Raw genomic sequence first — 113,808 nt, 5'->3', positions numbered from 1 at the left:
GTGATCGGCAAGGGTACGCCCCGCTACGAAGGCCGATTGAAGGTCTCGGGCACCGCGCCCTACGCCTATGAGCATCTCGGCGGCGAGGATGTCGCCTATGGCTTCATCGTGCCGGCGACGATCGCCAAGGGCAAGATCAACTCGGTCGATACCAGCGCGGCCGAGGCGGTCCCCGGTGTCCTGACCGTCATTTCGGGTGACAAGATCGTGCGATCGGCCTCGCAGCCGATGGCTCCGGCTGCTCAGACCATCGACGGCGAAGTGTTTCACTACAACCAGCCGCTTGCGGTCGTCATCGCCGACACCTTCGAGACAGCGCGCCACGCGTCGAAGCTGGTCAAGGTGGACTATTCCGAAACCGAGGGTCGTTTCGACATCAGGGACCGCCACACGGTTCGTGAGCCGAGTTCTATGCCGATGAAGCCGCTTCAAGAGCGCGGCGATTTCGAACACGCCTTTGCAGAAGCGGAGGTCAAGTTTGACCAGACCTATACGACGCCGTCCTATCAGGCAGCGGCGATGGAGCCCCACGCAACCACCGCGACGTGGGATGGCACCCATCTGACCGTCTGGACCTCCCATCAGCTTCTCGAGACCGCGCCGGGCCAGCTGGCCAAGCACACGGGTATCGATGAAGACAAGATCACGGTCCACAGCCCCTATATCGGTGGCGGTTTCGGTTCCAAGCTGGGTATCGGTCCCGAGGCAATTCTAGCCGCCCATGCGACCATTGCCATTGGCAAGCCGGTCAAGATCGCCCTGACCCGCCAGAACGTCTTCCAGACGACCTCGCGGCGCGGCGAAACCGTGCAGCGGGTTCGCATTGGCGCGACGAAAGCCGGCAAGATCACCTGTTTTGCCCACGAGACGGATACGACGAATTCCCCGGGCAACGGCTTCTTCGAGCCATCCGGTATCTCGTCTGTCTTCCTCTATCCGGGTAAGGACAGGCTCGTTTCTCACAACATCGTCGAAACCGATGTCCTGATGGCTTCGGCCTGCCGCGCGCCCGGCGAGGCGACCGGCATGCTCGCGACCGAGAGCGCGCTCGACGAGCTCGCGGAAAGCCTCGGCATCGATCCGGTGGAGTTTCGTCGGATGAACGAGCCGGAGGTCAATCCGCAGACCGACACGCCGTTCTCGTCGCGTCGTCTGATGGATTGCATCGACGAGGGTGCGAGACGCTTCGGGTGGTCGGATCGTCCGCAAAAGCCGGCATCGCGCCGGGAGGGCGAGTGGTTGATCGGTTACGGGATGGCGTCTGCCAGCCGCAAGAACGACCTGATGGAGTCGTCCGCGGAGATCGAGATGGCAGCCGACGGTCGTGCGACGGTTCGCACGGGTATGACGGATATCGGCACCGGCACCTATACAATCCTGCAGCAGATCGCGGCGGAAATGCTCGGCCTGCCGCTCGATATGGTGGATGTGGAACTGGGTGATTCCCGATACGCGCCGTCTTCGGGCTCGGGTGGGTCCTGGGGTGCGAACTCGGCCGGCTCCTCCGTCTATGTCGCTTCGCTCGCCCTTATCCGTGAGCTTGCAAGCCGCATCGACGCCGATGCGGAGACGCTGACGCTCAAGGATGGCCATGCCATTTCGGGCAACAAGCAGATCCCGTTCTCGGATATCCTGAAGGGCGAGTCGATCTCCGTGACCGGCAAGATCGAGCCGGGCAAGCAGGCCAAGGAGACTCACCAGGCGAGCTACGGCGCGCATTTCTGCGAGGTCGGCGTCAATGTCGTGACGGGCGAAACCCGTATTCGCCGTCTTTTGACTGTCGGCGCAGCGGGCCGCATTCTCAACGAGAAGACGGCGACGTCACAGTGCTATGGTGGCCAGATCTGGGGCATCGGTTACGCGCTCGAGGAAGATCTCGTCATCGACAAGCGCAACGGCCTGATCGTCAATCACGATCTTGCCGAGTACCACGTGCCGGTTCACGCGGACGTGCCGAAGCTCGATGTCGTGCTGCTTGAGGACCGTGATCCCCATGCGAGCCCGCTCGCTGGCAAGGGCATCGGTGAGCTGGCGATTGCCGGCGTCGGTGCCGCGATCACGAATGCGATCTACAACGCTTGCGGTGTGCGCATCCGCGACTACCCGGCGACGCTGGACAAGGTGCTCGCCGGCCTGCCGGACGACTATCTGACGGCTGCGTGAGTAAAAACATCGAAACTTGAAAAAGGGTCGGGAAACCGGCCCTTTTTTTGCGTAAATGCCGTCTCCTATCGAATCCTCGACAAGACGACGGTGCCTATGACGCTTCGAACCTTCTATCCGCCGATCCAGCCCTATGAAACCGGCATGCTTGATGTCGGCGATGGCCATCAGGTCTATTGGGAGCGCTGCGGCACGAAGGGCGGCAAGCCGGTCGTGTTCCTGCATGGCGGACCCGGCGGCGGATGCAATGCCGATCAGCGCCGCGTGTTCGATCCCGGCCGCTACGATATTCTGCTGTTCGATCAGCGCGGCTGCGGGCGCTCGACGCCGCACGCATCGCTCGACGCCAACACGACATGGCATCTGGTCGCCGATATCGAGCAGCTTCGTGCCGAGGTGATGGGGTGCGAAAAGTGGCAGGTCTTCGGAGGCTCCTGGGGCTCGACCCTGGCGCTCGCCTATTCCGAAGCCCATCCCGAGCGCGTCAGCGAACTCGTGCTTCGTGGCGTTTATCTCGTCACCAGCGCGGAACTCGACTGGTACTACAAGTTCGGTGTCTCGGAGATGTATCCGGATGAGTTCGAGCGCTTTCAGGACCCGATCCCGGAAGCCGAACGCGGTGACATGATCGCGGCCTATCGAAAGCGACTGACGGGCGAGGACGAGGCCGAAAAGCTGGCCGCGGCGAAGGCCTGGAGCACCTGGGAGGCGCGCACGATCAAGCTTCACCCGAGCGACGAACTGGCCGCGCACTTTTCCGACGGTCATTTCGCGCTCGCTTTCGCGCGCATCGAAAACCACTATTTCACCCATCGCTGCTGGCTGGAGGAAGGGCAGCTCCTGCGCGATGCGCACAGGCTTTCGGGAATTCCCGGCGCGATCATCCACGGACGCTACGACATGCCATGTCCCGCGCGCTCGGCCTGGTCCCTCTCCAAAGCCTGGCCCGATGCCGCGTTTCATCTGGTCGAGGGGGCCGGCCACGCCTTCGACGAACCGGGTATCCTCGACAAGCTGATCGAGACGACGGACCGGTTCGCCGAGTAAAATCGTCCGACTTCAAACGAGAAGAGCCATAGGAAGCGGCCCCGGCTAAGTGTTTGACGTTGTGTCGCGGGAACCGGCAGCCGCGCTGTCCGTATCGATAAAGACACCTCAATTTAAACCGAACGGACATATTGATGGACTATCCCCATCCCAGACCGGTCGCATCGATCGGCGGACAGCCGATCCATGCGATGTTTTCGCAATTTCCGACCGTCTGCTTCACGCTCGTCTTGTTGACGGACATCTTCTACGTCCTCACCACCAATCTGATGTGGCAGGACTTTTCCGCCTGGCTTCTTCTGGCAGGGCTCGTTTTCGGCGGCGTCGCTCTCATTGCCGGTGTCGTCGACCTCATCGGCAGCCGAGGTATCCGCGAACAATCCTCGACCTGGCCCTATGCGGCCGGCTTTCTCGCGGCGATGATCCTCGCCTTCTTCAATAGCCTCGTTCACGCCGGTGATGGCTGGACGGCAGTCATGCCCTGGGGGCTCGTGCTGTCGGCCATAACGGTCATCGTCGTCTTCATGACCTCCTGGCTCGGTCGGTCCCTGGTTTTCAACGATGGCGTGGGAGTTTCGAACTATGAGTAAGTCTATCCGTATCACACGCGCGCTCGCTCTTTCCGCGAGTGCGGGCGCCATGCTCGCGCTCGGCGCATGCAGCGACAACGATTTCGATCTTTCCCGCCAGTTCGGTGCCGATCCGGCACTGCCTGAGCCGACAAGTTCGATCCTGCCGGCCATGAAGGTCGCAACGGTTGTCGGTTGGGCCGAAGAAGAGACGCCGACCGTTCCCGAAGGCCTGACGGTCACGCCTTACGCGCAGGATCTCGGCAATCCGCGCACGGTCCATACACTGCCGAACGGCGACGTGCTGGTCGTCCAGTCGAAGGGGCCGAGCGGCAAGCCGCTCAATCGGCCGAAGGACTATATTCGTGGCTGGATCATGTCGATCGCCCATGGTGGCGGTGGTGGCGACGCGCCGGAAACCAACAAGATCACGCTTCTGCGCGACACGAACCGCGATGGTGAGGTCGACGAGCGCTCTGATCTCCTGACCGATCTCGCTTCGCCCTTCGGCGTTGCATGGGTAGATAACACTCTCTACGTCGCGACGACCGAGGCCGTTGTCTCCTACCCCTACGAACTTGGACAGGCGCAGATCTCGGAGCAGCCGACGCTTCTGACGCCCTTGCCGGGCGGGCCGATCAACCATCACTGGACGAAGGATCTCGCGCTCAGCCCCGATGGCGAAATGCTCTATGCCTCGGTCGGCTCGAATTCGAACATCGTCGAGCGGGGCCTGGAAGCAGAGAAGGGCCGGGCAGCGATCTGGGAGATCGACCGTGAAACGGGCGCTTCGCGGGTCTTCGCGTCGGGCCTGCGCAATCCAAACGGGCTCACATTCCATCCCGAGACGGGCGAACTCTGGACCGTCGTCAACGAGCGAGACGAGCTCGGACCGAACCTCGTGCCCGATTACATGACCTCGGTTAAGGAAGATGGCTTCTACGGCTGGCCGTGGAGCTATTACGGCGACCATGTCGACGAGCGTGTGATGCCCCGTCGTCCCGACATGGTCTCGCAGGCGATTTCGCCGGACTACGCCCTGTCGAGCCACGTCGCCGCGCTGGGCCTCACATTTTCCTATGGTTCGGCTTTGCCCGAGCAGTACGCCAATGGCGCCTTCATCGGCGAGCACGGATCGTGGAACCGCGACCAGTTCAACGGATATCATGTGGTCTATGTGCCGTTCGAGAACGGCAAGCCCTCCGGTGATCCGCAGGAGGTCGTGACCGGGTTTCTCGACGGCGACGATGCCCGCGGCCGTCCGGTCGGTGTCGGGATCGACGGAACCGGCGCTCTGCTCGTTGCCGACGATTCCGGCAATACGGTCTGGCGCGTTGCGGCGGCCGATGGTTCGACGACCGACGAGCCCATCGGCACGGACAGGGTGTCCATGGCCCAATCGGGAAATTCGAACCAGCAGCCGAGCGGAGACGGGCAGAACGCGCAGGACACGTCGGCAGGCGACCAGCCGGCTGATACCGCACCGCAAGCGTCCGGCGAGCAGTCGTCAAGCTCGACGACCGAGCCCTCCCAGACCGAAGTCGCGCCAGCCGTTCTGCCAGAGGGAACGGTCGATGAAGGCTCCAGTCAGGGCCAATAGAGAGCATTGATGAGCGCGGGGAGGCGAACCGTCTCCCCGTGAGCCGTTTTTCTCTAAACGGCTCCCGTTTCCAATGCGTCGCTCGCTTTGGCATGGACGTCGCCTATTTCATTGCTTCGCCTGTTCGTGGCAGCGTAGCTGCTGAGCGAAACCGGCGGAGCACTCCATGTTCATCAGCGTCTTCGACATCTTCAAGATCGGCATCGGTCCATCGAGCTCCCACACGATCGGCCCCATGGTGGCGGCGACCCGCTTTCTGGACGAGGTGCGGGCCCTGCCGGGCGAGGGCGAGACGCCTGTGCGTCTTCGCGTGCGGCTGCACGGCTCGCTGGCCTGGACCGGCAAGGGCCATGCGAGCGACAACGCCGTCTGTCTCGGCCTTCTCGGCGAGCGGGCCGATCAGATCGACCCGGACGACATCCAGCCGCTTCTGGAACAGCTCAAGACCGCCAGGCATATCGAGGTCGATGGCCTCGGCCGCCTTGCCTTCGATCCCGAGACCGATCTCGTGTTCGATTACGACACCCGGCGTGAAGGCCATGCCAACGCCATGACCTTCGAAGCCTATGACGATGCCGGGACGCGTATCCTGCGTTCGATCTATTATTCGGTGGGCGGCGGCTTCGTCATGTCGGAGGCCGAACTCACCGCGTCCAAGGAAAACCGCCAGGGCGGCCTCGAAGAGGGCAAGAAGGCCCTCGGCTATCCTTATCCTTTCGGGACGGCGGTGGAGATGCTCAAGATGGGCCGCGAGAGCGGGCTCACCATCGCCGAGATGAAGCGGGCCAATGAGGAAATCCACCTCGATCGTCACGCGCTCAACGACCGGATCGACCATATCTGGGATGCCATGCGCGGCTGCATCGATCGCGGCATGAGCCAGGATGGCCAGCTGCCCGGCGGTCTCAAGGTCAAGCGGCGCGCGAAACGCATCGCGGAGCGCCTCACCGCCGACGAGGGCCGCAACCAGACCCAACCGTATTCGAAGAACGACTGGCTCTCGGTCTATGCCATGGCCGTCAACGAGGAGAACGCGGCCGGCGGGCGCGTCGTCACCTCACCAACCAACGGCGCGGCCGGCGTCGTGCCCGCCGTCATCCGCTATTATCGCGATCATTGCATCGGCGCGAGTGACGAGGGCATCCGCACCTTCCTCCTCGCGGCAGCCGCGATTGGCGCGCTGGTAAAGCACAATGCCTCGATCTCCGGGGCCGAAGTCGGCTGCCAGGGCGAGGTGGGTTCGGCCTCGGCGATGGCGGCTGCCGGTCTCTGCGCGGCGCTGGGCGGCACCAACGAGCAGGTGGAAAACGCCGCCGAAATCGCGCTGGAGCACCATCTCGGCATGACCTGCGATCCGGTGAACGGTCTCGTTCAGGTGCCCTGCATCGAGCGCAACGGCTTCGGCGCGATCAAGGCCGTCTCCGCCGCTTCGCTCTCCCTTCACGGCGACGGCACCCATTTCATGCCGCTCGACAACTGCATCGAGACCATGCGCCAGACCGGAATCGACATGTCCGAGCGCTACAAGGAAACCTCACAGGGCGGTCTCGCGGTCAACCTGCCTGAGTGCTGAGCACGCCGCTTCAGACGATGCTTATCGCTGGAGATGCCGCGTCAGCCGGGCCTCGGCGAAGTTCGTCAGGCGGCGAAGGATTTCGACGATGACGAGATAGAGAAGCGCTGCCCACACATAGGCCTGCAGATCGAAGGTCTTCGCATAGGTCTGCCGGGCGACGCCGAACAGGTCGTAGACGGTGATGATCGCGATGATCGCCGAGCCCTTGACCAGAAGAATGAGTTCGTTGGCATAGGGGCGAAGCGCGACGATCATCGCCTGGGGCAGCACGATGCGCGAAAAGATGACGGGCCGCGAAATTCCAAGGGAACGGCCGCCCTCCCATTGCCCTATGGGAACGCTCTCGATCGCGCCACGCAGGATCTCCGCCTGATAGGCCGCCGTGTTGAGCGCCAGCACGAACAGCGCGCAGTACCAGGCCTCGCGAAAGAACCACCAGAGTCCGACGCTCTGGAACGCCTCGCGGAATTCTCCGAACCCGTAATAGACGAGGAAGATCTGGGCGATCAGCGGCGTGCCGCGAAAGAAGTAGACGAAGGCGAAGGAGGGCCAGCGGGCCAGCGGGTTGGACGACATGCGGCCGAACGCGAAGGGCAGGGAGACCAGCGCTCCGCACACGAAGCTGGTGACCACGAGGGAGATCGTGACCCAAAGCCCTTCGAGATAGCGCATCCCGTAGCGCTCGAAATAGGCCGAACTCCAGTTCGAAACGATGTAATATGCGATCGCCAGAAAGATCGCGGCCCAGACCGATGCAAAGAGAATGCCGGCGAGGCCGGGCCGCCGTTTTTCTTCAGGCGGCGGAGCGCTTGCGGTCAGGTCGGTCATCGCGCGGCCTCCCCACGTTTGGACCATCGTTCTATGATGCCGATGGCAATCGAGGAGACGAGTGTCAGGACCAGATAGAGCAGGATCGCGGTTCCGAAGAAGAGGAAGGGTTCGCGGGTGACGCGCGAGGCGATCTGGGCCTCGCGCAGGATCTCGCCGAGGCCGATGACGGAGACGAGGGCTGTATCCTTCAACAGGATCATCCAGAGATTGGATAGGCCGGGCAGGGCGATGCGGATGAGCTGCGGAAAGATGACGAGGCGCATGGTCGGGATCTTGCCGAGACCGAGCGAGTTCGCCCCCTCGAACTGCCCCTTCGGGATCGCCCGGAAGGCGGCCACGAACACTTCCGACGCGAATGCGGAGAAGACGAGACCGAGGGCGATCATGCCGGACTGGAAGCGCGACAGCGACATATCCATCAGGCTCGTTGCGTCGCTGAAGCTCTTCAACAGGCCATTGACGCCGAAATAGACAAGAAACAGCGTCAGCAGCTCGGGCAGGCCGCGAAAGAGCGTCGTGTAGATATTTGCCGAGTGAAACAGCAGACGGTCGCCGGACTGCTTGGCAAGCGAGAGCAGGAAGCCGGCTGCAAGGCCGAGTGGCAGGGTGCAGATGGCGAGCGCCGCCGTGACGAGGAAGCCGCTCGCCATCTGGTCGCCCCAGCCGGTATCGCCGAAACTCAAGAGGGTCAGTGCTTCCACGAAAGACCTCCGGCAGCGAGGTCTGCGATGGTGCCACGGGAAACGATGCGTTTCGTTGCCGACCGTGTTCCACGCGATATGTTCATGCGTGAGCCAAATCTGTCTGGAGATCTCTCATGAAGCTCAGCCGCCGCCATTTCGTCGCCGGAGCCGCAACCGCTCCCGTTCTCGTACAACTCTCGACCCGGACCGCTGCCGCGCAGGATGCTGCCTCGAACGCCGGATCGCAAGGCGCGTCCGCGGGTTCGGGTGCCTCGACACGGCAGCAGATCCTGCCGATCCAGCGGATCAGCGCCGGCGACAATATCGTCACTGCCATTTCCGACGGCTATCTCGATATCAGCCTCGACCTTCTGTCGAATATCGATGCGAGCGAGGCGACCGACATCCTGGCATCCAAGTTCCAGGGCGAACAGCCCGTCACGACCGGCATCAACGCCTATGTCGTCGAAGCAGGCGACCGCCTCGTCCTGATCGATACGGGCGGAGCCGGCGCGTTCCCGGAAATGGGCAATCTGAAGGATCGCCTGGGTGCCGCCGGCTTCGATGCCGCAGCAATCACCGATGTCATCATGACCCATCTGCATCCCGATCACGTCGGCGGCCTCGTTCTGGATGGGGAACTCGCCTATCCGAACGCCGATGTCCATGTTCATCAGACGGAATACGATTATTGGACCTCGATGGAAAACCGGGACGCCGCCCCTGAATCGGCGCGCGGCTTCTTCGACACGGCGCGCACCGCCATGGAGACGGCCGGCGACAAGGTGAAGACCTTCACCGGCGAAACCGAGGTCGTTCCCGGCATCACCTCCCGCGAGCTCTTCGGCCACACCCCAGGCCATACCGGCTACATGATCGGCGAAGGCGAGGACGGTCTCTTCGTCTGGGGCGACATCGTCCATGTCGGGCCGATCCAGTTCGCCCGTCCCGAGGTCGGGATCGCGTTCGATGCCAATCCGGAACAGGCGATCGAGACGCGCAAGCAGGTGCTCGAGGACGTCGCGAGCAATCGCACCCGCATCGCCGGCATGCATATCGCTTTTCCGAGCTTTGGCCATGTGGTGGCCTCGAACGGGGAGGGGGAAGCCTACCGGTTCATTCCGTCGGACTGGCAGTATCAGTTCGGCGCGTCCAACGGCTGATCGGCCGGACGTTCGTCCGCTCGAACGCGGAAAAGGCCGGCGCGACAATCCTCGCGCCGGCTTAATCATGTCTGACGGTGCCGGGAGAGCCGGCAAGCGGCTTACTCGCCGTAGACGTCGAAGTCGAAATACTTCGACTGGATTTCCTCATAGGTGCCGTCTTCGCGGATCGCCACGATCGCGTCGTTGACCATCTTCTTGAGCTTTTCGTCGCCCTTTCGAAGGCCGATGCCGATGCCCTTGCCGTAGATCTCTTCCTTGGCGGGAAGCGTTGCCACAATCTTGCAGCAGGAGCCGCCGTCGCTCTTCAGCCATTCGTCGAGCACGACGACGTCATCGACGACGGCATCGACGCGGCCGGACTCGATGTCGAGCTGGTATTCCTGGGCCGAGGGATATTCGCGGACTTCCGAGTCCGGGAAATACTCGCGAGCTGCCTGGGCATGGGTGGTCGAAACCTGTGCGCCGATCACCTTGCCTGCGAGGTCTTCCGGCGTGGCGCCGGAGATGTCGGCGTCTTTCAGCGTTACCAGCGCCGGCGGCGTGTTGTAGTATTTGTTGGAAAAGTCGATCTGTTCCTCGCGTTCCTCGGTGATCGACATGGAGGCGATCAGAAGATCGAAATTGCCGTTCTGCAGCGCGGGGATCATGCCTTCCCATTCCTGGGTCACGAAGCTGCACTCGACCTTCATCTGCGTGCAGAGCGCCTTGGCGATATCGACGTCAAAACCCATCAATTCGCCGGAGGCGTCGGTGTAGTTGAACGGAGGATAAGCACCTTCCGTGCCCACGACGACCTTCGACCAGTCCTTGTCGGCATCGCTTTCCTGGGCGAAGGCCGGAGCGGCGGTGAAAATCGTCGCGGAGACGAGAGCGGTGGTCAGGAACTTCAGCATGGATACCCCATGATTCTTATTGTGTGGTGTCCGGCAACCGGCCGGAGGTGAACCGCCACCGCCTGTAAAAAAGGCATGGCGCGGATTGCGGCAATGTTGGCATGGATTTCGTCACGAAGACAATCGATTCTCTGCGCGCCGATTTCTCAGGCCAGACGGTTTGCCGCTTCGGCGAGGTCTTCCGGCGTGTTGATATTGGCGAAAGGATCGAAGCCGTCGCCATTTTCATTGTCGTCGAAGGCGACCGTTCGATAGCCGACATGGTCGAAAAAACGGTGCAGCGCCCGAGGGCGCTCATCGTCGAGCCATTGTGTCAGCGTGGACAAGAGCGTGACCGGCCAGAGCGAGACCGTCGGGTGCAGGCGGCCGCCATGTTCGGCGGCGACGATCTCCCGCTCCGAGGCTTGAGCGAGAAGACGCGTTGCGACATCGCGGGGCAGGAAGGGCGTATCCGACGGAAGGACGAGGGCATGCGTCGTTCCCTCGTAATCCTCATCGAGCGTTGTCAGTCCGGTTTCGATCCCCGCGAGCGGTCCCTGGAACCCTTTTCGGATATCCGGCACCACGGCATCGCCGAAGGCGTCGAAGCTGCCGTCGGCAGGGGCGTTGACGAGGATCGGCGACAGCCCGTGAAGCCGCTCGATCACGTGAGCGATCATGGGTCTGCCCGCGAGCGAGCGCAGCGGTTTGGGATCGCCATCGCCCATGCGCGAACCACGGCCGCCTGCAAGAATGATCGCGCCCGCCCTCATGCCTCGGACACACGCGGCGCGAGAAGCGAAAAGACGAGCGCCAGGACCGCCGCCACCAGCATCACCAGAACCAGATTGGTTGCAGCATAGGGACCGATCGCGAAAGCTGCTGCAACCGTTGATGCGACGGCTCCAAGGCCGATCTGCGCCGAGCCGAGAAGCCCGGCGGCCGCGCCCGCCGCATCCGTTCTGACGCTGACGCCGCCGGCGGTTGCAGAGGGGAGCGTCATGCCGTTGCCGATCCCGAGAAGAATCATCGGCCCGAAAAGGGTGAGCGGCGTCAGAATGCCGAACAGGATGGGAATCAGGATCGTCAGAACCGCCAGGAGAGTGAGAACCGAGCCTGCGACCATCATCCGCTTGATGCCGACGCGTTCGGAGATGCGTCCGGTGATGAAGTTGCCGATCGCATAACCGAGCGGGCACAGGATAAACCAGACGCCGTATTGCGCGGGGGTGAGATGGAGGAGTTCGACAGAAACGAAGGTCGCGCCGCCGAGAAAGCCGAAAAAGGCGGCGGTGATGAAGGAGCCAACGCCGGCATAGATCCAGAAGCTTTTCTCGGAAAACAGCTTGCCGTAATTGGAGAGCTGGCGCGTCACGGGCGCACCCAGATTGGGATTGGTCTCGTTGAGGTCGAAGAGGACGAGAGCCAACGTCACCCCGCCGAGCGCCATCAGCATCCAGAAGACGCTGCGCCAGCCGAGCATCGTATCCATGACGCCGCCGATCGCCGGGCCGATCATCGGCGCGACCGCAAGACCCATGGTGACATAGCCGATCATCGCCGCAGACCGCCGCCGGGAATACACATCGCGGATGATGGCGCGGGATAGGGCGATGCCCGTCGCGCTCGCCGCCTGGACGATCCGGCCGACAAGAAACCAGCCGATCGTTTCGGCAAAGAGGCAGATCGCGGTGCCGAGGAGGAAAAGCACGATGCCGCCGATGATGACCGGGCGGCGTCCGAACCGGTCGGACAGGGGGCCTGCGATGATCTGCAGAACGGCCACCGCGACGAGATAGAGCGACAGGCCGAGGCTGACGGTCGGTCCATCCGTGCCGAGGGTTTCGGCGATGGTCGCCATGGACGGGATGAAGATATTGATCGCGAGGGGCGAAATGGCTGAGGCGATCATCAGCGTGATCAGCATCGGCTTTCGGGCGCTCTCACCGGGAACGGAAGTGGTCGGTACGGAGGTCAACAGGAACGGCCCATGAACTGCGGGAGGATGGCGCGGCACTTTCGGTTCGAACCGAAGGCCTTGCCGTGCGTCTTTACACGCGTTCGGCATATAGGGCCGCCGCAAAATTGGGGAGGCTGTTCATTCCTGCGTGAGCTATCTCGCGCGTTATGATCGATCCAGGCCCGGAAAACCGGCACATAGGGTGCCGGATCATCGTTACATTTCAACAGATTTCTGCAACGCGACGTCAGAAGTTTCCAACGATTATCCTTTCGTCAAGACTTTGATGCAGGAGCGAAAGGACACATGATGATTTCCTCATCGACAGACCGTGATTACAGCAGCTCTGCCATTGCGGCATGGCCGATCATTGAACCGGCCATCCGCCCGTTCCCGTTACCACCCGACACCACATTCTCGCTCTCGGGAGAATCGCGAAGGGGCGATGGCGAAAGCGTCGGCTTCGCGTTTCGGCAGCCGATGCCCGGCTGGAGCGAGACGGCGCCGAAGATATCCGGTGCCGAGGAATGGGCCCGGGCAATCGCCATTCAGGTCGAGTTGCAGGTGCGGTCCACCATCCAGGCGCCGCCGCAAACCCGTACGATCGACATGCTGGGTGACGAGGCCGAACTCGAGGGCGCTGCCGCCGTCGGCCTCGTGGTGATCGCCTATTCGGAAAATGCCGGAGCGAGCGAAGCCGCTGCGAGCCGGTAGGAGCGAGGCGGTCTTTCCGGTTTTCCTCAGGCACGCACGAGGCCCGCTGTTCAAAAGCGGGCCTCGTGCTGTCATTTCATGGCTTCGCGCCAGATCGCGGTAAGCGGTTGCCGCTCTTCAGATCAAAAGATCAGCCCTGAACCGGCGCGGACGGGCCGCGAAGCGAGTTGGTGACCTTGCCCACGATCGGATCATAGGTCTCGCGCGCGCTTTCCGGATAGCGGATGGCAACCGAGTGGATCAGGTCGCCGCGAAAGATGTATCGCTCATAAAAGATACGGCCGTCGATATAGCCGGACACCACCGCCCAGCGATTGCCGGAGGCCTGATAGGTCACGTCATCCGTGTCCGCGCGATTGGCGATGATCGACTTCGGTGTCTCTCCGCCCAAATTGTCGCGGGCGTAGATAAAGATCTCGGCGCCATCCGGCGAACTCCAGCCCAGTCCATCGCCGTTCGTCGGGGCGGGAAGGCGGTTCGGGAAGAGCTCGGTCGGGAAGGTCGCGCTCGTGCCATAGCGCTCGTTCTTGTAGGACAGATCTTCGGCGCTTGCGGGCGAAAGGGCTGTGACGGCGGCGATCGAAGCCGCCGCCAGGGTCGAAGTCAAGCGGATCATCGGTCTCAACCTGTTGTTTCAGTTGGTGTCGACGCTTCGCAGATCGGGCATTAACCCATGCTGAACAGGTTTCGACCTGAACAGGAGTTAGCCGCCCGTCATGCTCATATGACGGGAGACGGACGGCCCGCGCGTTTTCCTGTCGATGACGAAATCGTGGCCTTTTGGCTTGTGCAGGATCGCGCGGTCGATGGCTTCGGCCAAAAGCTCGTTGCCTTCGGAAGAGCGCAGGGGTTCGCGAAGATCGACGGCGTCCTCCTGACCAAGGCACATGAACAGCGTGCCGGTGCAGGTGACGCGGACCCGGTTGCAGCTCTCGCAGAAATTGTGGGTCATCGGCGTGATGAAACCGAGGCGACCGCCGGTCTCGGCAACCTCGATATAGCGCGCCGGGCCGCCGGTCTTGAACGGAATGTCGTTGAGGGTCCACTGACGCGACAGGCCGCTGCGGACCTGGCTCAGGGGCAGATACTGATCGGTACGGTCCTCGTCGATCTCGCCCATGGGCATGGTCTCGATGAGGGTCATGTCCATGCCGCGACCATGGGCCCATTCGATCATCGAGGGGATTTCGAGGTCGTTGAAGCCTTTCAGCGCGACGGCGTTCAGCTTGACGTGAAGGCCGGCCTCCTGAGCGGCGTCGATGCCCTCCATCACCTTCTTCAACTCGCCCCAGCGGGTGATCTGGCGGAACTTGTCGGCATCAAGCGTATCGATCGAGACGTTGAGCCGCTTCACGCCCGCATCGGCGAGCTCCTTGGCGAAGCGCTGCAACTGGGAGCCGTTGGTCGTCAGCGTAAGCTCTTCGAGCGCGCCGGTCTCCAGATGGCGGGAGAGCGAGCGGATGAGGTGCATGATGTTCTTGCGCACCAGCGGCTCGCCACCGGTCAGACGTAACTTCTTCACGCCCTTTGCGATGAAGGTCGTCGACAGCCTGTCGAGTTCTTCCAGCGTCAGAAGGTCACGCTTGGGCAGGAACTCCATGTCCTCGGCCATGCAGTAGACACAGCGGAAATCGCAGCGATCCGTCACCGAAACGCGCAGGTAACTGATGTGTCGGCCGAAGGGATCGACCATTTCTCCATCGGCACCCGTCAGGCCGGCCAAACCCGGCTGGGTGCCGCCTTTGCGCACCTCGATCGCATTCGCCGGAGGTCTGAAGGCCGGAAGGCCATCCTGTTTGAAGAGCGTGGTCTTGGTCATCACATTGTCTTAGCAGACGAAGATCGGGCGGGAACAGGGGCTTTCGTATAAACCGTGTCGAGGAGCGAATGTGGAGGCCGCAGCGCCTGCGATCAAGCCGTGCTGCTCGCGACGAGAGTTTGGCAGGCGTAATGCCCGATCCAGCAGCCATCGACCGGGAGGGCTTGCCCGCTTGGACCGCCATCGCCATTGGTAGGTGAAAAGGGCGCCTTGCCCGCAACCTGCCTCAATGACCTCCCGGAGATGATCCCGCATGACCGCGCGCCAGCCGACACCGAGCGAAATCCGTGTTTCCAAGGACAAGCGAACGATGACGCTCGCCTGGCCCGGACGGGAGCAGCAAGAGCTCTCAGCCGAATATCTGCGGGTCCATTCGCCGTCTGCGGAGGTTCAGGGGCACAGGCCGTCCGATCGCAAGACCCAGTTCGGCAAGCGCGATGTCGAGATCCGCAATATCCAGCTGGTCGGCAATTATGCCATCAAGATCACGTTTTCCGATGGGCACGATACCGGACTTTTTTCCTGGACCTATCTCGCGGAGCTGTCCGAGCAGAAAGACGAGAAATGGGCAGCCCATCTCAAGGAGTTGGAGGAGAAAGGGCTTCCACGATGAAAGGCGGACCTTCGTTTGTAAGAGACCAAAGGGAACAGTACGCAACTCCCTGTTTGGAGCCGATGGTCGCGACGGACGATCCTTTGATTTGACGAGGGACCAAACCGTCTCAAAATCGAACGGTTTCGAGACTCGCGCCCAAAACAGAATACAATTAATTAAAGTGTTTCAAGAAGGACGCCTTCGATCACCGCGCCCAAAGGGTACCTCCCACTTAGTGATTTGCCTTGGGTGATTGCCAAATTCCTTTATAACGAATACACTTTCTCACGTTGCGTAAAATAGAAATCTCGATGAGATTTATCCACGGAGGAGATATGAGTGAAGCTTCGCACGCTCGCCTATCGGCTCTAGATGAAAGTGAGATCAAGGCGTTAGGGCTTCCTGATGACTGTCAGTCCGGTCATGGATGGTGTTCTGATGGAAAATGCTATGTTTGTTGTAATGGGAGTTGGCACAAACTGACAGACGAAAACGGCAATCACTACTCATGCAAAGATGGGCGTGGAAAGCCATATAAATGTGGTTCCGATACCTATCACGCGACTTGTGGATGACAATCATGTTGGAGCAATCAAAATGAGTAATAATGATAAGAAAGCCGATATCGAGCTTAATATTGAAATCGACAACAAAGATATATCCGAGTCAGAGCTTTCAAAAGCACTAGATGCCGCATACGCTAACGCAAAAGCGAAGCACATGCAAAACATATTGGCTGATGGAGGTTCGTGTCAGCCTCACCATAAAACTACATTTGATAAGTCATCTTGTTAAGATGATAATAAATCAGGCTATTATAAAATTAAATAGAAAATGCAATCTGAAATGTACGTATTGCTATTACATAAACGATAACACTACAAGATACGGGGAAGAGCTCCCCGTATCTACATTGTTGTCTTTTTTAGATTCATTAAAGAAATACGCAAATCGAGCCGGAAATTCGGTCAGTGTAGTGTTTCATGGCGGCGAACCGCTTATGATGGGCCTTGAGTATTTTGAAGAGGCTTTATCGCATAGGGGATTTCACGATAAGACCTTCTTTGCCGCCGTTCAAACGAATGCGACACTTTTATCGGAAAAGTTTATTTCGTTATTCGAAAAAAATAAAGTTCATATTGGAATAAGTTTAGATGGACCACAAAGTATAAATGATAAAAATAGAGTTTTTGAGGGAGGCTACGGTTCATATAAAATAGTTAAACGCGCTATAGATCGGCTGAACAAAAGGCAAATTCCATTCGGCGTTCTCTGTGTGGTTAATCCAGAGCAAAATGCATCTGCGATATATAGCGGCTTGCGTGCATTGGGTGTAAGGAGAATGGATTTTCTTCCACAGATGGAGTCTGTAGAATCATTAGGTATTGAAAATAAAAAAATCTTAGAAACGAAAAACTTTTTTTCTGATTTATTAAACGTGTGGCTTCCAGAAGCTGATAGTGTAGACGTAAGAATATTTAACACAATGTTTAAAAAATCAATTGGCGTCAATGGTGATTTATCCACTCTCGGCGGAAGCATAGATCACGATTTTATTATTTTAGAAACAAATGGGACTATGACAATCGCTGAGGAATTCGACAACATCAATATAAATAATGCAGAAAAGATAATCGTGCCTTTCCAACTAGATTTTAATATCGAAAAGTTTATCGAAAAATCAAAAAAGTTTTATAGTGATTACAATTTGGATAAACCTTGCAATACCTGCATGTCTTGCGAGCATTTTGATTTATGCGGTGGGGGACATCCGTCGACGAGATATGCAGATGGAAATTTCAATAGACCGTCTGTTTATTGTTCGACATATTATGAAATGGCAAAAAGGGTAAAAATCTTAACGCGTGAGTTCCAATAGTTAGTTTTTGACAGGAGAGATTATTTTTTGAAACAGAATTCGCAATTCTGTTGCAGTCTCGAAACCGACCGGTTTTGAGACGATTCCTGACCGCCTGTCGGATTATAGGCTTATCCGTCGCAAAAGCCTGTCGCAGAATAGGGACCGGTTCCCGGTCCCTTCTTGCATCCCACTTTTCCGCTCGCCGGCATGCTGTTTCAGCATATAGGCGCGGCACTGGATTGGCGGACGGTGTCGGTCGCCATATGCTGTCTTATGAAGCAGATCGGCGTGTCACCAAGCGTCTCTAGATCTTCGATCTCTCGTTTTGCAAACACTGTCATCGTATTGGGTTTCAGCGCCTCTGGTGCGAAACCGTCGAATCTCGCGGCCTAGATCTCGTCGAATTCCGAGAGGGCGGCGACGGTCGGCTCGAGGTCTTTCAGCTTGCTGATGACCGTCGTTGCGCCGGCTTCGGCCAGCGCTTCGGCGTGCCCCGGATAGGTGTGGCTTGCGCCGGTAAAACCGATGACCCGGCAACCCGCTGCGCTGGCGGCCGCAACGCCGTGCACGGAATCCTCGATGACGAAAGCGTCCGATGGCTTTATGCCGAAGGTCTCGCAGGCATGGATAAACACGTCCGGCGCCGGCTTTCCCTTTTTCGTGCCCACTTCGCGGGCCGCGAAGACGTGCGGAGTGAAATAATCCCACAGGCCCACATGTTCGAGCTCGAGTTCGAGCCGGGCCGAGGACGAGTTCGAGCAGATGCAGTAGGGAACGCCCTTCGCCGCGAAGGCTTCGATCGCCTCGCGGACGCCGGCAAGCTCCTCGACCTCTTCACTGAGACGGCGATCGATTTCCGCGTCCGCACGATCGATGAGGCTGGCGGACATGGGCTGACCGCTTTCTTCGCTGATCTTTTCCAGGATCACGGGAAAGGTGAGGCCCGCGAAGCGGATCGCCAGATCCTCGGCGCTCATCTCCACACCGTATTCCGCGATCAGCTTGGCCTCGACATCGGCGGCGATGATCTCGCTGTCGACCAGAACGCCGTCGCAATCGAAGATCATCAGCTTTGGCATGGGCATGGGGGAGGGTCCTCAAGACGATCGCATCGGAGATCTGGCGCGGCGGTATCACGGGAGCCGTCCTGCCGCCAAGCATGGGTACGACAGATTTCCGCCAAAGCGGCGGCGCGTTTTCACCGGTAATTAACCGCGTTCGGTAACTGTGTTCTGCGAAAGACCTGTTGAAAACCGAAGTCAAGCGGCGGTGTAGAGTATGAAGCGTAGCGGACCCGTTCTCGTCCACAGTCAGCCATCTCCCGAGATCGGCTGGCGCAACCAGATCCTGCAGGGCCATTGCGTGACGGAAATGGAGCGCCTGCCGGCCGGATCGGTGGACGCGATCTTTGCCGATCCCCCCTATAACCTGCAGCTCGGCGGCGATCTGATGCGCCCGGATCATTCCAAGGTGGATGCCGTCGACGATGCCTGGGACCAGTTCGAGAGCTTCCAGGCCTATGATGCCTTCACCCGTGCCTGGCTGCTCGCGGCCCGGCGCGTTCTGAAGCCGAACGGCACCCTCTGGGTGATCGGCTCCTATCACAACATCTTCCGCGTCGGCGCGAGCCTTCAGGATCTCGGCTACTGGATCCTCAACGATATCGTCTGGCGCAAGACCAACCCGATGCCGAACTTTCGCGGCAAGCGCTTCCAGAATGCCCACGAAACCCTGATCTGGGCCTCGCGGGATGCCAAAGCGAAGAGCTACACCTTCAATTACGATGCCCTGAAGGCGTCGAACGACGATGTTCAGATGCGCTCCGACTGGCTCTTCCCGATCTGTTCGGGCGGCGAGCGGCTGAAGGACGAGGATGGCGTGAAAGCCCATCCGACCCAGAAGCCGGAAGCCCTGCTTGCGCGCATCATCATGGCTTCCACGAAGCCGGGCGATGTGATCCTCGACCCGTTCTTCGGGACCGGAACGACCGGGGCCGTGGCAAAGCGCCTTGGCCGCGACTTCGTCGGCATCGAGCGCGAGGACGAATATGTGAAGGTCGCCCGGCGGCGGATCGCGGAGATCGAACCGCTCGAAGAGGACGATCTGAAGATCACGGGCGGCAAGCGCGCCGAGCCGCGCGTGCCGTTCGCGAGCCTGATCGAGGCAGGGTTGGTCAAGCCGGGCACCGAACTCACGGACTCAAAGCACCGCTACCGTGCGCGGGTGAGAGCGGACGGCACGATCGCCGTCGGCGACGACGCCGCTTCGATCCACCGCATCGGCGCTCGGGTGCAGGGTCTCGATGCCTGCAACGGCTGGACCTTCTGGCACGTCAAGGAAGGCCAGAAGCTGAGGCCGATCGACGAGCTGCGTCAGGTTGCGCGTCAGCGCATGGCGACGGCGGCAAGGGCCTGACGATCTTCGAGACTCGCCCGCCACGCGCGCTCTGATCTTCCCAGCCCGGCAGTCCAATACCGTCCCCGGCTGATCAAGCCGGGGACGGTATCGAAGCCCGCGCGGCGCGTGAGCGTCTTCAAATCCGTTATCGCGAAGCGATCAAACGGATTTCGTATAAGCCGGGCTGAATAGCTTTTGGCTGGTGAGTTTACCGGCGCGACCAGCGTTCGGACGTGCGCCGGGCTCGCCTCACCGGGCGGGTCCGGCGTTCCGCCGCCTGGGTCTTGCCAAGCAGCGGGGCTTCACCGGCTGCTTCGGGATGAAGTGGTTCCGCTGGCCCCTCGCGGCCCGGTGCGGCCGGCTTTGCCCTGATGTCTCGATGGTCATGGGCGAGGGCGCGCGTCACGACCTTGCGCATCAGCGTCGACAGCCCCTGATCGGCGATCTGATCCACTGCCGCCCACCAGCCGTCCACATCCGGCGTTTCCTCGATCTCGGCGCGATAGACGGTCAGTTGGAGCTTGAAGTGGGTGAAGCCGTGGTCGACGGCGCCTGCCATTTGCCATTCGGCCGCGAACGGCGCGGCATTGATACCGGTCTCGCCATCTTCCCTTGCCGACCAGTTGGTCGAGGGTGCCTCCGCCATGCCGCCAAGCATGCCGCTTGATGGACGTCGCCTGAGCCAGACGGCGCCGTCGGAACGCCGGACCGCGACAAAGGCCGCGCCGACACGGCTCGGAACCTGTTTCTTCGGTGCCTTGACCGGATAGCGGCTCTGATCGCCCTCGCTCCGGGCTTCGCAGGAACCGGTGGCTGGGCAGATCAGGCAGTTCGGAGATCGTGGGACGCAGATCGTCGCGCCGAGATCCATCATCGCCTGGGCGAAATCGCCCGGCCGATCTTCTGGCGTCAGGTCCGCAACTTTCTCCCTGATCCTGGGCTTGGCGCCGGGCAACGGGTCAGCGATGCGGTAGAGCCGCGTGACCACACGTTCGATATTGCCATCGACGACGGGGGCCGGCTCGTCAAAGGCGATCGAGGCGATGGCGGCCGAGGTGTAATCGCCGATGCCCGGGAGTGCCTTCAGGCCCGCCGCCGTTTGGGGAAACGTGCCGCCATACTCTGTGGCAACCGTTTGCGCACAGGCATGAAGATTGCGCGCGCGGCTGTAGTAGCCGAGCCCCGCCCACTCTGCCATGACCTCGTTCGCGTCGGCCGCTGCGAGATCGGAGACGGTCGGCCAGCGATTGACGAAGCGCTCGAAAAAAGGTTTCACCGCTGCCACGGTTGTCTGTTGCAGCATGACCTCCGACAGCCAGACCCTGTAAGGATCCGGCCGGATCCCGGCTTTCCGAGCGTTCGGGCCCACGCGCCAGGGCATATCCCGCGCGTGGATGTCGTACCAGTCGAGGATCTTTCGGGAGAGCTGGTCGTGGTGACGCGACATGAGCAGGCTTTCGGTCGGCGAAACGGGAAGGCTAAGTGCAGGATGGCAAGGACGGCGCAATGAACCCAGTGACGTCTTTCGCCCGGCTGATCAATCCGCCCACCGAGGGCATGGCAGAGCGCAACCGGCGCGCGGTGACATTCTCATACGCGCTTGTGCCGCTGGCCGGATCCCTGCTCGGGGTCTTGGTCACGGTCCTCGCTTCTTGGGCGGCAATCTGCCTCTTCGTCGGACGGCTTCAATGGCGCGCCTTCGGCCCGGCTGCGCCGATCCTCTGGAGCCAGATCGCTTTCTTCTGCGTGCTGGCGCTTGCCGATATCGTTAACAGCGCGCCCGGCACCGCTGCACTCGATATCGGTCTGCGGCTTTTCTTCCTGATGCCGATCGTCGCGGTGCATCGGGTTGCGATCTCCCAGGCAGAAGACGTGCTCGACGCCGTGTTCAAGGGGGCTGCGATCGGCGGTATTGTCGTGCCCGTCGTGGCGCTCGGCTCGATCCTCGTGTCGGACGGCTACAGGGCCGAAGGCCTTTCGGGCAATCCCGGTCCGTTCTCCATCCTCTGCCTGCTGACCGCCGGCCTTTCCTTCCTGGGGCTTGGCGAGAGACACCGTCTTTCGTGGAACATTGCCGCTGTTCTGGGCATGTACGGCGCTTCGCTGAGCCTGCTCATGACCGGTATGCGTGGTGCTTGGCCGGCGCTTCCCCTCATCCTCGCAATTGCCCTGTGGACCCGGCGACGAGACCTCGCGCTCATCTGGTCGCGGATCGGGCGGGTGAGCCGCCGCTCGATCATCGGCGCGGTTCTGGTGTGCGCCGTTGTGGGCACGCTGCTTGGCGCCGAATATATCGGATCGCGCGCTCAGGATCTGATGCGGGACGTCCAGATGATGTTCTCGGATGCCGATGCCGCGACCTCCCTCAGCCTGAGGGCGGAGATGTACCAGGCAGGCGTCGCCGCTTTTCTGGAACGCCCATTTCTCGGCTGGGGGGGGAGCGGTTTCTGGGCCGCCGTCAAGCCGCATCTGGGGGCTGCATTTGCCGGCGAATTTTCCTTTAGCCATCTGCACAACATCATCCTGACCGTGGGCGTTCAGGCCGGACTTCTCGGCATCGCGGCGCTTCTCGCCGTCCTCCTGACGCCGATCTGGTGCGCCTTCCGGCTGCGGCGAGACGAGAACGGCGGGGCCCGTCTCGCCTTCGCGCTGATCCTTGTCTGCGCCTATCTGATCCCGGGGCTCACGAATATCATGTTCTTCCATGATATTCTGGACGCCGTCTGGGCCCTTTCGATCTGGACGCTGGCAGGGACGATGATGAACGGGCCTGATGCACGACCGGTAAAGGACGCGCCTCGATGAACGATTTCCAGAAACGGAAGCGTCGGCCACCCACCCGGTCGCTCTCCGATATCGCCGCCAAGCTCATCGATCCGGTCTTACGCAAGAAGGCCGGCATGACCGCCGAACTTGCGCTTGCCTGGCCGCAGATTGCCGGCCCGCGCCTTGCCGGGCAGACGCGGCCTCTGGAATTCCGCTGGCCGCCGAAGCGTGGCGAGGACGATCCCTTCGAGCCGGCAACCCTGGTGATCGGCGCGGAGCCGGCCGCCGCCCTGCGGCTTCAGCATCAGACGAGCGAACTCATTCAGCGCATCAACCGGCTCTACGGCTTCGTCGCTGTCGGCAAGGTGAAGATCACGCAGATGCCGGTAATGGAAGCCTCTCGCAGCAACAAGCCGGGCACGCGGTCCTTGAGCCGGGCGGATCACCAGAAAATCGAGGCGATGGTCGGCCATATTGAGGACGAGACTTTGCGGCAGTCCCTGAAGGCCTTTGCTGAGGCGACGTTGAGCCGCAGCGATCGGACGCGGGACTGAAGGGGCCGGGCCGCTCTCGCCCACATGACGGAATTGTAAGACGGGATCGCGGCCAGCCATGGTAGGCAACACGTCGACGTCCGTATAGAAACCGCCGTAAAGTTCGCCTTTCAACCGGAGACATTCTGCCCGTGACCCGCTCTCGTTATTCGCCATTGAAGCTGGCCGCGCTTGCTTTCGCCGGTGCCAGCCTGATCACGCTCGCCGCTTGCAGCGACGAGGACAAGTCGGCCAACGGCATCGTCCAACCTGACGCCGCACAGACCGAATCGTCCTCATCGGACTCCAGCACGTCCGCCGAACCGGCAACAACGAGCGATGCCGCATCTTCATCCGATGCAGCACCGGCGGCGCAGACGGCCGAAAGCTCGTCTGAGTCGACGCTGAAGCCGGCCGAGGAAGCACCGGAATCGACCGGCAGCGTCGATGTGTCCAAGCTGATGAGCGTGCAGCCTCTGCCGGATGTCGTGCAGGGCAATCCCGATGCGCCGGTCACCATCGTCGAATATGCCTCGATGACCTGTGGCCACTGTGCGCAGTTTCATGAAGACAGCTATCCGGCCATCAAGAAGGCCTATATCGATACCGGCAAGGCCAAGCTGATCCTGCGCGAGTTCCCGTTCGATCCGGTCTCGCTTGCCGCATTCATGCTGGCGCGCTGCAGCGGTGACGACCAGCGTCGCACGGCGATGGTCGACGTCCTCTTCGATCAGCAGCGCACCTGGGCGGGGGCCGAAAGCCCGTCACAGGAGCTTCTGAAGATCGCGCGCATGACCGGAATGAGCCAGGACGAGTTCGTCGCCTGTCTCAACAACAAGGATCTTCAGCAGAAGATCGTCGAAGTTCAGCAGGCTGGCGAGAATGATTTCGGTGTGACCGCGACGCCGACCTTCTTCATCAATGGCAAGAAATATTCCGGCTCCATGAGCCCGGAAAAGATGGCGGCTGCCATCGAAGCGGCGATGCCGTCGAACTGACGCTCGCGACTGGAGCACTTCGGCGCGGATGCCGCCGAAGTGCCTCCGGCGTTTCATTAGTCACGGATTAAGAATTTGCCGAGCCGCACTTGGTGTTGCGGAGCTGCCGCGCTAAAGGCGAGGGATATATTTTAAGCGGTCCCGGTCCGGCGGTTCGATGCCTCAACGCATATTTCCATTTCAAAAAGGCAAGGCTGAGCGGCCGGCCGACTCCGTGGAGTCGCTTGGCCTCAAGGGCGCGGACCTCTCTCTTCTGGCATCGCTCAATCTGCCCGTGCCGCCCGGTTTTACCATTTCCACCTATGCCTGGCGCGAATCGAAGGGCGGCCGCGACGGCCTGCCTCTTGGTTTGCGGTCCGATCTTCGCGACCAGGTGGAAGCCCTGGAAGAGGTCACGGGACGCCGGTTCGACGGTGACCGCAGGCCGCTTCTCCTGGCCGTTCGATCCAGCGCGAAGACCGCCATGCCCGGGCTCGCGGAGAGCGTTCTCGATGTCGGCCTGAACGGCCGGACGGTCGAGATTCTCGCTGGCGAACTGGACGACGCGTCGTTTGCTTTCCGCAGCTATCGCCGGCTCATCGAGAGTTATGCACAGCTCGTTTTCGATGCCGATCCGATCGATTTCGAGGAGATCGCCGACGAGGAAGCCGAGGAAAAAGGCTGGAGCGGCGAACCCGCATCGATCGACGACTGGCGTGCGCTCATCGAGCGGCTCAACACCTTTCTCGCCGACGAACTCGAAGTCGTCATGCCCCAGACGCCGTTCGAGCAGCTGGTCGAAATCATCACTGCCGTGTTCAAGAGCTGGCGAAGCGCGCCGGCCCAGGCGCACCGTGCCCTGCATGGAATTCCTGAGAATTCCGGCCTCGCGGTGACGATCCATTCGATGATCTTCAACGAGCGAAACGCCCAGTCGGGACGCGGACGGGCCTTGTCACGGGATATGGCGACGGGCCGGCCGCAGCTGACCGGCGAGTTCCAGCTCGGCTCCGGCCAAGTGCTGCGCACCGGCCAGCACCGCCGTATCGATCTTGCCGAAGCGCTTTCCAATGGCGGAGAGGAGTTTCCCGCCAAAATCGAGCAGCTCGACGATCATGTGCGGGCCGTCGAAGCCTATCTCGGCGATCTCGCCGAAGTGGAGTTCATGATCGGCGATGGTGAGCTCTTCCTTCTCCAGTCGCGCGTTGGCCGGCGCAGTGCTTCGGAAGCGGTGCGGCTTGCCGTGGAATTTGTCCGGGACGGGCTGATCGACGAAGCCGAGGCGCTGATGCGCATCGATGCGACGTCCCTCGATCAGCTGCTCCATCCGTCGATCCAGCGCGACGAGAATTTCGTCGCGATGGCGCGAGGCATGCCGGCGTCACCGGGCGCTGCGACCGGAGAAATCGTCTTCACTTCCGACCGGGCGCAGGCTTTGGCTTCGGAAGGGCGCAGGGTCATTCTCGTGCGCCACGAGACCTATCCGGAAGACATTCACGGCATGCATGTCTCGGAGGGCGTACTGACCATTCGCGGCGGCACGACCAGCCATGCGGCCGTGGTTGCGCGTGGCATCGGTAAACCGTGCGTGACCGGTGCCGGCACCTTGCGGCTCAACATCGCGACCGGCGAACTCCATGCCGGCAACACGGTGCTGAAGGAAGGCGAATCGATCACCATCGACGGGACCTCGGGCGAGGTCATCAAGGGGACGGTCACACTCGTGCGTCCGTTGCTCGACGGCGATTTCGCGACCCTCATGGAGTTTGCGGACCGGGCGCGGCACATGAAGGTGCGTACCAATGCCGAAACGCCCGCCGAAGCGCGGGCAGCGCGCGATTTCGGCGCCGAGGGGATCGGCCTTACCCGAACCGAGCACATGTTCTTTGAGGGCGACCGTGTGCGCGCCATGCGGGAAATGATTCTTGCCCCGGACGAAAAGGGGCGGCGGGCGGCGCTCGAGAAACTCCTGCCGATCCAGCGCGCCGATTTCGTCGAACTCTTCGAGATCATGGCCGGCCTGCCGGTGACGATCCGCCTGCTCGACCCGCCGCTGCATGAATTCCTGCCCCAGGCCGAAAACGATATCAGAGAGACGGCCGAATTCCTCGGCATCGACGTCTCCACCCTGCGCGAGCGCATCACGGCGCTTCAGGAATTCAATCCGATGCTCGGCCATCGGGGCTGCCGGCTCGCGATTTCCTATCCGGAGATCGCGGAGGTTCAGTCACGGGCGATCTTCGAGGCCGCCGTGGAGGCTGGAGAAAAGACCGGTGCCGCCGTCACTCCGGAAATCATGGTGCCCCTCGTCAGCCTTCGCAGGGAACTCGATTTCGTGAAGGAGCGGATCGACGCGGTCGCCGCTCAGGTGATGGAAGAGACCGGCACGAGCATAAAATATCGGGTCGGGACGATGATCGAACTGCCCCGCGCCGTCGTGCGCGCCGATACGATTGCCGAAGCCGCCGATTTCTTCTCCTTCGGCACAAACGATCTGACGCAGACGGTGTTCGGGATCTCGCGAGACGACGCCGGCACCTTCCTGTCGACCTATGTCCGGAAGGGCATTATCGAGCGCGATCCGTTCCAGACAGTGGATGTCGAGGGGGTGGGCGAACTCATCCAGATTGCGGTCGAAAAGGCGCGTCGCACGAAGCCGCATATTGAGCTTGGCGTGTGCGGCGAGCAGGGCGGCGATCCTGCCTCGATCGCGTTCTTCGCCGAGGCAGGCCTCGACTACGTGTCCTGTTCTCCCTTCCGCGTGCCGATCGCGCGGCTTGCCGCGGCTCAGGCCGCCATCCGGGAAGACCGGATCACGCGCGGCACGCGTTCGCGGCGCTAAAGAATTTTAGAAGCCGTAATAAACGCTGATCGCAAAACAGCTTGCGAGGCCGATGAGGACGTTCATCGGCCCACCGATCTTCAGAAAATCCATGAAGCGATAATTGCCGGCGGCATAGACGAGGGTGTTTGTCTGGTATCCGATCGGCGTTGCGAAGGAGGCCGAGGCGCCGAACATTACGGCGGCAACGAGCGCGCGGGGCTCCATCCCGAGAGAGGTGGCAAGAGCGATCGCCACGGGTGTGAGGACCACCGCGACGGCGTTGTTGGTCACCATCTCCGTCAGGATCGATGCCAGGGCATAGACCAGGAGCAGAACCACGAAGGCCGGCACCGCCTGCAGGAGAGGCTCGATCGCCGAGACGATCACATCGATTCCGCCCGCCTTGGAAAGACCCTCCCCAATCGAAAGCATCGCGAAGATCAAAATCAGGAGATCGCCCCGGATCGAACGCCACGCCTCGTCGGCGTCGATCACCCGAAAGAGCAACAGGCCCGCTATGGCGATGAAGGCGAGGGCTTGGATCGAACTGAACCCGAAGGCCGAAAGGGCGATCACGGCAACGAGCGCGCCGATCGCGAGAGGTGCCTTTTCCCGGCGAAAGGGGCGCGCATGAGACGTGTTGATCTCGATGAGATCGTTCATGTCCGCAATGCGTGAAATGGCTTCGGGCGGGCCTTCGAGAAGCAGCCGATCGGCCGGGCGCAGGCGCGTCTCCAAGAGGGATGGACCGGGCGAATGGCGATGGCGACGCACGCCGATGACCGCGACGCCCGAGCCTGAATAGCCGATCAGTTCGTCGATCCGGCGGCCGATGCCGCGCCGGTGTGGGGCGGCTGTCGCTTCGACGACGACGGTATCGGCGCTCTTGCGCGAGCGGCTCAGGCGGCCGACGCGGTAATGATTGCTGTCATTGAGGGTCAGAAGCTCTTCGGCCGTCGCGAAGAGGATGATCCGGTCGCCCCGTTCGATCACCTGATCGGGCATGTTGCGCCTTATGGTTTCTCCGCGACGTCGGATCGCAGCGACTTTGATGCCGCGCCGCGACAGACTGGAGACGTCCTTCACCGTGCGCCCGATGGCGCTCGCTTCTTCGCGCACGGTGATTTCGCTTAAGTACCTGTCGTCGTCCTCGTCGCCTGCGAGAGCCTCTTCGGTCGCCGTGCGATCGGGCAGAAGCAAAGGGCCGGCGATTACGAGATAGACCAGCCCGACCGCCGCTGCGAAAAGGCCGATCGGCGTAATCTCGAAGATGGTGAACGGGGCGAGGCCCTGGGCACGCGCAACGCCGTCGACGAGAAGGTTGGTGGAGGTGCCGATAAGCGAGCAGGTGCCGCCGAGGATCGTGACATAGGACAGCGGGATCAACAGCCGCGTCGAACCGATCTGCAGCTTTCTGGCGATCTCCACCAGAATGGGGATCATGACGATCACGACCGGCGTGTTGTTCATGAAGGCGGATGCCGCCATCACGCCGACGGTCAAGATCGCCATGGTCGTGATGGGCTTTTTGCCGGCGCGCGATACCAGCCAGCTGGCGGCGACCTCCAGCGTTCCCGTCCGGATCAGAGCCCCCGAGAGAACGAACATGGCGGCGATCGTGATCGGGGCGGGGTTCGAGAACGCCGCCGAGATTTCGCTCGTGTCGAGATAGCCGAGCGCAAGGAAGCTCACGGCCCCCGCAACCGCGACGACTTCCGGCGGATAGCGTTCGATCGCAAAGCCGATGAACACGATCACGACGATCGCGAGGCCGATATAGGCCGAATAGTCGGCAAGAAAGGCGGTCATGGCTTATGCACCGCCCTGGTGCTGCACCGCGGGTACGGTTCGAGAAAGCCCGGAAGGCCGGGTAGACAAAGCTGTCGAATGCATGTGTTCCGCCGTCGCCGTCCTCATGAAGACAAGGTAACGCTGCCCGGCAAAAGAAAATCCCGGCCAAGATCAAAATCTTGCCGGGATCGGTTTGAAGACGGTTCGCTTCGTCGTCAATCAGGCTGAATGCTCAGGCGGCAGCCTTGTTAATGCCGCCGGTTGCAAGCTCCGTCATCGTGCGGTCGCCGTCGGCCGTATGGTCGAGGCAGGTCTGCAGCTTCTTGGCTTCGTCCTCGAGGCCGAGACGCTTCGCGAAGGCGACGAGGCAACCATAGCCGGCAATCGCGTAGTGGGCCATGCGCTGATACTGCGTGATGATCATCGCGTCGCGTGCGTCCGGATCGGTGATGTCCTCTTCCAGGCCATGGGCGCGAGCTTCCTTGACGAGGCCCTCCATGCCTTTGCAGAATTCACCGGTCGGGTCTTCGCCATGGCCCTTGATGATCTCCGCAAGGGTTTGCATGCCGCTCTCGATCCCGTCGACACCGGCCTTCAGCGCGTTCTTCAGATCTTCGTTCCTGGCCGCGTCGGCGAGTTCGCGCGTGACCTTTTCCGACTGCTTGCAGGCACTGTAGATGTCCTGCGCCTGATCGATGTAGATATCCTTGAGATTGCTGATCGTCATAGTCGGTCCTTCCTGGTCGGTTGTTGTGTGGCATAGCGCGGCCGCGCGCGATTTGTTCCACTTCAAAGCCTGCTTCGAATTTTTGGGGCGGCTTTCCTGTGACGCGGTCAGGTGGGAAAAGCGACATGTTTTCAGGTGTATGGGAGGCGTCGTGGGCGCGTGACAGGTCAAACCGTCGCGCGCCTGCCGAAGAGTTCTGCGTCCAAATAACGGGTGCGTGAACGCGCCTCATATCGAGGTCGATGCGATTTCCATTAGATAGACGGTTATGGATACGACCACGCGCCAAAGCTTCGATCTTCGCCTCCCGCCTTTCGTCACGACGATGCGCGAGAGCCAGCGCTTGCGTCTGGCGACCCTTGTGCGCCTCAGATGGATTTCCGTCGGCGGCCAGCTCGCGACCATCGTCTTTGTCGCATGGGGTGTGTGGTGGCCCATCCCGGCCGGGCTCTGTCTTAGCCTGGTCGCGCTTTCGGTGGCGCTGAACATCTATCTGTCGACGCAATATCCGGCGAGCCGGCGGTTGTCTCCCGGTGCTGCTGCCGGCGTCCTGACCTTCGATATCCTTCAGCCGACGGGCCTTCTCTTCCTCACCGGCGGTCTGACGAACCCGTTTTCGGTCTTCCTCATCGTTCCATGCCTGATCGCTTCTGCGACGCAGCCGCTTGCAACGACGTTCGGGCTTGGGCTCCTTGCATCACTTTGCGCGACCGGGCTTGCGATCTTCCACATGCCGCTGCCCTGGCCCGATGGCCAGGTTTTCCAGCTGCCGGCGGTCTATCTGGCAGGTTTCTGGTACGCGATCGTCGGAACGCTCGTCTTTTCGGCCATCTATGTCTACCGGGTCGCGGCCGAATCGCGAGCACTCGCCGATGCCCTCAGCGCGACCGAACTCGTCCTCCAGCGCGAGCAACACATTTCCGCCCTCGACGGGCTGGCCGCAGCCGCTGCTCACGAGCTCGGAACGCCGCTTGCGACCATTGCCCTTGCCACCAAGGAAATGAGCCGGACCGTTCCCAGGGACAGCCCGTTACGCGACGATATCGATCTGCTGCTCGATCAGTCGGAGCGTTGCCGCGAGATCCTGCGCCAGCTCTCCAGCCTGTCCTCGTCGTCGGAAAGCCACATGGCGAAGCTGCCGCTCCTGTCGCTGATCGACGAGGTTGCCGAGCCGCATCGCAATTTTGGCGTCACCGTCGCTGTCGAGACCGACGGGCAGGGGCCTGAACCCGTGACCCGACGCAATGCGGGCGTTCTCTACGGACTCGGCAATATCGTCGAGAACGCCGTCGATTTTGCGAATTCCTCGGTCACCATTTCAGTTGCGTGGACCGAGACGATGGTATCGGTCACGGTCGTCGATGACGGTCCCGGCTTCAACCCGGATGTGCTGGCGCGGATCGGCGACCCGTATATGTCCGATAAGCTGAGCGGCGACCGGCGCGCGGGCGGAGGTCTCGGGCTCGGCGTCTTCATCGCCAAGACCCTGCTTGAGCGCTCGGGTGCCTCGATCGGCTTCGAGAACCGCCAGGACCTTCATACCACGAACGTCAAGACGACGGGTGCGATCGTTTCGGTCGAGTGGAACCGCGACGGTTTCGAAGCGGGCGGGTCGCTTGCGCGGACGAGCCAAACGGACTGATCTGACGTTACGGCCGGTTGCGACCGCTCGCCGCACCTTCGCCGCAGGTGCATCCAGTGGACTGTCTGTTTCGTTGAATAGGTAAGGATGGGTGTCCATCTAGAACGCATGAACACGGGTCCACGGACCTCGCAAGGCCTCAGGCTCGGAAGTCCGCATGGATTGGCGCGCGATAGGCTGCGACGGGCCCTTACTGCGCTGACTGAAGGCGCGTAATCGGACAGGGAGACTGACATGCTCGATACGGCTCAGGTTGAGGCCCAGACTTTTACACCGGTGGCCGGTGACAACACCTTGCTGCTGGTAGACGATGATCGCCCGTTTCTCCAGCGGCTCGGACGCGCGCTTGAGCAGCGCGGTTTCGCGGTGACCACGGCAGAAAGCGTCAGTGAGGGCATGAATGCCGTCAGGCGGTCCTCTCCAGCCTATGCAGTCGTGGACATGCGGCTTGGCGATGGCAACGGCCTCGACGTGGTACAGGCTCTTCGCGACGTTCGCTCCGATGCGCGCGCCGTCATCTTGACCGGATACGGCAACATTGCCACAGCCGTGACTGCGGTGAAGCTCGGGGCGATGGATTATCTCGCCAAGCCAGCCGATGCGGACGAAGTGACTGCAGCACTCACCCGCGCTGCGGACGAGCGTGCCGCACCACCGGAAAATCCCATGTCCGCCGATCGCGTGCGCTGGGAACATATCCAGCGGATCTACGAACTCTGCGACCGGAATGTCTCGGAGACCGCGCGCAGGCTTTCCATGCATCGTCGTACGCTTCAGCGGATTCTTGCGAAGCGTGCACCACGCTGACCCGATAGCGATCTTAAAAGCTGAAAATTATGGGCCGTCAGTCCGTCATGAACGGATTGGCGGCCCACTCTGCCTGGAGCAGCCGGTCGGCGGCGAGGCGAGCGAAGCGGAGCGTCATCGCGCGGCGCGTGGCCGCGCTCAATTTGTGTTCCGGCGCCTCGCGCAAGATCTCCGCCGTATAGCCATCCGAGACGATCAGGCCGTGCTCTTGTGGAAAGATCTCCACCGGCACGCCCGGATGGGTCGCGAAGAAAAGCCGGTCGCAGTGTTCGAGATAGTCCGGCCATTTCCGGTCGACCCGAAAGTCCTCGATCGAGGTCTTGATCTCGATAATGGTGATCCCGCCCTTTTCCGACATGCAAACGAGGTCGGCGCGCCGCCCGGATTTCAGCGGCATTTCCGGCAAGAGCGAGATCCGATGAGCGATCATGAGACGTTGGATGCCGCGCCGAACCATCATGGCCCGGTCGGACTGGCGACCGTCAATCAGCGGGGCGTTCGGGAAAGGCGAAACCAGCGGCATTGTATCGGTATCACTGAAAGTGTGACGCGGCGCAAGACAAAACAGGAACGTCCGGCTTGATGTCGCCGCCGGCGCCGTTGCAATAATGGTTCAGTTGCTCGCGAGTTTTCGGTCTTTTCCGATTTCCTCGAGAATCGGACAGTCGGGGTCCGCGTCTCCGTGGCACCGTTCCGTCAGGTCCGCGAGCGCGCGCTTGAGGGTCTGCAACTCCTCGATCTTGCGGTCGATTTCCGCGACGCGCTTGCGGGCGACCTGTTTGACATCCTTGGAGTGGCGGTTTTCGTCGGCATAGAGCGAAAGTAGCCGTCTCGCATCGTCGATCGAGAAGCCGAGTGAGCGCGAACGCTGCAAGAACCGCAGGATATGGACGTCGCGCTCGCGATAGTCCCGGTAGCCGTTTGCCGCGCGCGCCGGCTTCACCAGGCCGATTTCCTCGTAATATCGGATGGTCTTCGGCGGCAGGCCGGACAGCTTTGACGCCTCTCCGATGTTCATGAGAGCCTCACCTTGCACTTCGCGGCGATTGTTCGCCGCACGTCTTTTTCAGATGTCGCTATGTGGGGCAGCGTCAACTGTGTTGGGGCAGCAACAAGGATTTCTTAAGCATGGTCTGCCACATTCTCGCCGTTGCTTCACCGCAAGGGCAGGCTTATCCAAAGTGACAGCAATTCCGGGTCCGGCTCGTTTTCGAAGTATCGCCGGGGACCCAACATTGACCGCTGCTTTATAAGGCAGCCCCACGTCTCTCGACTGGACGAACATGATGAAAATGGACACTCTTATCAAAGCCGGCCTGGTCCTCGGCGCAGCCGCTCTGTTGTCGGCCTGCTCCACGGGTCCATCGTCGCGCGTCTCGACGATCTCACCGATGAACGCGCAGGTCGCCGCAGCCTATGCCGGCCCCTCGACGCTCAACTCCGGCAGCGTCGCCGCTGTGTCCAATCCCGATTATGCGGCGGTCGTGGACGACAGCTACGCGCTTCCGGCGATCCCGTCCGAGAAGATCGACCCGCAATATCTGCGTCAGGAAGTTTCCTATCCTGAAGGCAGCAAGTACGAACCGGGCACGGTGGTGGTCGATACGCCGAACCGCTTCCTCTATCTCGTTCAGCCGAACGGCATGGCGATGCGCTACGGTATCGGCGTCGGCCGCGCGGGCTTTTCCTGGTCGGGCGATGCTTATGTCAATTCCAAGCAGCATTGGCCGAAGTGGCATCCTCCGGGCGAGATGATCGACCGCAAGCCGGAATTGGAACAGTACCGCAATGGCGGCATGGAGCCGGGCCTCACCAATCCGCTCGGCGCACGCGCCCTCTACCTTTTCCAGAACGGCAAGGACACGCTGTTCCGCATCCATGGAACGCCCGAATGGTGGACCATCGGAACGGCCGCTTCGTCCGGTTGTATCCGCATGATGAACCAGGACGTCATCGACCTTTACGAGCGCGTTCCGCGTCAGGCCAAGGTCGTGGTCAAGCAGGGCCAGGAACGCCTCGCCCAGCGCTGAGGCAAATCGGAGCGCGACACATCCGTGCTCCGCAACAGACTATGACAAGGCGGGGGACGCCTTCAGGCCGGATATCTCGATGGGAGATATCCGGCTTTCTCGTTGGAGGAGGGCTCGACGCGCCCGCTTTCGGCGTTGCCCCTGCCAGGGTCACCGGGCTTCATGGTGGAGCCCGCGCACTGGATGATACGTATCCGGCTGATGAAGCTGGGGACGGTTTCCATCCCGCGCACTGCATGAGCGGATTTAAATCCCGTGACCGAGAAGCCGCCAAGCGGAATTTCTCTTCATGCAACGGCGCGTTTTTTCTCCGTCTCAAGCCGCAGCTTGCTTTTTTCCGCGATTCTTACGATTTAGGGGGAAAGCGCCGCACCTGCGTTCGTCGCACCCCTTCGTGCGACCTGAAATGGCTTGCGGCAAGGGCCGCTCCCGAGCGGCCCGTTTCAATTTGAATGTCCCCTGGAGGGGACGACTGATAAGGAATACGAATGGCCAAGGAAGAAGTTCTGGAGTTTCCCGGCGAAGTCGTCGAGCTTCTGCCAAATGCGACGTTCCGCGTGAAGCTGGAAAACGAGCACGAGATCATTGCCCATACCGCGGGGCGTATGCGCAAGAACCGCATTCGCGTTCTCACCGGCGACAAGGTGCTTGTCGAAATGACCCCTTACGACCTGACAAAGGGTCGAATTACCTATCGTTTCAAATAGTCGTTCGCCGCGCCGAACAACGCAACGCCGTAAAGAGTCCTCATGCTGATACTCGCCTCAGCTTCGCCGCGCCGTCTGGCTCTGCTGCAGCAGGCCGGTATAGAGCCGGATGTGATGATGCCGGCCGATCTCGACGAGACGCCTCTGCGCAACGAGCATCCGAGGTCCCTGGTCAAGCGGCTCTCGCGTGAGAAGGCGGAGGCGACCGCTAAGCGTGTCGTCGAACTCAATTACGACAACACCTATGTTCTTGCCGCCGACACGGTTGTCTGCGTCGGTCGCGACATCATGCCGAAGACGGAGCTTCAGGAGGATGCGCAGGCCTGCCTGCGGATTCTGTCGGGGCGTGCCCACCGGGTTTACACCGGTGTCAGCCTGATCACCCCGCGCGGCGCTCTGCGCCAGCGGATCGTCGAAAGCCGGGTTCGGTTCAAGCGTTTGTCGAGGGAGGATATCGACAGGTATCTGAACTCAGGCGAATGGCGAGGCAAGGCAGGCGGCTACGCTATTCAGGGCAGGGCGGGTGCCTTCGTCGTCCGGCTGATCGGCTCCTACACCAATGTGGTGGGGCTTCCCCTTTACGAGACGGTCAATCTTCTGGTGGGGGAGGGTTACGACATCGATTCACGGACGGGTTTGCAGCTCGAAGGGGACGGTCAGGAGACGGTGTCGCCGACACCCATCGGCGAGGCGGAAGACCAGCCGGAGCCGAACCACGAAAAAGACGCTGCCCAAGCGACACCATGACTGATACGACATCGAAAGTGACGCCGCTGCGCCGCAAGCGCAAATGTCCTGAATGCGGCCGCGAGTCGTCTCGCGAGCTGTTCCCGTTCTGCTCGGAACGGTGCAAGGCGGTGGACCTCAATCGCTGGCTGGCGGGAAGTTACGTTATTCCCGGTCCGGCCGTTTCTGCGGGGGAGGGCGACGAGGAGAGTTAGCCGAAAGGCTCGCGACCATGCGAGCGATCGACTCTTCTTCCCGTCTGACGGTCGCGAAATCGACCGGTTTGCTGTTCGAAGGAGCGACCGAAAGCGATTTCAGCGCTGCGCTGACGAGTTCGACCAACTCACGATCATCATCGAAGCTCACGCTTGCATTCCTCCCGATGAGAGGTGTGTCCCTCGGGATAGACAGTAATGTAAATCCGCTGCGGACACCATTACGTCATTTGTTAAAAATTGATTCTTGGCCCTACTCTTGTGTCTGTGACGGATTATTTTGCGTCGCGACTAATAGGTTCGGCTTTTCTATCGACTGTTGATTTATTGCTGATGGTCTCAGCGTCCGTCAGGCCCCGCTGAGCTGGCTTTGCGTCAAGCCTCCCGCTGCTCGATAAGATTCATCAGGATTCGATCGATCACGTCTAAATCCTTTGGGCGCGACAACCGGTGATCGCCATCCTTGATCAGCGTCATCGTCGCATCGTCCGCCGACAGGCAGGCCATCAAGGCCAGAGCGTGCCCATAGGGCACATCGGGATCTTCCATTCCCTGAATGATGGCGACCGGGCATCCCGTCTCGATTGGCCCATCCATCACGAGATTGGCCGCGCCATCGTCGAAGAGCGCCTTGGTGTAGATATTCGGTTCGTCGCTGTAATCGGACGGCTCTTCGAGGCGGCCTTTCGCCTCGATGTCGGCGAGATCCGACGGGCTGAGACGCGGACGCATCAGCCGTTCCGTGAAATCGGGAGCGGGTGCAAGCAGGAGGAGGCCTTCGACAGAGAGGGATGCCTGTCCCGCTCTTGCGCGGGCGAGAAGGTTGAGGGCGATCCAGGCGCCCATGGACGAGCCGACGAGAAGCACGGACTGTGCGCCAGAGGCTTCGATCGCGGCCAGCGCATCTTCGGTCCATCGGGAGATGGTTCCTTCCTCGAAGCGGCCGCCCGATTCGCCGTGGCCGGAATAGTCGAGGCGCATGAAGGCGCGGTCTTCACGGGCGGCGATTTCAAGCAGGTGCTCGGCCTTCGTTCCGCGCATGTCGGAGCGATATCCGCCGAGCCAGACGATCGTCGGGCCTTTCCCATTGCGCGTCCGGTAGGCGATCTGCCGCGTTTCGCCGCTTTCGCCAACGCTCACCTCATGGCCGATGTCCCGGTCGCCGTCCTGCATGGCATCATCCTTCCGCGCTTGTGTTATCCATCACGATCCATGGGTCTTAAGAGCGCCCCGCGGCGTGTCAAAGACGGGGTGACGGAATAATCTTCTGAATGCTACGAATGTCATGGCCTCATGTGCCTTGACTTTCCGGGGCCACCCCGTCACATCCTCACATCGTGGACGGCCACGAAGGTGAGCAGTTTCGGAGCGTAGCGCAGTCTGGTAGCGCATCTGGTTTGGGACCAGAGGGTCGCAGGTTCGAATCCTGCCGCTCCGACCATGCTTGGTTTCGCCGGCACCGTCGGTTCATATCGCGTGAGGATCACCATGGTCGCGAGGATTTATAAACCAACGCGCACCGCCATGCAGTCGGGCAAGGCCAAGACGCAGGAATGGCTGCTGATCTACGAACCGCAGGAACCCAAGCGGATCGACCCCCTGATGGGCTACACCTCGTCCGGCGACATGCTCAGCCAGCTTCGCCTGTCGTTCGACACCCGCGAGCAGGCCGTGGAATATGCCGAGCGCAACGACATTCCCTATCGCGTGGAAGAGCCGAAGGAAACCAAACGGGTTCGCGTCGCCTATGCCGACAACTTCAAATACGACCGGCGCCAGCCCTGGACCCATTGACGGATTTTGGATCCCTCGCGTGATTTTCTCCTGTCGATGACCTATCATTGACGGCATGGTCCCATAGCTCAGCTGGATAGAGCAACGGCCTTCTAAGCCGTAGGTCCCAGGTTCGAATCCTGGTGGGATCGCCATAAATTTCAAATCACCCTTGTTTTCAAGTCTTTGGGGTTGCGTTAGGGGCAGAAAAATCCGCGTCAGGGGATAGACTGTTCACGTTCGGTTTCTTCGACGCCTCAATCGCCATGGCTCTTGCGTCGGCGCGGCGCGTGTAATGAGCCGCCATCTTATCAGAAGACCACCCGAAATACGCCTTCAACTGGCTGTGCGTGCCGCCGCTCTTAGCCATGATGGTCGTGATCCGTTTGCGCACGCCCTCCGGCGCAGCTGTGCCGCGAGCCGAGCTGACCGAGGCGCTGTACCGCGCCGTTTTCGACAAATGGGCCGAGCGCGGCTTCTCTGCGCTGAGCCTCCAGCGGGTTGCCGCCCGCGCCGGTGCCGGCAAGGCGGCGATCTATCGTCGCTTCTCCTCCCGCCTGGCGTTTGCCGATGCGGCGATTTCCGCGCTCGGTTTGCTGCTCGCCTTGCCGATAGCCGGGCACGCGACGCTCGAGGAAGACGTCTTCGCCTTCCTCCTTCAGACATGCGCGGTGCTGCGCCATCCGCTGGTCCGCCGGATCCTGCCGGATCTTCATGCCGAGGCCGCCCGGTCCCCTGAGATGCGGGCGATCAACGAGTGCGTGGCGAAAGCGCGGCGGCGCCGCGGGAGGCCCTTATGGACCGGGCTGTGGATCGCGGCGAACTTCCCGACGGATTGAACCGGGACCTCGCCCTCGATCTGCTCGCCGCCCCGCTCTACTGGTGGATGATCGTCAGGGGTGTCAGGCCGACGCGAGACGACCTGAAGGCGCAAAGCCGCGCCATAACGGCGGGCCTGAAGACCCTGGTGGGTGAGGCGACACCGAACTGACGCTCGCTCGGTTCGGCCTCTTCGAGCCCTGCCCCCTGCCACCCGTCTCGAATGACAGGGGGTAGGGCCTTTTTCGGCGCGTGCTATTGCCCGAACAGGCCACCGGTCTCTGGCGGCCGCGCATCGCCGGTCTTGGCGTCGTAGTTCATGCGGACTTCGGCGCCATCGTCCATGAAGTAGACGATCTCGTACTCCCCATCCGAGAAGGAAACGCTCTTGATCGCGTAGAAGCCCGGCCGTCCTTCGGTCTTGGCGATCACTTCGGAAAGCTTGACGCTATCAGCCGGCGGCAGCTTCGCAAGCGGGTCGGGTTGGCTATCGGACTGGGCGAAGGCGCTTGTCGCGGCGAACAGGCTGAGGGCCATGACGATTGGTGCTGTCTTCATGCGGAAATGATCCTTTTTTCGATGGGGATGTTTTTCCGTTCGCCTTGAACGGGAGGTGATGAGGCCTTTGTTTCAGTCCTGAGGTTGCGCAAGTCTGCCCCTTGCGCGTGAGACCCAATCTCGGATTGGGGTCTTATGCTCCGGCGCTTTGCTGTCGCACCGGCTTTTCTGACAACGGGCTGCCATCGTCCTGCCAGGGGCGCTAGCCGAACACGTCCGCGACGTAGCGTGTCGCCTCGCGCTCGATCTCCTCGGCCCAGGCTTCGGCGGCTTCACGGCTGACATTCATGGCCTCCTGATAGATGCGCAGGAATGTGTCGCGGACCGAAGCGGCCATCCGCGTGCCGTCGCCGCAGACGAAGACACGCCCGCCGGCGCGAAACAGCTCGGCAATCTCGGCGCGGTCGCGCCAGATCGCATCCTGCACATAGGCGACGCCGTCCACGGGCTTTGCGGAAAACGCCATGCGCAGGTCGATAACGCCGTTGTCCTGCCAGCGCTCCAGCTCGTCCCGGTAGAGAAAATCCGTCTCGGGATCGCGCACTCCGAAGAAGAGAAGTGCCGGGCCGATCGCCGTCCCGCCGTGCTGCAAAGCGGCGCGCTCTTCGATGAAGCCCCGGAACGGGGCGATGCCACTGCCAGCACAGACCATGATGATCGGCAGTGTCGGATCTTCAGGCAGATGGAATCCGACCTGACTTGGCCGAACGGTGGCGCCGAAACTGTCCCCCTCGGCAAGGCGCGCCAGAAAGGTCGACGCGACCCCCTCATAGCGATGAGCGCCGCCCCGTGCAGGCGCGGAGAGGACCGAGACCGTCAGAGCGCAGCGCCCCGCGTCGACCAGCGGCGAGGAAGCGATCGAATATTGCCGGGCACGCATTGGCGGCATGGCGGCGATGAAGTCGCTAAGCGCGAAGTCGGCCGACGAAAACCGCTCCAAAAGGTCGATGAGGGTGACTCGCTTGTCGAGAATTTCCGCCGAATAGACTTCGGGGTTCGACAGGTGCCTGGCGGCTTCCCGTTCCGGCGGGCAGGCGATCGCCTCGACAAGGGCCGCGACCTGACCGGCGGTCGCGGGCTGCTGCAATTCGAGATAATCCGCAAACAGGGTTTCGGCCGCCACGGGCCGGTCCACCGGCAGCAAGGACGAGACACCCGGCGCGCTCTTGATGACGATCTCGGTATCCGGCGCGAGGGAAAAGCGCGTCAGGACACGCCGCACCGTTTGCGTTGGATTGCTGGCTAGCACCGCCAAATAATCGCCGGCACGATAGCGCATTTCGGCAGGCAGCGCGATTTCGATATGCCGTTTCGACCGAGCGCCCTCTTTGCTCATGTCGACCAGCTCGCGGTTCGCGATGACGGTGGCGCGCTGCATCTCGTCAAGCTTCAGCGCGCGCTCGCGGACGCCAGAGCGAATCTCGACCTTGAGAGACGCAAGGTCCCCGCCGCTCGCCTGGCGCCCCTCGGCAGCCGCGAGGGCTGGCCACAGGGCGCCGAACCAGCTTTCGAAATCGCCGAAGATATTGCCGGCGGCATCCCCTTCGCCGCGTTGTAAAAGGGGTCCTGCGCCCGCCTTCGTCAGGGCTTTCTCGACACGTTTGGGGATGGCCTGATAGGTGCGCGCCCATTGCCGATTGCCGCAACCGAAGACGGCGAAGCGGCCCCCGGCCAAAGCGCCCGCCGGCAGCCCCTCAATCGCGGCAAGAAACTGCCCGGCATTGGCGGGGGGCTGGCCTTCGTAAGAGGCCGTGACGAGGATCAGCGGCCCGTCCTTCGGCAACCCCTCGGCATATTGATCCATTGGGGCGGGCGTTGCCTCATAGCCACGGGCGACGGCCTCCCCGGCGATGCGCTGGGCGAAGGCTTCGCTGGTGCCGGAATTGCTGCCGTAGAGAACCGTGAGCGGGCCGAGATCGGCTTGCGGCTTCGTTTGTTCCGGCGATGCGACCGGCTCCAGCTTCTCCGCACGCTTCGGGCTGTGCGTCCGCGCCACCGGCCTGTCGCCAGTGTCGCGGCGGCGCGCATGAATGCGCAGCCCTTTCGGCTTGAGCGTCAGCGTCTCGCTCACGACGAGCTTATAGTCGGCATCGGCAAGGCTGATGTCGAAGCGTTGCAGCATCAGGGCGAGCACCACCACCGCCTCCTGCATGGCAAAGCCACGACCGATGCAGGCCCTTTGGCCGTTGCCGAAAGGCTTCCAGGCATGAGGCGGCAGCTTGGCGGCCTGCTCCGAGGCGAAGCGTTCCGGCCGGAACTCTCCGGGCGCCTCCCAGACGGCGGGGTCTCGATGCAGAACGGGCGTCAGAATGAGAAGAACATCCTCCGGCGTGACCTTGTAGCGGCCATCGATCGTCGTCGTCTCGCGCGCATGCACACCAAAGGCGGGCGCCGTCGGCCATAGGCGCAGCGTCTCCTCAAGAACCTGTTCGAGATAGGAAAGGCGGCCGAGATCCTCAAAGCCCGGCGTCGTGCCCCCGAGTACCTCGTCCACATGCGCCTTGGCTTTGGCGAGCGTTTCGGGATGCTTCAAGAGCAGCCAGGTCGCAAAGCTTAAAAGCCCGCTGGTGGTCTCATGCCCGGCCACCAGGAAGGTGATCATCTGATAGCCGATATTCTCGCGGCTGAGCGTTTCGCCGGTCTCGGGGTCCCTGGCGGTCAGCATCCGGTCGAGAAGGTCGCCGCGTTCGCCGAGACGCGGATCGCGGATGCGCTCTTCGATAAGGCGGTCGGCAACCTCGCGCAGGACCCGCGTGTCGGATTCGAACAGGCGATTGCGAAGCAAGTTCAAACGGCCGACGCCATGGGGCAGACGCGCACGCCGGCCTGCTTCCTCCAGCGCCCGGGACATGGCGTTGACGAAGGGATGCAACTCGCTCTGATAGAAGCTGTTGAAGCGGAAGTCGAAGGCCGACAGCGCGATCGTGTCGAGGGTGAGACGCGTCATGTTGTCGGCGACGTCGATCACCGCCCCGTCCCCGAAACGCTCCCAGCGCGTCATCATCTGTTCGGCGATGTCGAGCATCCGGTCGAACATCGATCTGAGGCCCAAGGGACCGAAGGCCGGCATCAGCAACCGGTGTGCCTTGCCCCAGTTCGGCTCCTCGTCATAGGCGGTGAAGAGACCGTCGCCGGCCACCGTGCGGGCTTCTTGGAGGGGCCGATGCAGCGCCTTTTGAAACCGGGTCTCGTCGCACAATTCGTGGGCCAGCGCCTGACTGCCGACGATGACGAGGCTGTTGCCGAGGATGTCCAGGCGAAACAGCGGGCCATTGGCCTCGGCCATCCGAATGATACTCTGAACGGGGGCCTCGGGATCGATCTCGGCCAGATTGCCGATCAGAGGCAGTCCCTTGGGGCGTGGAATCACGTGGCTCATGGCGTCTCTCGCTCTGGCGTAACGGTCGAAGCTGCGGTCTGGCGGCCCCGGCGTCGGTGCTTTGCGCGGATATAGGAACGCGGTTCGCAGATGGAAACCCACGAGTTTCCAATCGACCCCTTTGATATCGCAGTTTAGGAGTTGGTTCATGAGCGACGACAAGGCGAATACCGAACTTCCTCCCCCCCTGCTGGAGAGCGCTCTGGCGGAATTCCGCCGGCACGGCTTCAACGATGCCAATGTCGGGCGGATCGCGTCAGCGGCCGGAATGTCGAAGAAGACCATCTACAGGCATGTGCCGTCCAAGGAGGCGCTTCTTGAAGCGGTGATGCACGTCATGGTGACGAGGTCGGTCGGTCCCGTGACGACCGCCGCTCCCGGCCTGACCCCGGCCGAGTGGCTTAAGGCCTTCATGAAGGCCTTCGCCACGCTCACCTTTTCCGAACACGGGATTGCTTCCTATCGTGTCGTCATGAGCGAGGGGCAGCGCTTTCCTCATGTCGCCGCTCTTTATGTCCAGACCGTCAAACGCCTCGCGATCAGGCCGCTCGCCGACCAGCTCGCGGCTTACGCCAAGGACGGCAGGCTCGAAATACGACAGGCCGAACGGGCCGCCATGATGCTCGTGTCGATGATCGTCGCCGAAGGGCTGCGCGATGCGGTTCTCGGTCTCGCCGAACCGCCCCGAGGCGCTGAGCTGGATGCGCTGGTCAATGAGGGCGTCGACATTTTTCTTCACGGCATCGCCCGCGAGCCGTCCCCTCGATAATCGCCATTCCCGACCTGATCATCGTGTTCCAGCGCTCCCTCTTCGTTGCTCGGGAACGGCCGGGCAGGCGGGCGGTGCCATGGAGACCCGCGGCGATCGGGAGGCGATCTATCATCGCCTTGCCGAGGGCGATGTGCGTGCGATCATGCCGAGCCTCAACGAGATCTTTTGCGTCCCGGAGCGCGCAAAACCCGTGTGACCGCTTCGCGATCCCGGAGTTTGGATCACTGTGCTGGCGCGCTCAGGTTTTCCGGTTTCACAAGCCCGTCCCAACAGGACGACAGTGCTATGGTTTTGCGGGACGCAAGCGCAGGTTCGTAGAAGTGATAGAGGTCCTCGATCGCGTTCGTGACCGGACATCTTGGATAAAGGACGAGATCGGTCGCTTCGAGTTCGGCAAGAACCGTCTCGCTCGGCTCCGGCACGGTGCGATAGGGATCGGCACCGATCGGCACACCTTTGGGCGCATGCCTGTCCATCAGGTAGGGAAACGGATTGGTGAAGTTGAGACTGAAGATCGTGTCGAAGCGCACATCGTTTTCTGTCTCATAGGCTTCGATCGCTTCAACGCCTTCGTCCACGGCGCGCAGCCAGGCGAGCTGCGCATCCTCTTCGGTATAATAGGTAAAGCTCGGCAAAATTCGGTTTTCGGCGAAGGCCTCGAATGTTTGAGGAAAGCGCTTGTAAAGGTCGAGGACTGTGGCCGAGCGCTCGACGATTTCCGGGCGCTGGCTCACCTGATCCAGCGTCTTCATATGCGGCAGATCCATCGTGACATATTGCGCCTGCCCGACGGCTGCTCTGACCGCGCGATGAACCGTGGAGACAAGGAGCGGCAACGTCGCGGCGGCGGCCAGGATCAGGCAGGCGATGCGCAGCGTTCCTTTCAACTCGTTCGTATTCAGGAGAATGGCCAGGATGACTGGCCAGATGAAGACGAAGGGCTGGCTTCCCGTATTCTGGGTCTCGAAAAAAAGGCCGGCGAAAAGCGCGACGCCGAGCCAGATCGCGCCGCGATCGAACAGAACTGCTGCGCGGGAGAGAGCCATATCCGCTGGCAGTGCCTTGAGCTGCTTCAGCAGGTCGTGGCGCTGGGCATAGAGCAGAAGCAGGCAAAGCAGCCCGGCGGACGCGCAGATGCCGAAATGGAGAGAGCCAGCCTGCAGGAAGCGCTGGAGGAGAACGCCGTCGTTCATGATGGCGAGCGTCGTCAGGTCGGCGACATAGGCGGAGGTCACGCCGGTCGCAGCTTCGAGGGCGATGAGGATAACCGCGAAGCCTGCGAAGACGACAAACCCTTCCCTGATGCTTACCCGGCCTGCGAGAATGGCAAAGGCGCATAGCAGACCGCCGGAGACGAAACCCGTTATCTTGGTCAGGAACAGGGCCGTCATCGTGCCGACCAACACCGTCAGCAGGACGCTCCGATTGGTCGCGAAGATAAGCGCGGCGGTGAGAACGTAGAGGAGATGAATGCACTGGCGGTTGTAATAGCCGAAGCCGTCAATTCCCGGATAGGACGAAAAGGGTGTTGCGTTGAACGGCAGCGCCACGAAGATGAGAAATGGCAGAAGCAGGCAAAACGCGGTGGTGCGTGAGTGCCTGTCGACATCCATCAGCACGGCTGCAAAGAGGGGCGCTGTGACGACCAGCATCATGTACTGGGCGAGAAGCGCCGGCTGGGCCTGGGAGAAGATGTCGTTGAGAAGGGCGAACAGCCAATAGCCGAGCGGACCGGCGGGAGCGAAGAAATCGACCGAAGGCATCTGGCCGTCTGCAAGGCGGTTCGCTGCGTCGAAATAGATGAACGTGTCCCAATAAAACGCCCCGATCGGTACGGTGAGCGGAAGCGCCAGCAGCGTGAAAAGAAGAACCGTTGCAAGGCCCAGAAGCAGCACCGGTGATGTCAAACCAAGTCGTAGACCCGGAAGCCGTGCGGGTTGGCTGGTGATATCGGACATGGGTTGAACGGACCTTGGACGCATAAACGGGCAGCGCCAGCATGAGCCGTGGCCGTTAGGGAACCGTTACTCGCCGTCAAGCAGAGGGTCGAAGAGCCGTCGTCGAACCACCTGTTTCTCGCGCTTGCCATCACGAGCATGACTGGTAATCGGAACGGGTCACGCCCGCTTGATTCCATTTCCAGAAGAAGACGCTTTCCATGACCTTTTCGCTGACGACCTGGAATATCAACTCCGTTCGCCTTCGCGCCGAAATCGTCGTGCAGTTCCTCAAGATGGAACAGCCCGATGTCCTGTGTCTTCAGGAGACGAAGTGCACGAACGAGCAGTTTCCTCATTCGGCCTTCGAGGGGCTTGGCTACGACCATGTCGCGCTTCACGGCCAGAAAGGCTATCACGGGGTGGCCGTTCTCTCGAAACTGCCCTTCGATGACGTGGTGCGGCAGGATTTTTGCGAGGTGGGGGATGCCCGCCATCTCTCCGTCAGGCTGGCGGTCGGAGACCGCAAGATCCGGGTGCATAATCTTTACGTGCCGGCTGGCGGCGACGTGCCCGATCCGGAAGCCAATCCGAAATTCCGGCACAAGCTGCAATTCGTCGAGGAAATGCGAAAGATGCGCGCCGAGGGCGAACAGGGCGTCTCCGCTCTCTTGTGCGGCGACCTCAATATCGCGCCCTACGAGATGGATGTCTGGTCCCACAAGCAGATGCTCAAGATCGTCTCCCATACGCCGGTCGAGACCGAAGGCCTTGTCACAGCGATGACCGAAGGCGGCTGGACCGATCTGATGCGCCAGCACATTCCGATGGAGGAGAAGCTCTTCACCTGGTGGAGCTACCGGGCCAAGGACTGGGCGGCCTCCAATCGCGGCCGGCGTCTCGATCACATCTGGAGTTCGGCCGATATCGCCGGGACACTGTCGGATGTCAGCGTCCTGACCGATGCCCGTGGCTGGGAGCGGCCCTCCGACCATGTGCCGGTAACGGCCCGTTTTGCCGTGTGAATACTGACGGGCAAATGAATTGATCTCAGGGTCAATTCTCGTCTTATACGAAATCCGTTCGATCGCTTCGCGATAACGGATTTGAAGAACACTCAAACGCCGCGCGGGCTGCAGCCGGGCCTTCGACAGCCAAGCGGTGCTTGCAAACCTCTGGCGGTATGAGCCGCCGTTTCAGCGCCAGCGATTGGAGAGTTTCTGATCCTCGGCATCGCGCGCCTCGTTGAAGCCGAGCAGCCAGAGTTTGGCCCGCGCCGAAGAGCCCGGATAGGGACAGGCCCCTTCGTTCCGGCCCTGCTGAAAAGCGGTCCGTCCGGCTTGATAGAAGGCGCGTTCCGCCTTGGCCATGTCGATTGCATAGGCAAGGTTCGAACGTGCTAGTTTGGTCGCCGCCTGAGGCGACAAAACCTGCATTTCGTCGTGCATGTTGATACCACCGTACTCAAACAACAAACCGACGAGCCGAAGCCGCCGCCGCTCAACGCAACCGCTCGGTCCAGGCAGCTGCATCGACAAAATCACCGATTACGGTTGCCCGACGTTTAATGAACGCGAAAATGTGAGGAATTGCGAGTCTTTGTTACTTAGCCGACAGTACGAGGCGATTGACAACCCTGTCTTTGCTTCGCTTCGTGTCTCGATATCGTCTCAAGGACCCCAAAAGCCTTCGCCGTCCCTGCGTCCGGCGCCGGCGATGGATTTCAAGCGGCGAGCGTGCGCTTGATCGCGTTTTCCCAAAGGACAAGACGCCGGCCCCGCTCGACCGCAGCCATCTTCGGCTGGAACTGGCGCTCCAACCGCCAGCGCTCGGCGAACCCGGCCTGATCCGGCCAGACGCCGGCAGCGTGGCCGGCGATCCAGGCAGCGCCAAGGGCCGTGGTCTCGAGGACCACCGGCCGGTCGACTGGTGCGTCCAACAGATCGGCAAGGCGCTGCATGGTCCAGTCGCTGGCCACCATACCGCCATCGACGCGGAGAACCGTGTCCGCGTTACCGGAGAAGTCCTGCCGCATGGCGCGCAGAAGATCGGCGGTCTGGAAGCACGTCGCTTCAAGCGCCGCCCGCGCGATTTCCTTCGGGCCGGATTTGCGCGTCAGGCCGTAGATCGCGCCGCGCGCTTCCGCATTCCACCATGGCGCGCCAAGGCCGGTAAAGGCGGGCACCATGACGACGTCCTGACTGGCGTCCGCCCCGTCCGCCATGGGGCCGGTTTCCTCGGCGCGGTCGACGATACCGAGCCCGTCCCGCAGCCACTGAACGGCCGCGCCCGCAACGAAGATCGAGCCCTCAAGGGCATAGGTCGTCTGGCCCGAAAGCCGGTAGGCGACTGTGGTCAAGAGCCTGTTGGTCGACGGCACGCGATCCGCGCCGGTGTTGAGAACGGCGAAACAGCCTGTGCCATAGGTGCTCTTCAGCATGCCGGGCTGAAAACAGGCCTGACCGAGCGTTGCTGCGTGCTGATCGCCGGCAATGCCACGGATCGGAATGCCTGCGCCGAGGAGCGAGGCGTCGGTGACGCCGAACTCCGCGTCGCAATCCTTCACTTCGGGAAGGATTGCGCGGGGCACGCGCAAGAGCCTCAGGAGGTCGTCGTCCCATGCGTTTTCGGAGATATCGAAGAGCTGGGTCCGGCAGGCATTCGTCGTGTCGGTCGCGTGAACCTTGCCTCCCGTCAGACGCCACAAAAGGAAGGTGTCGACGGTTCCGAACGCAAGATCACCAGCATCAGCCTTTGTCCGTGCGCCGTCCACATGATCAAGCATCCAGGCGATCTTCGTGCCTGAAAAATAGGGATCGATCAGGAGCCCGGTCTTTTCCGTCATCATCGCCTCGGCGCCGTCGTCATGGAGCTGGCGGCAGATATCGGCCGTGCGACGATCCTGCCAGACGATGGCGTTGTGGATCGGCTTGCCGGTCGCGCGGTCCCAGATCACAACCGTCTCGCGCTGGTTGGTGATGCCGATGGCGGCGATGTCGGAAGCGGAGATCGAGGCGTCACTGAGCGCCGTACGGATCGTTTCGATTACCGACTTCCAGATATCCTCCGGATCGTGCTCGACCCAGCCCGAGCGGGGAAAATGCTGGGCAAATTCCTTTTGGCCGACGCCGACGACGCGAAACTGGTCGTCGAAGACGATCGCCCGCGAGGATGTCGTTCCCTGGTCGATCGCAAGTACATATCCGGACATATTGATTCCTCCTCCAACTTCGAACGAAGTCTAGCGCCGTAGCGCGTTTCGGCGAACCCCTTGAAGGTTGCCGGGAACCCTGATCCTGTTCAAAGAACGCCGGGGAATCGCTCGTCGATCAGCTTGACCTCGGATTCTCGCCAGTCACCATCGCGGGCTTCGCGCGGGCGGTCGATCTCGTGGACGCCCCGCACCGTCGACGGGCGCTCGGTGAGGAAGACGATCCGGTCCGACAGCTGCACGGCCTCGCGCAGATTGTGCGTGACCATGAGCGCCGTCGTCCGGCGGGCGGACCAGACCTCGATGAGGAGCTGACGCAGGCGCGTCGCCGTCATCTCGTCGAGCGAGACGAAGGGTTCGTCGAGAAGCAGGAGGCTGGGCCGGATCGCGAAAGCGCGGGCGAGGGCGACCCGGCGGGCAAGGCCGAGGGAAAGCTCGGTCGGAAATCGCCGGCGCATCTCCGACAGGCCGACAATGGCGAACAGTTCGTCTAAATTTTCGCCGGCCATGTCGTCCGGGAGCGCAAGGCGCACATTCTGTTCCACCGTGCGCCAAGGCAGGAGGCGTGGTTCCTGGAAGACGACGGCGATCCGGCCATTCTTGTCTGGCCGGGAAATCGTCCCTTCGTAATCTTCGTCGAGACCGAGAACGATGCGCAGCGCCGTCGTCTTGCCGCAGCCGGAGGGGCCGATCAGCGTCGTGAACGACCCCTCCGGCGCGGTGAAGGCAATATTTTCAATCGCATGGATCGCTTGACCATCGGCGCTCCTGAACACCTTGCCCGAGATCGAGACATCGAGCGGGTGCGAGGCTGCCATGGAGCCGGCTTCGGGATGCTCGCTTGTCAATTCAGCTCCGCCGCCACCGTGTCGTGTGGGCTTCCAGTGGCTGGACGATGAGGAATTCGATCAACAACATGACGGCGACGAAAGCGAGCGTATAGGCGAGGATGCCGGCGACATCGAAGAGCTGGAAATAGAGGTTGATCTGGAAACCGACACCGTTGGAGCGGCCGAGAAGCTCGACGACGAGGGCGATCTTCCAGATGAGGGCGAGCCCCGAGCGCGACGCGGCTGCGAAATAGGGCTGGAGCTGTGGCAGCACGACATGGCGCATGCGCTTCATCGCACTGAAGCGATAGACCTCGGCCATCTCCCGCAGATCCCGGTCGAGGGCGCGGGCCCCCTCGCGCATGGTGACGACGACATTCGGGATCTTGTTGACGGCGATTGCCCCGATGGCCGCCACCTCGTTGAGGCCGAACCAGATATAGGCGAGCACGATGACGACGAGCGCCGGGATGTTGAGGAAGAGGATCAGCCAGGGGTCGAAGAAGCGATTGGCTTCCCGGCTGACGCCGAGCCCGATCCCGATCGCCGAACCGATCACCATGGCGAGGATGAAGGCGAAGAACACCCGCATCAACGTCATGGCGAGGTTGAACCAGAGTTCGCCCGTCACCGCGTCCCTCCAGAACGCCTCGAAGACGGCGGGCGGGCCCGGAAGCACCCGGCTGTCTGCAAGGATCGCACTCACCCACCAGATGGCGAGGAGGCCGATGAGCGAGAGGGCTGTGACGGCTTTCGGTGTCAGACCGCGCATTGCGCGCCGATTAATGCGTCCTTCGCTGGCCGTCCCATGGATATCAATCGCCATGGCCGAGGCCGGTGTGGTAGGTCCCCTCCATCAGCGTTTCGCTGGGGCCGACCAGCTTTTCGCCGCCGATCTGGTAGAGGAGAGCATAGAGTTTTTCCGTATCCTTGACCTCGTCTGCGGCGCTGCGTGCGGGAATGCCTTCGCGATAGCGCTCGATAAGGGTCTGGTATGCCTTGTCGTCCTCCGGCTTCATCAGTGGGCGAAGCGTCTCCCATGCTTCATCGGAAGTCGCAAGAAGGTCCTTGGTTGCGCGATCGGCGCTAAGAAAGCCCTCGATGGCCGCCGGATGTTCTTCGGCAAAGCTCTCGCGGAAGACCCAGCCGATCGAAGCCACGGGGCCTTCCGTGCCCATGGCGATCGCAGCATCTGTGCCGGAGATCAGGGGCTTGAAGCCGTCCGCCTCCAGCCGTGCGGCATAGTGCCAGAAGTTGAGCACGGCATCGAGCTCGCCGGATCGGGCCTTTTCGGCCAGCAGCGGCGGCGCGCCGAAGGCGATCTCGTTTTCGGCTGAAAGATCTGTGCCGAAGTCCCGTTTCGCGAGCGCCTGGATCAGCAGCCAGTTCTTGTCGAGCGGCCCGCCGGCAACGCCGATCGTCTTGCCCTTGAGGTCGCCGAGATCTGAGACATCGCTGTCGCCGGGGATCATCATCGAGCCGACCGAGGTGGAGTAGGGCGCGAAGGTGTAGTCGGCGCCGCTCGCGCGCTGGCGCGATACCCAGAGCCAATCCGACACGATCATGTCCACATCGCCCGCCTGAAGCGCGACATTGGATGCGCTCTCGCCGGCAAAGGGCACGATCTCGACATCGACCCCGTTCGCCTCATCGAGGCCCTCGCGGGTCATGGCGTCGAGTTCCCAGTTCACCGTTCCGTATTTGAGAACGCCGATGCGCACTGGCTCGGGGCTGTCGCTCCTGTCCTGTGCGACGACCGTGCCGCAGGCAAAAAGCATGGCGGCCGCAGCCAGCACGATGCGCATGGATGTCATATCGCCGATCCTCCCAAAATCGTCGAAATCTCTTCGATCGCCATCTTACAGGAATCCGATCCTGCCCGTCAGGGGCGCGAGCAGGACTTTGGGACAACGGGACTTTTTCCCGGGTTCCCTTCGTTTCAAGGTCAGGACCTGGTGTCGATCGCCTCGGCGATCGCGTCAGCCGTCTTCAGAAGCCGGATCGTGACCGGAACGGCGAGCGCGACGATGGACCGTCGCCCGCCACGGGCGGCCTGCGCCTCGCGAACCTCATCGACCACCTGCGACACGAGTGGGATGAAGCGGATCGTCAGAGATATGGCGAGGCTGGTCTTTTCAACATTGACGCCGAACCGCTCGAAGGGGCCGAGCGCGGTCTCGATCGCCGCGACGAGATCGCTCGTTCGCGTCGTCAGGGTGACGAGCGCTGCCGCGAGAATGAGTGCGGAAAAGCGCGTGAGGACAAGAACGGCTGTATCGAGGCCGGCCAGCCAGAGCTGGGCCGCGAATAGAATTGCGAGCACGAAGGCTGCAGGCCGAATCTGCCGCAAGATCATGGAGCCGGAAAAGCCGGCGACGAGATAGGCGGCGGCGACTGCGGCGAGGCCGCCTGCCGACAGTGCGATCTGCGGAACCGAGAGGAGCACCGTGCCGAAAACAATCAGCGCGATCAGCTTGTGGCCGGCTTTCATGCGGTGGAGAAAGCTCGTCCCCGGCCTATAGAGCCCGGCGATCATCGCGTCAGCTCGACATAGAACGGGATCGCCTCGGCGGGCGGTCCGTCGAACGCGATCCGGCCCCCCTCGAAGACGATGACGCGGTCAAAGCCGGAAAGTCGATCGAGATCATGCGTCACGAAGACGATGTTTTGTGAAATCTCCGAGACCGTGCGCATTACCCGGTTGGTGTTGCGCCTGTCGAGAAGCGTGGTCGGCTCATCGAGGACGAGCCAGTCCGGCTCCAGCGCCATGACACCTGCGAAGGCCACCATCTGACGCTCGCCGCCTGACAGTTCATGGACGAGTCGATCTTCGAAGCCCTTCAGGCCATAGCGTTCGAGAACGCTTTCGATGCGGGCTTCGATATCGGCCTTCGGCCATTTTCTCGCTTTCAGACCGAAGGCGATATCCTCGCCGACCGTCGGATAGACGATCTGGTTGTCGGGATTCTGAAACACGAAGCCGACACGCCGCCGAACCTCTTTCGTCTTGGCCTTCGTATCGAGCCCATCAACGGTGACCGTGCCCTCGCCGGGCAGGATCAACCCGTTGAGGAGGCGCGCGAACGTGCTTTTTCCCGATCCGTTCGCACCGATAATCCCGATGCGTCGTTCGACGAGTTCGAGTGTGAGATTGTGGAGGACGAGCGTATCGTTCCGCCTGACCGAGACGCAGTCGAGACCGATCATGCGCCCGGCTCTAACTGCGGGCTTCGACCAGCGGATAGGCTCGTTTCAGCGTGACGATGACCAGCGCGGCGACGACCGCCTTGACGATATCGCCCGGGATGAAGGGCGCGGAACCGGCAAGCGACGTCCAGAGCGGAATGCCGGCGACGAAGGCTGTGAAGGGCACGCCGATCGCATAGATCACGAAGATGCCGCCGATAAGACAGTTCAGAAATGCCATCGGGAAACCGAGCTTGCGCCAGTTTCGCTCCGTCAGCCAGCCGATGACATAGGCTGCGGCGATCCAGCCGAACAGGTAACCGACCGTCGGCCCGGCAAAGACTGAGAGCCCGCCGCGTCCGCCGGAGAGCAGCGGGAGGCCGATTGCCACGAGAAGCAGGAAAAGCGCCATCGAAAGCGCCCCGCGCCTAGCGCCGATGATGCCGCCCGCAAGCATCGGCCCAAGCGATTGTGCGGTGATGGGCACCGGTATGACCGGCACCGCGAGCGGCGGAAACGCTCCGAGAACAGCCATCAATGCTGCAAACAAGGCGATCAGAACGATATCGCGGGTTGTCATTGATCTGGATCCCGAAAACGCGTCGATGATGCGAGCGTGCCTAGCCGAGCCGCTCCGGTTCCGCAATGCAAACTAAGACGCTTTAGCGTGCTGGATATTCACCGCCGCGCGCCAACGACGTGTTCGTTCGCGATCAAAGATCGGCGTCAGTCTTAAGGACGGTCTCGACCGTATCGAGCACGAGCTCGACCATCTCATTCGTCGGCTCGATCTCAAGATCGCCGTGCACGATACGGTTTCGGGTGTCGACCAGGTTTCGCAAGGCCTCTTCGCGTTCCTCTTCGATATAACCTTCCATCGAGAGTGATTGCAGAACCGTACCAGGGGCAAATCGCTTTACGGAGGCTTCCCCGGTGTCGATATAACGGAAGCTCGCCTCCAGAAGAGACCATGCTGCCACGAAAGCGAGGCGAGAATGGCCATTCTGCAAGAGATCCCGAGCGTCCGCGATCCCTCGGCTAATCTGCGCTCGCTCCGGTTTCGGGATGACCCCACCCCTACGAATGTCGGTGATGAATATGTTGAGACTCCAATCGTCACGATCCTTGAAGCGCTGTCTTACCTCTTCAATGTCGTTCCCATCTGTCGGCGAACCGCGGAACTTGATTTCAACCGCAACGCGTTCGTCGCCCTTGCGAGCGATCGCATCCGGCACGTAGCTTTTGAAAAATGGTGGAAGCTCAGACGGCTCGCGAAGGACTTCGAAGGTATAGCCTTGAGCTTCGTAGCGCCGTTGAACCGTCTGAAGCGCGGTCTGCTCGTCGGCTTGCGTTACCGGTAGCGAAGAAAGCGATATCATCCTACCTGCCTCCAGCTCAGATCGTCTTCCAACCGAATATAAACGACAGGTTGGTCCTCTTCGATAGCTTTCGAAAGCTCTGTCGTCTGGTTTGCGAACGTCCAGCCACCACCCGGTTCGAATTTCTGCACAGTGACTCGCTCGATCGCGCCATCATCTAGATAAGCAATGCCAATTAACGCATCCAGGATCGGTTTGACGATGTTGTCGATGTCGCCTGCCATCTGATCTGTGGGACAATAGTAGATCATCGCAGAAATGGGGCGGCCATCAGGTGTCGTAGCGCCGTTGATGGCTGAAATCTGCTTGTCTGCTGCCTCCGCAACGCGCCGCTTCCAATCCTCTCTGCTTTTGGAGCTTTTCGTCTGCTGTGTCCTCGGGGTGCCGATAACGAGAAATTCGAGCGGATAGAGCTTTGGCGTTTCTGACATCTCTTACTCGGCTGCTCGGCACAGTGACTCTAGGCGCTCAAATCGCTGTTTCCTCGGCATGGGCGATGTAGCGCTCGCGCAGGCGGCGGGTGAAGTCTCCGGGGGCACCGGCGCCGATTGTCGTGCCGTCGATCGAAACGACCGGCATGACGAAGGCGGAGGCGGAGGTGACGAAGGCCTCCTGTGCGGCTTTGGCCTCCTCGACGGTGAAGGGACGCACCTCCACGCTGCGGCCTTCCTGTTCCGAAAGGCCGACGACGGCGGCGCGGGTGATGCCGTGCAGGATGTCGTTCGACAGATGCCGGGTGACGACCGTGCCGTCCGCCTTGACGATATAGGCGTTGTTCGAGGTGCCTTCTGTGACGAAACCGTCTCCATCGACCATCCAGGCATCGTCGGCACCTTTGCCCTTGGCCTCCATCTTGGCCATGGAGGGATAGAGCAGCTGCACCGTCTTGATGTCGCGTCGGCTCCAGCGAAGATCGGGAACCGTCGCGACCGTGATGCCGGTCTTCGAGGCCGGCGTCTCGCGCAGGGCCTTTTCCTGCGTGAAGAGGACGAGGCTCGGTTCGGTCCCTTCGGGCGGAAAGGCAAAGTCCCGCTCGGCGGCGCCGCGCGTGATCTGCATGTAGACGAGGCCATCCTCGATCCCGTTTCGGGAGATGAGATCGCGGTGGATGGCGAGAAGGTCGTCGTCGCTCGCGGGGGATGCCATGGCGAGTTCGGACAGCGAACGGCGAAGCCGCTTCATATGGCCCGAAAAATCCACGAGCTTGCCCGAGAGCACTGCCGTCACCTCGTAGATGCCGTCGGCGAAGAGGAAGCCGCGATCAAAGACAGAGATCTTGGCTTCGGTTTCGGGGACGTAAGAGCCGTTGACATAGATGATGCGGGGCATGTGCGCTCCTCCTCGACGGGGCGGTGAAACCGAGGTCGATGTATCGTCATCATCGCGCTATGGGAAGGCAGAACGATGCGGGGAGGCGAGCCGGACGTGCTTTCTCTCCCTGGGCGCACTCGCAAGGGTTTGAAGCGCCGGCCTCGGGGGCCGTCGGACGAGGCAATAACGGAGCCGGTGCATTGATGAATGGTCTGAGGCGTGGTCTTGCCAGTCTCGGTGCGCGGATCGCAACGAGCGATCCAAGCCGCGCGCGCCTGCGGATGGCCCTGCGCACGACGCTCACCGTCATCGGCGTCGGGATAGCCCTGGCGCTTGCCCACCTCATTCATCCGCTTCCCTTCACGGCCTATGGCGTCGGCATTGTCACGGCGCTGCAGGGCGCGCTTGCCGTGCGCGATATCGGCACGCGCCAGCGCGCTATCACGCGCTTCTGGTGCGGTCTTGCGGGCCTTGCGTCGATCGGTGTCGTCACTCTTCTCTTGCCGGTCCAGGCGGGGGTCGAGATGTGGTTTCTCGTGGTGATTTTTGGTGCCGTTTATATCCGGCGTTTCGGCGTTCGGTGGAACGCTGTCGGCATGTATGCCTTCATGTGCACTTTCATCGCAGGTTATCTGAAACCCGGCGCCGGGGATCTTGGCGGCATCGCGGTCGCTATTCTGATCTCGAGCGTGGTTGCCCATATCCTGCGCAACACCGTCTTGCCCGAACGGCGCTCGAAGGATTTCGAGATCGCGATCATCGCGGTCGGCTCGCGGGCACGGTCGCTGTCGCGCCTGTTCGCGCTGGCTGGGAGCCGGGACGCCGGTGCATTGCGCGAGACGTTGATCGGCGCGGAGAACGAATTGCGCGACGCGCTTCTTGTCGCCGACGGCGACCTTCCGGTGAGGGCCGCGAGCGAAACGGCGGAGCCCGCGCGCCGTGCCATGGCGGAATGCCTGATGGATGTTCAGGTGATCGCGGAGATCAGAACCGCTGCGATATTCGCCGAACGGCCCGATCGCGCATTCGAAGCCCGGATCGACGCGCGCTTCCATGAAGCACTCGGCCGCATGCACCGCCTGGCGCGCGAATTGCCGGCCGAGGCATTCGAAGGCAAGGCCGTACCGCTTCAGCGTCCGCCGGCGCCCCAGTTCACCGGCCTGGTCTCGGACCCGGCCCTGCGCACGGCACTGCAGGTCACGCTCGCAACGGGGATCGCCATGGGGGGCGGCCTCCTTCTTTCGCCCACCCGCTGGTTCTGGGCGATTCTGACCGCCTTCCTTGTCTTCACCAATGTCCAGTCGCGTGGCGATACGCTGATTCGGGGCTTGTCGCGAGCGGTCGGAACGCTGTTGGGCATCGTTTTCGGCATCGGGCTCGCGACGCTCCTTGCTGGCGATGTCGTTCTCTCTTCGGCTCTTGCGATCGTCTCGATCTTCGTCGCCTTCTACTTTCTCATCGTCTCCTATGCGGTGATGACTTTCTTCATCACAATCGCGATTTCGTTGATCTACGGGCTGATCGGCGTCTTCACGCCCGACCTTCTCATTCTTCGCCTCGAGGAGACGCTGATCGGCGCGCTCGCCGGCATCTTCGTGAGCTTCGTGGTTTTCCCCCGTACGGCCCGAGGGGCGGCGGACGACGCGGCCCGGGATTATTTCAAGGCGGCGCAGGGCTCCCTCTCCGCGATTTCGGCAGCGCTGCGGGGCGAGCACGGCGCGGACAAGCTGGCGCTGGAACGGGCGCTCGACCGGTCCTATGACGGTGTGGTGACGGCTGCGAGGGGGATCGGCAGCCCCTGGCAGATGCAGCGCCGTCCCGGCCCCGTGCGCCGGACGCTGTTTCGCATGCGAGGGCTCGCCCACTTCGTCCACGTGCTCGGCGGCCATGTCTCGCGAGGAGATCTTTCGGGGGTGGATCGCGAGGCGCTGGCGAGCGAAGTCGACAGCCTCGCGGCAAAGCTGGAACAACTCGCTGCGCAATCCGGCTATTTCGACAAGGGCTCCCTTCTTCCGCCGGTGGTGGGGAGTACGGACGTGACGAACCGGGACGAGCCGCGTTTGATTGTCGCCGTAATGAACAGGATCGTCGACGGTTTTCTCGCCGAAGGCCGATAGACGCGAAAGACCGCTCCGGCATCCGGCTTGTTGTCCGGTGTCGATGGCTGAAGAACGGGGCTCATAAAAAAGGCCCCGGCGTCGATCGCTGGGGCCTTCTCAGATCATTCGTTACAGCGTCCGTGTCACCGATGCCGGCGACACGGGGCTGATATCAGCATCAGTTCGAGGAGCCGTCCGTCGGCGCGTCGGTGGACGGGCTCTCTTCAGCAGCGGCGTCGCCAGTGGCACCGGCATCGTCGGCCGTACCGGCTTCGGCACCGCCGGAGGCGGAGTTCAACTCGGCATACTTGCCGTCGTTCCACTCGTACATGACGTAGCCCGGCAGGGTTACGTCGCCCTTGTCGTCGAAGGACAGGTCACCGATGACGGTGGAGAAGTCGCCGCTGTTGAGCGCTTCGACGACCGGGTCGAAGTCGGTGGAGCCGGCTTCGTTGGCTGCATCGGCCCATGCCTGGATCGCGGCGTAGGTGTAAAGGACGTAGCCTTCGGTCGTCTTGCCTTCGGCCTCGAGCTTCTCGACCACCGGCTTGGCGGACTCGTTGTTGCGCGGATCGGGCGAGAAGGTCATCAGGGTGCCCTGGCCGGCATCGCCGGTGATGGCCCAGTATTCGTCGGTGACGAGCGCGTCACCCGACATGATGACCGTATCCATGCCCTGCTCGCGCATCTGGCGCGCCATCAGGCCGGCTTCGGTGTGGTAGCCGCCGATATAGACGAGGTCGATGCCGGCCTGCTTCATCTTGGTGACGAGCGAGGTGTAGTCCTTTTCACCGGCCGTATAGGCTTCGACGAGGGCGGGCGTCTTGCCGGCTTCCTCGTAGTATTTCTGGGTCTGGTCGGCGAGGCCCTTACCGTAAGCGGTCTTGTCGTTCAGGATCGCGACATTGGCATCGGGGAAGTTCTCGGCGATGTAGGCGCCGGCGACTTCGCCCTGCTGGTCGTCACGGCCGCAGACGCGGAAGATGCCGTCGCCCGGGCGCTGGTCGGTGTAGTCCGGATTGGTGGAAGCCGGCGTGATCTCGATGATCTGCTCGTCGGCATAGACCTGGGACGCCGGGATCGAGGAGCCCGAGCAGAAGTGACCTGCCACGAAGGGCACGCCTTCGGACGCGAAGTTGTTCGCGACCGCCACGGCCTGTTTCGGATCGCACGCGTCGTCACCGATGGAGAGCTGCAGCATTTCGCCGTTGACGCCGCCGGCTTCGTTGATGTCAGCCACAGCCTGTTCGGCGCCGACGCGAAGCTGCTCGCCGAAGCTTGCATACTGGCCGGTCATCGGGCCTGCGACACCGATCGTGATGTCAGCCTTGGCCGCGCCCGTGAAGACGAGACCGAGTGCCGCGCCGGCTAGAAGTGCCTTTTTCATGAATGCTCCCTGGTCGATTTGTTGTGCCCCGGTAAGGGGATTGGGTCAGGAATGGGGTTCCATGCCTGAGGCGGATTAAAGACGGTCGAAATCACTTTGGCTAGTCGTTTCGCCGCTTTTTTCGACCTTGGTGAATTAAGAGGCGATTCACCAAGGGATTCGAACTGTCAGCCAGCCTTCAGGAAGCCGTACTGCCGCGCCATCTGACGATTTCGCACATAGCTTCGGCCTGCGGCCGCGATCGCGAACAGGACGATATAGTCGACGACGCCGTAATAAAGCGCGGTCCCGAACCCATCGAGCGGAAGAAAGAACGTGCCGTCGAACAGGCTGAAGTGAATGAAGCGTACCGCGATGTCGAGCAGGAACACATAGAAGGCCATCAGCCCCCAGCCGCTCCAGGCCATCGCCGTCGAGCGCCCGATCGCGAAGGCGGCTGCACCGCCGAGGATGACGGTGACGAAGACGAATTCCCAGATCGAGACTTCCCAGATGAGACCCATTTCGGCTTCCATCAGTGGGCTCCCCCTTCAAGATAGGCGCTGCGCACTTCTTCGCGCGACAGGAGTTCCTTGCCGGTCCCGCTCATCGTGATCGAGCCGTTGACCATGACATAACCGCGATGGGCGAGGCGCAGTGCGTGGAAGGCGTTCTGTTCCACGAGGAACACCGTGAGCCCTTCGGTCCGGTTGAGTTCACCGATCGCCGAGAAGATCTGTTTCACGATCAGCGGGGCAAGGCCGAGAGAGGGCTCGTCAAGCAAAAGAAGCTTGGGCCGGCTCATCAGCGCGCGGCCGATGGCCAGCATCTGCTGCTCGCCGCCCGACAGCGTTCCGCCGCGCTGGCCGCGCCGTTCCTTGAGGCGCGGAAACAGCTCGAACACCTTGTCGAGGTCGGACTGGAAGTCTTTCGGATCCTCCAGGATCGCGCCCATCTGCAGGTTTTCCATCACCGTCATGCGCGAGAAGATGCGCCGGCCCTCGGGGGACTGGGCGATCGAGCGGGACATGATGTCGTGGGTCGGCAGCCGCGTGATGTCGTCGCCGCGATAGATGATCTGGCCGTTGCGTGCCTGGGGCGAGCCGCAGATCGTCATCATCAGCGTCGACTTGCCGGCGCCGTTCGCGCCGATCAGCGTGACGATCTCGCCGCTATAGACATCGACATCGACGCCGCGCAGCGCCTGGATCTTGCCGTAGAACGTCTCGACGCCGCGGATCGACAGGAGAAGTTCGCGATTTTCGGAATCGTCGATCACCGCGCTCATGCCTGGCCTCCGTCGGACATGGTTTGTGTCGCCGCCTTCTGTGAGGCCGGGTGCTTGAGGTCTTCCTCCACCTCATCGACCTCCTCGTCGTCGACGCCGAGATAGGCAGCGATCACCTTCGGATCGTCGCGCACGGCGCGGGCATCGCCGTCGGCGATCTTCTTGCCGTAGTCGAGCACCACGATGTGGTCTGAGATTTCCATGACGACGCCCATATCGTGCTCGATGAGAAGAACCGAGACGCCGTCGCGGTCGCGGATCGAGCGCAAGAGATCATTCAGTTCGGCCGACTCACGCGGGTTCAGGCCGGCGGCCGGCTCGTCGAGGCAGAGAAGGCGCGGATTGGTGCACATGGCCCGCGCGATCTCCAGCCGGCGCTGGTCGCCATAGGAAAGATCGGCTGCGGGATCGTCGGCTCGGTCGAGAAGCGAAATGCGGTCGAGCCACGCGATTGCCTTCTCCTTGGCGCGCTCTGCTTCGCGTCGCCAGCCCGGAAGGCCGAGCAGGCCGGCGATCGAATATCCCGAAGCGCGCATCAGATGGTTATGCTGGGCGACGAGCAGGTTTTCCAGAACCGTCATGCCGCCGAAGAGACGGATATTCTGGAAGGTGCGCGCGACGCCGGCCGTCGCCGTGATGCGGAAGTCGTTCATCCGCTCCAGGAGATAGATGCCGTCTTCGCCCTCGCGGCTGTATTGCTGGCCGGACTTCGTCAGGTCCGCAATCGAGGCGTCGGTCGGCTTCTTGCCGCGCCGAAGCACGATGCGGCCCTCGGTCGGCTTGTAGAAGCCCGTAACGCAGTTGAAGACCGTGGTCTTGCCGGCGCCGTTCGGGCCGATCAGCGCCGTGATATCGCCGCGTCCGACACTGAAGGACAGGTTGTCGATGGCGACGAGCCCGCCGAAGCGCATGGTCAGATGCTCGACCGTCAGGACCGGATCGTCGGTCCACCGGGCGTGGGCGGCAGGCGTGGCTTTCTTGTCTTGCATGATGCTGGACATGATCAGTGACCCTCGCCCTGGCTGACGAGATCGGCGCCGATCTTTTTCTTTTCCTTGTAGAACACCGACGGAACGCGGGTCGATATGAGACCTCTCGGCTTCCAGACCATGATCGCGACCATCGCGAGACCGAAGATCAGCATACGGTACTGGGTCGGATCGAAGCCCGCACCGAACACCGCTTCGAGAACGGTGAGATTGCGAAGGAGCTCGATGCCGCCGATCATCACCACCGAGGCGATGACGACGCCGAGCTGCGAGCCGAGACCCCCGAGAACGACGATGGCGAGGATGATCGCCGATTCGATGAAGGTGAAGCTTTCAGGCGAGATGAAGCCCTGTCTCGTCGCGAAGAACGAGCCGGCGAAGCCACCGAACATCGCACCCGTTGCAAAGGCCGAGAGCTTGACGTTGACCGTGTTGATGCCGAGCGCTCGGCAGGCGATCTCGTCTTCACGCAAGGCTTCCCAGGCGCGCCCCACGGGCAGCTTGCGCATGCGCATCGTGACGAAATTGGTCAACAGCGCGAGGGCAAGGATGATGTAGTAGAGGAAGATGAAGCGCTGGATCGGATTGTATTCGATCCCGAAATAGGCCGCGAAGCCATCATCGCCGCGCGAGAATTCCAGGCCGAACAGCGTCGGCTTGGGAATGCCGAGAAGACCGTTCGGGCCGCCGGTGAAATCGTACCAGTTCAGGAGAACGACGCGGATGATCTCGCCGAAGGCGAGCGTCACGATGGCGAGATAGTCACCGCGCAGGCGCAGCACCGGGAAGCCGAGCATGATGCCCCAGAGCGCCGCGAACAGGCCGGCCATCGGCAGGCAGACCCAGAAGCCGAGGTCTAAATTCGTCGACAGGAGCGCGAAGGAATAGGCGCCCACCGCATAGAAGGCGACATAGCCGAGATCGAGGAGACCGGCGAGGCCGACGACGATATTGAGGCCCCAGCCGAGCATCACATAGGTGAGAATCAGGATCGACAGGTCGAGCAGATAGCGGTTCTGCCGTGGCAGGAACAGGTCGAGCAGGAACGGCAGGAAGATCGCGACGAGCAGCAAGGTAATGCCGAGAATCTTGCCGATCGGCAGCGATTTGCCGCGCGAAGCCGTGCTCTTGAAGAGCTGCGTTATCGGCCTTTCGGTGCGAAAGATGAAGAAGGACAACAGGAAGCGGCCGACGAAGGCGATGCCGATCCACGTGACCCAGAGGCCCGGCCTCAAGGTGAGATCGAGACCGCCGCTTCCGATATCGGTCCGGAACATGAAGAAGAAGATGGTGAGCGCGCCGACGAGGGCAGCGGTGATGCCGGCCTCCTTCAGGGAGCGGACGAGGCGCGAGTCCCCCTCCGGAGCCTGGCTGAAGGGCGGCTCGCCCTGCATCGCGTCGCGGATCGCCTCGTTTTCGAGCTCTTCGCCCTCGGGCCGGTTCGAGGCGGTTGGCTGGTTGGTGCTTGCCATGTTCCTCAGACCTTCTCGACTTCCGGGCGGCCGAGCAGGCCGGAGGGCATGAAGATCAGAACGATGGCGAGGATCGAGAAGGCGGCCACATCCTTGTATTCAACCGAGAAATAGCCCGACCAGAAGGTCTCGATCAGGCCGATCGCGAGCCCCCCGAGCATTGCGCCCGGCAGCGAACCGATGCCGCCGAGAACGGCTGCGGTGAAGGCTTTCACGCCGGCTATGAAGCCGATGTAGAAGTCGATGACGCCGTAATAGAGCAGATACATGGTGCCGGCGACGGCCGCGAGCGCGGCGCCCATCACGAAGGTCAGCGAGATCGTGCGGTCGACGTTGACGCCGAGAAGTGCGGCCATCTTGCGGTCCTGCTCGCAGGCGCGCTGCTGGCGGCCGAGCGAGGTCTTGCCGATCACCAGCGAAAAGGCCGTCATCAGGACGATCGTCGAGACGATGATGATGATCTGCATGTAGGAGAGCTGAACGACGATGCCGCCGGGCCCGTCCATCAGCGTGATGCCCCCCTGGATCTGCGGCGGTAGCGGCTTGACGCGCGCGCCCTGGGTGACCTGAACGAAGTTCTGCAGGAAGATCGACATGCCGATCGCGGTGATCAGCGGAGCGAGACGGAAGGAGCCGCGCAGCGGCCGGTAGGCGACCCGCTCGATCGTCCATCCCCAGACCGCCGTGAACAGCATGGCGACGGCGAGAATGATGAGGAGCACCAGCGGCAGGAAGGTGATGCCGAGGGCGGCCAGCGCCAGAAATGTCGTGAGCGCAATGAATGCGCCAATCATGAAGATCTCGCCATGGGCGAAGTTGATCATGCCGATGATGCCGTAGACCATCGTGTATCCGATGGCGATCAATCCGTAGATCGATCCCAGCGTGATCCCGTTGATCAGCTGCTGCAGAAAATATTCCATTCGCGCCCGTCTTTTTACCGCGTGCTTTTGGTTTGGATCGACAGCTTTTTGAACTCGGTCAGGAAGCGCTGCGTCCGGCAATGCTCGCCTTGAAAAAAATCAAGGCAATTTCAGAACGTGATGCATTCCATAGCATCACCCCGCTGGCAAGTGCCAACTTCACCAATCCTCGCTTCGTTTGCGAGGGGGCGTGGAAGACATGTGCGCTGCATCAATCATTGTAAGTGATGGATTTGCGCAACGCTTCGGCGGGTTGAGCGATCTTCGATGCCTGCAATCTGCAGGGCACAAATCTTGTGGGAAAGTACTCTTTGGAATAGGTCTGAAGTGGGAGACGAGCCAGGGTGCCGAGTGTGGCACTGCGGCCGGGAGGACAATCATGGAACTGGCCGATCCAGCCATCGGCCGGCGATCGCCGCGCGGTATCGAAACGTCGGTCTATTCCGGCTGCGACATCGAGGAAGCTTGCGAGACCGCGCGGGCAGTCGCCGCGCGTGGCGAATTCACCTTGATGCTCGCCCTGTTCGACCGGGGCTTCGAGGTCGGCGAACTGGCGCGTTGCCTCAGGCGTGAGGTCGAAGTTCCAACGCAAGTCTGCTCATCGACCGCCGGTGGCGTCGGACCGTTCGGCTATATCGATGGCTGCATCATTTTCGTATTCTTCTCTTCGTCCGAATTCGAGGTTCTCGCGGACGTGGTTCCGTCCATCTCCTCCGGCGGACTGGAGCGTGGGGCATCCGTCGCGAGCAATCTCTACCAGCGGTTCCAGAACCATGTGGCCCACCGGCGGATGGATGACGCCGAGAACGGCAAGGTCTTCGCGCTGACCTTTATCGACGGCCTTTCGAAACATGAAGAGGTCGTGGTCGCCGCCGTGCAGCGCGGACTGCCGAATCTTCCGCTCGTCGGCGGTTCCGCCGGCGACGGACTTGCCTTCGAGCAGACCTATGTCTGCCTCGACGGACGGGCCTATACGGATGCGGCGATCGTCTGCCTGATCTGGACGAAAAAGCCGTTCAGGGTGTTCAAGTCCGATCATTACCGACCAACCGATGTCCGCCTTGTCGTGACCGGATGCGATCCGGAGAAGCGGCTCGTCACGGAACTCAACGGGATCGACGCGGCACAGGAATATGCGAGTGTTCTCGGTCTCGATCCGCAAGGTCTCACCCCCTTCTCCTTTGCCGCACATCCGCTGGCGGTGCGGGTCGGTGGAGAGCATTACTGTCGCTCGATCCGCCGCATGGAGCCGGACGGCCTCTCCTTCTTTTGCGCTATCGAAGAGGGCGTCGTCCTCACCATCGCCGAAGCCACAGACATGATCGATTCGATGAGCTGCGCCCTGGACAGGATCGCCGAGGAGCTCGGCGGTATCGATGTCGCGCTCGGCTTCGACTGCATTCTTCGACGGATCGAAGTCGAGGAACGCCAGCTGACGCGCCGGGTCGCCAAGGTGTTCGACGATCACAACGTCATCGGCTTCACGACCTATGGCGAGCAGTTTGCCTCCATGCATCTCAACCAGACGCTGACCGGAATCGCCTTCGGCGCCTCGAAGGTGGAACCGCTCGCCGAGGAACACCGCGCGAGCGTCGGGGCAGGGGCAGGGGCAGGGACATGATACTTGGCACGCTCGGGACGATCGCCGCGGACGAACAGCCGGAGACCGATTCGCCCGAAAAGGAAGAAATCCGCCGTTTGAAGCGCATCAATCTCGCCTTGATGCGACGGATCGATCAGGTCACCGACAGCCAGGCCAATGCCTATTCCCTGTTCGAGACGGCGATCCAGCGCGAGACCCAGGTCCGGCTGCGGACCGAGGAACTTTCCGAAGCGTTGAAGGCGCTGGAGGAGACCAACCGGAAGAACCTTGCAGCGCGAGAGGCGGCCGATAACGCCAATCGATCGAAGTCTAAATTCCTGGCTGCCGCCAGCCATGACATCCTGCAACCGCTGAATGCCGCACGCCTGTCGCTCTTTGCAGTGCAGGGCTCAGGGCTCAATCCGGAGGGCGAGCGCTTCGCGGTGGCGGTCGATCGCGCGCTCGATACGATGGAAGACCTGATCGGCAGCGTTCTCGAAATCGCGCGCCTCGATGCCGGGGTGCTCGAGCCCGATATCGGCGAGATCGCCCTCGGCGATCTCTGTGCGGGTCTTGCCGCGCAATTTCAGCCGCTTGCGCGGGAAAAGGGCCTTTCCCTGCGCGCCGTAGGCCGCGATCTGATCGGCCTGTCCGACGCGGCCCTCTTGCGCCGGCTTCTGGCAAATCTCCTCTCGAACGCGATCCGCTATACCGACAGGGGCGGCGTTCTGATCGGCGCCCGGCGACGTGGCGACTGTGTTCGCGTCGATGTGGTCGATACGGGACGCGGGATCGCGGCCGATCAGTACGAGAAGATTTTCGAGGAATTTCATCGCGGCCGGCTCGGACCCCAGACGTCGAGCGCACGGCCGGGTCTTGGCCTTGGCCTCTCCATCGTCAAGCGCACGACGGCTTCGCTGGGACATCGTCTCACCTTCCGCTCCCGCGAGGGGCGAGGAAGTGTCTTCTCCGTTACCCTGCCGCTCGCGCCGGTCCAGCATCGGCAGGAAAAGCCCGCTTCGCCGCGGGTTCAGGCCTCCGGCATCGGCCTTGCCTTTTCCAAGGTGCTGCTTGTCGAAAGCGAGAAGGCGGTCATGGAGGCGACGGTCGCTCTCCTGGAGCGCTGGTCGTGCACGGTGCGCACTGCGACCGGCATCGGCGAGGCGCAGGCAATCCTGTCCCAGGACAAGTTCTATCCGGATGTCGTCATCGCCGATTATTGGCTCGACAAGAGGCAGCTTGGAACAGATGTCGTGGAGGCCGTGCGATCGATGCTCGGCCGCAGCGTGCCGGCCTGTGTGCTGACGTCCGATTATGCCGACGAAACCGAAGAACAGGTCCAGAAGAGCGGCTGCGAGCTGATCCGCAAACCCGTTCGGCCTGCCGAGCTTCGCGCTCTGCTCGCCCATATGACGGCTTGATCCGGATCAGACCTAAACCCGTTCGAGCCGCTTGCCATCGCTCGCCTGCTGGCCGAGGCTTTCGAAATCGAGCTTGGAGATTTCGATCACGGCCTGGGTTCGGCTGAAGACGTTGAGCTTGCGCAGTATTTCCGAGACGTGCGCCTTCACGGTCGTTTCGCCGACGGACAATTCGTAAGCGATCTGCTTGTTGAGAAGCCCCTGGCGGATCATCGACAGGACGCGCAATTGCTGCGGCGTCAGGCTCGCGACGCGCGAGGCGAGCGAATCGACATCCGGGTGATCTTCCGGCCCATTGGCGATGAGTTCGTCCTGCACATAGACCGAGCCGGACAGGACCTCCGTGATCGCCGTCGCAAGATCCAGCTTCTTGGCCGATTTCGAAACGAAACCGGCCGCGCCGTAGGAGAGGACGCGCCGCACGATCTTCGGGTCGTCGAGGGCGGAGACCACAAGAATCGGCAGCTTCGGAAACCGCGCCCGTAATTCGAGAAGTCCCTCGAAGCCGGACACCCCGGGAATGGTGAGATCGAGAAGCGCCAGATCGAAGCCCGTCTCATGGTCGTCGACCGCCTTGATGGCGGCTTCGATCGCGTCGGTCTCGACGGTCTGAGAGTCGGGAATGGCCGCATCGATCGCAGCGCGCAGGGCATCGCGGAAAAGCGGATGGTCGTCGATGAGGAGAAAGGTCGTCATGATGTGCCCTCGAATCCTGCCGGCGGCGGCCAGCCCACCTTATCAAACTTTGTGCAGCTTACGGTGAGCCGGCAGGCTAGTGCAATTCGCCTTTGGTGCGGGAGCGGCGCTGTTGTCCAGTCGTCTGGCGAAGTGTTCAAGCGCCGCCGGTCCTATCCCGGATTGTTCGATTCCGGCAGCCGGCGATCCTGGGCAAGGTTTGCGGCCTCCGGTTTTGTCACCGTTGCTCCTTCCACCCAGCGCGCGACGAACCACCAGCCGACGGCCCAGGCCGCTCCGATGGTCCAGCCGGCGAGCACGTCCGTCGGCCAGTGGACGGCAAGATAGACCCGGCTGACACCGACGAGGATCGTCAGGATGACCGCGCAGGTGACGAGAAATATCCGGATCCGCACGCGCGGCTCCACCCGGGCCGTGAGGATTGCGAGCGTGAGATAGGTGACCGCCGACATCATCGCATGGCCGCTCGGAAAGCTTGCCGTGTAGACATGCGTGCCGTGGGGCACGAGGTCAGGGCGGGGTCGCGAAAAGCCCCATTTGAGGAGTTGGCTCATGGCAAAGCCCGAGGCAATCGCCGCGATGACGACCAGCGCGGTGCGCCATTTGTCTTGCATGAACAGATAAAGGGCGGCGAACGCCGTCACCATGATGAGGACGCCGGTTCCGCCGAAGGCCGTCATGTCCCGCCCGAACACTTCGAGCCATGGCGGGCCGAGGGGATCGCGCGGATCGGCCGCACTACGCATCAGGAGAAGGATATCGCGATCCAGCGCCTCGGTGTCGCCTTCCAGAACCTCGCCGGCCAGGGCGACGAAGGCCCAGATGCCGCAGGCCGCGATCAGGATCGCGATCAAGACTTTCAGCTCGATCCGGCTTTTGATGAAGTGTTTGATGGTGTTGAGATCGAACATGCGTCGGTTCCTGTGGCGCTTGTTTCACCATGTGGGGGCATGCACGGTCCTGGCAACGCAAGCGGTGAACGATTGCGCGTGATCTCAAAGGTCTGGTAATCGCCTCGTCCATGAGCCCAATCCTCCGCTTCGCTCCGTCTCCGACGGGATTCATCCATATCGGCAATCTCCGGACCGCGCTGTTCAACTGGCTTTACGCCAAGAGCCGTGGCGGCGCGTTCGTGCTGCGCTTCGATGACACCGATCGCGAGCGCTCGACGCGGCAATTCGCCGACCAGATCGAGGCCGATCTCGCCTGGATCGGGATCGAGCCGGACCGCACCTTGCGGCAGTCCGAGCGGATCGCGCTTTATGACGATGCGGCCGAGAGGCTGAAAAGCTTAGGGCTTCTCTATCCTTGCTACGAGACGCCGGACGAACTCGACCGCAAGCGCAAGAGGCTGGCGGCGCGCGGATTGCCGCCGGTCTACGGCCGCGAGGCGCTTCGCCTTTCGCCGGAAGAAAAGCTTGCGTTCGAGGCCGAGGGACGCAAGCCGCACTGGCGGTTCCTTCTGCCCAACCACGACGGCGACCCCGCGATCACCAGACGGACCGAAGTCAGTTGGGATGATCTGGTGCGCGGGCCCCAGACGGTCGATCTCGCCTCGCTCTCCGATCCCGTGCTGATCCGTGCCGATGGCAGCTATCTCTATACGTTGCCGTCCATCGTCGACGACGGGGAGGCCGGTGTCACCGACATCATTCGCGGCGACGACCACGTGACGAATACCGGCGTCCAGATCCCGATCTTCGAAGCACTCGGGCTGACCGCGCCCCGCTTCGGTCACCACAATCTCATCACCACGATCGGCGGGGAGGGGCTTTCTAAGCGGACCGGCTCGCTGTCCATCATGGCGTTGCGCGAAGACGGCTACGAACCGATGGCGGTCGCCTCGCTTGCGACCCTTGTCGGGCTTTCAGGTTCCATCGAGGCGGTCGAGACGCTCGACGCACTGGCGGCGCGGGTGGATCTTGGCGAGGTGTCGGTCTCGGCGTCGAAATTCGATCCGGCCGAGCTCGATCGCCTCAACGAGGAAATCGTGCATGGACTGGACTATGCCGCAGTCGCCGATCGTCTTTCGGGGCTCGCTATTCCGGATGGCGAGCGCGAGGCGTTCTGGCTGGCCGTGCGGGCCAATTGCGCGAAGGTGCGGGACGCAGGGTTCTGGTGCGATGTCGTCTATGGTGAAATCGAGCAGAATACGAATACGGACGCCGAAGAACAGGCTTTCCTGACGACCGCGCTGGAGCGCCTTCCCGAAGGCCCGGTTGGCGAGACGACCTGGAAGGTCTGGACCGGCGACCTGAAAAAAGAAACCGGCCGCAAGGGCCGGTCGCTTTTCATGCCGTTGAGGCTTGCCCTGACGGGGCTCGATCACGGCCCGGAACTGGCCGCGCTCCTGCCACTCATTGGTCGGGAAAGAATCGCGGCCCGACTCGGCGGATAACCTTCTGCCGATTGGAGACCTCGGCGACGTCCTTGCTGCCGCCTCTGAGGTCGCTCACCAGAATGGCCTGCGGTTCCGGCCTGCGGATTGGAAGCGGAATGGCGGATTGGAACGGAAGCTCGCCCAGGTCATCTGCGACCTCGATCTTGAAGGCGGGTTCCGGCTCGATTTCACAGGCCTTCGCTGCCGTCGCATCGATCCCTTTGGTCTTGTAGGCGAAGGCCGTTGCCAGATCGGTGTAGTTCTTGCCCGTCGAGTGGCTCACCATGTTTTCTGCTTCCTCGCGCAGGACACGGTGAAAATAGAGATCGACCTCCGTACCAGGACAGCGCGCCTCGCATGCTTCCATGTCGCGGTCGAAATAGTCCTCCGTCGTCGAGAAGCTCACCGGGAAGAAGTAGCCGTCCGCCTTGCGCACGCAGAGCGTACGATAGGTGTAGCTCGATCCGCGAGAGGAAGTGGCGCTGGCGCTTCTTGAACGGGCTGACGACCGCGACGAGCGGCTGGCCGACTGACGCTGGCGTTTCACCGATCGTTTGACCGTTCGCTTCCGTATGACCTGCCGCCCGATGGTTCGCTTTGGAGCGGCTTGGCCGATCTTGCGGCGATGAGCGGCTGTCGGAGCGCCAAACAACCGTTCCAGAACGGATTGCGCCTGGGCCTGCATCGGCACCATGGGAATCATGCCGGCGACCATCACGCTGAATGCGAGCACCAGTCGCGGAACGGTCCGATAGAGTTTCGTGGCAAAGGTCATGCGTCACCACACAAGGTTCATGAAAGCGAGTAGCGGAAGTAAGTAGACGGAATGGTCGGTCCGTCTACCCTTAACGATCTCTTCAGGCCGTGTTTTACCCCACTGCACGCGATGCGCAATGCAGGTTGGAAAGCAGGGTAAATATCGGCAGTGACCGAATTTTCGGCTATTCCTGAGCTGCGTTCCTATCTTTCGCGTTTTGAACCACTTGTGCGGCAGCGATGGCAGCCATGTTCACGACACCGCGCGAGGTAACCGATGGCGTCAGAACGTGGGCTGGCGAATTCGTCCCCAGAAGAATGGGCCCGACATGCAGCGCCTCGAGCATGGTCTTTACCACGTTGAGCGTGATGTTGGCGGCATCGAGGGTCGGGAAGATCAGGAGATTGGCTTCACCGGTCAGAGTGGAGTTCGGCATGGTCCGTTCCCGCATCGCCGCATTCAGCGCTGCATCGCCGTGCATCTCCCCGTCGATTTCGAGATCCGGACACCGCTCACGGATCAGCGCAAGGGCCTTGCGCAGCTTGCGGGTATCGTCGGTATCGTCCGTGCCGAAATTGGAATGGGAGACGAGCGCGGCCTTCGGCGTGATGCCGAAGCGTTTGATCTCCTCGGCCGCAAGGGCGGTCATTTCCGCGATATCCTCGGCGGTCGGGCAGCGCTGGACATAGGTATCGACGAAGAACTTCGTGCCTTGCTGCGCGATGAGCACGCTGAGCGCGGCGAAGCGCCGGACGCCCGGTTCCAGGCCGATGACCTGGCTGATGTCGCGCACATGGTGGGGGTAGCGCCCCTCAAGGCCGCAAATGAGGGCTTCGGCCTCGCCGCGCGCGACGGCTGTTGCCGCGATCACCGTTGAATTGGTCCGCATGACGGTGCGCGCCGAGTCCGGCGAGATTCCCTTCCGGCCGACCTTGGCGAAATAGGTGTCGACATAGTCGCGATAGCGCGGATCGTCGGTCGGATCGACCACCTGAAAGTCCTTTCCAGGCGCGATCGAAAGCCCGAACCGCTTGAGCCGGCTCTCGATGACCGAAGGACGGCCAACAAGGATCGGCTGGCAGACGCGGTCTTCAATAAGAACCTGAGAAGCGCGCAGCACGCGCTCGTCCTCGCCGTCCGCGAAAATGACCCTGTGATCGGTATCCTGGGTGGTCTTGAAGATCGGCTTCATGATGAGGCCGGACCGGAACACGAAGCGGTTGAGCTTCTCCATGTACTGGTTCATGTCCTCGATCGGCCGGCTTGCAACGCCCTCCTTCTCGGCGGCTTTCGCGACCGCCGGGGCGATCTTGAGGATCAGGCGGGGATCGAAGGGTGTCGGAATGAGATATTCCGGTCCGAAGATCGGCGTGCCCGACCCATAGGCCTTCGCGGCGACCTCGTTGACGTTTTCGCGGGCGAGCGCGGCGATGGCATCGACCGCCGCCATCTTCATCTTCTCGGTGATATGGGTCGCGCCACAATCCAGCGCGCCACGGAAGATGAAGGGGAAACACAGGACGTTGTTGACCTGGTTCGGATAGTCCGAGCGGCCCGTACAGATCATCGCGTCCGGGCGCACTTCGCGGGCAAGATCCGGCATGATTTCCGGAACCGGATTGGCAAGGGCCAGGATCAGCGGATTCTCCGCCATGGTCTTAAGAAGCTCGGGCTTGAGGACGCCTGCCGCCGAGAGGCCGAGGAAGATGTCGGCGCCGTCGATCGCATCCTCGAGGGTGCGCTTGTCGGTCTTGCGGGCGTATTTGGCCTTCCATCGGTCCATGCCGGTGTTGCGGCCTTCGTAAACCACGCCGTCGCGATCGGTCACGAGGATATTCTCGGGCTTGGCGCCGCATTCGACCAGGAGGTTGAGGCAGGCGAGGGACGCCGCGCCCGCGCCGGAGGCGACGATCCGAACGTCTTCCAGCTTCTTCTCGGACAGCAGCAGCGCGTTGCGCACCGCCGCCGCGACGATGATCGCGGTGCCATGCTGATCGTCGTGGAAGACCGGGATCTTCATTCGCTCGCGCAGGCGCGATTCGATCTCGAAGCATTCCGGCGCCTTGATATCTTCGAGATTGATGCCACCGAAGGTCGGCTCAAGCGCTGCGACCACCTCGCAGACATGATCGATTTCCCTGGCGTCGATCTCGATGTCGAAGACGTCGATATCAGCGAATTTCTTGAAGAGAACTGCCTTGCCCTCCATGACCGGCTTGGAGGCGAGGGGGCCGATATCGCCGAGGCCGAGAACGGCGGTGCCATTGGAGATGACCGCGACGAGGTTGGCGCGGCTCGTATAGTCCGCCGCCTTATGCGGGTCTTCGGCGATCTCGAGGCAGGGTGCGGCGACACCCGGGGAATAGGCAAGCGCGAGATCGCGCTGGTTGCCGAGGGGCTTGGTCGCCTGGATCGCCAGTTTCCCGGGCTTTGGATTGCGGTGGTAGAAAATCGCCTGCTGGTCGAGATCGCCTTCTGACAGACGTTCGCTATCGCCGCTGGATGCCATGTTTCCCGTTCCCTCGATATCGTTTGTTTTGTCGATAGAGGATAGGGTCAGAAGCCGCGTAAGCCAACGCACAAGCGAGAGCATATTACAGGCGTTCGCACCTATCCGTCTTTTTTTGCGATAGCGGTTGTTGCTCTCTTTCCACAAGAGGCCGGCAAAGCGTCACAAGGATGTAATCGAACGCGCGCAGACCGGGAGCGTCACCGTTGCACAACGAGGATGCTTAGGCACATGGCCTCATCGACCGAACCCCGGCGTTTCCGCACTTTGTTCGTCTCCGATATCCATCTTGGATCAAAGGCGGCGCGGGCGGACATGTTTCTCGACTTCATGCGCCGGCATGAAGCCGACACCTGGTACCTCGTCGGCGACATCGTCGACGGTTGGCGACTCAAGCGCATGTGGCACTGGCCACAAACCCATAACGACGTGGTCCAAAAGCTCTTGCGGAAAGCGCGCAAGGGAGCACGGATCGTCTACGTGCCGGGCAATCACGACGAATTCCTGAGAAGCTTTCCGGGGCAGCATTTCGGTGGAGTCGAGGTGCGCCAGAACGATGTGCACACGACCGCCGACGGTCGTCGGCTCCTCGTCATACACGGCGACGAATTCGATATCGTCGTCAAGAACTGGCGGCTCGTCGCCTATCTGGGCGACTGGGCCTATGACACGGCGATCGCGATCAATGTGCTCTTCAACAAGATTCGCCGACGCCTCGGCTTCCCGTACTGGTCCTTTTCGTCCTGGGCGAAGCTGAAGGTGAAAAACGCCGTCAGCTTCATCGGCGCCTTCGAGGAAGCGCTCGCCTCGGAGGCTGAACGCCATGGCTGCAACGGCGTCATCTGCGGTCACATTCACCATGCCGAGCTGAAGAGTTTCGGCGGCATCGAATACGTCAACACGGGCGATTGGGTGGAGAGCTGCACCGCTGTCGGCGAACATTTCGATGGCACGCTCGAACTGATCCGGTTTGCCGACGTGCTGCGCGAGGAGCATCTGTCGGGCAATGTCCACAAGCTTCCGCTTCGGTTGCAAGCCGCCGAAAAGCAGCGGGGGGAGGCTGCGTGATGGGCCGCTATCTGATCGCGACAGACGCCTGGGAACCGCAGGTCAATGGCGTCGTGCGCACGCTATCCCAGCTGGCGAAAACGCTCCGGCGGCGTGGCCATGTGGTGGAGATGGTATCCCCGTCCGACTTCCGCACCGTTCCGTGTCCATCCTACCCGGACATACGGTTGGCTCTTGCGACGAAGAATGCGATGCGGCGGCGGATCGAGGCGTTCGAGCCGACACGCATCCACATTGCGACCGAGGGCCCGATCGGCAGCGCGGCCCGCAAGGCGGTTCTGGAACTCGGCATGAGCTTCACGACGAGCTTCCATACCCGATTCCCGGAATATTTGCGGGAACGCGCACCGATCCCGACGGCGTGGTCCTACGCATATCTGAGGCGCTTCCATCGTCCGGCGAGCGCAGTGCTGGTGCCGACCCAGACCATGTGCAACGAACTCGAAGAGCGCGGTTTCCGCAATACGCTCACCTGGACCCGAGGCGCGGATCGTTCCCAGTTCCGCCCGATGGACCCGTTGATGCTGGACCTGCCGAAGCCGATCTTCCTCACGGTTTCGCGGCTTGCGCCCGAGAAGAACATTCCGGCCTTTCTCGACCTCGATCTGCCCGGCAGCAAACTCGTCGTCGGCGATGGTCCGAGCCGGGCCGATCTGATGGCGCGGTATCCCGACGTCCATTTCGCCGGAATGCAGACCGGCGAGGTGCTGGCCCGATATTATTCTTCCGCCGATGTCTTCGTCTTCCCTTCCAAGACCGACACGTTCGGGATCGTTCTGATCGAGGCGCTTGCCTGCGGAGTTCCGTTTGCCGCGTTCCCCGAACCTGGACCGGTCGATGTTCTCGGAACATCAGAGGCTGGCGCGATCGGCGCGGACCTGAAGGACGCCTGCATGCGGGCGCTCAAGCTCAAGCGCCAGGACGCGCTCGATCGCGCCCAGGATTTCACGTGGGATGCCTGCGCGGACATCTTCCTTGCGGCATCGGACGATGGAGTTGGAGCCCGTCCGGCAAGTCATGGCGTTCCGACGTCCATTGGGCCGCTCGATGCACGGATGACAGCATAATCAGTGTCCGGGCGCTATCTTCTTGGTTGCGACCGCTGATATCGGCCACGTTCGCGAAATCCGTATGGTCGCTCCGCGATGACGGATTTCAGAGGTTCTCCCGCGCCACGCGGGCTTCGATGCCATCCCCGGCTGGATCAGCCGGATACGGTATCACCTGTGCGTCCGGTAGAGTCTTGCGCTGCGGGCAAAGCTCCGTCATGCCGGTGCCATGGAAGCGCAAAGTGAATCAGGCCTTTCAAGGCAACCGATCGAGATCGTGGATCCGGACGACCCGCGGATCGCCGTCTTTCGGGATATTCGCGAGCGCGACATCACCGGTCGGAACGGCTTCATCGCCGAAGGCTCGGTGGTGCTCGACCAGCTTGCGTTGAGCGAACGGTTCCGTCCAAGCGCGGTTCTCGTCCTTCGCAACAGGCTTGAGGGGATCGCCGAGCGACTTCAGCGCTTGCCAGCGGATTGCCCGATCTATCTGACCGAACGGAATGTGATCGATCGGATCGCCGGTTTTCCGATGCATCGGGGCGTGTTGGCCCATGGGATCGACAGGATGCCGGAGCGTTCCGCCCTTAAGGTGCTCGATGGCGCAAGGCGCCGGCCCGGCCCAGTTCTGCTCGCCGCCGGCATTGCCAACCACGACAATATGGGCGCTCTCTTTCGCAATGCCCGCGCCTTCGGCGTGTCCGCGATGCTCATCGACGAGACGAGCTGCAATCCGCTTTACCGCAAGGCCTTGCGGGTCTCTGTCGGCACTGTGCTGACTGAAGATTGGTGTCGGGCCGGCAACGCCGATCAGCTCGTCACAGCGGTCGATGAGGCCGGTTATACGCCCATCGCCCTGACGCCGAAGGCCGAGCACACGCTCGCCGATCTCGACCCTACCGAACGCTTTGCCCTTGTCGTCGGTGCGGAAGGCCCCGGACTTCCCGAGGCGATCTTGCGGCGCATGCGCGGTCTGCGGATCGCGATGGAGCCTGATGTCGACAGCCTGAATGTCGCGACAAGCGCCGCGATCGTGCTCTCGCGTCTCTACGAGGCAAGGCGACCGGTCTCAATTCCGGCCGGTATCAGCTGAAGCGCTCGATCAGGCGCTTTTCGATGCGTCTGTAAAGGTCGCGATAGGCATCGAGAATCTGCTGGCGGGTACCCGTTGCGACCGACGGGTCCGGCATCGGCCAGAATTCGACGTCCGAATAGCTCGCGCCCATCGTATCGAGCGCCAGATGGTGGGCTTCCGGCGCCATGGTGATTACAAGATCGAAATATCCATCTTCAAGGTCTTCGAAGAGATGCGGCTCGTGCCCGCCGAGATCGAGGCCGTTCTCTTCCAGAACCACGTCGACGAACGGATCGCGCTCGCCGGCCCTCACGCCGGCCGAGGCGATATAGGTGCCGCGCGGCAGGATGCGCGAGGCGATCGCAGCGCCCATGGGCGAGCGAATCGAATTCATGCCGCACATAAAAAGCACAGATGTGACGCGCTCGGCCCCACTGTCCGCCATGGCTAGAGTTCCGCCCTCATCGCGCCGAAAAAGGCGGCGGGAGGTCCGAGATTCAAAACGGGAACCAACAGATCAAGCCCGCCGCTGGAGGGCGCAGATCAGGGTGAAAAGCCGGCGCGCGGTGTCCTTGTCGACTTCGATCTTCCCCGCGAGGCGCTCTCGCAACGTCTCCGAACCATCGTTGTGGATGCCCCGGCGCCCCATGTCGATCGCCTCGATCTGCTGCGGCGTGGAGGACCTGATCGCTTCATAATAGCTGTCGCATATCATGAAGTAGTCCTTGATCACCTTTCGAAACGGGGTGAGCGAAAGGATATGCGTGACGAGCTTCTCGTCCTCCTCGTTGCGAATATCGAAGACGAGGCGCTTGTCCACGATGGACAGCTTGAGCTTGAACTTGCCGCCATCCGGCGCGCCGACCGGATCGAACTGATTTTCCTCGATCAGGTCGAAGATCGCGACATTGCGCTCGTGTTCGATATCGGGTGTCGTGCGCCCGATGCTTTCGTCGAGTTCGACATCGATCAGCCGCCCGTGGGTATCGTCAGCCATTATCGCTCTCTCGCCCCGATAGGTTTACGCGTATGCCGACCGAGCGGCCGTGGGCATCCAGACTCTCGATCCGCGCCAGTTCCATGGCCGCTGGCGCCAGGGCCTTGAGCTGGTCCGGTCCGAGCTTCAGGATCGACGTGCGCTTCACGAAGTCGAGGACCGAAAGGCCTGAGGAAAAGCGCGCCGACCGTGAGGTCGGAAGCACATGGTTCGATCCGCCCACATAATCGCCGATGACCTCGGGCGTATAGCGGCCGAGAAAGATCGCGCCGGCATTCACGATGCGCTCCGAGATCGCCTCCGGTTCGTCGGTCGCGATCTCCAGATGCTCCGCCGCGATCCGGTCAGCGAGCGCCGGTGCCTCATCGCGCAGCGAGCGGACGGTGATGATCGCTCCGTTGTCCTCCCAGCTCGCCCGCGCCACTTCGGTTCGCGGCAGGCTTTGAAGCTGGTGCTCGACCTCGCTCTCAACCTCGCCGGCAAAATCGGCGTCGTCGGTGATGAGGATCGACTGGGCCGCCTTGTCGTGCTCGGCCTGGCTCAGGAGATCGGCGGCAATCCATGCCGGGTCGTTCTCGCCATCGGCGATCACGAGGATTTCCGAAGGCCCCGCGATCATGTCGATGCCGACCCGGCCGAAAACCTGCCGTTTCGCCTCGGCCACATAGGCATTGCCGGGACCGACGATCTTGACGACCGGCTCGATCGTCTCGGTGCCATAGGCGAGCGCGGCGACGGCCTGCGCCCCGCCGATCCGGTAGATTTCGTCGATCCCCGCAAGATGGGCGGCAGCGAGCACGAGCGGATTGAGCACGCCGTCCTTGGCGGGCGCGACCATGACGATGCGCTTGACGCCCGCGACCTTCGCCGGCACCGCGTTCATCAGCACCGAGGACGGATAGCTTGCCGTGCCGCCGGGTACATAGAGCCCGACCGATTCGACGGGGGTCCAGCGGCTGCCGAGCTCGACACCGAGACTGTCGGTATAGTGATCGTCCTTGGGGCGCTGGCGCTCATGGTGGGAGCGGATGCGGTCATGGGCGGTGCGAAGCGCGTCCTGCGTCGTTTCGCCGGCATTTTTCCAGGCCGCCTCGATATCCGCACGCGGCACGCGAAGCGCCTCCGCACTGCGGACATCGAGCTTGTCGAAGGTCTTGGTAAGTTCGAGGAGGGCGACGTCGCCGCGCTCCCGAATATCGGCAATGATCCCGCGCACCCGGTCGCCGACATCCGTCGAGGCGTCCCGCTTGCCGTCGATCAGCGCGGCGAAGCGCGCTTCGAAATCCGGATCGGCGATGTTGAGCCGCTGCGGCACTTGTCTCTCAAACTCCTCGTTCGGGTCGCGAACAGGCCGGGCCGGCTCTCGTCATGGGAGGCCCGGTCATATGACAGTTTCTCGATAGCTTGCCGGCCCGTCTGCCGCAACGGTCTGCGATAAACGCTGCCAATTTAGGCAGATCGCCTCAGGATGCTCCGACAGGCGAACGTTTGCGTTCGATCACGCCCATTTCGTCGGCTTCGCGGGCCCGGCGAAGGGCTTCCTCGGCTTCGGTCGCTTCGCGCTGCATGGTCCACATTTCGGCATAGAGTCCATCCATGGCGAGAAGCTCGCGATGGCTGCCGCGCTCGACGATCTCGCCGGCCTTGAGCACGATGATCTCGTCGGCGCCGATCACCGTGGAAAGCCGGTGCGCGATGGTCAGGGTCGTTCGATCCTTCGAAACGAGGTCGAGGGCGGACTGGATATCCTTTTCCGTATGGGTGTCGAGCGCGCTTGTCGCCTCGTCTAGGATCAGGATCGGCGGGGCCTTGAGGATGGTGCGTGCAACGGCAACGCGCTGTTTCTCGCCACCGGACAGCTTGAGCCCGCGTTCGCCGACCATCGACTTGAACCCGGCCGGCAGCGACCGGATGAAATCTCCGATCTGGGCGAGATCAGCCGCTCGCTGAACCTCTTCCTCCGAGGCGTCGGTTCGGCCATAGCGGATGTTGTAGGCGATCGTGTCGTTAAAGAGCACGGTATCCTGCGGCACGATGCCGATGACCGAGCGCACGCTTTCCTGCGTCACCCGCGAAATGTCCTGTCCGTCGATGGTGATGCGGCCGGAGCCGACGTCGTAAAAACGGAAGAGAAGCCGCGAGATCGTGGATTTTCCCGCGCCCGATGGGCCGACGATGGCGATGGATTTGCCGGCCGGCACCTCGAAGGAGACGCCTTTGAGGATTTCGCGGTCCGGATCGTAGCCGAAGCGCACGTCCTCGAAGCGGATCGTGCCGTCGGTCACGGTGAGAGGCGGAGCGTCCGGCCGATCCTTCACCTCTGCCTGAACGGACAAGAGGTCGAACATCGCCTCGATATCCGTCAGCCCCTGACGGATCTCGCGATAGATCGAGCCGATGAAATTCAACGGGATGGAAAGCTGCATCAGCATGGCGTTGATGAAGACGAAGTCGCCCAGCGTCTGGGTGCCGGCCCTGACCGCGAGGGCCGACATCACCATCACGGTGCCCATGCCGAGGCCGAAGATGATGCCCTGGCCGAAGTTCAGCCAGCCGAGCGACGTCCAGATGCGGGTGGCCGCAACCTCGTATTTGGCCATGGACTCGTCGAATCGACGTGCCTCCATCTCTTCGTTGCCGAAATATTTGACGGTCTCGAAGTTGAGGAGCGAGTCGATGGCCTTGGTGTTCGCCTCGGTATCGGAATCATTCATCTTCCGGCGTATGGCGATGCGCCAGTTGCTCGCCTTGATCGTGAACCAGGCATAAAGGCCGATCGTGAGCGCGATGACGACGATATAGGCGACGCCGTAGGAAAAGCCGAAGATGAGGGCGACAAGCGCGAATTCCAGGATCGTCGGCAGCGTGTTGAGGATCGTGTAGCGCACGATCGACTCGATGCCTTTCGTGCCGCGCTCGATGATGCGCGAGAGCCCGCCCGTGCGCCGCTCCAGATGGAAGCGCAGCGAAAGACGGTGCATGTGAACGAAGGTGCGATAGGCGAGACGGCGCACAGCATACTGGCCGACGCTGGCGAACAGGGCGTCGCGCGCCTGGTTGAGGCCGACCGAGATGATCCGTGCGACATTGTAGGCGACGACGAGCGTGACCGCGCCGGCGAGAATGATCGGCAGCCAGTCCTGGGTGGTGTTGGCACCGTCGAGAGCGTCCGTCGCCCATTTGTAGAAATAGGGGACGCCGACGGTCAGGAGCTTGGCGGCTACGAGAAAGAGGCCGGCGATGACCACCCGGCGTTTCAGGTCCGGTCGGTCGTCGGGCCACATATAGGGCCACAGGTTTTTGATGGTCGACAGCGTCTTGCCGCTATCGCCGGAGACTGTCCGTTGCTGGGAGGACAATTGGCTGCTCGAGGTCTTGAAGGCAGGGTCGGGGCGAGATCGAAGACGCCAGACGCGTCCTCACATTAGAATAGGTCTAAGTGGGCCCTTGCAGCTCGAGCGTCAATCTCAAAGGCGGCGATAAGTCGGAAGAGGGGGGCGAGCTAGTTCTCTTGGCCCGGTAGAGACATGTTCCGTGAACTGGCTTTCGAGGGCATCTGGAAAACCTGACCCGGATAGATCAGATGGGGATTTCGGATCTGATCGCCATTGGCGAGATAGATGACCGTGTAGCGCGTTCCCTCGCCGTAATTGTCCCGCGAAATGCGCCAAAGCGTATCGCCCTTGCGGATGAGGACGCGGCCAGTGCGCGATTCAAGCGGCGCCTGGATACGGGTCGGCACGGAATAGTCCTTGCGCCGGTCGTTCTCGCGGTTCGTCTGCTCCTCCTCGCCGCTGGCATTGGTCTGCTGGTCGGAACCCGCCGGATCGCTTTGGCGGCTCTGTTGGTCCTGCGTTTCCGTCGAGGTGGTCGTCTCCTGGTCTCTGGCGCTGTCTGACTTTGGACCGCTCTCGCTCTCGGCCCCCGATGAAGGGCTGACTTCCTGGCTGCCGCTGTTCGCCGCGTTGCCATCGGGGGCGGCAGACGGCGAGGGCTCGTCGTTTTCCCCGGAAGGATTGGAACTGGAGACGTCTGCCTTCCGCTGATCATTAGACGAGGTGGGCCGGGCGAGGGAGTCGACCAAAGCTTCGCCGGTTGGCTGAGAGCCGGCGGTTGATTGCTCTTCGGCGGATGTGTTCGGCGTCGTCCGATTGCCGGAGTGCTCGCTTCCAGACCGGCCGCTCGCATCGTCCGACGCACCATCTTCGGCATTGTTTCGGGCCGGCGGTTCGGCTGCATCTGCTGGGGACGAGGCCATGTCGGCGCCCGAAGATGTTCGGTTTTCAGCTGAACTCGGCGCCGAAGATGATTCAGTCTCTTGTGCCTCGTCTGCCTCGGGCGGGCCGGTCTCGTCGCTACGCCCCAGCGAAGGCGAAACCGCCGACATGGAGCCCATATCGGGCCGACTGAATGGCACGGCGACGCGCGCGGCGACAGCGCCGCTTTTATCGAGCTGGTCGACACGCACCGTGTGGTCTCCGACCGCGATCGAACTTGCCGCTTCGATCAGGAAGCGGCCGGCCCGGCCTGGACCGGTCTCCGCAAGGAGCGCGTTGTCGAGATAGACCCGAATCGTTGAACCACCCGGAGCGACGCCTGCAATGAAGATGCGTTCACCGTCGATTTCGATCGCCTCGACGCGAAGGGCATTCGGATTGTCTTGCTGAGCAGGTGGCGCCGAAGCCGGTTCGTCTCGCGGGAGGAGGACCGTCTCTTGCGTTTCTCCTGAAGCCTTGCTTGTCGGTGCCGGGTTTTCGCCTTCCGACATGTCGGAACCGCTCGACGATGAGACATCCTCGCCGCCGCTTTCTGCGGCTGATGTGCTCTCTTTGCTGGCCTCATCGACCTGCGATGTCGCGTCATTGCCGCTTTCGGCTGTGACCGAAGCTGGCGATGCTCGCCGATCTTCTGTCGGCGCGGATGAGTCCGCCTGCCTGGAACTCTCGCCGGACCCCGAAGCGCCTCGCGGTGTCTCTGTTCTGCTTCCTGAAGTGTTCGTATCACTGCCGCTGGATGGGTCGGCGACGGGGATGTCGATGAGACGCGAGGGCGCGTCCGGCGATTCGACGAGGGCCAGCAACTGATCTTCCTGTCCCCGGTCGGGAACGTCGATGATGGCTGTTTCCTCGGACACCGTCTGAGTGCCGTCTTCGGTTTCGGATACGAGCTTGATGGCGTGGGCGCCGGTGGGAAGGCCCTCTGAGAGGATCACCACGAAGTCGCCGCTCGGGCCGGACTTGTCGGAGCCGAGGCGCGTTCCGCCATCGTCGAGCGTGATCGTGCTGTTTGGCGGTCCCTTGCCGGCGACGACCATGGAGCCATCGGGTTCGACGCGCAGCACGTCGAAGCGCAGGCCTTCGCTTGCAGGCAACCCGTTTCCGCCGCCTTGGCTGGGGGTGAGCGGAAGCATGACGGCGTCGCTATCGCTGTCTTTGCTGGACCCGGCAGCTGCGCCTTGTGCCATCGATGTTGCGGCGTCCCCGCCGACTGGGTTCGCCGCGCCATCGGGCGTATCGGCCGATGCCGAAACACCGCTCGATCCGGCTTGCGATTCAGGAGAGCCGTCGTTGTCCCGTTGGCTGCTCGCGGTCCCGGTGTTCCGGGACAAGCCACCGGTTTGCGGTGACGCCGTTTCCGCATCAGCCGCCTCCGTCTTGGGCTTTCGGGCTTCATCGCGTGCAGAACCCTGCGCTGCCTGACTCGCTGCAGATGACCCGGGTGAAGCAGCTGTCTTTTCCCCAGCGGCGGATTGAGGCGCTTCGCGCGTTGCCGCGTCTATCGTTTCTGGCGCTTCGGAGGGTGCTTCCGCTTCGTCGGCCGGAGGCGCATCAGCAGCACGCGTAGCCTCCAGCTCTGTTCCGGCCGGATTGGACGAACTCCCCGAGCCTCCCCCGGAAACCGCCAGCGTGTCAGCGGGTTCTTCTGACGTGCCCACCGTCTCGGGGGCTCGTGAAGCGGACGCCCGCGCCTGCTTCTGGGTCTCGGTGTTGGCAGCGGCAGTGTTTGAGACCTCTCCAGTATTGGTTTCTGTGCCCTCACTCTGCTTGGAAAGATTATCGGGGTTCGGTGTTTCTGCCGCAGCTGGCGTCGTTTCAGCTGGTGCGTCTTCTTGATCTTTCGTGTCGGAGGCGTTGCCGTCCGCTACAGGCATCGGCTCCGTTCCTTCCTCGGGTGGCGAGAACCGATCAAAGGCGCGCTGGGCTATCGTTCGCAGCTCCGCGCGTTCGCTTTCCAGCATATCCCAATAGCCGGCCACGATGCCGCCGATGATCATGAAAAATGCGACGAGGATACCGAGAATTTTGCTTTTCATGATATCTTTAGACTAATTTTACTATTTTCCCACGCGCTCTTGACTTTGGTCTTATCCGTTCCCTTCAACTCTCACAAGTTGGCGGCATGGACTGCATCGCAGGCGACGAAGACTGCGCTCTGGACTGTGTCAGATGCTCCGTCTGTCGTACTTCGATGGGGTGCTGAACCGATAAGCCGCATGGGAAGGGCTGCATAAGTGCCGCATGCGGCTTATGTTGTAGGAAAACGCAACCACCGAACCCACGGCACCATCACTTTGCACATCATCGATTCGATCCGAAACGCGCTCGTTCCTGTCCATCGCGCAGGCTGGCCGTTCGTCGCCGGTTTCTTCATCGCCTCGCTTCTCATTGGTCTCTTGTGGGAGCCGCTCTTCTGGATCGGCCTCGTCCTGACCGCCTGGTGCGCGTATTTCTTCCGTGATCCCGAACGCGTGACCCCGGTCTCGGACGATCTCGTGGTGAGCCCGGCTGATGGTCATGTCTCGCTTGTCGGGCACATCACGCCGCCGAAGGAGCTCGATCTCGGCGAAGAGCCGATGTTGCGGATCTCGGTCTTCATGAATGTCTTCGATTGCCATGTAAACCGTGCGCCGGTGGCGGGCGCTATACGGCAGATCGTCTACAGCAAGGGCTCGTTCAAGAACGCCGAACTCGACAAGGCGAGCGAGGTGAACGAACGCAACTCCCTCGTCATCGACAGCGTTCACGGCCCGGTCGGCGTGGCACAGATCGCCGGCCTCGTCGCGCGCCGCATCATCTGCTGGTCGAAGACCGGCGACGACCTTCAGACGGGCGAGCGATTCGGCCTGATCCGCTTTGGTTCGCGACTCGATATCTATTGTCCCAAGGGATTCGTGCCGAGGGTGGCCGAGGGACAGCGGGCGCTAGCCGGCGAGACGATCCTCGCGGAATTCGGCGAGGGACTTTCGACCTATCATGTGAGGCGTGGCTGATGTCGCTCGAAGATTTCTTCCCGCCGTTCGCGCCGGGCGAACCGGATGACGACGACGGCAAGTCGCGCCGCCGGCTGCCGATTCGCCAGATCGTGCCGAACCTCGTCACCATCCTCGCCATCTGCGCGGGGATGACCGGCGTGCGCCTTGCTTTCGAGGGGCGCTATGAGCTTGCCGTGGCGATGATCCTCGGCGCGGCCGTTCTCGACGGGATCGACGGCCGTATCGCACGTCTCCTCAAGGGGCAGAGCCGGTTCGGTGCCGAGATGGATTCGCTCGCCGACATCGTGAATTTCGGTCTTGCGCCGGGCCTCGTGCTCTACAGCTATATTCTGCACGATGCCGGGTCCTTCGGCTGGATCTGCGCGCTGCTCTATACGTCCGGCTGTGCGTTGCGCCTTGCCCGCTTCAACACGATGCTCGACGATCCGAAACGGCCCAAATGGCATGGGGCCTTCTTCGTCGGCGTCCCGGCGCCCGCCGGCGCGGGGCTTGCCCTTCTGCCCATGTATGTCGGCTTCATCGGGCCCGATCTCGGCGTGCCGGATTTCACGGCCGGCGTCTCGGCCGTCTATCTGGTCTTCGTCGGTCTCCTGATGTCGAGCCGCATTCCCACCTGGTCCGGCAAGGGCGCGGGGCTGCGCGTTCCGCGTAGCTATGCGATCCCCATCATTCTCGTCACCGTTCTTTATGTGGCGACACTGATCAGCTTTTTCTGGGAAACGCTGACGGTGACCGCGTTCTTCTACTTTGTTTCGATCCCGTTTTCCTGGCGTGAATTCCAGAAGCGGACGAGGCGCGACGAGGAACTTGCGGCAAGACGGGAGTCCACGGCACCAGCCGAGGGCTGATGGTCCGGTCGTGAGGCGAGGGCGGCGAGTTACGCCGCCAGCGCTTCCTTCAGGTTCGGCGTCGCGACAGCAGCCATGATCTGGCGCATGGTGACGCGGCTGATGGTCTTGCCGTTTTCGGTGACGAGGGCGCTGGTGACATCGGCCTCGCTCATCAGCCGGGCGGTGGTCTCGATGATCGAGCCCTTTTCGACGGTCAGACCTGTCGCGTCTGCGCCCGCAGGTGGCGCCTCCATGATCGTTTCGACCTGGACCACGCGGCCACGGTTCACCTCCTTGACGAAGGATTCGATGTAGTCGTCGGCGGGTTTGAGGACGATTTCCTGAGCCGTTCCCTGCTGGATGATCTCTCCATTCCCTGCTGGATGATCTCTCCATCGCGAAGGATCGCGATCTTCTCGCCGAGCCGCAGTGCTTCGTCGAGGTCGTGGGTCATGAAGACGATCGTCTTCTTGAGGTCTTTCTGGAGATTGAGGAGGACGCCCTGCATATCCGTGCGGATGAGCGGATGAGCGGATGAGCGGATCGAGAGCGGAGAATGCCTTGTCCATCAAGAGGATATCGGCGTCCGTCGCGAGCGCGCGGGCAAGTCCGACGAGCTGTTGCATGCCGCCGGAAAGCTGGGCCGGATAATTCTCCTCGTAACCGGCAAGGCCAACGCGTTCGATCCAGCCCATCGCGCCATCGCGCTGCTCCTTGGCGGATTTTCCCATGACCGCAAGACCGTAGGCGACGTTAGCGATCACCGTCTTGTGGGGCAGGAGGCCAAAGCGCTGGAACACCATGGAGATCCGATGCCGACGGAACTCGCGAAGCTCCTTGGGCGACATCTTGAGGACGTCGTCGTCTCCCACATAGACCTCACCCGCCGATGGCTCGATCAGGCGGTTCAGATGGCGGATGAGGGTCGATTTTCCCGATCCCGAAAGCCACATCACCACCTGAATGGCGCCCGCCGGCATGTCGATATTGATGTCCTTCAAGCCGAGGACATGGTTGTGCTCGGCGAGGAGGTCGGCATCGCATCGCGCCCGGAAGGAGGGAGGCGGAGCAGTCATAGCCCTCTTCGAGAATGATCTTGTCGATCGCCGCCATGACCTCTGCCGAGGCCCAGTTCATGTTCGAGATCGTCACGTCGCATTCCTGGGCGGATGCCGATGGTGCAGCGCCAAAGAGCCCGGCGGCCAGAATCGTCGATGCGAAGAGCAGTTTCTTGGTTTTCACCTGCGTCAGGTTGTCAGAAAGTCTTTGCGAGAGTCTGGGGGGTAAAGCAGTGAATGATTAAGCAGTCTTTCTCGATCGAGACCTGCGTTTCATTCCATGGCTGCCATGTCTCCCCTCATGAGCACGGCGGCGATACCAGGACAGTCTTTTCGATAAGCCAAGTCAATTTGCGAACCGTGCGGGAGTTGCAGATCGCCTGAAAGACCAGGTCGAGAAAGACTTCTCCCTGGAGGGGTTCAATAAGCGGTCAGGGTGTTGTATTGTGCACCGCACAAATTGAGGCGCTCCGACGCGCCGCAACGAGACGGCACGTGATCTCCGCCGCGTCAAAACGACCCTATGTTGTGACGAATGCCGGGATCGTCGGCGTTTCCCCGGCTTTACGTGTTTGTTCGAAGCGGACGCGTAACGTGCCCAGAAAGGACTGACCCATCATGCGCGACCAGGAGACTATGGACTTCTGTCTCGAACCGGACATCGAGGACAAGGCCGACCCGGCGGATGCCGACTGGCTGTCCGCCGATCCCGTTGCGGCCTTTTCCAGCGTCCTCACCCTCTGGCATCTCACGCCCTTCGTCCTGGCGGCCCGCGTGCCAAAACTCGTCGCCGAAACGGGAACCTATTCCGTGTTCGAACGCGACGAGACGCGTCTTGCGATAACCGAGAAGATCGGCGCTGCTCTTGAGGGCGCAGTGGCGTTCCAGGTGCAGTTCAGCGCTTCGATGCTTGCGTTGCAGGCGGCGGTTCTGGAAGGCAAATTCGCCCCGGGCGCCTATTTCGAAGGTTTTGGCGAGCTTCCCTCGACAGCCCTCAAACCTTTTGTCAGCCGGCTTCAGGCGAACGCCGACCGTTTGTCCTGACCCAGCGCACAAGAATTGGCCGATGGTGTCTGGTGCTAACCGAACAGTAACCCTTGCGATCTAGAAGGAAGTCAGACGGCAAGGTGAGCTTGGTCAGGGTTCTGCGTCCCAGGCACCCTTGCCGTCGACTTCCAGGCCTCTGGGCGGCTTCGTCCCGCCCGACGCCGAAACTTCAAGCCGCGTGGCTCTCTGCGCCGCGCCGAGACAGGCCTTGTTCTGCCGATTCGTTTCCCGTTTTGCGGAGTACGGATTATTCTCTGCGGCCTGATGGAATGGGCATCGATGTCCGGCTTTATCCTTGTCCTGCCACCGCGATGGCGTAGGATAGGGTTCGGCCAAGTCCCTGATTTCCATGGAAATGCTTGAGGCCGGTTGCAAAGGCGGTATCCGCACGATTGACCCAAGGAACGAAGACGACAATGAGTTCGGTGAGACGACGCAAATCGGCCTTGCCGAACTAGCCAGAAGAACACCTGAGACAGGAAAGGAGCGTTACGCTGGTCAGAGCCTTCGTCCTTTTCGGCGGTCTTCTTGTCGCTGCGCTGTTCGTCGCCTTGATCGCGCCGCTCTTCATCGACTGGTCTGTCTACCGGTCCGATTTCGAGCGTGAAGCGAGCCGCATTCTCGGCCGTGAGGTTCGCGTCGAAGGCGAGGCTACGGCGCGTCTGCTGCCCTTTCCGTCGGTTACGTTTCAGGACGTCAGCGTTGCCGGCGCCAGAGCGGATGAGCCCTTCCTGACGATCGACGAATTTCGGATGAATGCGGAGCTTGCGCCCTATCTGTCCGGCGAAATCCGCATCTTCGCGATGGCTCTCGAAAATCCTGTTCTCCGCATTGGCGAAGAGGGCCTTTCTCTTCCCCGCCCATCGATCCCGACGCGTGCGCAAATCGTGCTGGAGGACATCGATGTCTCGAACGGCACGATTCTCTTCGCCGAGCACAGCAATCTTATCGATGCGGGCGTTTCCCGCCTTACCGCGATCAATGGTCAGTTCTCGGCGGGCAGTCTTTCCGGTCCCTTCGAAGGGGCTGGCGCATTCTTCATCGACGGCCGGGAGGTCACGTTCAGGATGGACGCCGGCACTGCGGATTCTGCCGGCAGCACCGCGTTGCGCGTCTCGTTCCAGAGCGAAGACGTCTCGTCCGAATTGGATCTCGATGGACGGATGCTGACGGCCGATGGTCCCGCTCGCTTCGAAGGACAGATGACCTATCGCCAGCCCCTTGCTGACAAGGCCAGCGATGACGGGGAGGCGGAAAGTGTCTTTGCCGTTCTTCAGGGTGAGCGCGCGAGCGATGGTGGTCAGATCGAAGGTTTGCGCGGTTCGGTCTCCGGTGCGACAGGCGAGCGCAAGACACCGCCCATGCGGGCCAGCGGCTCGATCGAGATTACGGCTGATCGCGCGGTCAGCGAGGCCCTCAGGGTCGAGGTCGGCGCTGACGGCCAACCCTACGTCCTGGCCGGTCGAGGAGAGCTCTTTGTCCGCAATGGCGCACCCGGTTTCACGGTGGCGCTTGAAGGCGAGAGTTTCGACGTCGACGAGCTCGCCCGCAGGCAGCAGGCGTTCGCAGCGTCCAAGGAGCCCGCCTATCACAATCTGTCAGAGCGGCTGGAGGGTGTGCGTGACATCCTGCGTGAAATTCCAAAGCCCCACATCGACGGCGTTATCCAGCTGTCCCTACCAGTCGTCACGATTGGTGATACGACGCTGCGAAGCCTGTCCTTCCGAGCGATGCCGGCCTCGAATGGCTGGTTGCTCGATGGCTTGAGCGTCGAGCTTCCGGGCCGCACCCGGGTCGAGGCCGATGGCGTGTTGCGGCTTGACCCGGCTCTGGGCTTCAGGGGCGACCTTTTGGTCGCATCGCGCCAGCCGTCGGGCCTGTCCGACTGGCTGACCGGCGATGTCGATCCGGTGATTCGCGATCTCGAAAGGGCAGGTTTCTCCGCCAGTGTCGATCTCGGTCCTGCGCGGCAGACCTTCCGCGATCTGGAAATCGATCTCGACGGCAGCACGCTGACCGGCATGATCGAGCGCGTTTCGAACGATGCCGGCGGGCGTCTGACAGCGCGGTTGACGGGCGGTGAGACCGATCTCGAAGCCTTGCGCGCATTGGGCGCCATGGCGACCGGCTCGCAAACGCCGATGACGAGCGTTTCGCGCTACGACATCGCTCTTGATGCAGGACCCGTTGAGTACGGAGCCTTCGAGGCGGACAGGGTCGATGCGGACTTCCTTTACGATGGCACGGTGCTGGCGATCGCCAAACTCGATGTCGACGGTCTGGCCGGCGCTTCCTTTTCCGGAACGGGCCAGTTTAGTGGTCTCGGTGCGGACGCCGAGGGCAAGATCGAGCTGGATCTGAATTCCGATGATCCTGCGCAATTCCTCGCTTTTCTCGATCGCGTTCTTCCCGAAACGCCGCTGATCGAGGTTCTGCGCTCGCGCGGGAGTGCACTCGGCCCCCTCGCGCTGTCAGGAGAAATCGAATCGATCGAACGCGGGACAGGCTCGCCGACACTTCTGATCCGGCTGGATGGCACCGCCGCAGAAACGAATATCGATTTCTCCGCCGCCATCGAGAACGGGTTCCGGGCCCTGCAGCTGAGCGGCCGGATCGGCCTCGATCTGCGGCTGGAGACCGATCGGCCGGCGGCGCTTCTGACCCAACTCGGACTGCCGGCGCGCGAAACCGCGATCGAAGGGCCGCTCGAACTCGAAACCTCGATTTCGGCGTCAGCCCGTGGCCCTGCGGTGGTCAGCGCGACATTGCGCACGCCCCAGACGGAAGGTGATCTGGAAAGCGTTCTCGATCTCACCGATCACGGCGTCGAAAATGTTGACGCGAGCGTCCGGCTGTCGAGCCAATCTCTCGGCCCCTGGCTCGATGCATTCGATATCGATGCCGCGCTGAGCGAAGAGACGCGTGCCGATCTTGACGCCGATCTTGTCGCAAGTATCGGCTATTCCGGCGATCGCTGGCAGGTATCGGAGCTCTCTGGCTCGCTCGCCGGGCAGGCGCTTGAAGGCGATCTCGAAATCTCTGATGGCGATGGCATCACCGGCCGGCTGAGCGCCGACCGGCTCTCGCTTCCCTGGCTCGCGCGGCTGGTCTATGGCGTCGACCCGCTCGGGGCGGGCGATCAGATCTGGTCTACCGCTCCCTTCACGTCTTCCCTTTTGCCCGATGTCCCGGTTTCCATCAGTTTGAGAACCGGACGGGCCGATATCGGCGATCTTCAGATCGACGAGTTTTCGGCTGCCCTCTCGTCGTCGGCGCGTGAGCTTTCGCTGACTGGCATCTCGGGCCGCGTTTTGGGCGGCGATATCGCCGGCGATCTCATGGTTCGCAATCTCGATGGTCTCGGCAGCTTCAGCGCCGATCTGAGGGGCGACGAGCTTCGGGTATCAATGATCGCGCCAGGGCTTGCCGGCGATGGCGACAACTCCGATCTGACCGTGACAGCCAAGCTCGATGGGACCGCACAATCGGCCGAGGGCCTGATATCGGCAATGGCAGGGGCCGGCGAGGTGACTGCTGTCGGGCTTGTTATTCCCGGTGTGCCCTCCGCGCCGATGGACGCGCTTCTCGCCGCGGCGGATGGCGAGAATTTTTCGGCGGACGAGGATACCCCGGGAGCCTTCGACACGATCTCCAAGGATGAAGCTTTCCAGATACCGCGCCTTGTCAGCGGGTATTCCGTCAACGCAGGAACGGTGATCCTGCCGCCTGTGACGGTTTCGGAGACTGGCAGCGATCTGACGATGTCCGGACGGCTCGATCTTTCCGATTTCGATGTGGACGCCGATCTGCGTCTGGAGATCGATCCCGGTGATGCGGCTGTCGAAGGGGCACAGCCGGAGGTGCGCTACACGCTGAAGGGGCCGTTCACGGCGCCGCTGCTCGAAAGGAACGATACCGTTCTTGCCAATTATCTGGCCGTTCGTGCCCTCGAACGCGAGCAGGCCCGTGTCGAGGCCATGCAGGAGCGGCTGGAGGAAACGCTGCGGCTCCGCCGGGAGACGCGATTCTATCGCTGGCTCGACCGGAGACGCGAGGAGAAAAGCGCGCCGGCCCTGGAACCTCAGGGCGAAGCCGCCTCGCAGGACGCGGCCGTGCCGGCTCCGGAGGCGCGCGCGGAACAGGCACCGCCGCCGAAAGTCGTGCCGGCTGCATCGGATGCCGATCCGCCAAAAAACACCAGCGAACCGAAGCTCGATTTCGAAAACGCTGGGGATGGGTCAGGCCCGGCGGCGCCGGATTCATTCGAACGTCCACCAGGCGTCAGGGACCCCTTGTCCCTCGGATTTTGAAACCGATCGATTGATCGGCATGAACCGACCGCCGCTCAGGCGCTCAGGGAAGTTTTTTCTTCTGGTTCCAGCGATCGTGAAACCACATCCACTGTTCGGGATATTCGCGCACCCAGCCCTCGACCACATCGTTGAGCGCCTGACAGCTGGCTGCGATATCGATCTCGCCATCGGTGCCGCGCGGTAGTTCGAGCCGTGGCTGGAGTTCCAGCCGATAGCGTGACTTGTCGAGGCGGATGCAGCGCGCCGGATAGACCTCCGCGCCGTATTGACGGGCGAGTTTCGGGAGAAGCGGATTGGACTTGCAGGGCAGGCCGAAAAAGTCCGTCGTCACGCCGCGCCGAAATTTCTGATCGACGAGAACGCCGACCGAGCCGCCGCCCTTCAAAATGCCCGCGAGAGCCCAGGTCGCACCTGTCTTTGAGGGGACGAGATGTCCGCCGGCCGTGTGCCGGGCAGCCAGAACCCGCTCGGCGACATAGCGGTTGTTCGGCTGACGGAAGAGGGCTGTGAATTCCAGATCGTAGGATGCCGCGCCGATCGGAAGAAGCTCGAAACAGCCCATATGGCCGGTGAAGAAGATGAATGGACCCTTTCGATCCCTCAGCTCGATGAAGGTCTCGATGCCCTCGACCTCGATCCGGCCTGTGTTGGGCCGCGAATCGTCGAAGTCGAAGAGATCGTCCAGAAAGACGAACTCGGCCGCCATGCGACCGATATGGCCCCAATTGCTCCGGGCCGTGGTCTCGATCCAGCGATCGTCCTTCTCGGGAAAGGCGCGCTTGAGATTGTGCACGGCGAGCTTGTGGCGCGGCGTAAACGGGCCCAGCGTGCGGGCGACACGATCGGCGAGCCAAAGCCCGGTTTCCGGCGGCAGGATGCGCACGATCGAGAGGAGGGCGAAGAGGATCTTCGCAATCAGCCAGTCGGTGACGCGCTTCGTGCGAAGCGCCAGTTTCATGAAGCGTGGATTCATGATGCTATGGATGCGGCGGGCCGCACGATCAGGCGTCGCTCATTTTCAGGATGACTTTGCCGAAGACCTGACGGCCTTCCATCCGCTTGAGGGCGACCTCGATCTCGTCCATTGTCACCTCGGTGTCGATGACCGGATGGACGATACCCCGGGCGATCTTCTGCATGGCGTTGGCCATGTTCTCCATCCGGCAGCCGAAGGAGCCGAAGAATTTCAGCTGCTGCTGGAAGAGCATCATGAGGTTGATGTCGGTCGAAACGCCGGAGGTCGAGCCGCAGGTCACCAGCCGACCACCGCGCTTCATGCACAGCATGGAGCCGGCGAAGGTGTCCTTGCCCACATGCTCGAAGACGACGTCGACGCCTTTCTTCTTCGTCAGCTTGCGGGTGACGCCCTCGAACCGGTCTTCGCGATAGTTGATGACGTGATCCGCACCGAGGGTCTTGGCCCTCTCGACCTTGTCGTCGGACCCGACCGTGGTGATGACCGTGCAGCCGATCTTCTTGGCTAGCTGGATCGCCACCGATCCGATGCCCGAGCCGCCCGCATGGATGAGGATCGTCTCGCCGGGTTCGAGCCTGGCGTTGTCGAAGAGCATGTGCTCGACCGTGCCGAAGGTGACGGGCGCGAGCGCCGCGCCGACCGCATCGCAGCCGGGAGGTGCGGGGACCAGAAGCCGGGCTGGAAGATTGACGTATTCCTGGGCGAACCCGTCGAGATGGAACCCGTGGACGCCCGAGACATGCTCGCAGAGATTGTCACGGCCTTCGCGGCAGGGCTTGCAGAGCCCGCAGGTGCGCGCGCCATAAATCGAGACGAGTTGGCCGGGAAGCAGCGAGGACACGCCCTGACCGAGCGCGGTCACGACGCCAGAGGCCTCCGCGCCGATGACGAGCGGCATCTTGCGCTTGGCAAACGCCATGCCGCGCCAGCCCCAGACATCGATATGATTCAGGGCAACCGTCGCGACCCTTACCGTAACCTCGCCAGGCCCCGGCGCTTCCGGTTCGGGCAGATCGACGATCTTGAGGTCCTTGTCACCGACAAGCTGAAGTGCGCGCATGCCGCAGGCTTTCGTTCTGAATAAAGGTTTCGCGCGAGGGCTCTATCAGTTCGCGCGGCCGAAGACGAGGCAGGCGTTCTGGCCGCCAAAGCCGAACGAGTTCGACAGGACGGTGCGGATCTCGGCCTTACGGGCTTCGTTCGGCACCACATCGAGTTCGATTTTCGGGTCCGGCACTTCGTAATTGATCGTCGGCGGCAAAACGCCTTCGCGCAAGGAGAGGATCGAGAACACCGCCTCGATTGCGCCGGCGGCGGTCAGGGTGTGGCCAATCATCGACTTGTTGGACGAGATCGGCGTCGAGGCGAGAGCGTCCCCGAAGACAGCGGCAAGGCCGGTCGCCTCCATACGGTCGTTCTCAGGCGTCGAGGTGCCGTGGGCGTTGATGTAGTCGATATCGTCGGGGGTGAGGCCGGCATCCTCGATGCCAGCCTTGATGGCCCCGATGATCGGCGAGCCATCGGGCTTGGAGCGCGTGCGGTGGAAGTCGTCCGCCCGCTCGCCGCAGCCGAGGATGAGACCATGAACCTTCGCGCCGCGCGCAAGGGCGCTGTCGAGAGATTCGAGCACCAGCGCGCCCGCGCCTTCGGCCATGACGAAGCCGTCCCGATCCTTGGAGAAGGGCTTGGAAGCCTTCGCCGGATCGTCGTTCGCCGTCGAAAGTGCGGAGAGCAGCGAGAAGCGAATCAGGGATTCCTGGCTGATCGAGCCATCCGTCCCGATGCAGATCGCGCGCGCCGTCTCGCCGCGCCGGATCGCCTCGACGCCGAGCTGGATGGCGCTTGCGCCGGAGGCACAGGCCGTCGAGAGGGTGATCGGCAGACCACGGGTGCCGAGACGATCGGCCAGAAGTTCGGAAATCCGGCTGCACTGGGTGGAATTGTAGATCGCGCGGTCCGGATGTTTGCGGGCGATCTCAAGCAGGCGCTCATAGCTGGCGTCCTCGCGCGCAGCGCCATCCTTGCCGTCGAGCGCAAGGCGGAAGCGCCATTCCATCTCGACCGGAGGGGCTGCGAGGAAAAGCGGACCGCCGAAATCGTCGTCCGGGAAGCCTGCCATGGTGACGGCTTCCGCGCCGGCGGCTTCCGCCATCGCGTAAGACAGGTCGACGGAGCTTGCGTCCTTGCCCAGCATGAAGTCGACGGAGCCGCTGATCGTCGTTCTCAGGCCCTCGGTGTCGAAACGCTCGATCCGGTGGATGCCGGACGTGCCGCTCGTCAACTTGGTCCAGTTTTCCTCGATGCCACGGCCGAGTGCGGACACGGCGCCGAGACCGGTGACAGCGATGATCGAACGTCCGAGGTGATCGCGAGTCTGTGTCGTCATTGTGCGAAACGTCTTTCTGCGGAAACGCGAAAAGGCATCAGTATCCGTCCACAGCTTCCAGATAACAGGCGCCCTCGGCATGAAGATGGCCGATCGACGTGACCAGTGCGCGCTTTGCAGCGGCGCTTTGCGCCCGCTCGTTCGCGGGATCGGTCGGCGTCAACATCGAGCCTCGCGACAAGGCACCGGCCGCGAGCGCGATACCGGCGGGAACATGGGCTTCGAAGGAATGGCCCATCAGAGAGCCATAGGCGATGCGCGCGGCATCCGGATAGGCCTTGTCGAGCGCCTCGATCTCGATGCGGGCATGATCGGCAATGCCGCTCGCGCCGGTGAGAAGGAGAAGGTCCGACATATCGATCTCGGGCAAGAGCTCGGCGAAGCGCCTGGCGGTCTTGTCCCCGTCACGCTTGCCGCGGTCACCGACGGCCGAGACGAGCTTGGCGTAAACCTTCGCGCCGCGCTTTTCAGCATGTTCCGGGGATTCGAGAATGAGGAACGCGCCGACGCTGCCGACGGCAATCCCATCCTTGCCCGCCTGACGCGCGAGCACCGGAGCCCATTCGCTTTTCAGCATAAGCTCGGCGAGATCGAAGTTAAGGATCAGGTCGCGCCGCTCTGCCGAAAACGAGCCGCCGACAAGCGCGATCTCGCTCTGGCCGGCCGCGATGCGCGCGCGCGTGGAATAAAGTGCGGAGATGCCGGCCGCTTCCTCACCCATGAAGGTGCGCGACGATCCGGTGACCTTCTGGACGATCGAGATATTGCCGGCGAGAAGGTTGGAAAGCTGGGCGAGAAAGAGCGTCGGCCGCAGCTCGGTCGAAAGGGTTTCGTTGATGACCCTTTCGGGCGCGTTCGTCTTGCGGGCGCGCTCCATGACCATCGCGTCGACCGACGTGTCGCGCTCACCGCCACCGGCGGCCACCACCATGTCGATTTCCGAGCGGACCCCTTCGTCGAACGGAATGCCCGCGTCTTCCAGGGCAAGACCCGCGGCATAGGTGCCGAGCTTCTGCCAGGTGTCCATCTGGCGCTGGTCGCCGCGCTTGGGGATCTGCTTCGACCAGTCGATCTCCGGGAGCGGATGGACGGAGTAGGGGGCGTAGGCCTCGTGCTCGAGCACCGGCGCGGGCGCACTTGCCGAAAAATGCTCCAGATGCACGTCGAGCCCTTCCCCGAGCGAGGAGACAAGTCCGATGCCGGTCACGAGAACGTCGCGGGAAGTGTTGGACATGCTAGCTGGCCGAAGTGGTTGGTGCTTGAAAAAGACTGGGTTGGGTCCGACGGGCGGGCGTCTGATCGAGACGAGGTCAGGCGGCCTTTTCGGCGCGCAGCTCGTCGATCTTGGCGCAGAGGTTCTTCATGATGAAGTATTCCTCGGTCTCGACCTCGCCCTCGTTGACCTCCTGGGTCCACTTTTCCAGCGGGATCTTGATGCCGAATTCCTTGTCGATCGCAAAGACGATGTCGAGGAAATCGAGTGAGTCGATGCCGAGATCGTTGATCACATGGCTCTCGGGCGTAATCGTTTCCCGTTCGATTTCGCTCGTTTCGGCGATGATGTCGGCAACCTTGTCGAATGTGGACGACACTGGAGTCTCGCTTTTTTGTGAATGGAACCTGAAAATTCGAGCGAAGCTATAGGGAATCGGTTCGCCGATTGAAAGCGATCGGATGCCTTAAGGCTTTCTCATGTGGCCCGCTTGCTGCAGCCCTGTGACCGTTTGATGACGCATCGCGCCCGATATCGCCTCAACGCTCGGCGATCTGGGGGGCGTCGAAGCGTTCCGCGATGAGTGCGTCGATGCGTTCGCGCTCGAGGTTGAAGGTCGTGAGATCGTCGCCTGTGAGCACTGTTTCCGAGCCCACCTTGATGCGCATCGGATCGACCTTCTTGCTGTTGACCTCGATCTCGTAGTGAAGATGGTTGCCGGTCGAAAGGCCGGTCGAGCCGACATAGCCGATCACTTGCCCCTGAGTGACGCGCGCGCCGGGGCTGATCCCCTTGGCGAAGCCGGACTGGTGCGAATAGGACGTCACATAGCCATTGGCGTGCTTGATCTTGATATGTCGGCCATAGCCCGACTTCCAGCCCGCTTCGAGGATCGTCCCGCTCGCGGCCGCAAGAATCGGCGTTCCGCGCGGTGCCGCCCAGTCGACGCCCCAGTGGGGGCGGACATAGCCGAGGACGGGATGTTTTCGTCCGGTGGAGAAGGACGAGGTGAACCGGCCGCGGGGCACCGGCTTGCGGATCAGGAACTGACGGGCGCTGCGGCCTTCGCTGTCGAAATAGGATGCGTGATCGGCGCCATCCGGTTTGAAGCGATAGAGCCGCTTTTCCATGTCGCCGATTTCGAGATGCACGAAGAGGATGTCCGACCGCGAAGCGCCCTGGCCCTCGCGCGCTTCGTCCATAGTATAGAAGACCGACAGCCTGTCCGTCGGCGAGAGGCGTGCCTGCAGATCGACATCGCTGGCAATCGTGCGAACGAGCTCCTGACACATCATCGTGTCGAAACCATAGGCAAGACCCGCCTGGAATATGCCGTCGTAGATCGTCGGCATGTCGGAGCGGATCGGCGCCTCGCTTTCCCGCTCGTCGAAGATCGCCGCGACCGAGTCCGCCATTTCCGGCGCAAGACCCTCTTCGAAGATGTCGTCCTTGGTCTTGGCGATCGTGCCGAGATGTTTCTTGCCGCGATAGGCCGAGAGGCGGACGACCTCGCGCTTTTCGCCAGTGCTTTCGATGCCGAGACGCAGGGCATCGCCGGCCTTGAGCGCCGTATCGCCCAGAAGGTCGTCGAGGGCGGTGGCGGCCTCATCGCTTTCGATGCCGCGCTCGCTCAGACCCGCCAGGGCATCCTTGACTGGTTTGGCTTCTCGAAGGGGCAGGATTTCCTCGTAGAAGCGAGGATGCTCATTGGCCGTCTCCGAGGGCTCGAAGGAGACGTTTTCCTGGATGATGCGAAAGGCCGAGCCCGGCTCGTAGCCGTCGGCCTCGCTGGCAAAACCAAACCGGAACGGATCGACCCTCGAAAGGGATGCGACCTGAACCGGCTCGTTACTGAGGCCCGGCATCGCCTGGCGAACGAGCTGCTCTGCCGTCTCGGATGTCAGCGGCGGGGTGTTCTCGTAGGTCGATTCGTCGAACGAAAAGTCCGAAACCTTGAGGGTGATGTCGGTATCGACGCGCTCGCCGTAGATTTGGGTCGCCGCAAGAGAGAGACGATCCGAATCGTTGTTGGTGTCGGAGGCCGGCTCCTCCGCTTCCGACATGATGGCGAGCGGATTGAAGTCCGGATATTCCTGGCTCGTCGGATGACGGGCGGCCAGCAGCATGTTGACCAGCGCGAAGGGTTGGGTCGAGACGACGTCCCGATCGCCCTCTCTGACGATGGTCGAGAGTTCGACGACCTGATGGGAGCTTGCAAGGGGGAGGGCGGTCGCAATGACCCGCGCGCCCTTTTCCGCGACGTCCGCAACGTCCGCGAGTTGCGTCGCCAGCTGGCTCGGGCGCGAGACACCGGCGCCGCCTTCAAGGGCCGCCGACAGAGCGATACCCATGAGTGCGCTCGACGTCACGCCCGTCAGGAGCGTGCCGGCCAGCCAGCGAAGCGATACTTGTCTGCGATCGGGCTTGCGGCGACGGTCCACCAAAAGCGGTGGTTCATCGCCAAAAGCCGGCTTCGATTGGGCCAAGACCCCTCTTCCCCTCGAGCCAGTGTCGGTCAAAGGCATGTCGATCAAAAAAAGGGCAAAAGCAAGAAGCAGAGCGACGCCGGCCCGCTTTCGCAACCAGCGCGAGACAGCGCCGCGTCGCGCTCAAGTCATCGCCGCACTGGCTTCTTCACGACATGATTCTTGCGACGAAACAATCATGAAGATGGCCGCGACCGCAACCGCCTGTGTTTCGCGCTTTGCTGGCCTATGTCGCCAAGAATGGCAGCAAGAACGATTCGAAAAGGCGTCCACTGGGCCGAAAAGCGGTGGGACAAGCTCAGGTTCGAGACGAAACGTCGGCTCGGCAAGCTTGGTACGCCCATCCTTTTGCCCTTCGTCGGGATGGCCGGCGCCGAAGGCGTCTGGATGCGCGGACGGGTGATCGAGGACAATGGCGCGATCAGCGCGCCGCCGACCACGTCGCTGATCGAAAATCTCAAGCTGACCTTCAAGCGCTACGAGACCGACGAGATTTTCGGCGCCCAGATCTTCTGGAGCATCGGCGACCAGAGCGGCGAGACACGCACGGACGACGAAGGCTATTTCGACATCAATGTCAGGCTCGATCCGAACACGCTCTCGCAGCCATGGGATCATGTTCGCATCGAGCTTGGCGAGGTGCGCGGCTACGAGTCGGCGCGCAAGGATATCGGGGCCGAGCTTCCCGTTCGCTCCGTGTCCGACAAGGCCGAATACGGCGTGATTTCGGATATCGACGATACGATCGTGAAGACCGGAGCGTTCAACTTCATCAAGCACTGGCGAACGGTCGTTGCCAATTCGGCCGAAACGCGGACGGCCTTTCCCGGCGTCTCGCATTTCTATCGGGCGCTTGCGAAAGGGGCGGCCGGGCCGGAGACGAACCCGGTCTTCTTCGTATCGTCCAGTCCGTGGAACCTGTTCGATCTGTTCGACCGGTTCCTCGTCATCCACAAAATTCCCCGCGGGCCGTTTTTCCTGAAGGATTTCGGCCTCGATGCCTCGAAATGGCTGACCGGCGGGCATGACAACCACAAGACCGAAATGATCGAGCGGATCTTTCGGGCCTATCCGCACCTCAACTTCCTGCTGATCGGCGATTCAGGTCAGGACGACGGGCGAATCTATGCCGATGTCGCACGAGAACATCCGGGACGCGTATGCCAGGTTCATATCCGTGATGTGACGAAGGGCATCTTGAAGGACCACATCACCAATGGCATCGACGACTTGCGGGAGATGGGAATTCCTGTGACGCTCGCGCCGACGCTCGAAGATGCGGCAAGGCAGGCCGAGGAGGCCGGTTTCATCACCGAGGACGATGTTCGGGATATAAAGAACCGGATTGCCGAGCGCGAACGTGAAACGGAAAAGACTGTCGGGTAACGGACAGACGGAGCTTTGGCGTGTTGCGCCCGCGATGTAATGGCGCACGGAGAACGAGGCTGGCCGTGCACCGTTTTTCAACGCGAAGCCCTGGAATGCAGGGATCTTTCAGCGTTGGGGCAGGCCCGTTTCCCGCGTGTGATCGCGGGGCAAGCCTCCGCACTCGTTGAACATCGTCAGCCGCACATGCTTTGCGTTCATTGCACTGTCGCGATCCGTGATTAGCTACCGTCGCACCCTTTGAAGGTTCATCGGCGTATTGGCGCGCCTGAGCGATGGACCGGGTCCATTGACACGCGAAAGCGAGGAGGTCCCCATGGCCGCACTTTCCGACAATCTTGCCCGCCGGGCGACATCCGCCGAACTGACGGAGCGCTACGAGAGCGTTCGACAGGCGAGCAACGGGCTCGGCGCGAACCTTTCCGATGCCGATGCGACCGTTCAGTCCATGCCGGATGCCAGTCCGGCCAAGTGGCACCTCGCCCATACGACCTGGTTCTTCGAGACGATGATCCTCAAGGCGCAGGACAAGGGCTACAAGCCGTTCGACGAACGCTACAACTTCCTCTTCAATTCCTATTACGAAAGCGTCGGAGAGCGGCAGCCGCGCCCGAAACGCGGTATGGTCACACGGCCTGCGCTTGACGAGGTGATGGCTTATCGCGACCATGTGGATGAAGCGATGGCGCGGCTTCTGAACGAGGGGCCGAGCGACGAGGTCGCCGAGCTGGTGGAGCTCGGCTGCCATCACGAGCAGCAGCATCAGGAACTGCTTCTCACCGACATCCTCCATCTTTTCTCACAGAGCCCACTGAAGCCCGCGTTCAAGGACCCGCAGCCGCTCGCCGTCGAGGGACAGGCGGTTTCACCGGTCTCCTACAAGGCGTTCGACGGCGGCATCGTCGAGATCGGCCATGACGGGGAGGGCTTCGCCTTCGATTGCGAGGGGCCGCGTCATCGCTCACTGCTGGAGCCCTACAAACTCGCAGATCGTCTCGTCACCAATGGGGAATTCATCGATTTCATCGAGGATGGCGGCTATCGCAATCCGCTCCTCTGGCTCTCGTCCGGTTGGGCGGACATTCTGGAGAACGGCTGGGACATGCCGTTCTATTGGGAGAAGCGCGACGGCGAATACTGGTCGATGACGCTCAGAGGCTTCCAGCCGGTGGATCGGTCCGCGCCCGTCACCCATCTCAGCTATTTCGAGGCCGACGCCTTCGCGGCCTGGACTGGCAAGCGCCTGCCCAGCGAGGCCGAGTGGGAGAATGCCGCAAAGGGCATGTCGATGGATGGCAACTTCGCCGATTCGGGGCGCCTGCGTCCAAAGCCTGCGTCTTCGGAATCGCCCGGCCTGAAGCAGATGTTCGGGGATTGCTGGGAATGGACGCGCAGCGCCTTCTCCGCCTATCCGGGCTTCAAGCCGGTGGAAGGCGCGGTCGGCGAATACAATGGCAAGTTCATGTGCGGCCAGTTCGTGCTTCGTGGCGGCTCCTGCGTGACGCCGCCCGGTCACATCCGGGCCACCTATCGCAATTTCTTCCCGCCCGATGCCCGCTGGCAGTTCTCAGGCCTGCGCCTCGCTGAGGACGGTTGATCGCCATGGATGTCGTGGCAATCGATATCGAGCAGCGCCAGGCCTTTCTCGCCGATGTGCTGGAAGGCCTTTCCAGGAAGCAGAAGACGTTGCCGAGCCGCTGGCTCTACGACGACGAAGGTTCGGAGCTGTTCGAGGCGATCACTGCCGTCGACGAATACTATCCGACACGCACCGAGACGCAGATCCTGACCGACAACGCGGCCGAGATCGGCGCTGTTTTCGGCAGGAAGGCGGTGTTGATCGAATATGGTGCCGGGGCGGGCGTGAAGACGGAGATCGTCCTCTCGGCGCTAGAAGCGCCTGAGTGCTATGTGCCGGTGGATATTGCGGGGGACTTTCTGGAAAGTTCCGCCGACCGTCTTCGCGCTCTTTTTCGCGGCCTTGCGATTCGTCCTGTCACGGCCGACTTCACGGCCGACTTCGATCTTCCGGACGATCTGCCGAGAGACAATCGTGGCGCCTTCTTTCCGGGATCGACACTCGGAAATCTCGCGCAGGACGAGGCGCGGGCGCTGCTCAGCCGTGTTCGCGGCCATGTGGGAGCAGGCGGGCGGTTCGTGATCGGTATCGATCTCAAGAAGGATATCGAGACGCTGCTTGCAGCTTATGACGACAAGGCCGGCGTGACGGCGGCCTTCAATCTCAACATCTTGAAGCGGATCAACCGGGAGCTGAGCGGTTCGTTCGATATCCAGAGCTTCGAACACGCGGCCCGCTGGAATCCCAAGGCGTCGGCAGTAGAGATGCATCTCGTCTGCGTGAACCCGGTCCGTGCTTCGGTGGGCGACCAGACCTTTACATTCGAAGGCGGCGAGACGATCCACACCGAGAGTTCGCGCAAATACGATCTCGACGGATTTTCCGGGCTCGCGCATTCGGCCGGCTGGTCGGTCGACCGGGTCTGGAGCGACGAGCGGTCGCTCTTTGCGGTGGTGGCCTTGACGGCAAGAGATGGCACGGGCGCATAGGCCGCGCCCATTCGCCTCTTCCGTTTTGCGGCGCACTCGTTATGTTGCGCCCAATACCAATCAAGACGGGACTGAACGACCATGGTCGAACTCGCTCTTCCGAAAAACTCGACGATCAACGAGGGCAAGACCTGGGATCGGCCCAAGGGCGCGAACAATATTCGCGAGTTTCGGATCTATCGCTGGTCGCCGGATGACGATGAGAACCCGCGTCTCGATACCTATTACGTCGATCTGGACGATTGCGGTCCGATGGTTCTCGACGCGCTGCTGTGGATCAAGAACAAGGTCGATTCGACCCTGACGCTCCGCCGCTCGTGCCGTGAAGGCATCTGCGGGTCCTGCGCGATGAACATCGATGGCGCGAACACGCTCGCCTGCACGAAGGGCATGGACGAAATCGACGGGACCGTCGCCGTCTATCCGCTGCCTCATATGCCGGTGGTGAAGGACCTGATTCCCGACCTGACCGTGCCTTACGCCCAGCTTCGTTCGATCGAGCCCTGGCTGAAGACCGAGAGCCCGGAGCCGCAGAAGGAGTGGAAGCAGAGCCACGAGGACCGCGAGAAGCTCGACGGTCTCTATGAGTGCATCCTGTGCTTCTGCTGCCAGACCTCGTGCCCGTCCTACTGGTGGAACGGCGAACGCTATCTCGGCCCTGCCGTGCTGCTTCAGGCCTATCGCTGGTTGATCGACAGCCGCGACGAGGCCAAGGGTGAGCGTCTCGATGCCCTCGAAGATCCGTTCAAGCTCTATCGCTGCCACACGATCATGAACTGCACGCAGGCCTGCCCGAAAGGTCTCAACCCGGCCAAGGCGATCGCGGAAATCAAGAAGATGATGGTCGAACGGCGTGTTTGACGCAGCCAATCCCAAGACCTTGGTTCAGCGCTTCGATTGAAGCGTTTGGGGCTCTGGATCATCGTCGTTAAATACAAGGACCCTCGGCACTTGGCGTGCCGGGGGTCTTTTCGTTCTAAGGCCCAAGCCGGGGAGGGGGCTCCTTGTGTCCTCCAATGGTCGGAAGGGGAGGGGCTGCTCTACACCCGAGCAGGCCCTCAATCCGCCTTCAGGGCGCGGGCTTCCTCAAAAGATAATTCGCGCGCCGAGGCGCCGTCGAAATAGACGAAAGCGAGGCTATCCCGTTTGGACACCATGGCGCCGGGCAGGGGATCGTAGCGAAAGGTCTGCCCTCCGAGATGCGGGGTGAGTGACCCCATATCGACGCGGCGCTCCTGCGAGACGCGCAGGAGCTTCAGCTCTGTTCCGTCCGTCAGCCGCGCCTTGAACGGAATGCCGGCAAGGCGCAGGAAGCTCGTCGGATCGGTCGCCGCCTGAAACCCCTCCACGAAGGCTTTCTCGACGAGATCGAGATCGGTCTCGTGCTGGTGCGGATGGTCATGTCCGCTCGCCGTGCCGTGGGGCAGGTGCGGCGTCTGCCACTGGGCCGCGTCCATCTGGTTGTGGCCCGCTCCGCCCCTCGGCATGTCGTAGGGGTGGAAATGATCGTGATGAACGTGGTCGTGTTCGCGGTGCATGATCGTCTCTGTTCCGATTGAAAGTCGCTCGCGCAAGCTCAGCACTGGCCAGCAGTGCCGACCTTATCGGCGCGATGCGGTCGGTCATTGGCTTCCGTCTGGCGGTCTTAAAAGGTCACCGGCTTGTCGATGATCGCCTTGTGCTTGCCCATCGTGCCATGGGCGCACATGGAGCCGAGCGCTTCGACCGCGACGCGCACACCCATCAGCGCAGTGATATCGGACGTGTCATAGGGCGGCGAAACCTCGACGACTTCGAGGCCGCAGATGCCGGGCGCCGAGACGAGACCGAGGATCTTCAGCGCCTCGCGGGGCAGGAAGCCGCCGGGCTCCGGCCAGCCCGTTCCTGGCACGAAGCCGCAATCGAGCGAGTCGACGTCGAAGGAGACATAGACGGCGTCGGCATCCTTCCAGGCGAGTTCCAGCGCGATCTCGGCGGTCTTTTCGAGGCCGTAATGCTCGATGTCCTCGATGGTGAGGACATTGGTCTGGCGACGATAGGCTTCCTTCGCGCCGGGGCGCGGTACCTGCCAGCCGCCGATCCCGAGTTGGACCAGATTGACCGCCGGCACGTTCGGCAGGTTGGTTGCCCAGTACCAGGGCGTCGTGTGCATGCGCTCGTCGAGATCCTTTTCCTGGATGTCGATGTGCCGGTCGAAATGGATGATGCCGATGCGCTTCGAGGTGCATTCGGCGATGCCACGCACGCATGGAAAGCCGATCGAATGATCGCCGCCGAGCATGATCGGCAGGGCGCCGGACGAGAAGACGTGGGATACGCCGCGCGAGATCTGGTCGAAGCTCTTTTCCAGATTGCCGGGAATGGTGAAGACGTCGCCGGCGTCGCAGAGGGTCATCTGCTCTCGCAGATCGACACCGAGTTCGTAATTGTAGGTGGTATAGAGCGCCGAGATGCGGCGAATACCCTGGGGGCCAAAGCGCGTGCCGGGCCGGTAGGTCGTGCCGGAATCGAAGGGAATGCCGAGAACGGCGGCATCATATTTGCCGACGTCCCGCACATTCTCGACGTAAGGGGCCTTCAGGAAGGTGTTGATACCGGCAAAATGCGGAAGCTCGCCGCGCGCGAATGTCGGGATCGACTTGTCGGTGATGGAATCGGCGCCGGGCAGCCCCATGTCGAGCGCCCATTTCTGCTCGCGCTTCCAGCCGTCGGCGGAGAGCTTGTCCTCGGCCTCAAGCGCTTTCCAGCCGCGCGTTTCCTTGGCGTCGAAATTCGGGTGGTGCAGCCGCTGGCGCTCGGCCGTCGAGCGGTTTCCGGCCTTGCGGCTCGATCGGAGAGGGCGGTCGAAACGGGTGTCGATGGTCATTTAGCTTTGTTCCGTTTGCGATTTCTTGAGAACGGCTTCCGCCTCGGCTCGGGCGGCCTCTCGCCGGCTGCCGTGGTCGAGCGGTAGATCATAGGTGATGGTTGCGCCATAAGCATTCGGGAATTGCGGATCGTGGCGTATCTTGTCGAAGACGAGAAGCCGCGTTCCGAGTTCGAAGGCCTCCTTGATATCGTGGGTGATCATGAAGACGGTCATGCCGGTCTCGCGCCAGAGATCGAGGAGAAGCGCCTGCATATCCTTGCGGGTGCCGGGATCGAGCGCGCCGAAGGGCTCGTCGAGGAGCATGATCTTCGGGCGCTTGAGCAACGCCTGGCCGATGGCAAGCCGCTGCTGCATGCCGCCGGAAAGCTGGGCGGGATAGCGTTTCGCAGCATGGTCGAGCCCGATCGTCTTTATCATATTGAGGGCTTTGTCGCGCGCCTCGCGCCGTTTGGCACCAAAAACACGGCCAAGAAGCGCTGAGCCTTCCAGATCGAAAGCCAGCATCAGGTTTTGGAGAACGGTCAGATGGGGAAAAACCGAATATTTCTGGAAGACGACGCCGCGTTCCGGGTCCGGCTCCGCTGCCATTTCGTGGCCATCGATTTCCACGTGGCCGGAAGAGGGCTTCTCCTGACCTAGGAGGATGCGCAGAAAGGTCGACTTGCCGCAGCCGGACGCACCGACGATGGTAACGAACGCGCCCTTCGTCACGGAGAGAGAGACCTGTTCGAGGATCTGCGCATCACCGTAGGAGACTGCGATCTGACGCGCATTGACGAAACTCATAGGCTGTCTCCCGTCAGATGCGCCCAGCGGAACGCCCGGCTGGAGAAGATCGCGAGCGCGCGGTCGATCGCGTAGGCGAGGATCGTGATCCAGATCACGTAAGGGATGATGATATCCATCGCGAGATAGCGGCGCACGAGGAAGATCCGGTAGCCAAGTCCCTCGGTGGAGGCGATGGCTTCGGCTGAAATCAGGAAGATCCAGGCGGGCACGAGGCCGAGGCGAATGGCGCGGATGAGGTGCGGCCAGAGCTGCGGCAGGATCACGCGAACGGTCATCTGCCAGGTCGATGCGCCGAGGGTCTCGGCTTTCACGATCTGCTCGCGCGGAATGTCGAGGATCGCCTGACCGAGTGCGCGGATCATCAAGGGTGCGGTGCCGATCGCGACGAGGCCGATCTTGGCGGCTTCCCCAAGCCCAAGCACGATGAAGAGGATCGGAAGGACGGTGATCGGCGGAATCAGCGAAAAGGCCGAAACGAAGGGCGATAACAGCGCCCGGCCGATTGGCAGGATGCCGATCAAGGCACCGATGACGAGAGCGATGGCGGCGGCGATCGCCATGCCGATGAAGAGACGCTCGAGGCTCGCCCAGGTATCGACCCAGAGGAGATAGTCTCCGGTTCGCCTGTCGGGGACGAACGCCATGGTGTTGATCGCGTTCGCGATCGCCTCGAACGACGGCAGCAGCTTGTCGGATGGATTGTCGGCGCGGCGGATCGCGCTGCCGATCGCATAAGCCACGATCGCTGTCACGAAGGGCAGGGCGCCCAGCGCAAGACGCGCCGGACGGCCGGGTTTCCGGTTGATCAGCCGCATGGCGGGAATCGGCTCATAGATCGCCGTCGGCGGCCATCTGCATGTAAGACGCGTCGAAGCGCAGCTGGATGTTGTTCGTGTCGCCCGTCGTCTTGCCGCCCGGATAGGAGATGCCGATGAAATCGGCACTCGGCGCGCCGCTGCCGAGGATCCCGTGATCGAACAGGAAGTTCGCAACGAACGTCATGGTTTCGGGCAGACCCTTCGACTGGGTAAACTCGACCGCGGCGGCCGGCTTGTAGAACATGGCGGTCTTTTCCAGCTGCGCCTTGTAGCCTTCGAGATCCGTGCCGGAGGCCTGAGCCATCGCCGACAGCGCTTCCTCGTCGCCTGCTTCCATCAGTCCGATCGTCTCATACCAGGCGCCGACCAGAGCCTTGCCGAAATCGGGATTGTCCTTGAGCGTCTCGGTGTTGACGACCATGAGGTCGATGATCTCGCCCGGGATCTTGGAGGAGTCGAAGACTTCCGTCGTGTTCGGCATCGACAGGATTTCCGACAGGAGCGGATTCCACGTGACGGCGGCGGTGACGTCCGGTGTCGAGAATGCGGCGACCAGATCCGCATCCGACGTGTTGACGACCGTGATGTCCCGCTCGGACAGATCGACACTGTCGAGGGCACGGGCGAGAAGATAATGGGAGACGGAAAGTTCGACCAGATTGACGTTCTGGCCCTTGATCGAAGCGAGGTCGCCATCGCCCTTGAGGACGATGCCGTCATTGCCGTTCGAATAGTCGCCGACGATAAGCGCCGTCGTGTCGATGCCGCCACCGGCCGGGATCGACAGGGCGTCCATATTCGTCATGGAGCACCCGTCATACTGGCCGGCGGTATATTGATTGATCGACTCGACATAATCGTTGATCTGAACGGCTTCGATGCTGATGTCGTACTTGTCGGCCCACTTCTTCAGGATGCCTGCGTCCTGCATGTAGCCCCACGGCATCCAGCCGGCATAGATCGACCAGCAGACGGAAAAGTCGGTTCTCTCCTGAGCGAGCGCGCCCGAAGGCGTGAGGAAGGTCGCGGCGCTGAAAGCGAGGGCGGTTGCGAGGCTCTTCATGAGGCGTCATCCTTTTCGTCGCGGTTGGCCGTCGGGGCCGATGAAGTTTTCGCGCGAAGAGGACCGGGAGACGGCCCGCTTGCGCGGAACCGTGCGGCGTTCTCCCGGGATTTTGGCCCGCCGTGTCTCCCCGCCTGATCGCGGGGAGTGCGTCTCTCGGACCAGTCGCATCCTCTTGATGGAATGCCGGAACCCTAGACGCACCGCACAAGTGAACACATACAAGTGCCGTGCCATTCCCGGCAGTCTGGGCCCGATGGCCCCGATCGAACAGGTTTCGCGGAGATCTGCGCCGTTCGTGGGCAGTGGGCTGCTTATTGATTGAGCACATACGCGGATTGCCCGTCTCGGAATAAATCCCTCCGGGACGGCAATCCTACCGATGCGTCAATGCAACAGTGGCCTTTGGTTCGAAGGGGTGTCCCGACCTCTGCCGATTTCTGGCCCGATTCTTCAGGCCACGACTGTTCTCATGAACACGACGCACCACTCCCTTCTTCGCCTCGGCGTGATTGCCGCTCTCTTCGTGCCGCTCGCCGGCTGCATGAATTCGAGATCGCCCGTCGAGGACGTTCTCTCCTCGGTCGATGTCGAGGAACAGACCTGCCTTGCCCGCGCGATGTATTTCGAATCGAACCGCTCCAGCGAGGAGGGCATGCTGGCCGTCGGCACGGTCGTCATGAACCGGGTGGAAAGCGAATCCTTCCCGAACGATGTCTGCGGTGTCGTCGCACAGCGAGGTCAATTCGCGCCGGGCGTGATGACCCGCGAGATGAATGCGGGCCGGGAACTCGCCATGAACACGGCTGCGAAGGTCCTGCGCGGCGAGCGCCACGAAGCCGTCCGCACGGCGCGCTTCTTCCATACGGCAGGCTACAATTTCAGCTATCCGAACATGCATTATGTGGCGATTGCCGGCGGCAACTCCTTTTACGAGAAGATCGGCCGGAAGCTGCGCAGCCAGGTTCCGCTCGCAACCCAGGCCGAGGTGAAGGCCGGCAAGCAGAGTTTTGACTTTGCCGCCCTCTCGCAAGGTCGCGACACGCAGAACGACGAGGTGAGCGCGATCGCCCTTGGCGAGACAAAGTCCAAGGCCGACAGCAATCCGTTCATGACGCTGTTCGGTTCTTTGTCCGGTGGTGCGCAATAACGGCGTCGGCGTATTCGAGCGGGATCGATCTGAGGGCTTGAGCCGGCGAATGGCTCTAACACCGTCGTGATCTGAGCCGGATTTGAAACCTGCGACACGAATGACGCGTTGCGAAGCGACGCCGCGTTCTTAGATCATCTGCCGGGACATCGAGCTACGCCCATCATCATCGTGGCTTTTCAGGCAAGGATCGACTTATGGCTGAGACCTCGAACGGCGACGGTATTCGCTCAGCCGGACTTTCGGTCGGTCCCATTCTGATTTCCCGTGGTGTCGAGGATGGTCGTCATCGCATTGTCGCGATCCTCGTGCGCCCGGCCAACGAGCCCGTGCCGGAGTTTCAGATATCCGATGGTGGCGCAGTGGACGCCGAGCTTCTCGCGACATTGTTCAACTCGAAGGTCTGGCGCTACAGCTTCGACGCCCCCACGAACGAGCCCATGACTTACTCCCTTGCTGGGGAGGCCCGTCAGATCGCGCCCTGCGGGACCGACGATCTGCGGATTGCCTATGTCTCTTGCAACGGCCAGGAGGATGGGGATCTCGAGCGACCGCTCGAAGAGCGCGAGGTCATGTGGGACCGCCTCGTTGCGGAGCATCGTCAATCGCCGTTCGCACTGATGTGCGAGGGCGGCGATCAGCTTTATGCCGACGACGTTCTCCAGTGTCATCCCGACGTGATCGCCTGGGACGAAGCCTCCGATGAGGATTGCGCCTCGATGGCGCTGACCGAGGAAGCGCGGGAGGCGATTCGCTTCTTCTATTTCAACCGTTACGCGATCACCTATACGCGTCCGTCCATGGCCCTGATGTCCGCGGAAGTGCCGGCGCTCATGATGTGGGACGACCATGACATCATCGATGGTTGGGGCAGCCATGCCGACGAGGTTCTCGACAGCCCGATCGGACGATGTCTGTTCGAGGCAGCACGCGAGATGTTCCTGCTTTTCCAGCAAGGCGTCGGCGACAATGCGCTGCCGTCCTGCTTCCATGACGAAACGCGCGAGAGCCTCAGTTTCACCGTGGATTATCCAGGTCTCAGACTGATCGTTCCAGATCTTCGAAGCGAACGGCGCCGCGAGCGTGTCATGGGGCCGAAGGGGTGGCGCGGTTTCGAGGCTGCGATGGCGAGCACGCCGCCGAATACGCGCATTCTCATCATGTCGAGTGTGCCAGTGATGGGGCCGCGCCTCTCCTGGCTGGAATTCGTCTCCGACTACGTGCCTCCGGCCCGCGAATACGAGGACGATCTCCGGGATCAGTGGCAGAGCCGCAGCCATCGCAAGGAATGGAAGCGCTTCCTGAAAATCATCGCCGAAGCTCAGGAAGGGACGACGAACCGCGTGACGATTATTTCGGGTGAGATTCACCTCGCAACGCGCGGCGAGATGCGGCTGAAGGACAAATCCCTGATTCACCAGCTCGTCTCGTCCGGCATTTCCCACGGAGCGCCGCCGAAAGCCTATGCGCTGGTGCTGACGATGCTGGCGCGCCTTGGTGAAAGCCCGCTTCCCCGGCGCAAGATCAAGATGCATCGCATGCCGTCGGCCCGCACGATCTATGTGGAGGAGCGCAACTACATGGTTCTCGAACGGGGCGGGCGCGATTGGTCGGCCTTCTGGGATCTCGAGGATCAAGGAAAGACGGCGTCGCTCGATCTTCAGTAAGACCGACAGGCTTTTGAAGGCACCGCTTTCGAAGGTCCGTCGGCAGGCCGAGCGGCGCTCGAGCCGTGCGCCGGACGAGAATTGGCCCTGGGGCTCAATTCATGTGTCAACGGCATCCGTGTTTTTTCTCAGTAGATGCCGGGAATGATGCGGGCGGTCCGCTTGCGATAGGCCCGGTATTCGTCTCCGAAAGCGGTTTCCATCATGTCCTCCTCGGGGCCGACCCTCAGAAAGAAAAGGGTCCCGAATCCGACGAGGCCCGCCAGGCCTGCGACCCAGTTCGGCAGAAGAAGCGCCTGGGCCAGTGCCATCGCCCAGAATGCCGAATACATCGGGTGGCGCACGGTCTTGTAGATGCCGGTCGTGACCAGCTTGTGCTTTTCCCGGAGATCGAGCGAGACCGACCACATTTTGCCGAGCGCTTTGTGTGTGAGGCGGAAAAGGGTGAGGGCGAGGATGCCAACGAGGATTCCGGCCAGGAGCTGGATGACCGAGAGGTTGTAATCGGCAAATTCGGGAAAGCCGGTGGCGACGAAAATGCCGGGTATAAGCCCAAGACCGCTGAAGGAGACCAGCATGCGAAGGGTCTCGGCGCCGCCGCGCCGCGTCGCCATGACCTTGGCGCGTTTGGCCCGACGTTCGAACGGGTAGCGGATGACATACCATCCGACCACCATCAGGACCCAGGCAATCATTCCGGCGAGCTCGACGGTCATCGCGCGGCCTCCTCAACTGTCTCGGCGTCCCGCTTGACAATCACCGTGTCCCCGACGCGCTTGTCGTCCTGCGGCACGAGCGGTGCCCGGTCGATCGTGCGGTGGCGGCGAAAATCGTCCATCGATGCCGGCCCGAGGATCAGCATGTGAAAGGAATAGGGGCAGCGGCGTTCCACCGCGAGGACGAATTGCCGATGAAGCCTGAAGAAATCGCGCTTGATCCGCCGATAGGTGGCGGGCGCCACCATATGCCTCAATCGAAGTTTGACGACGAGCGGCATCGGGTCCGCAGCAATGCCGAGCGATCCGGCAGGGTTGGACTTGTAGAAGTTGATCGGATCGGTCAGCGCCTGGCAGTCCGTCCAGGGGATGCCGTGATCGACCGTCAGGCGGCGGACCGCTTCCCGTTGTTCGGTTGCTCGCGGATGAAGCGCCGTCTTCATGAGGCTGGACCCGACCGTCAGGATGTGAAGTGGCGCCTTTGGTGCGAAACCATCTGCGAAGGCTCTCGAAAGGGCTGGGACGGCAAAGCTTGCACCAAGGGAATGGGCTGCGACGACGATCTCATCCGGCTTATGCGAAGAGGCTCGTTCGGCAATGCTCTTCGCGAACGCGTCGATCCGTCGTTCAATCTTCGGGTTTGTGCCCTCGCAGAGATGGCGGGCGAGCGCCCAGTCGTCGAGCGCCGTTATCAGAAACCAGCGGCGGTTGACGAAATAAAGTATCGCCGCAGAGAGGATGGTGCCGATCAGGATTGCGACGAGCCAGGTCGTCGGCCCGGTGAACAGAAGCCCGAGGGTCAGGGCGATGCCAACGCCGATCGCAAGGCTTGCGACCGTCAGGATGATGGGAAAGAGAAAGAACAGCCCGTATCGCCAAGAGGTCCGGCAGTAGCGAAGAAACGTGCCATTGATCAGGAATGTGGCGAGCGCGGCAAAACCCCGGCCGATCCTCAAGGGGAGGGCGGCTCTGCGATACTCCTCGATCAGATCGTCCCAGACGCAAAAGACGAGATTGGTCTGAACGCCGTGATCGCGTCCTTGAGGTGTTAGTCGCGCAGTGAGTTCCCGGGTTGCTGATGCGGGCAACGTCCCGTTTTCGTCGCTCCCCTGCGAATGTCCGTCAAAGGCGATGTCCGCTTCGAACACCGCCGCGGACCGCTCGGCTGCCCGGCGAAAGCGCGCGATCTGTGCGTCGGGCGCAAGCGGCTCGAAACCTGGAAAGACGAAAACGAGTCGATGTGCGATCGATGCGTCTTTGCTGGTTTCGGGGTCTGCCATGGGTCTCGTCACTTGCTCAGGTCGCCGCGTCAAACGCTGCGGTAAACTCGCATACAATACGAAACCTTAGAAATCATCCGTTGCCTGGGTGAATTATCGCCGGTTTTCTGGCCGGCCTCGACCGTATCCGATGGGTGTACCGGTGAGCCAGCCGCAAGCTGTATCAAAGCCCGCGCCTTGCGTGCGCGCATCTCAAATCCGCTATTGCTAGGCATCCGTAGGGATTTGGCATCAGATTTCTGTCGTCCTGAAGGGCTGATGCCACGCACGCCGGATCCCTGGGGATCGACGCTATGGGTTTCCATTCGTGTCGGTTGGTTTATGGAGTGAAAATCTCCGCAAGACCCATGATGAAAGACAACTCCATGACCATCCGCGTTCACAAGGGCGACCTTCCTAATCTCGACCGTTATTCCGGTCCCGTCGCGATCGATACGGAAACTCTCGGCCTCAACACGATGCGCGACAGGCTCTGCGTTGTTCAGTTGTCGCCGGGAGACGGGACGGCCGATGTGGTGCAGATCGCAAAAGGGCAGCGCGAAGCGCCGAACATCGCCGCGCTTCTGGCCGATGTGTCCAGAACGAAGATCTTTCACTATGCCCGTTTCGATGTGGCGGCGCTCTACCACGCCTTCGGCACGATGACCGACGGGATTTTCTGCACCAAGATCGCCTCACGGCTGACACGCACCTATACCGATCGTCATGGTCTGAAGGACCTCGCCCGCGAACTCGTCGGCGTCGATCTCTCCAAGCAGCAGCAATCATCCGATTGGGCGGCCGAAACACTCAGTCCGGCCCAGCTCGACTACGCCGCGTCCGACGTTCTCTACCTCCATGACATCATGGGTGCGCTCTATAAGCGGCTGGAGCGGGAAGACCGGATGGACCTTGCGCGTGAATGCTTCCGCTTCCTGCCGGCGCGAGTCGAGCTGGATCTCAAGGGCTGGGCTGAGGAGGATATCTTCTCTCATTCCTCACGCGCCTGACGATCCCTGACGTCATCCGCGGTCGAAGAACCGCGTTCGCTTAAGACGCGGCGGACACTCAGATCCGCCGCGCTGCTGAAACACCGCAATGCCGGCTCAATGGGCCTTGCAGGGAGGCCTCGTCAGATTTTTTGAAAAAATCTGCATCGAAGCGAAATTCGCTGTTGACGGATCAATCAGGGGATGGCTATAAGCAGCACATCAACGACGGCGGAGGCGCCGAGGGGTTGAGGGAAAGAAAAGCCAAGCGGTTTTGATTTCGTTTTAGCCCATAACGGTCTGGTCACTTCTTAAATGAAGCGTCCGGCTCGTATTTGCGCCTTCGGTCGATCGGTTTTCGGTCATAGTGTATCGCATCAAGCCTGCATGGGCAGGGCGGTCTCTTTTTGTCCGGCGCGGTTTTTGTGACTGCGTGTTCTTTGACAAGTTGGTTATGTGATATTGAGAAGAAAGAGAGACGTGGGCGGCGTTTTTGCGGTTCCTGGCTTTCTGGACGGTACCTTTGCC

General features: G+C 61.9%; 101 protein-coding genes, 2 tRNA genes, 3 pseudogenes and 1 riboswitch (1 of these 107 only partly in view). Of the genes and pseudogenes, 46 read left to right on the top strand and 60 right to left on the bottom strand.

Annotated elements, in window-relative coordinates; genetic code table 11:
• From ABDX79_RS14470 to ABDX79_RS14450, 5 genes are all read left to right on the top strand, one after another.
• Positions 1–2,163 carry the 3' portion of a xanthine dehydrogenase family protein molybdopterin-binding subunit gene (locus ABDX79_RS14470; protein ID WP_346221010.1) on the top strand. Its footprint begins 63 nt before the window's first position, so 2,163 of the gene's 2,226 nt are visible here — the last part of the coding sequence; its start codon lies off the left edge, out of view; its stop codon occupies positions 2,161–2,163.
• A 96-nt stretch (positions 2,164–2,259) separates the two neighbouring features.
• Positions 2,260–3,210: a prolyl aminopeptidase gene (gene pip, locus ABDX79_RS14465; protein WP_346221009.1), complete on the top strand. Its 951-nt coding sequence runs from the start codon at positions 2,260–2,262 to the stop codon at positions 3,208–3,210.
• Between the two features lie 134 nt (positions 3,211–3,344).
• Entirely contained in the window at positions 3,345–3,800 is a 456-nt protein-coding gene (locus ABDX79_RS14460; RefSeq protein WP_346221008.1) for a DUF2231 domain-containing protein, read from the top strand.
• Positions 3,793–5,379, top strand: coding sequence for a PQQ-dependent sugar dehydrogenase (locus tag ABDX79_RS14455; RefSeq protein WP_346221007.1), 1,587 nt, complete (start codon positions 3,793–3,795; stop codon positions 5,377–5,379). The genes ABDX79_RS14460 and ABDX79_RS14455 overlap by 8 nt, the downstream gene beginning before the upstream one ends.
• Before the next feature lie 166 nt (positions 5,380–5,545).
• A complete protein-coding gene (locus tag ABDX79_RS14450) occupies positions 5,546–6,952 on the top strand; it encodes an L-serine ammonia-lyase (RefSeq protein ID WP_346221006.1) in 1,407 nt (468 codons plus the stop codon).
• A gap of 21 nt (positions 6,953–6,973) precedes the next feature.
• On the opposite strand, the gene ABDX79_RS14445 is transcribed toward ABDX79_RS14450, so the two are convergent.
• Both ABDX79_RS14445 and ABDX79_RS14440 read right to left on the bottom strand, forming a co-directional pair.
• The gene (locus ABDX79_RS14445; RefSeq protein WP_346221005.1) at positions 6,974–7,783 is read right to left on the bottom strand and encodes an ABC transporter permease; all 810 of its coding nucleotides are present in this window, start codon (positions 7,781–7,783) and stop codon (positions 6,974–6,976) included.
• Complete coding sequence (locus ABDX79_RS14440; protein ID WP_463671179.1) at positions 7,780–8,436, bottom strand: ABC transporter permease; 657 nt, start codon at positions 8,434–8,436, stop codon at positions 7,780–7,782. Before ABDX79_RS14440 ends, ABDX79_RS14445 begins: the two co-directional genes overlap by 4 nt.
• A gap of 167 nt (positions 8,437–8,603) precedes the next feature.
• On the opposite strand from ABDX79_RS14440, the gene ABDX79_RS14435 reads away from it, so the two are divergent.
• Complete coding sequence (locus ABDX79_RS14435) at positions 8,604–9,632, top strand: MBL fold metallo-hydrolase (RefSeq protein ID WP_346221003.1); 1,029 nt, start codon at positions 8,604–8,606, stop codon at positions 9,630–9,632.
• Positions 9,633–9,733: 101 nt separating this feature from the next.
• Here the strand turns inward: ABDX79_RS14435 and ABDX79_RS14430 are convergent, their stop codons facing one another.
• The 3 genes from ABDX79_RS14430 to ABDX79_RS14420 form a co-directional block, all read right to left on the bottom strand.
• A complete protein-coding gene (locus ABDX79_RS14430; protein WP_346221002.1) occupies positions 9,734–10,528 on the bottom strand; it encodes a lysine/arginine/ornithine ABC transporter substrate-binding protein in 795 nt (264 codons plus the stop codon).
• 146 nt (positions 10,529–10,674) lie between these two features.
• Complete coding sequence (mobA, locus tag ABDX79_RS14425) at positions 10,675–11,280, bottom strand: molybdenum cofactor guanylyltransferase MobA (RefSeq protein ID WP_346221001.1); 606 nt, start codon at positions 11,278–11,280, stop codon at positions 10,675–10,677.
• Positions 11,277–12,485, bottom strand: coding sequence for a multidrug effflux MFS transporter (locus tag ABDX79_RS14420; protein WP_346221000.1), 1,209 nt, complete (start codon positions 12,483–12,485; stop codon positions 11,277–11,279). Before ABDX79_RS14420 ends, mobA begins: the two co-directional genes overlap by 4 nt.
• A gap of 288 nt (positions 12,486–12,773) precedes the next feature.
• On the opposite strand from ABDX79_RS14420, the gene ABDX79_RS14415 reads away from it, so the two are divergent.
• Positions 12,774–13,181, top strand: coding sequence for a hypothetical protein (locus ABDX79_RS14415; protein WP_346220999.1), 408 nt, complete (start codon positions 12,774–12,776; stop codon positions 13,179–13,181).
• A 130-nt stretch (positions 13,182–13,311) separates the two neighbouring features.
• On the opposite strand, the gene ABDX79_RS14410 is transcribed toward ABDX79_RS14415, so the two are convergent.
• Together ABDX79_RS14410 and moaA are read right to left on the bottom strand one after the other, a co-directional pair.
• Positions 13,312–13,797, bottom strand: coding sequence for a hypothetical protein (locus ABDX79_RS14410; RefSeq protein WP_346220998.1), 486 nt, complete (start codon positions 13,795–13,797; stop codon positions 13,312–13,314).
• A gap of 87 nt (positions 13,798–13,884) precedes the next feature.
• Complete coding sequence (gene moaA / locus ABDX79_RS14405; RefSeq protein WP_346221048.1) at positions 13,885–14,874, bottom strand: GTP 3',8-cyclase MoaA; 990 nt, start codon at positions 14,872–14,874, stop codon at positions 13,885–13,887.
• A gap of 379 nt (positions 14,875–15,253) precedes the next feature.
• On the opposite strand from moaA, the gene ABDX79_RS14400 reads away from it, so the two are divergent.
• From ABDX79_RS14400 to ABDX79_RS14390, 3 genes are all read left to right on the top strand, one after another.
• A complete protein-coding gene (locus ABDX79_RS14400; RefSeq protein ID WP_346220997.1) occupies positions 15,254–15,613 on the top strand; it encodes a gamma-butyrobetaine hydroxylase family protein in 360 nt (119 codons plus the stop codon).
• Positions 15,614–16,192: 579 nt separating this feature from the next.
• Positions 16,193–16,390 (top strand): hypothetical protein, encoded by a 198-nt coding sequence (locus tag ABDX79_RS14395; protein WP_346221053.1) that lies wholly within the window; start codon positions 16,193–16,195, stop codon positions 16,388–16,390.
• The gene (locus tag ABDX79_RS14390) at positions 16,335–17,474 is read left to right on the top strand and encodes a radical SAM protein (protein WP_346221047.1); all 1,140 of its coding nucleotides are present in this window, start codon (positions 16,335–16,337) and stop codon (positions 17,472–17,474) included. The genes ABDX79_RS14395 and ABDX79_RS14390 overlap by 56 nt, the downstream gene beginning before the upstream one ends.
• 371 nt (positions 17,475–17,845) lie before the next feature.
• Here ABDX79_RS14390 and ABDX79_RS14385 read toward each other — a convergent pair whose 3' ends face one another.
• Positions 17,846–18,541: an HAD family hydrolase gene (locus ABDX79_RS14385; protein ID WP_346220996.1), complete on the bottom strand. Its 696-nt coding sequence runs from the start codon at positions 18,539–18,541 to the stop codon at positions 17,846–17,848.
• A 193-nt stretch (positions 18,542–18,734) separates the two neighbouring features.
• Between ABDX79_RS14385 and ABDX79_RS14380 the strand changes: the two genes are divergently transcribed.
• Positions 18,735–19,871, top strand: a complete 1,137-nt coding sequence (locus tag ABDX79_RS14380; RefSeq protein WP_346220995.1) for a site-specific DNA-methyltransferase — start codon at positions 18,735–18,737, stop codon at positions 19,869–19,871.
• Between the two features lie 190 nt (positions 19,872–20,061).
• Here ABDX79_RS14380 and mutY read toward each other — a convergent pair whose 3' ends face one another.
• The gene (gene mutY, locus ABDX79_RS14375) at positions 20,062–21,300 is read right to left on the bottom strand and encodes an A/G-specific adenine glycosylase (protein WP_346220994.1); all 1,239 of its coding nucleotides are present in this window, start codon (positions 21,298–21,300) and stop codon (positions 20,062–20,064) included.
• A 59-nt stretch (positions 21,301–21,359) separates the two neighbouring features.
• Here mutY and ABDX79_RS14370 point away from each other — a divergent pair, with 59 nt between their 5' ends.
• The 4 genes from ABDX79_RS14370 (at position 21,360) to ppdK (ending at position 26,971) form a co-directional block, all read left to right on the top strand.
• Positions 21,360–22,658, top strand: a complete 1,299-nt coding sequence (locus ABDX79_RS14370) for an O-antigen ligase family protein (protein WP_346220993.1) — start codon at positions 21,360–21,362, stop codon at positions 22,656–22,658.
• On the top strand, positions 22,655–23,173 hold the full coding sequence (locus ABDX79_RS14365; RefSeq protein ID WP_346220992.1) for a DUF721 domain-containing protein: 519 nt from the start codon (positions 22,655–22,657) through the stop codon (positions 23,171–23,173). Before ABDX79_RS14370 ends, ABDX79_RS14365 begins: the two co-directional genes overlap by 4 nt.
• 131 nt (positions 23,174–23,304) lie before the next feature.
• Complete coding sequence (locus ABDX79_RS14360) at positions 23,305–24,150, top strand: DsbA family protein (RefSeq protein WP_346220991.1); 846 nt, start codon at positions 23,305–23,307, stop codon at positions 24,148–24,150.
• A 157-nt stretch (positions 24,151–24,307) separates the two neighbouring features.
• Positions 24,308–26,971, top strand: a complete 2,664-nt coding sequence (ppdK, locus tag ABDX79_RS14355) for a pyruvate, phosphate dikinase (RefSeq protein WP_346220990.1) — start codon at positions 24,308–24,310, stop codon at positions 26,969–26,971.
• Positions 26,972–26,977: 6 nt separating this feature from the next.
• Here the strand turns inward: ppdK and ABDX79_RS14350 are convergent, their stop codons facing one another.
• Both ABDX79_RS14350 and ABDX79_RS14345 read right to left on the bottom strand, forming a co-directional pair.
• Entirely contained in the window at positions 26,978–28,762 is a 1,785-nt protein-coding gene (locus ABDX79_RS14350) for an SLC13 family permease (RefSeq protein ID WP_346220989.1), read from the bottom strand.
• Between the two features lie 214 nt (positions 28,763–28,976).
• On the bottom strand, positions 28,977–29,471 hold the full coding sequence (locus tag ABDX79_RS14345; protein WP_346220988.1) for a YciE/YciF ferroxidase family protein: 495 nt from the start codon (positions 29,469–29,471) through the stop codon (positions 28,977–28,979).
• Positions 29,472–29,739: 268 nt separating this feature from the next.
• On the opposite strand from ABDX79_RS14345, the gene ABDX79_RS14340 reads away from it, so the two are divergent.
• Together ABDX79_RS14340 and ABDX79_RS14335 are read left to right on the top strand one after the other, a co-directional pair.
• Positions 29,740–31,113 carry an ActS/PrrB/RegB family redox-sensitive histidine kinase gene (locus tag ABDX79_RS14340; protein WP_346220987.1) on the top strand — a complete coding sequence of 458 codons (1,374 nt, stop codon included), beginning with the start codon at positions 29,740–29,742 and terminating at the stop codon, positions 31,111–31,113.
• A gap of 234 nt (positions 31,114–31,347) precedes the next feature.
• Positions 31,348–31,920, top strand: coding sequence for an ActR/PrrA/RegA family redox response regulator transcription factor (locus ABDX79_RS14335; protein WP_346220986.1), 573 nt, complete (start codon positions 31,348–31,350; stop codon positions 31,918–31,920).
• A gap of 37 nt (positions 31,921–31,957) precedes the next feature.
• Here ABDX79_RS14335 and ABDX79_RS14330 read toward each other — a convergent pair whose 3' ends face one another.
• Positions 31,958–32,443 (bottom strand): MmcB family DNA repair protein, encoded by a 486-nt coding sequence (locus tag ABDX79_RS14330; RefSeq protein ID WP_346220985.1) that lies wholly within the window; start codon positions 32,441–32,443, stop codon positions 31,958–31,960.
• A 90-nt stretch (positions 32,444–32,533) separates the two neighbouring features.
• Complete coding sequence (cueR, locus tag ABDX79_RS14325) at positions 32,534–32,938, bottom strand: Cu(I)-responsive transcriptional regulator (protein ID WP_346220984.1); 405 nt, start codon at positions 32,936–32,938, stop codon at positions 32,534–32,536.
• Between the two features lie 268 nt (positions 32,939–33,206).
• Between cueR and ABDX79_RS14320 the strand changes: the two genes are divergently transcribed.
• The 4 genes from ABDX79_RS14320 (at position 33,207) to yacG (ending at position 35,598) form a co-directional block, all read left to right on the top strand.
• The gene (locus ABDX79_RS14320; RefSeq protein WP_463671178.1) at positions 33,207–33,950 is read left to right on the top strand and encodes a L,D-transpeptidase; all 744 of its coding nucleotides are present in this window, start codon (positions 33,207–33,209) and stop codon (positions 33,948–33,950) included.
• A 488-nt stretch (positions 33,951–34,438) separates the two neighbouring features.
• Positions 34,439–34,657: a translation initiation factor IF-1 gene (infA, locus tag ABDX79_RS14315; RefSeq protein ID WP_007065640.1), complete on the top strand. Its 219-nt coding sequence runs from the start codon at positions 34,439–34,441 to the stop codon at positions 34,655–34,657.
• Between the two features lie 42 nt (positions 34,658–34,699).
• Complete coding sequence (locus ABDX79_RS14310) at positions 34,700–35,404, top strand: Maf-like protein (protein WP_346220982.1); 705 nt, start codon at positions 34,700–34,702, stop codon at positions 35,402–35,404.
• On the top strand, positions 35,401–35,598 hold the full coding sequence (gene yacG / locus ABDX79_RS14305; RefSeq protein ID WP_346220981.1) for a DNA gyrase inhibitor YacG: 198 nt from the start codon (positions 35,401–35,403) through the stop codon (positions 35,596–35,598). Before ABDX79_RS14310 ends, yacG begins: the two co-directional genes overlap by 4 nt.
• 375 nt (positions 35,599–35,973) lie before the next feature.
• Here the strand turns inward: yacG and ABDX79_RS14300 are convergent, their stop codons facing one another.
• Complete coding sequence (locus ABDX79_RS14300) at positions 35,974–36,771, bottom strand: alpha/beta hydrolase (protein WP_346220980.1); 798 nt, start codon at positions 36,769–36,771, stop codon at positions 35,974–35,976.
• 191 nt (positions 36,772–36,962) lie between these two features.
• Here ABDX79_RS14300 and ABDX79_RS14295 point away from each other — a divergent pair.
• From ABDX79_RS14295 to ABDX79_RS14275, 5 genes are all read left to right on the top strand, one after another.
• A tRNA-Pro gene (locus ABDX79_RS14295) sits at positions 36,963–37,039 on the top strand.
• A 47-nt stretch (positions 37,040–37,086) separates the two neighbouring features.
• Complete coding sequence (locus tag ABDX79_RS14290) at positions 37,087–37,392, top strand: ETC complex I subunit (RefSeq protein WP_346220979.1); 306 nt, start codon at positions 37,087–37,089, stop codon at positions 37,390–37,392.
• Between the two features lie 57 nt (positions 37,393–37,449).
• A tRNA-Arg gene (locus ABDX79_RS14285) sits at positions 37,450–37,526 on the top strand.
• 213 nt (positions 37,527–37,739) lie between these two features.
• Positions 37,740–38,210, top strand: coding sequence for a TetR family transcriptional regulator (locus ABDX79_RS14280; protein WP_346220978.1), 471 nt, complete (start codon positions 37,740–37,742; stop codon positions 38,208–38,210).
• On the top strand, positions 38,168–38,362 hold the full coding sequence (locus ABDX79_RS14275; protein WP_346220977.1) for a TetR/AcrR family transcriptional regulator C-terminal ligand-binding domain-containing protein: 195 nt from the start codon (positions 38,168–38,170) through the stop codon (positions 38,360–38,362). Before ABDX79_RS14280 ends, ABDX79_RS14275 begins: the two co-directional genes overlap by 43 nt.
• A gap of 83 nt (positions 38,363–38,445) precedes the next feature.
• Here ABDX79_RS14275 and ABDX79_RS14270 read toward each other — a convergent pair whose 3' ends face one another.
• Together ABDX79_RS14270 and ABDX79_RS14265 are read right to left on the bottom strand one after the other, a co-directional pair.
• Positions 38,446–38,748, bottom strand: a complete 303-nt coding sequence (locus ABDX79_RS14270; protein ID WP_346220976.1) for a PepSY domain-containing protein — start codon at positions 38,746–38,748, stop codon at positions 38,446–38,448.
• 202 nt (positions 38,749–38,950) lie between these two features.
• On the bottom strand, positions 38,951–42,127 hold the full coding sequence (locus ABDX79_RS14265; protein ID WP_346220975.1) for a bifunctional cytochrome P450/NADPH--P450 reductase: 3,177 nt from the start codon (positions 42,125–42,127) through the stop codon (positions 38,951–38,953).
• 148 nt (positions 42,128–42,275) lie between these two features.
• Here ABDX79_RS14265 and ABDX79_RS14260 point away from each other — a divergent pair, with 148 nt between their 5' ends.
• Positions 42,276–42,896, top strand: coding sequence for a TetR/AcrR family transcriptional regulator (locus ABDX79_RS14260; protein WP_346220974.1), 621 nt, complete (start codon positions 42,276–42,278; stop codon positions 42,894–42,896).
• Between the two features lie 224 nt (positions 42,897–43,120).
• Here ABDX79_RS14260 and ABDX79_RS14255 read toward each other — a convergent pair whose 3' ends face one another.
• A complete protein-coding gene (locus ABDX79_RS14255) occupies positions 43,121–44,857 on the bottom strand; it encodes a hypothetical protein (protein ID WP_346220973.1) in 1,737 nt (578 codons plus the stop codon).
• Positions 44,858–45,057: 200 nt separating this feature from the next.
• On the opposite strand from ABDX79_RS14255, the gene xth reads away from it, so the two are divergent.
• The gene (gene xth, locus ABDX79_RS14250) at positions 45,058–45,861 is read left to right on the top strand and encodes an exodeoxyribonuclease III (protein ID WP_346220972.1); all 804 of its coding nucleotides are present in this window, start codon (positions 45,058–45,060) and stop codon (positions 45,859–45,861) included.
• Positions 45,862–46,032: 171 nt separating this feature from the next.
• On the opposite strand, the gene ABDX79_RS14245 is transcribed toward xth, so the two are convergent.
• The 12 genes and pseudogenes from ABDX79_RS14245 to ABDX79_RS14190 form a co-directional block, all read right to left on the bottom strand.
• The gene (locus ABDX79_RS14245) at positions 46,033–46,284 is read right to left on the bottom strand and encodes a ribosome modulation factor (RefSeq protein ID WP_346220971.1); all 252 of its coding nucleotides are present in this window, start codon (positions 46,282–46,284) and stop codon (positions 46,033–46,035) included.
• Positions 46,285–46,559: 275 nt separating this feature from the next.
• Positions 46,560–48,047, bottom strand: coding sequence for a glycerol kinase GlpK (glpK, locus tag ABDX79_RS14240; protein WP_346220970.1), 1,488 nt, complete (start codon positions 48,045–48,047; stop codon positions 46,560–46,562).
• Between the two features lie 89 nt (positions 48,048–48,136).
• Entirely contained in the window at positions 48,137–48,865 is a 729-nt protein-coding gene (locus ABDX79_RS14235; protein WP_346220969.1) for an ABC transporter ATP-binding protein, read from the bottom strand.
• 31 nt (positions 48,866–48,896) lie between these two features.
• Positions 48,897–49,649, bottom strand: a complete 753-nt coding sequence (locus tag ABDX79_RS14230; protein ID WP_346220968.1) for an ABC transporter permease — start codon at positions 49,647–49,649, stop codon at positions 48,897–48,899.
• Between the two features lie 43 nt (positions 49,650–49,692).
• Entirely contained in the window at positions 49,693–50,691 is a 999-nt protein-coding gene (locus tag ABDX79_RS14225; protein ID WP_346220967.1) for an ABC transporter substrate-binding protein, read from the bottom strand.
• A gap of 131 nt (positions 50,692–50,822) precedes the next feature.
• Positions 50,823–51,413 carry an energy-coupling factor transporter transmembrane component T family protein gene (locus ABDX79_RS14220; RefSeq protein WP_346220966.1) on the bottom strand — a complete coding sequence of 197 codons (591 nt, stop codon included), beginning with the start codon at positions 51,411–51,413 and terminating at the stop codon, positions 50,823–50,825.
• A complete protein-coding gene (locus tag ABDX79_RS14215; RefSeq protein ID WP_346220965.1) occupies positions 51,410–52,084 on the bottom strand; it encodes an energy-coupling factor ABC transporter ATP-binding protein in 675 nt (224 codons plus the stop codon). The genes ABDX79_RS14220 and ABDX79_RS14215 overlap by 4 nt, the downstream gene beginning before the upstream one ends.
• Before the next feature lie 10 nt (positions 52,085–52,094).
• On the bottom strand, positions 52,095–52,643 hold the full coding sequence (locus tag ABDX79_RS14210; protein WP_346220964.1) for a biotin transporter BioY: 549 nt from the start codon (positions 52,641–52,643) through the stop codon (positions 52,095–52,097).
• Between the two features lie 133 nt (positions 52,644–52,776).
• Entirely contained in the window at positions 52,777–53,043 is a 267-nt protein-coding gene (locus ABDX79_RS14205) for a HepT-like ribonuclease domain-containing protein (RefSeq protein ID WP_346220963.1), read from the bottom strand.
• 132 nt (positions 53,044–53,175) lie between these two features.
• A pseudogene (locus ABDX79_RS19750) lies at positions 53,176–53,442 on the bottom strand (hypothetical protein); the annotation flags it as partial.
• Positions 53,439–53,873, bottom strand: coding sequence for a RusA family crossover junction endodeoxyribonuclease (locus ABDX79_RS14195; protein WP_346220961.1), 435 nt, complete (start codon positions 53,871–53,873; stop codon positions 53,439–53,441). The gene ABDX79_RS14195 and the pseudogene ABDX79_RS19750, both read right to left, overlap by 4 nt.
• 37 nt (positions 53,874–53,910) lie before the next feature.
• Positions 53,911–54,771, bottom strand: coding sequence for a D-amino-acid transaminase (locus tag ABDX79_RS14190; RefSeq protein WP_346220960.1), 861 nt, complete (start codon positions 54,769–54,771; stop codon positions 53,911–53,913).
• 185 nt (positions 54,772–54,956) lie between these two features.
• Here ABDX79_RS14190 and ABDX79_RS14185 point away from each other — a divergent pair, with 185 nt between their 5' ends.
• Positions 54,957–56,870, top strand: coding sequence for an FUSC family protein (locus tag ABDX79_RS14185; RefSeq protein ID WP_346220959.1), 1,914 nt, complete (start codon positions 54,957–54,959; stop codon positions 56,868–56,870).
• 160 nt (positions 56,871–57,030) lie between these two features.
• On the opposite strand, the gene ABDX79_RS14180 is transcribed toward ABDX79_RS14185, so the two are convergent.
• The 6 genes from ABDX79_RS14180 to ABDX79_RS14155 all read right to left on the bottom strand — a co-directional run bounded on the left by ABDX79_RS14180 (position 57,031) and on the right by ABDX79_RS14155 (position 62,890).
• A complete protein-coding gene (locus ABDX79_RS14180) occupies positions 57,031–58,239 on the bottom strand; it encodes a branched-chain amino acid ABC transporter substrate-binding protein (RefSeq protein WP_346220958.1) in 1,209 nt (402 codons plus the stop codon).
• A 167-nt stretch (positions 58,240–58,406) separates the two neighbouring features.
• Positions 58,407–58,754, bottom strand: coding sequence for a DUF6867 family protein (locus ABDX79_RS14175; protein ID WP_346220957.1), 348 nt, complete (start codon positions 58,752–58,754; stop codon positions 58,407–58,409).
• Positions 58,754–59,506, bottom strand: coding sequence for an ABC transporter ATP-binding protein (locus tag ABDX79_RS14170; protein WP_346220956.1), 753 nt, complete (start codon positions 59,504–59,506; stop codon positions 58,754–58,756). Before ABDX79_RS14170 ends, ABDX79_RS14175 begins: the two co-directional genes overlap by 1 nt.
• A complete protein-coding gene (locus tag ABDX79_RS14165) occupies positions 59,503–60,507 on the bottom strand; it encodes an ABC transporter ATP-binding protein (RefSeq protein WP_346220955.1) in 1,005 nt (334 codons plus the stop codon). The genes ABDX79_RS14170 and ABDX79_RS14165 overlap by 4 nt, the downstream gene beginning before the upstream one ends.
• A gap of 2 nt (positions 60,508–60,509) precedes the next feature.
• A complete protein-coding gene (gene livM / locus ABDX79_RS14160) occupies positions 60,510–61,967 on the bottom strand; it encodes a high-affinity branched-chain amino acid ABC transporter permease LivM (protein ID WP_346220954.1) in 1,458 nt (485 codons plus the stop codon).
• A 5-nt stretch (positions 61,968–61,972) separates the two neighbouring features.
• Positions 61,973–62,890 (bottom strand): ABC transporter permease subunit, encoded by a 918-nt coding sequence (locus ABDX79_RS14155; protein ID WP_346220953.1) that lies wholly within the window; start codon positions 62,888–62,890, stop codon positions 61,973–61,975.
• 379 nt (positions 62,891–63,269) lie between these two features.
• On the opposite strand from ABDX79_RS14155, the gene ABDX79_RS14150 reads away from it, so the two are divergent.
• Positions 63,270–64,511: an FIST N-terminal domain-containing protein gene (locus ABDX79_RS14150; RefSeq protein ID WP_346220952.1), complete on the top strand. Its 1,242-nt coding sequence runs from the start codon at positions 63,270–63,272 to the stop codon at positions 64,509–64,511.
• Positions 64,508–65,893: an ATP-binding response regulator gene (locus ABDX79_RS14145; RefSeq protein ID WP_346220951.1), complete on the top strand. Its 1,386-nt coding sequence runs from the start codon at positions 64,508–64,510 to the stop codon at positions 65,891–65,893. Before ABDX79_RS14150 ends, ABDX79_RS14145 begins: the two co-directional genes overlap by 4 nt.
• A gap of 12 nt (positions 65,894–65,905) precedes the next feature.
• Here ABDX79_RS14145 and ABDX79_RS14140 read toward each other — a convergent pair whose 3' ends face one another.
• A complete protein-coding gene (locus tag ABDX79_RS14140) occupies positions 65,906–66,589 on the bottom strand; it encodes a response regulator transcription factor (RefSeq protein ID WP_346220950.1) in 684 nt (227 codons plus the stop codon).
• A 152-nt stretch (positions 66,590–66,741) separates the two neighbouring features.
• Positions 66,742–67,500 carry a phosphatase PAP2 family protein gene (locus ABDX79_RS14135; protein ID WP_346220949.1) on the bottom strand — a complete coding sequence of 253 codons (759 nt, stop codon included), beginning with the start codon at positions 67,498–67,500 and terminating at the stop codon, positions 66,742–66,744.
• A gap of 110 nt (positions 67,501–67,610) precedes the next feature.
• Between ABDX79_RS14135 and gltX the strand changes: the two genes are divergently transcribed.
• Entirely contained in the window at positions 67,611–68,987 is a 1,377-nt protein-coding gene (gene gltX, locus ABDX79_RS14130) for a glutamate--tRNA ligase (protein ID WP_346220948.1), read from the top strand.
• Here gltX and ABDX79_RS14125 read toward each other — a convergent pair.
• Together ABDX79_RS14125 and ABDX79_RS14120 are read right to left on the bottom strand one after the other, a co-directional pair.
• Entirely contained in the window at positions 68,947–69,744 is a 798-nt protein-coding gene (locus ABDX79_RS14125; RefSeq protein WP_346220947.1) for a DUF2865 domain-containing protein, read from the bottom strand. The two genes, gltX and ABDX79_RS14125, sit on opposite strands and share 41 nt — an antisense overlap.
• Before the next feature lie 166 nt (positions 69,745–69,910).
• Entirely contained in the window at positions 69,911–72,235 is a 2,325-nt protein-coding gene (locus ABDX79_RS14120) for an NADP-dependent malic enzyme (RefSeq protein ID WP_346220946.1), read from the bottom strand.
• 231 nt (positions 72,236–72,466) lie between these two features.
• Between ABDX79_RS14120 and ABDX79_RS14115 the strand changes: the two genes are divergently transcribed.
• From ABDX79_RS14115 to ABDX79_RS14105, 3 genes are all read left to right on the top strand, one after another.
• Positions 72,467–73,303: a UDP-2,3-diacylglucosamine diphosphatase gene (locus tag ABDX79_RS14115; protein ID WP_346220945.1), complete on the top strand. Its 837-nt coding sequence runs from the start codon at positions 72,467–72,469 to the stop codon at positions 73,301–73,303.
• A complete protein-coding gene (locus tag ABDX79_RS14110; protein ID WP_346220944.1) occupies positions 73,303–74,370 on the top strand; it encodes a glycosyltransferase family 4 protein in 1,068 nt (355 codons plus the stop codon). Before ABDX79_RS14115 ends, ABDX79_RS14110 begins: the two co-directional genes overlap by 1 nt.
• A gap of 259 nt (positions 74,371–74,629) precedes the next feature.
• Positions 74,630–75,445, top strand: coding sequence for a TrmH family RNA methyltransferase (locus ABDX79_RS14105; protein WP_346220943.1), 816 nt, complete (start codon positions 74,630–74,632; stop codon positions 75,443–75,445).
• On the opposite strand, the gene ABDX79_RS14100 is transcribed toward ABDX79_RS14105, so the two are convergent.
• The 5 genes from ABDX79_RS14100 to ABDX79_RS14080 all read right to left on the bottom strand — a co-directional run bounded on the left by ABDX79_RS14100 (position 75,438) and on the right by ABDX79_RS14080 (position 82,737).
• Positions 75,438–75,872, bottom strand: coding sequence for an arsenate-mycothiol transferase ArsC (locus tag ABDX79_RS14100; RefSeq protein ID WP_346220942.1), 435 nt, complete (start codon positions 75,870–75,872; stop codon positions 75,438–75,440). The genes ABDX79_RS14105 and ABDX79_RS14100 overlap by 8 nt on opposite strands.
• Before the next feature lie 72 nt (positions 75,873–75,944).
• Positions 75,945–76,424: a UPF0262 family protein gene (locus tag ABDX79_RS14095; RefSeq protein ID WP_346220941.1), complete on the bottom strand. Its 480-nt coding sequence runs from the start codon at positions 76,422–76,424 to the stop codon at positions 75,945–75,947.
• Entirely contained in the window at positions 76,417–77,739 is a 1,323-nt protein-coding gene (gene hisD, locus ABDX79_RS14090) for a histidinol dehydrogenase (protein ID WP_346220940.1), read from the bottom strand. The genes ABDX79_RS14095 and hisD overlap by 8 nt, the downstream gene beginning before the upstream one ends.
• 148 nt (positions 77,740–77,887) lie before the next feature.
• A complete protein-coding gene (locus tag ABDX79_RS14085) occupies positions 77,888–79,783 on the bottom strand; it encodes an ABCB family ABC transporter ATP-binding protein/permease (protein ID WP_346220939.1) in 1,896 nt (631 codons plus the stop codon).
• Between the two features lie 143 nt (positions 79,784–79,926).
• The gene (locus ABDX79_RS14080) at positions 79,927–82,737 is read right to left on the bottom strand and encodes a LysM peptidoglycan-binding domain-containing protein (protein WP_346220938.1); all 2,811 of its coding nucleotides are present in this window, start codon (positions 82,735–82,737) and stop codon (positions 79,927–79,929) included.
• A gap of 258 nt (positions 82,738–82,995) precedes the next feature.
• Here ABDX79_RS14080 and ABDX79_RS14075 point away from each other — a divergent pair, with 258 nt between their 5' ends.
• The gene (locus ABDX79_RS14075; RefSeq protein WP_346221046.1) at positions 82,996–83,694 is read left to right on the top strand and encodes a phosphatidylserine decarboxylase; all 699 of its coding nucleotides are present in this window, start codon (positions 82,996–82,998) and stop codon (positions 83,692–83,694) included.
• Positions 83,694–84,545, top strand: coding sequence for a CDP-alcohol phosphatidyltransferase family protein (locus ABDX79_RS14070; protein WP_346220937.1), 852 nt, complete (start codon positions 83,694–83,696; stop codon positions 84,543–84,545). The genes ABDX79_RS14075 and ABDX79_RS14070 overlap by 1 nt, the downstream gene beginning before the upstream one ends.
• 29 nt (positions 84,546–84,574) lie before the next feature.
• Here ABDX79_RS14070 and ABDX79_RS14065 read toward each other — a convergent pair.
• A pseudogene (locus ABDX79_RS14065) lies at positions 84,575–85,603 on the bottom strand (ATP-binding cassette domain-containing protein).
• Positions 85,575–85,769, bottom strand: a pseudogene (locus tag ABDX79_RS14060) (ABC transporter substrate-binding protein); the annotation flags it as partial. The pseudogenes ABDX79_RS14060 and ABDX79_RS14065, both read right to left, overlap by 29 nt.
• Positions 85,770–86,203: 434 nt before the next feature.
• On the opposite strand from ABDX79_RS14060, the gene ABDX79_RS14055 reads away from it, so the two are divergent.
• Positions 86,204–86,629 carry a hypothetical protein gene (locus tag ABDX79_RS14055; protein ID WP_346220936.1) on the top strand — a complete coding sequence of 142 codons (426 nt, stop codon included), beginning with the start codon at positions 86,204–86,206 and terminating at the stop codon, positions 86,627–86,629.
• A gap of 473 nt (positions 86,630–87,102) precedes the next feature.
• Complete coding sequence (locus tag ABDX79_RS14050; protein WP_346221045.1) at positions 87,103–90,942, top strand: AsmA family protein; 3,840 nt, start codon at positions 87,103–87,105, stop codon at positions 90,940–90,942.
• A gap of 43 nt (positions 90,943–90,985) precedes the next feature.
• Here the strand turns inward: ABDX79_RS14050 and ABDX79_RS14045 are convergent, their stop codons facing one another.
• The 6 genes from ABDX79_RS14045 to ABDX79_RS14020 form a co-directional block, all read right to left on the bottom strand.
• Complete coding sequence (locus tag ABDX79_RS14045; protein WP_346220935.1) at positions 90,986–91,903, bottom strand: lipid A biosynthesis lauroyl acyltransferase; 918 nt, start codon at positions 91,901–91,903, stop codon at positions 90,986–90,988.
• A 43-nt stretch (positions 91,904–91,946) separates the two neighbouring features.
• A complete protein-coding gene (locus ABDX79_RS14040; protein ID WP_346220934.1) occupies positions 91,947–92,981 on the bottom strand; it encodes a zinc-binding dehydrogenase in 1,035 nt (344 codons plus the stop codon).
• Between the two features lie 45 nt (positions 92,982–93,026).
• On the bottom strand, positions 93,027–94,307 hold the full coding sequence (locus ABDX79_RS14035; protein ID WP_346220933.1) for a beta-ketoacyl-ACP synthase: 1,281 nt from the start codon (positions 94,305–94,307) through the stop codon (positions 93,027–93,029).
• 37 nt (positions 94,308–94,344) lie between these two features.
• Positions 94,345–95,541, bottom strand: a complete 1,197-nt coding sequence (locus ABDX79_RS14030) for a beta-ketoacyl-ACP synthase (RefSeq protein ID WP_346220932.1) — start codon at positions 95,539–95,541, stop codon at positions 94,345–94,347.
• 76 nt (positions 95,542–95,617) lie between these two features.
• Positions 95,618–95,899 carry an acyl carrier protein gene (locus tag ABDX79_RS14025; RefSeq protein WP_007065694.1) on the bottom strand — a complete coding sequence of 94 codons (282 nt, stop codon included), beginning with the start codon at positions 95,897–95,899 and terminating at the stop codon, positions 95,618–95,620.
• Positions 95,900–96,059: 160 nt separating this feature from the next.
• Positions 96,060–98,006 carry a M23 family metallopeptidase gene (locus tag ABDX79_RS14020; RefSeq protein ID WP_346220931.1) on the bottom strand — a complete coding sequence of 649 codons (1,947 nt, stop codon included), beginning with the start codon at positions 98,004–98,006 and terminating at the stop codon, positions 96,060–96,062.
• Positions 98,007–98,246: 240 nt separating this feature from the next.
• Here ABDX79_RS14020 and ABDX79_RS14015 point away from each other — a divergent pair, with 240 nt between their 5' ends.
• From ABDX79_RS14015 to ABDX79_RS14000, 4 genes are all read left to right on the top strand, one after another.
• The gene (locus tag ABDX79_RS14015) at positions 98,247–99,392 is read left to right on the top strand and encodes an App1 family protein (protein WP_346220930.1); all 1,146 of its coding nucleotides are present in this window, start codon (positions 98,247–98,249) and stop codon (positions 99,390–99,392) included.
• Between the two features lie 316 nt (positions 99,393–99,708).
• Positions 99,709–100,989: an ergothioneine biosynthesis protein EgtB gene (egtB, locus tag ABDX79_RS14010; RefSeq protein ID WP_346220929.1), complete on the top strand. Its 1,281-nt coding sequence runs from the start codon at positions 99,709–99,711 to the stop codon at positions 100,987–100,989.
• A 5-nt stretch (positions 100,990–100,994) separates the two neighbouring features.
• Positions 100,995–101,960: an L-histidine N(alpha)-methyltransferase gene (egtD, locus tag ABDX79_RS14005; RefSeq protein ID WP_346220928.1), complete on the top strand. Its 966-nt coding sequence runs from the start codon at positions 100,995–100,997 to the stop codon at positions 101,958–101,960.
• Between the two features lie 81 nt (positions 101,961–102,041).
• Positions 102,042–102,821, top strand: coding sequence for a succinate dehydrogenase iron-sulfur subunit (locus ABDX79_RS14000; protein ID WP_346220927.1), 780 nt, complete (start codon positions 102,042–102,044; stop codon positions 102,819–102,821).
• A 197-nt stretch (positions 102,822–103,018) separates the two neighbouring features.
• Here the strand turns inward: ABDX79_RS14000 and ABDX79_RS13995 are convergent, their stop codons facing one another.
• The 5 genes from ABDX79_RS13995 to ABDX79_RS13975 form a co-directional block, all read right to left on the bottom strand.
• Positions 103,019–103,498, bottom strand: coding sequence for a hypothetical protein (locus tag ABDX79_RS13995; RefSeq protein WP_346220926.1), 480 nt, complete (start codon positions 103,496–103,498; stop codon positions 103,019–103,021).
• A gap of 107 nt (positions 103,499–103,605) precedes the next feature.
• Positions 103,606–104,826 (bottom strand): agmatinase family protein, encoded by a 1,221-nt coding sequence (locus ABDX79_RS13990; protein ID WP_346220925.1) that lies wholly within the window; start codon positions 104,824–104,826, stop codon positions 103,606–103,608.
• On the bottom strand, positions 104,827–105,615 hold the full coding sequence (locus ABDX79_RS13985) for an ABC transporter ATP-binding protein (RefSeq protein WP_346220924.1): 789 nt from the start codon (positions 105,613–105,615) through the stop codon (positions 104,827–104,829).
• Positions 105,612–106,433, bottom strand: coding sequence for an ABC transporter permease (locus tag ABDX79_RS13980; RefSeq protein WP_346220923.1), 822 nt, complete (start codon positions 106,431–106,433; stop codon positions 105,612–105,614). The genes ABDX79_RS13985 and ABDX79_RS13980 overlap by 4 nt, the downstream gene beginning before the upstream one ends.
• A 13-nt stretch (positions 106,434–106,446) precedes the next feature.
• Entirely contained in the window at positions 106,447–107,499 is a 1,053-nt protein-coding gene (locus tag ABDX79_RS13975; protein WP_346220922.1) for a putative urea ABC transporter substrate-binding protein, read from the bottom strand.
• Between the two features lie 99 nt (positions 107,500–107,598).
• A riboswitch (guanidine-I (ykkC/yxkD leader) is annotated at positions 107,599–107,708 on the bottom strand.
• Between the two features lie 263 nt (positions 107,709–107,971).
• Here ABDX79_RS13975 and ABDX79_RS13970 point away from each other — a divergent pair.
• Both ABDX79_RS13970 and ABDX79_RS13965 read left to right on the top strand, forming a co-directional pair.
• On the top strand, positions 107,972–108,649 hold the full coding sequence (locus tag ABDX79_RS13970; RefSeq protein WP_346220921.1) for a cell wall hydrolase: 678 nt from the start codon (positions 107,972–107,974) through the stop codon (positions 108,647–108,649).
• A 197-nt stretch (positions 108,650–108,846) separates the two neighbouring features.
• A complete protein-coding gene (locus ABDX79_RS13965) occupies positions 108,847–110,316 on the top strand; it encodes an alkaline phosphatase D family protein (protein ID WP_346220920.1) in 1,470 nt (489 codons plus the stop codon).
• 128 nt (positions 110,317–110,444) lie between these two features.
• Here the strand turns inward: ABDX79_RS13965 and ABDX79_RS13960 are convergent, their stop codons facing one another.
• Positions 110,445–111,032 (bottom strand): protein-S-isoprenylcysteine O-methyltransferase, encoded by a 588-nt coding sequence (locus ABDX79_RS13960; RefSeq protein WP_346220919.1) that lies wholly within the window; start codon positions 111,030–111,032, stop codon positions 110,445–110,447.
• On the bottom strand, positions 111,029–112,312 hold the full coding sequence (locus tag ABDX79_RS13955) for a hypothetical protein (RefSeq protein WP_346220918.1): 1,284 nt from the start codon (positions 112,310–112,312) through the stop codon (positions 111,029–111,031). Before ABDX79_RS13955 ends, ABDX79_RS13960 begins: the two co-directional genes overlap by 4 nt.
• Before the next feature lie 365 nt (positions 112,313–112,677).
• Here ABDX79_RS13955 and ABDX79_RS13950 point away from each other — a divergent pair, with 365 nt between their 5' ends.
• A complete protein-coding gene (locus ABDX79_RS13950) occupies positions 112,678–113,301 on the top strand; it encodes a ribonuclease D (RefSeq protein ID WP_346220917.1) in 624 nt (207 codons plus the stop codon).
• Between the two features lie 264 nt (positions 113,302–113,565).
• Here ABDX79_RS13950 and ABDX79_RS13945 read toward each other — a convergent pair.
• The coding region (locus ABDX79_RS13945; protein WP_346220916.1) for a hypothetical protein at positions 113,566–113,808 on the bottom strand (243 nt) is incomplete at its 5' end.

Source organism: Fulvimarina fulva, assembly GCF_039652615.1.
In the GTDB taxonomy this organism is placed as follows: domain Bacteria; phylum Pseudomonadota; class Alphaproteobacteria; order Rhizobiales; family Rhizobiaceae; genus Fulvimarina.
The sequence above is the reverse complement of the archived record's forward strand: the minus strand, read 5'-3'. Positions and strand labels throughout refer to the sequence as shown.

Coding starts and splice junctions, on each gene's coding strand:
- ABDX79_RS14190 (WP_346220960.1), bottom strand. CDS start 54,771: ATGCCCCGCATCATCTATGTCAACGGCTCTTACGTCCCCGAAACCGAA.
- ABDX79_RS14415 (WP_346220999.1), top strand. CDS start 12,774: ATGATGATTTCCTCATCGACAGACCGTGATTACAGCAGCTCTGCCATT.
- ABDX79_RS14330 (WP_346220985.1), bottom strand. CDS start 32,443: ATGCCGCTGGTTTCGCCTTTCCCGAACGCCCCGCTGATTGACGGTCGC.
- ABDX79_RS14290 (WP_346220979.1), top strand. CDS start 37,087: ATGGTCGCGAGGATTTATAAACCAACGCGCACCGCCATGCAGTCGGGC.
- cueR (WP_346220984.1), bottom strand. CDS start 32,938: ATGAACATCGGAGAGGCGTCAAAGCTGTCCGGCCTGCCGCCGAAGACC.
- gltX (WP_346220948.1), top strand. CDS start 67,611: ATGAGCCCAATCCTCCGCTTCGCTCCGTCTCCGACGGGATTCATCCAT.
- ABDX79_RS14430 (WP_346221002.1), bottom strand. CDS start 10,528: ATGCTGAAGTTCCTGACCACCGCTCTCGTCTCCGCGACGATTTTCACC.
- ABDX79_RS14150 (WP_346220952.1), top strand. CDS start 63,270: ATGGAACTGGCCGATCCAGCCATCGGCCGGCGATCGCCGCGCGGTATC.
- ABDX79_RS14380 (WP_346220995.1), top strand. CDS start 18,735: ATGAAGCGTAGCGGACCCGTTCTCGTCCACAGTCAGCCATCTCCCGAG.
- ABDX79_RS14230 (WP_346220968.1), bottom strand. CDS start 49,649: ATGCGCGGTCTGACACCGAAAGCCGTCACAGCCCTCTCGCTCATCGGC.
- ABDX79_RS14070 (WP_346220937.1), top strand. CDS start 83,694: ATGTCGCTCGAAGATTTCTTCCCGCCGTTCGCGCCGGGCGAACCGGAT.
- glpK (WP_346220970.1), bottom strand. CDS start 48,047: ATGTCCGGATATGTACTTGCGATCGACCAGGGAACGACATCCTCGCGG.
- ABDX79_RS13950 (WP_346220917.1), top strand. CDS start 112,678: ATGACCATCCGCGTTCACAAGGGCGACCTTCCTAATCTCGACCGTTAT.
- ABDX79_RS14180 (WP_346220958.1), bottom strand. CDS start 58,239: ATGAAAAAGGCACTTCTAGCCGGCGCGGCACTCGGTCTCGTCTTCACG.
- ABDX79_RS14015 (WP_346220930.1), top strand. CDS start 98,247: ATGGCAGCAAGAACGATTCGAAAAGGCGTCCACTGGGCCGAAAAGCGG.
- ABDX79_RS14055 (WP_346220936.1), top strand. CDS start 86,204: ATGCGCGACCAGGAGACTATGGACTTCTGTCTCGAACCGGACATCGAG.
- ABDX79_RS14135 (WP_346220949.1), bottom strand. CDS start 67,500: ATGTTCGATCTCAACACCATCAAACACTTCATCAAAAGCCGGATCGAG.
- ABDX79_RS14385 (WP_346220996.1), bottom strand. CDS start 18,541: ATGCCCATGCCAAAGCTGATGATCTTCGATTGCGACGGCGTTCTGGTC.
- ABDX79_RS13955 (WP_346220918.1), bottom strand. CDS start 112,312: ATGGCAGACCCCGAAACCAGCAAAGACGCATCGATCGCACATCGACTC.
- ABDX79_RS14320 (WP_463671178.1), top strand. CDS start 33,207: ATGAAAATGGACACTCTTATCAAAGCCGGCCTGGTCCTCGGCGCAGCC.
- ABDX79_RS14350 (WP_346220989.1), bottom strand. CDS start 28,762: ATGACCGCCTTTCTTGCCGACTATTCGGCCTATATCGGCCTCGCGATC.
- ABDX79_RS13970 (WP_346220921.1), top strand. CDS start 107,972: ATGAACACGACGCACCACTCCCTTCTTCGCCTCGGCGTGATTGCCGCT.
- ABDX79_RS14410 (WP_346220998.1), bottom strand. CDS start 13,797: ATGATCCGCTTGACTTCGACCCTGGCGGCGGCTTCGATCGCCGCCGTC.
- ABDX79_RS14280 (WP_346220978.1), top strand. CDS start 37,740: ATGATGGTCGTGATCCGTTTGCGCACGCCCTCCGGCGCAGCTGTGCCG.
- ABDX79_RS14040 (WP_346220934.1), bottom strand. CDS start 92,981: ATGCGCGCACTTCAGCTTGTCGGTGACAAGGACCTCAAGATCGTCGAT.
- ABDX79_RS14310 (WP_346220982.1), top strand. CDS start 34,700: ATGCTGATACTCGCCTCAGCTTCGCCGCGCCGTCTGGCTCTGCTGCAG.
- ABDX79_RS14185 (WP_346220959.1), top strand. CDS start 54,957: ATGAATGGTCTGAGGCGTGGTCTTGCCAGTCTCGGTGCGCGGATCGCA.
- ABDX79_RS14175 (WP_346220957.1), bottom strand. CDS start 58,754: ATGGAAGCCGAAATGGGTCTCATCTGGGAAGTCTCGATCTGGGAATTC.
- yacG (WP_346220981.1), top strand. CDS start 35,401: ATGACTGATACGACATCGAAAGTGACGCCGCTGCGCCGCAAGCGCAAA.
- ABDX79_RS14170 (WP_346220956.1), bottom strand. CDS start 59,506: ATGAGCGCGGTGATCGACGATTCCGAAAATCGCGAACTTCTCCTGTCG.
- ABDX79_RS14270 (WP_346220976.1), bottom strand. CDS start 38,748: ATGAAGACAGCACCAATCGTCATGGCCCTCAGCCTGTTCGCCGCGACA.
- ABDX79_RS13960 (WP_346220919.1), bottom strand. CDS start 111,032: ATGACCGTCGAGCTCGCCGGAATGATTGCCTGGGTCCTGATGGTGGTC.
- ABDX79_RS14455 (WP_346221007.1), top strand. CDS start 3,793: ATGAGTAAGTCTATCCGTATCACACGCGCGCTCGCTCTTTCCGCGAGT.
- ABDX79_RS14340 (WP_346220987.1), top strand. CDS start 29,740: ATGGATACGACCACGCGCCAAAGCTTCGATCTTCGCCTCCCGCCTTTC.
- ABDX79_RS14225 (WP_346220967.1), bottom strand. CDS start 50,691: ATGACATCCATGCGCATCGTGCTGGCTGCGGCCGCCATGCTTTTTGCC.
- ABDX79_RS14120 (WP_346220946.1), bottom strand. CDS start 72,235: ATGGCATCCAGCGGCGATAGCGAACGTCTGTCAGAAGGCGATCTCGAC.
- ABDX79_RS14345 (WP_346220988.1), bottom strand. CDS start 29,471: ATGACGATCAGCAATCTCAAGGATATCTACATCGATCAGGCGCAGGAC.
- ABDX79_RS13980 (WP_346220923.1), bottom strand. CDS start 106,433: ATGCGGCTGATCAACCGGAAACCCGGCCGTCCGGCGCGTCTTGCGCTG.
- pip (WP_346221009.1), top strand. CDS start 2,260: ATGACGCTTCGAACCTTCTATCCGCCGATCCAGCCCTATGAAACCGGC.
- ABDX79_RS13975 (WP_346220922.1), bottom strand. CDS start 107,499: ATGAAGAGCCTCGCAACCGCCCTCGCTTTCAGCGCCGCGACCTTCCTC.
- ABDX79_RS14255 (WP_346220973.1), bottom strand. CDS start 44,857: ATGTCCGATATCACCAGCCAACCCGCACGGCTTCCGGGTCTACGACTT.
- ABDX79_RS14260 (WP_346220974.1), top strand. CDS start 42,276: ATGAGCGACGACAAGGCGAATACCGAACTTCCTCCCCCCCTGCTGGAG.
- ABDX79_RS13985 (WP_346220924.1), bottom strand. CDS start 105,615: ATGAGTTTCGTCAATGCGCGTCAGATCGCAGTCTCCTACGGTGATGCG.
- egtD (WP_346220928.1), top strand. CDS start 100,995: ATGGATGTCGTGGCAATCGATATCGAGCAGCGCCAGGCCTTTCTCGCC.
- mutY (WP_346220994.1), bottom strand. CDS start 21,300: ATGTCGCGTCACCACGACCAGCTCTCCCGAAAGATCCTCGACTGGTAC.
- ABDX79_RS14165 (WP_346220955.1), bottom strand. CDS start 60,507: ATGTCCAGCATCATGCAAGACAAGAAAGCCACGCCTGCCGCCCACGCC.
- ABDX79_RS14220 (WP_346220966.1), bottom strand. CDS start 51,413: ATGATCGCCGGGCTCTATAGGCCGGGGACGAGCTTTCTCCACCGCATG.
- ABDX79_RS13990 (WP_346220925.1), bottom strand. CDS start 104,826: ATGACCATCGACACCCGTTTCGACCGCCCTCTCCGATCGAGCCGCAAG.
- moaA (WP_346221048.1), bottom strand. CDS start 14,874: ATGGTCGATCCCTTCGGCCGACACATCAGTTACCTGCGCGTTTCGGTG.
- ABDX79_RS14095 (WP_346220941.1), bottom strand. CDS start 76,424: ATGGCTGACGATACCCACGGGCGGCTGATCGATGTCGAACTCGACGAA.
- ABDX79_RS14335 (WP_346220986.1), top strand. CDS start 31,348: ATGCTCGATACGGCTCAGGTTGAGGCCCAGACTTTTACACCGGTGGCC.
- ABDX79_RS14265 (WP_346220975.1), bottom strand. CDS start 42,127: ATGAGCCACGTGATTCCACGCCCCAAGGGACTGCCTCTGATCGGCAAT.
- ABDX79_RS14110 (WP_346220944.1), top strand. CDS start 73,303: ATGGGCCGCTATCTGATCGCGACAGACGCCTGGGAACCGCAGGTCAAT.
- ABDX79_RS14435 (WP_346221003.1), top strand. CDS start 8,604: ATGAAGCTCAGCCGCCGCCATTTCGTCGCCGGAGCCGCAACCGCTCCC.
- ABDX79_RS14450 (WP_346221006.1), top strand. CDS start 5,546: ATGTTCATCAGCGTCTTCGACATCTTCAAGATCGGCATCGGTCCATCG.
- ABDX79_RS14445 (WP_346221005.1), bottom strand. CDS start 7,783: ATGACCGACCTGACCGCAAGCGCTCCGCCGCCTGAAGAAAAACGGCGG.
- ppdK (WP_346220990.1), top strand. CDS start 24,308: ATGCCTCAACGCATATTTCCATTTCAAAAAGGCAAGGCTGAGCGGCCG.
- ABDX79_RS14115 (WP_346220945.1), top strand. CDS start 72,467: ATGGCCTCATCGACCGAACCCCGGCGTTTCCGCACTTTGTTCGTCTCC.
- ABDX79_RS14035 (WP_346220933.1), bottom strand. CDS start 94,307: ATGACGACACAGACTCGCGATCACCTCGGACGTTCGATCATCGCTGTC.
- ABDX79_RS14210 (WP_346220964.1), bottom strand. CDS start 52,643: ATGACAACCCGCGATATCGTTCTGATCGCCTTGTTTGCAGCATTGATG.
- ABDX79_RS14215 (WP_346220965.1), bottom strand. CDS start 52,084: ATGATCGGTCTCGACTGCGTCTCGGTCAGGCGGAACGATACGCTCGTC.
- ABDX79_RS14300 (WP_346220980.1), bottom strand. CDS start 36,771: ATGCAGGACGGCGACCGGGACATCGGCCATGAGGTGAGCGTTGGCGAA.
- ABDX79_RS14275 (WP_346220977.1), top strand. CDS start 38,168: ATGGACCGGGCTGTGGATCGCGGCGAACTTCCCGACGGATTGAACCGG.
- infA (WP_007065640.1), top strand. CDS start 34,439: ATGGCCAAGGAAGAAGTTCTGGAGTTTCCCGGCGAAGTCGTCGAGCTT.
- ABDX79_RS14460 (WP_346221008.1), top strand. CDS start 3,345: ATGGACTATCCCCATCCCAGACCGGTCGCATCGATCGGCGGACAGCCG.
- ABDX79_RS14080 (WP_346220938.1), bottom strand. CDS start 82,737: ATGAAAAGCAAAATTCTCGGTATCCTCGTCGCATTTTTCATGATCATC.
- ABDX79_RS14155 (WP_346220953.1), bottom strand. CDS start 62,890: ATGGAATATTTTCTGCAGCAGCTGATCAACGGGATCACGCTGGGATCG.
- mobA (WP_346221001.1), bottom strand. CDS start 11,280: ATGAGGGCGGGCGCGATCATTCTTGCAGGCGGCCGTGGTTCGCGCATG.
- ABDX79_RS14395 (WP_346221053.1), top strand. CDS start 16,193: ATGAGTAATAATGATAAGAAAGCCGATATCGAGCTTAATATTGAAATC.
- ABDX79_RS14390 (WP_346221047.1), top strand. CDS start 16,335: ATGGAGGTTCGTGTCAGCCTCACCATAAAACTACATTTGATAAGTCAT.
- ABDX79_RS14400 (WP_346220997.1), top strand. CDS start 15,254: ATGACCGCGCGCCAGCCGACACCGAGCGAAATCCGTGTTTCCAAGGAC.
- ABDX79_RS13965 (WP_346220920.1), top strand. CDS start 108,847: ATGGCTGAGACCTCGAACGGCGACGGTATTCGCTCAGCCGGACTTTCG.
- ABDX79_RS14245 (WP_346220971.1), bottom strand. CDS start 46,284: ATGCACGACGAAATGCAGGTTTTGTCGCCTCAGGCGGCGACCAAACTA.
- ABDX79_RS14370 (WP_346220993.1), top strand. CDS start 21,360: ATGAACCCAGTGACGTCTTTCGCCCGGCTGATCAATCCGCCCACCGAG.
- ABDX79_RS14045 (WP_346220935.1), bottom strand. CDS start 91,903: ATGAAACTGGCGCTTCGCACGAAGCGCGTCACCGACTGGCTGATTGCG.
- livM (WP_346220954.1), bottom strand. CDS start 61,967: ATGGCAAGCACCAACCAGCCAACCGCCTCGAACCGGCCCGAGGGCGAA.
- xth (WP_346220972.1), top strand. CDS start 45,058: ATGACCTTTTCGCTGACGACCTGGAATATCAACTCCGTTCGCCTTCGC.
- egtB (WP_346220929.1), top strand. CDS start 99,709: ATGGCCGCACTTTCCGACAATCTTGCCCGCCGGGCGACATCCGCCGAA.
- ABDX79_RS14125 (WP_346220947.1), bottom strand. CDS start 69,744: ATGACCTTTGCCACGAAACTCTATCGGACCGTTCCGCGACTGGTGCTC.
- ABDX79_RS14195 (WP_346220961.1), bottom strand. CDS start 53,873: ATGTCAGAAACGCCAAAGCTCTATCCGCTCGAATTTCTCGTTATCGGC.
- ABDX79_RS14365 (WP_346220992.1), top strand. CDS start 22,655: ATGAACGATTTCCAGAAACGGAAGCGTCGGCCACCCACCCGGTCGCTC.
- ABDX79_RS14100 (WP_346220942.1), bottom strand. CDS start 75,872: ATGGCGGACAGTGGGGCCGAGCGCGTCACATCTGTGCTTTTTATGTGC.
- ABDX79_RS14440 (WP_463671179.1), bottom strand. CDS start 8,436: ATGGCGAGCGGCTTCCTCGTCACGGCGGCGCTCGCCATCTGCACCCTG.
- ABDX79_RS14140 (WP_346220950.1), bottom strand. CDS start 66,589: ATGACGACCTTTCTCCTCATCGACGACCATCCGCTTTTCCGCGATGCC.
- ABDX79_RS14145 (WP_346220951.1), top strand. CDS start 64,508: ATGATACTTGGCACGCTCGGGACGATCGCCGCGGACGAACAGCCGGAG.
- ABDX79_RS14235 (WP_346220969.1), bottom strand. CDS start 48,865: ATGGCAGCCTCGCACCCGCTCGATGTCTCGATCTCGGGCAAGGTGTTC.
- ABDX79_RS14030 (WP_346220932.1), bottom strand. CDS start 95,541: ATGTCCAACACTTCCCGCGACGTTCTCGTGACCGGCATCGGACTTGTC.
- ABDX79_RS13995 (WP_346220926.1), bottom strand. CDS start 103,498: ATGCACCGCGAACACGACCACGTTCATCACGATCATTTCCACCCCTAC.
- ABDX79_RS14000 (WP_346220927.1), top strand. CDS start 102,042: ATGGTCGAACTCGCTCTTCCGAAAAACTCGACGATCAACGAGGGCAAG.